Here is a 115,343-nt window from a genome sequence, read left to right on the forward strand (position 1 = left end):
TCACTAAACAAGGAAGATTTCAAGCAAAAGTTAGTGGCCCTGTAAATGGTAATGTTACACTGAGAAAAACACAATATCGCTATTCTGATGATGAAGATAAAAGTTTAGAAATAGCTAAAATGATGATTTTAGGAAAAGTTTATAATGCAAGAAAGAATATGGAGAGATTAAAAAGAGACCATGCACTTCGGATTAACTATGATAATATTGGTAGCACGATTGAACGTTTAAAAGTATTAGAACAGGATGTTCTGTATCATACCAATGACTTAGAATCTTTAAGAGGATTTGAAGGACAAGCTGCAACGATTTATTTTAGTCAATGGAATGAATGGATTTTAAATCAAAAAGAGGCTTTCTTTTATAGAGAACGTACTAGAAGACCTCCATTAGATCCTCTAAATGCATTACTTTCTTTTGCATATACTTTGTTGACAAGAGAATGTGCATCAGCTTTGGAAGGAGTAGGACTAGATTCATATGTCGGATTCCTACATCGTGACCGTCCAGGAAGAGTGTCTTTGGCGTTGGATTTAATGGAAGAATTGAGACCAGTATTAGCTGATCGCTTTGTAATTAAACTGATTAATCAGAAGCAAATAAAGAAAAATGATTTTCATGTACAAGAAAATAGTGCAGTTATATTGAAAGAAGATGCGCTAAAAAAATTCATTAAATATTGGCAAGAAGAAAAAGAGAAGACGGTACAACATCCATTTTTAAAACTTAAAGTAAAAAAAGGATTATTACCTCATGTACAATCATTGCTATTAGCGAGATTTTTACGTGGAGATTTAGATACATATCCACCTTATCTTATGAGATAGGAGGGAAGTGATTTGTTAATACTTGTAACATATGATGTATCTATAGAAACCGATGGTGGGAAGAAGCGATTAAGAAAGGTTGCCAAGATTTGTGAAGATTATGGAATACGTGTGCAAAATTCTGTGTTCGAATGTAACATTGACTCTGCACAATATGTAATGTTGAAAAATAAACTATCGGAAATCATTAACTTTAGCCATGATAGTTTACGTTTCTATAGATTAGGAGAAAATTATAAAACAAAAGTAGAACATCTTGGAGCAAATGATTCAATTGTTGTTGATGAACCTCTGATTTTTTAATGCGAATGTAGAGTGCACATGAAAACCCTATGAGGTTCGCGCAAAAAAAACAAGGTTTTTTATAACAAAATGTTTGTTTTTTACATGTTTTCAATCTTTTAATGTGACTTTTCTCTCAAAAAACTAATAAAAAGGTACTTTTTGAGGGAAAATCGCTGTCGCACTCTTTATGAGTGCGTGGATCTAAATTACAATACTAATCGTTTCATAGATTATTAATAAACCGTCGCACTCTTTATGAGTGCGTGGATCTAAATTCCGGGAACCCCGTTGAGTTATTATCTCGAATAAACGTCGCACTCTTTATGAGTGCGTGGATCTAAATAACAGAACCATAAGTACTTGTCGCAAGTTTAGGGTCGCACTCTTTATGAGTGCGTGGATCTAAATATACGTTCAATAGCAACCTTTTTAGGCATTAATCGTCGCACTCTTTATGAGTGCGTGGATCTAAATGATGTTACAAACATTTCCTAGTGAAGATGGATTACGTCGCACTCTTTATGAGTGCGTGGATCTAAATTCCGCTCGTCTCCGTAGGAAGCTTGGCTTCTAAGGTCGCACTCTTTATGAGTGCGTGGATCTAAATAAAGAGACCAACACTAGCTAGACCACTTATAGCACCGTCGCACTCTTTATGAGTGCGTGGATCTAAATTTGTGAAGTCATATCTGGTGTAATTAATGTTTTTGTCGCACTCTTTATGAGTGCGTGGATCTAAATAACAAACGCAAAGCTTAGCAGATCAAGTTGATAAATGTCGCACTCTTTATGAGTGCGTGGATCTAAATCTACAAGTTTGGTAAAGAGGTGAAAATATGAATGAGTCGCACTCTTTATGAGTGCGTGGATCTAAATCGCAGACTGCCGGAACGGGAAACCAACAAACCCCGTCGCACTCTTTATGAGTGCGTGGATCTAAATATCGGTACAAATTAATGTTACCCCTTTATTCAATCGTCGCACTCTTTATGAGTGCGTGGATCTAAATCTACTGTCGATATATCAGCTATATCGACAGCAACTATTTCATTACTTGATTAATATTTTCTTTTTTTATCTCGATACCTTTAATCCCCAAAATCCCCCCAAACTATGCTAAAATAATCTAACAATTAGGAAGGGAAGCGATGAATTGGATTATGTAGTATTAAATAATGGATTGCGTATGCCAAAGCTTGGTTATGGAGTTTGGCGTGTGCCGAATGAAGAAGTAACGGTTGCAGTGAAAAATGCAATAGATGTTGGGTATCGTTCGATAGATACAGCTAAAGTGTATAAGAATGAGCGTGGAGTAGGACAAGCGATTACTGAGAGTGATGTGCCGCGCGAAGAGTTATTTATTACGACGAAGGTTTGGAATGCAGATCATGGTTATGAAGAAGCGTTACAAGCTTATGAGCGCAGTTTGACAGAGCTTGGTTTAGATTATGTGGATTTATATCTGATTCATTGGCCAACACCAATGTACGATAATTATATTGAAACATATAAAGCGCTTGAGAAATTGTATAAAGATGGTCGTGTAAAAGCAATTGGTGTTAGTAATTTCCAAATCGATCATCTTGAGCGTGTATTGAAGGAATGTGAAATTGTTCCGGCAGTGAATCAAGTTGAGTGCCATCCTTATTATCAGCAAGAAGAACTGAAGGAGTTTTGTAAAGCTAATAATATCTATTTAGAGGCATATAGTCCATTGCAGCATGGTGGAGAGCTTTTAGCAGATCCGGTTGTTACAGAAATTGCTGCAAAATATGGAAAGACATCGGCGCAAGTAGCGTTGCGTTGGCATTTGCAGTCTGATACCATCATCATTCCGAAGACAGTAACTGTATCCCGTATGAAAGAAAACCTAGATGTGTTTGATTTTGAATTGTCTACGGAAGATATGGAAAAGATGAAAGAGTTAAATCGTAATGAACGCGTTAACCAAGATCCGAATAAAATGGATTTAAGATAAAAATAAGAGGAGTCTCTAAGAAAAACTGTAGCAATACCATGTTTTTCAAAGAGCTCCTTTTTCTTGGACAAGTTTAAAATGTTCATCTTTAATATCATTTTTATTGGGTTTTCGAACGTAAGGAAGTACATGCTTGTCATAAGCTCCATAAGACAAGAAGTTCCGTTGTGCTTCATATAAGCTTGGTCCGTTAGCTCCACCCTCATAAGAAGGGTCTTCATACTGTATGTCATCATCTTCCCAATAACAAATCGGACAAATATCATAAGTTCCTGGAGGTTTACTTTCAAGTGTTTGATAACCACAACAAGGACAAGTGTAGTATTTGTATTTTCTCTTCATAAAAAATCATCCTTATAAAAATATAGTAATCAGTTTACTTTAATTGTAGAATGGAAACAAGTACACTTAGACATAGTTAATAAGTCTTTCAAAGAAATGGATGTGCAGAAATGGAACAAGAAATTAACCAGCGTAAAACAGAACATATTCGCCTTTGTTTAAATGAAAATGTAGAAGGTGTAAATAAGACAACAGGCCTAGAAGGTATTAATTTCATACATAATGCATTACCGGAGATAGATTTTGCGGAAATTGATTTACAAACTACATTTTTAAATAAAACGATTAATGCTCCTTTTTTAGTAAGTTCAATGACAGGCGGTTCCGGACTTGCGACAAAAATTAATCAGAATCTAGCAATGGCAGCAGAGGAAAAAGGTTGGGCTATTGCATTAGGTTCGACAAGAGCATTATTAGAAAGTGATGCATACGAGGACTCATTTTTAATTCGTAAGCAAGCGAAGACAGTTCCTCTTATCGCGAATTTAGGAGCGGTTCAATTAAATTATGGCTATGGAGCCGATGAGTGCAAAAGGATTGTAGAGCGTACGGAAGCAGATTCACTTGTGCTGCATTTTAATAGTCTGCAAGAGGTCGTTCAAGATGGTGGGGATTTAAACTTTAGTAATCTACTGCCAAAAATTGAAAAGATCTGTAAAGAGTTAAATGTACCTGTTGGAGCAAAAGAGGTAGGCTTTGGTATTGATGGAGAGGTAGCAGAGAAGCTTTATCATGCAGGAATTTCTTATATTGATGTCGCTGGTGCTGGTGGGACGAGCTGGAGTCAGGTAGAAAAGCTTCGTACACAAGATCCATTGCGTAAAGCAGCGGCTGAAGCGTTTAATAGCTGGGGACTTCCAACGAAAGATTGTATTGTTTCTGTACGTAGTTGTTTAAGTGATACACCGATTGTTGCTAGTGGAGGAATGAAGACGGGTCTTGATGCTGCAAAAGCAATAACGATTGGTGCTGATGTAATTGGTTTTGCCCGTCAATTATTACAAGCAGCAACAGAATCAACTGAAAAAGTAATTGAGGCAATGAATCAAATTGAACTAGAATTAAAGATGGCGATGTTTGGAATAGGGGTAAAATCAATAGAAGAATTAAAAAACACAAAGCGTGTAACCATTATGGGAAAATCCTTAATGGATGAATAATGGACAGGAAATAAACGAAAACGTTCTAAACTAGTTGGGCAAACCTGACTGAATAGAGCGTTTTTTTGTTTGTTTAAGATAAAATATGGCAAGAATGTGGAGAAAAGGCATTTTTTTATTAGAAAATTGATGATTAAGAAGCACAACATTACATATCCAATTTTCGCTATGTTAAAATAAAAAACAGAAATGAGGTGTATTAATGAAAATTGAAATATGGTCTGATTTTGCATGCCCTTTCTGTTATATTGGTAAGCGAAGATTAGAGCAAGCTTTGGAGAACTTTCAGCATAGAGAAGATGTAATTATTCAATATAAAAGTTATGAGCTGGATCCAAATGCTACTAGTAATCATGATAAAACAATTCATGAATTACTCGCTCATAAGTACCAGATACCAATAGAGCAAGCCATTGCGATGAATGAAGATATCGGTGCACAAGCAACTCAAGTTGGCTTAGAATTTCGTTTTGATACGATGAAGCCTGTAAATACATTGGATGCGCATCGTTTAGCTAAATTCGCAGAAGCAAATGGCAAAGGAAAAGAAATGGTAGAACGTTTATTAAAAGCGTACTTTTCAGAATCAAAACATATTGCTGACCATGAAACATTAATTTCACTAGGTGAAGAAGTGGATTTATGTCCAAAAGAGATTAAACAAATGCTTGAGGGATGTAAATATACTAAAATGGTACGTGATGAGGAAGATCAAGCAAAGCAAATTGGAGTACAGGGAGTACCTTTCTTTGTGATTAATGAAGAATATGGAGTTTCAGGCGCACAGCCTTCTGAAGTTTTTCTTGAAATATTGGAAAAGATTTGGGAAGAATCAAAACAACGAAAAAATATTAAAGTATTTACAAAGAATCAGGAAACAAGCTTCTGTACAGATGATGGATGTCATATTGAAGAGACGAAATGAATCCATCTAAAAAAGGCGGTTGTTAGCAATTAATTATTGCTTGCAGCCGCCTTTTTATATTTGTTTTTTCGCTTGATGTAAAATGGAATATATAAAATAGAAAAGATAATAAGACAAACTATTTCTAAGAACAAAATATAATAAGGGTATGGACCTAAGAAATCTAGTAGGCTTCCAGCTTGGGGCTTCTCCCGTAAAAACATGTAGTTCGCATCAATTAGTATATTGATAATAAATACAAATAATGCAATAAGGTTTAATGTAAGAAAAGACTTCCATATAGATCGCCAAGTAATCGAATATTGATACAACCAGATTAATAATAAAGGTGCAAGAATTAACAAGGTATGGTCAATGAAAAATTGCAGGAATCTAAATTGTGGAAAGCCGAATTGTAAATCAGGTGTTAGAATGGCCTGTATCGCTCCACCAATTGCGATAAAATAAAACACTTCTAATAAAAACTTATTATTAGTAAGTAGCATAATTCCACAACAAATAGTGGCAATGCTACATAATTCTAATGGTAAAGAATGATTGAGGTTCCACGTGTTAGTGATTAGATACCATATGTCTAGGCTAAGGCGGCTGAGAATAAGTGCCCATCCTACTAGGATTCGAATGTTGTCACGATAAGGTATGAGTTGATTACGCAAAAAATAAAAGGCGAACAATGTGAAGAGGGTTAAGAAAATAAATACCAGGTGGGAAATACTCCACATGTAAAAAGTAATAGATGGATTATAAAACCAATTTTCCATGTTAACCTCCTCCACAATTTAATGTATGAATATTGTAGCATATCTAAGAATTGATGTAGAAAATGTGGAGGAATTAGTAATATTGTATAGATTAATAGAATATGCCTATTTTTCATGATACAATAACGATAAATTATGTAAAATAAATGATCGACCTTATAGTGATTTCTCTGTAAAAAGGGGTGAAATAGATGGGGAAGCCTGCTGTGCATATAAATGATCATACAAAAGCGGGGAAGAGAGATATAATAAATGTTCTAATAGATATCAAATCATTGATTAAAGGAAAAGTATTAATTGCAAATGTACTTCCTGTATTAACTGGATTTTTATTAGTTCTTTATTTTACAAATGCTACCTTAAAAGCAAATTTGGATTTATTTATTTTTACAATGATTGGTAGCACGCTTACAATTGCTGGTGCATTGATTATCAATAACTGGTATGAAGTGGATTTAGATCGTGAAATGACTCGTACCAAGCAACGCCCTACTGTTACAGGGAATTTTTCTATGAACGCAGTACTAACTATGGGTATTTCTGCTTCCGTGATAGGCTTGCTTATCATGCTATTGACAACAATGGAAGCTTTTATTTATGCCTTTTTAGGCTGGTTTATATATGTTGTGCTATATACTTTCTGGTCGAAAAGAAGATACACATTAAACACAGTGATTGGAAGTGTATCTGGAGCCTTCACTCCAATGATAGGTTGGGCAGCAATTGATTCTGCTTTTCACATTATTCCAATTGTGTTATTTATTCTTTTATTTATTTGGCAAGTTCCGCATACTTTTGCAATTGCAATGAGAAGATATCATGAATATAAAGCTGCTGGAGTACCTATGTTGCCTGTGGTATACGGCTTTGAAGTAACGAAGCGTCAAACCTTTATTTATATTGTTTGTTTATTCCCTTTGCCATTTTTAATGTCTATTATGGGAACGACATTTGTTGTTCTTACAACCATTTTAAATATTGTTTGGATCGTATTAGGCTTTAGTGGATTTTATATGAAGGATGATATAAAGTGGGCAAATCTGAACTTCTATTATTCTCTTGCTTATTTAAATTTTATTTTCTTAATGCTAATTCTTATTAGCTGGATGGGATAAAGAGGTTGAAGCTTTTAAATAAAATATAAGGATGCTCGCTAAGTCGAGCATCTTTTTTAAATTAAGCGTCAAAAAACGATGGAATATGAGCTTATTTCCTAGGAAATAATTACAAATACTGACAAATATCTAGAAATCATAAATGGAATAAATTGTATGTAAGGCGGTTTTTTCTCTCGCTTTATCTCTAAGATATTACAAGCTATTAAAAGTTTAGTAATAAGTTAATTTTCTGCTTGAATCTTTAATTGTGTCAGCTAAACTAAGTATAATAAGATTAAGAAGAAATTTAACTCTGCAGTGATTAAACAAGAAGTAGTTGATAAATGATGGAACAGCTTAGAAAAATATTTTTAGTAATAGTTGGGTCTATTTCATTGGCTTTAGGAGTGCTTGGTATCTTTTTACCATTACTTCCAACAACACCATTCTTATTGCTAAGTGCAGCATGTTATGTGAGAAGTTCTGAAAAGCTATATCAAAAATTAATTACAAATAAATACGTTGGAAAATACATTCAAAATTATCGTTCAGGAAAAGGAATTCCGCTGAAAACGAAAATATTTGCTGTTACATTATTATGGATATCGATGGGATATACTGTAATATTTGTGATACCATTAATAGCTGTGAAAGTAATGTTAACAATGATTGGGTTGTTTTTCACTTGGGTTATTCTAAAGCAAAAAACACTGCGACAAGAATCGTGAAAAATTATATCTAGCAAGATAAAGATATTTCATCTACAATAGAACAGAATATAGAAGTATGAGAATGTACTCTTTTTCTATTATTTTATAAAAAAGCTGTTCTAAGCTAACTAGTGGATGAATGTAAGGGAATGAGATATTGGGATGGTAAAACATCATTTATATGAAAAATTAATTGAAATTGTGAATAAAGAAAATGTGGTTGTAGATAAACCTTTAAAAAGTTATACGTATACACGTTTAGGGGGAAATGCTGATTATTTTGTTACTCCAGAAACGTATGAGCAAGTACAAGGAATTGTTAAATTAGCTAGGAAAGAGAATGAAGCTTTTACATTGCTTGGTAATGGCTCAAATTTAATTATTAAAGATGGCGGTATTCGAGGGATTGTAATGTATTTAGGAAAGCTAAATGAGATTACGTCTTCTGGGAAGGTTCTTACTGCTCAAAGTGGTGCTAAAATAATTAATGTTTCTAGAAGAGCATTAGCGGAAACGTTAACAGGTTTAGAATTTGCATGTGGTATTCCAGGGTCTGTTGGTGGTGCGCTTTATATGAATGCAGGCGCTTATGGCGGAGAGATCAAAGATGTACTTTACTCAGCAGTCATTGTTAATCGTGAAGGAGAATTACACACTGTATTTGCGGAAGAATTGAATTTAGATTATCGCACAAGTAATATTTCTGAACAAGGATGGATTGTATTAGAAGCAACTTTCCATTTGCAAGAAGGCAATCATGATGAGATTAAAGCAAAGATGGACGAATTAACCTATTTGAGAGAATCAAAGCAACCGTTAGAATATCCATCATGCGGAAGTGTGTTTAAGCGACCGCCTGGATATTTTGCTGGGAAATTAATACAAGATAGTGGTCTCCAAGGAAAACAAATTGGGGGAGCGCAAGTATCCTTAAAGCATGCTGGATTTATTGTAAATGTTGATAATTCTACAGCAGGAGAATATATATCGCTTATTCAGCATGTCCAAAAAGTGGTAAAAGAGAATTTTGGCGTGCAATTAGAACGTGAAGTACGAATTATTGGGGAAGATTTATAATTCTTTGATTTGAATGGATAAAAGTAACCCCTTCTTAGAAATTTTTCTAGGAGGGGTTCTAAGTGTTTATCATTACTAAAAGCTCGTTATCTATCTACGAAAACGCCTTAAGAAATTTTGTAGTCTTTCATTTTTAGAGTGTTCTAGAACATCCTGTGGGCTCCCTGCCTCTGCAATAACTCCTTCATCAATAAATACAACTCGATCAGCAACATCCATTGCAAATTCCATCTCATGTGTGACGAGAATCATTGCCATATCAACGGTTTCAGCAAGATCCCGTATAACACTTAACACCTCATCAACAAGCTCTGGATCAAGTGCTGAAGTCACTTCATCAAATAACATGATTTTCGGTTCCATAACTAGTGCTCTTGCCATGGCAACACGTTGCTTTTGTCCGCCAGATAATTGATTAGGATATTGATTGAGTTTATCACTGAGTCCAACTTTTCGAAGCATTTCTGTAGCCTTTTCTTTTGCCAAATCCTTATCCATTTTCTTTACACGTATTGGTGCAATCATGCAGTTCTCTAAAATAGTCATATGTGGAAAAAGGTTAAAGTGTTGAAACACCATACCAATATCTCCGCGTATTTTTTGTAAATGACTCTCATTTGCGGGAATAAGTTTTTGTTTCTTCTCCCTTTGCCATAGGTTTTGCCCATCAACCGTGATCATTCCTGAAGTTGGTTTTTCTAGTGTCATTAACATACGAATCAGTGTTGTTTTTCCAGAACCGCTGGGGCCAATAATAGCAATTTTTTCACCTGGAAAAACATCTAAATTAACTCCTTTTAAAACGACTGTATCGTCAAAGGATTTATGTATATCTTCAAAAGTAACAATTGGTTGTGTCATGAAAGGAAACCTCCGTTTCATCATCTTAAGTAAGGAAAGTATAACATGAGACAAAAATACTGTCATTTGAATAAAGCTGTCCTGAGATACCACAAAATTAAGCGATAATGTATCCAGATATAAAGTTCAATGAATGGACAAAAGTTTCTAGTAATATAGGCTTGTCTACTGTGGTTTTTTATAGTGTTTTAAGATATAATTCTTCGTAGAAGGTATGTACCTGTAAAAGAAGAAGAGTGAGTAGATATACAAAATTTGCAAAGAGCGCAGGGGGTGTTTCTATGGTGATGTATATTATTATTATCTGTTTTATACTTACCATTGCTATTTTAGTAATGTCACAGCTTACTATTAATAAAGGATATAGCTATCAACATAAGGTGGATGATCTAAGCGAGGTTGATCCTATCCATAAAGAATTTATATATGAACCGAAAAATAAAGATTCGCAAAATAAGAATGAAAAATAATTTAAAAATATGTTATGATAATTATTATTTATAAACGCTTGGGCTGCTGTTTCCTAAGCGTTTATTTTTAAAAATATATATGCTGACTCATTAATGCTTTACTAAAGAAAAGAGGGTGTTTGTGGAAGCATTACTTTGGTTGCTTATCATTTTAATGTTCATTATCAGCTTTGTGGGGCTTTTATTTCCTATTATCCCTTCATCATTATTTATTTGGGGCGGATTTTTAACTTATCATTTCTTTATTAATGACACCGAGTTAAACTCGCTATTTTGGGTAATTATGGCCTTGTTTACTATTTTGTTATTTGTTGCTGATATTTTGATGAATAGTTATTTTGTAAAGAGATTTGGTGGAAGTAAATGGGGAGAACGCGGAGCGGCAATTGCTGTAATTGTCGGATCGTTTGTGTTGCCTCCTTTTGGAATTATTATCCTGCCATTTCTTACTGTCTTTTTTATTGAATCTTTTCAACAACGTGGATTACAAGCTGCTTTACGCTCTTCCATTGGTTCGTTATTCGGATTCTTAGGAAGTACATTTGCAAAAATGGCTGTTCAATTTTTAATGATTATTTGGTTTATCTTATTAATTATCTTCTAGGGAAAGGATTAGAAACATGAATTTACCACCACGAATTTTAACAATTGCAGGATCAGCGGCTGGGGGTAGTGCGGGGATACAAGCAGACTTGAAAACATTTCAAGAACTAGATGCCTATGGTATGAGTGTTATTACAGCAATGGTAGCTAAACATCCTGTTACGGGGAAAAATGTGCATCTTCAATCTATTGAAACAATTGAAGCTCAATTTGGTACAGCGATGACACAAATAGGTGTTGATGTAATTAAAGTTGGGATGTTGTTCTCAGCAGAAATTATTGAAAAAGTTGCTGAACTTATTCGTAATTCAATGGTGAAAACAATTGTAATTGATCCAGTGATGATAGGGAAATTCAATTCGAAGCTGCTGGCTGATGACGCGATTGAAGTTTTAAAAGAAAAACTCTTGCCCTTAGCAACGATTATTACACCTAATATGCCAGAAGCAACAGAGTTATTGGGTGGAAAGGAAATTCAAACTAAAGAAGAATTAAAACAAGCAGCTATTGAAATTCAGAAATTGGGATTTAAAAATGTACTTGTAAAGGGTGGACGATTAACTGGAAATGCAGTCGATATACTATATGATGGTGAAGCATTTTTAACAGCTGAGGCCTCGCGAATTGACACGGTAAATACAAGTGGAGCAGGTTGTACCTATTCTGCGGCAATTGCAGCATATTTAGCACATGGAAAGACAATTGCAGAAGCTGTTTTATTAGCTAAAGAATTTGTGACAACAGCTATCGCACATGGATTTTCATATAATGAACACGTTGGACCAACCTATCATGCTGCATTAAGAAAATATGGTAGTATACAACGTATTCTTACAAATAATTGATCTTTCAGATATAACAAAAAGCATTGATTCAGCCTATATTTTATTATGATTTAGGATGTTAAATAGGAGGATGTTTTATGAGCCAAAGGGCGTTAATAAATGTTGACTATACCTATGATTTTGTTGCGGAAGATGGCAAGCTCACTTGTGGCTATCCAGGTCAAGCGATTGAGGATAAAATTGTCTCTTTAACAGAGGAGTTTATAGAGGCAGGCGATTTTGTCGTATTTGCGATTGATTCACATGAAAAAGATGATCCATTACATCCAGAAACTGCATTATTTCCACCACATAATATAGATGGTACAAAGGGAAAACAGCTTTATGGTAAGTTAGCAGAAACATATGAGAATAATAAACATTTAAAGACTGTTTATTCCTTTGATAAGACGAGATATAGTGCATTTGCTGGAACAAATTTGGAAATTAAGTTAAGGGAAAGAAAAATTGAGGAAATTCACCTTGTTGGTGTATGTACAGATATTTGTATTTTACATACAGCAGTTGATGCATATAATAAAGGATTTAAAATTGTGGTACATAAGGAAGCTGTTGCTAGCTTCAATGAAATAGGTCATCAATGGGCATTGGAACATTTCAAAAATACATTAGGTGCTACAATTATCTAAGTTAGTAAGGTAATATAAAAATAGATTGAGAAACTTAGGGGGTTTTTATTGATCATGTTAGAATCTTCAAATTTACTGCGTATTCCTGGTCCTACACCAATCCCAGGATGTGTTACTCGTGCAATGAGTAAGCCAATGATTGGGCATCGTACAGAAGAGGCGAAGCAATTATTAATTCGTTTGAAAGAGAAAATCAAACCGGTTTTTGGTACAAACCAAGATGTCATTATCCTTGCTGGGAGTGGATCAGCTGGTTTAGAAGCGGCCATTGTTAATATTACAGATGTCGGAGACGAGGTGCTTGTACTAGTTTCTGGAAATTTTGGTGAACGTTTTGCAGAAATTTGTGAAGTATATGGACTTAAAGTACATCGTATCGAAGTGGAATGGGGGAAAGCAATTGACCCTCAAGAGGTAGAAGTTTACATACAAAAAAATCCGAATATTAAAGCAGTATTTGTCACATCTTGTGAAACATCAACAGGAGTTCTAAATCCAATTCCAGAAATTACTGCTGCTGTTCGTGAACATTCAAATGCATTAGTGGCTGTGGACGGTGTTTCTTCCGTTGGTGGAGTAGATACACAAATGGATGCGTGGGGTGTCGATGTTTTAGTTACTGGTTCACAAAAAGCAATGATGCTACCTCCGGGCCTATGCTTTGTTGCAGCAAGTGAGCGTGCTTGGGAAGTTATTCATGAGAATAAACGTCCTCGTTATTTTCTGGATTTACGTAAGTATTTAAATAATGCTGCGCCATACACACCAGCAGTTTCCTTATTAATGGGCTTGGAAGCAGCACTTGATCTAATTGCTGAAGAAGGATTAGAAAATGTATATGCACGTCATTTAACCATGATGGAAATGACTCGTGCAGCTGTAAAAGCATTAGGCATCCCATTATTAACAGATGAAGAAAGTGCAGCTCCAACCGTAACAACATTAGTGCCAGCAGATTTTGAAGGCGATAAATTACGCAAGCAATTAAAGGCAGATTTTGGCTTAGAATTAGCTGGAGGACAAAAGCATCTAAAAGGAAAAGTTGTTCGAATTGGTCATATGGGCTATTGTGCGCCAGCTGATGTATTACAAGTGATTAGTTTATTAGAAACAGGCTTACAAAGAATTGGTAAAGACATCACGCCAGGTCAAGGAATCCAGGCAGCGCAAGCAGTATTTTTACAATCAGGAGGGCAAGCGTAGTGAGTAGTTTTAAAGTATTAATTGCTGATCCATTAAGTGAGGATGGAATTCATCCATTATTAGAAGAAGATAATATTGAAGTTGTTGTAGACACTGGTTTAAGTCCAGAAGCATTATTAGAGAAAATCCCTGAGTTTGATGCTTTACTTGTTCGAAGCCAAACACAAGTAAATCACGAAGTAATTGAACGTGGAACAAATTTAAAAGTTATTGGACGTGCCGGGGTAGGCGTAGATAATATCGATATAAAAGCAGCGACAGAAAATGGTGTGATTGTTGTAAATGCGCCAAATGGAAATACGAATTCGGCAGCAGAGCATACGATAGCAATGATTATGGGGCTAGCAAGAAAAATACCTCAGGCACATCATGCACTAAAGGCTGGTCGCTGGGATCGTAAAATATATCTTGGTGTGGAAGTAAAAGGGAAAACATTAGGTATTGTTGGCCTTGGTAGAATTGGGGAAGAAGTTGCATATCGTGCAAAAGGGCAACGTATGAAAGTAATTGCTTATGATCCATTTCTAACCCAGGAAAGAGCAGACCGTTTAGGAATTGAACATGGAACACTTGATGAAGTATTACAAGCTTCTGATTTTATTACGGTACATACTCCGTTATTAGAAGAAACAAGACATTTAATTAATAAAGATGCATTTGCCAAAATGAAAGATGGCGTGAAGATTGTTAACTGCGCACGCGGTGGAATTATTGATGAAGAAGCACTATATCAGGCAATTCTTGATAAAAAAGTTGCAGGGGCTGCTTTAGATGTATATGAACAAGAACCTGTAACAGATCATAAATTATTCGAATTAGATGAAGTAATTGCAACACCTCATTTAGGTGCGAGCACAGTAGAGGCACAGGAAAATGTAGCAATTGATACGAGTAAAGATGTTATTCGTATTTTAAATGGAGGTTCTGCATTAAATCCAGTAAATATACCATCTGTGCCAAATGAAATGTTGAAGAAAGTTGAACCATATTTCCATTTAGCGGAGAAGCTTGGTACATTTTTAGCAATTGTTGCAAAAGAACCTGTAGAAGAATTCCATGTGCGTTTTGCTGGAAATTTAACAGATTTAAATGTAGCTCCAATTACGCGAAATGCATTAAAAGGATTTTTGAAGTATCATCTAGGAAGTCGCGTGAATGATGTAAATGCGGCATATTTAGCTACTTCAAAAGGAATAACTGTAAGTGAGCATAAGTCTTCTGAAGCGAATGGCTTTACCAACCTAGTAACAGTGGAAATCAAGACGAAAAAGGCTTCATATAGTGTTGTAGGTACATTGCTAAAAGGTTTGGGTGCTAGAATTGTACGTGTTGATCGTTATACAACAGATGTTGTACCTGAAGGGCATATTGTAATGATTCACCATAAAGATCAGCCAGGAGCAATTGGTAGAGTAGGAACATTACTAGCTGAAAATGATGTTAATATTGCAACAATGCAGGTAGGTCGCTCAGAATCAGGTGGAGAAGCAATTATGATGTTAACCATCGACAAGCCATTAGAAGATCAAACCATCATAGAAGTACAAAATTTATCTGATATTTATCGAGCAGTTGAGATTGATTTATAAACTAGACAACAGTGTTCCTATTTCAAAAGTGAGATAGGAGCACTCTTTGTTTATTAGCGGAAATTCTCTCTTTTTTAGGTGATGAAGTTAAGATTACCAGCAGTAAAAATGATAGGAAGGGTGTAATTTTTTTGAAGATAAAGGGATTAAATCATATGACTTTTTCTTGTTCTGATTTAACGACATCAATCCAATTTTACCAGGCTGTTTTTGGAGCGAAATTACTTGTCCAAGGAAAGTCATCAGCTTATTTGGATTTAAATGGGATTTGGTTAGCTTTAAATGAAGAAACAAATATTCCACGTAAAGAAATCTATGCTTCTTACACACATATTGCTTTTTCAATAGATGAGGCTGATTTTGACAAGACATACAAGAGGCTAATTCAGTTAAAAGTGAAAATTTTACCAGGAAGAGAAAGAGATGAAAAGGATAAGAGGTCTATCTATTTCACAGATCCAGATGGACATAAATTTGAATTTCATACGGGAACATTGCAAGATAGATTGGACTATTATAAAGAGGAAAAAGCTCATATGTCTTTTTTCCATGAAGGTAATTAACTGACTGTAGGCATCCTAAATAGGGATACCTACAGTCAGTATTTCAGGAACTTCTATCCTAATGGATGAGCAGTTCTTTTTCTTTGTTGAAATGTTTGTACTTCCTGATAGCCAACAGAACGAGCCAGCTCAAGGGATTGATCATATGCATAACCAACATGCTTTGGCATATGGGCATCAGAGCATAATACAATACCAACTCCAGCATCATGACATTTTTTTAGAAAAATCGGATCTGGATAAATTTCTCCAACTGGCTTGCGTAATCCTGCCGAGCTAATCTCAATACAAGTGTCAGAATTAGCGAGTGCTTCTACCACACGATCATATTCTGCTTCTAAGAATGCCTGATCTTCTGGTTTATAGCCAAAGATTTTGATTAAATCAATATGACCAACAAAATCAAATAGTTTAGAATTTGCTAAGGTAATAATTTGATCATAATATTGACGATACGCTTCCTCAATATTCCGATGCTCGTACTCCTCTTTGAAATCAGCTAAATCAATTCCCCAATCCTTGATCCAATGTACAGAGCCAATCACATAATCAAAAGGGTGTTGATTAATGAATGCTTCCATTTCTTTTTCTTTACCTGGAGTATAGTCCATTTCTATTCCCATTTTAATAGGGAGGTCTGCTTGTCTCACTGCATCGAAAAAAGCTTGGTAATCTTTGAAATGTAAATGACGACGATTGTCTACCCATGGGTTTGATAAGATGTTTTTTGTTTCATAGAAGAAGTAGGCATGCTCAGAAATACCAAGCTCTTGAATGCCTGCTCGTTTTGCTTTTTCTAGATATTCTTTAAAATAATCGATTGTAAATTTTCCTGTTTCTGCCATATGAACATGGTAATCGGTTAACATGGTGTATCTCCTTTATTTTCCTTTGATAATTTTATCTTACAACGAGCTTGGCTAAGTCGCAACATCGAAGAATCTTGACTTTCCGTATACTTGCATATATATTTGTGATATATATGAGGATGTTCAAAAGTCCAACAAAAATGACACATCGAACAGGGGAACTCCGACTAAGTTCCGACACGTCCTGTGTCGAACGTCGATGTACTAGTGCAGATGTTGCTCGCGTGACGTTGCGAACTTAACCGATGACGGTCCTTTTTACTGACCATTTTGAACACGCACTATATGTAAAAAACATTGAAAAGGAATAGTATTATTTACTTGTCTTTATTTCAGAGAGGAAATGGTTGGTGTAAATTTCTAAGGACATAAATAAGAACCTGCCTTTGAGTTCGCCTAATGGGCGCGGTGAAGAACCGTTATCAAAAGAAGTGTATAGCAAGGTTAGTATGCTGTAAAAAAGGGTGGTACCACCAAAACTCGGTCCCTTACTGGATGGAGCTTTTTTTATGTCCATTTTTCAGATTGAAGCATTTTTATTAATTAAACGTGATTCATTAAATAGAGGAAGGTGTTTAGTTTGGCTAAGAATAAAAATTTTGTTGAAAAAATTACCGCAATGGAAGATGACTTCCCACAATGGTATACAGATGTAGTGAAGCAAGCGGAATTAGTTGATTATGGTCAAGTTCGTGGAACAATGATTATCAAGCCATATGGCTATGCTATTTGGGAAAATGTAAAAAATGAATTAGATCGTATGTTTAAAGAAACAGGGCATACCAATGTAGCATTTCCATTATTTATTCCGGAAAGTCTCCTGCAAAGAGAGAAAGATCATGTCGAAGGTTTTGCTCCTGAGGTAGCTTGGGTAACACATGGTGGAGACGAAAAATTAGCTGAGCGTTTGGCAGTACGCCCAACATCAGAAGTGCTTTTCTGTGATTATTATTCAAATAATATTCATTCTTATCGTGATCTTCCAAAACTATATAATCAATGGTCAAATGTTGTTCGTTGGGAAAAAACAACACGCCCATTCTTGCGCTCTTCTGAATTTCATTGGCAAGAAGGACATACAGCACATGCGACAGAAGCAGAGGCAATAGAAGAAACAAATCGTATGCTTGAAATTTATGCGAAATTAGCAGAAGAATATTTGGCGATTCCAGTTCTTAAAGGGAAGAAAACAGATAAAGAAAAATTTGCAGGTGCAGAGTTTACATTAACAATCGAAGCAATGATGCATGATGGTAAAGCATTGCAATCAGGAACATCTCATAATTTTGGTACTGGGTTTGCAGAAGCTTTTGATATTACGTATCTTGATAAAGAAGGAAAGAGCCAATTTGTACACCAAACATCATGGGGTGTATCAACACGTATTATGGGTGCAATTATTATGGTACACGGTGATGATCGTGGTTTAGTAGTTCCGCCACGTATTGCGCCAACACAAGCAATGATTGTTCCAATTGCACAGCATAAAGAAGGTGTACTAGATAAGGCTTATGATTTACGTGATCAATTGAAAGAAATTATTCGTGTGGATATTGATGCTAGTGATAATATGCCAGGCTGGAAGTTCAACGAAAGCGAAATGAAAGGTTATCCAGTTCGTATTGAAATAGGTCCAAAAGATATTGAAAAAGAACAAGTAGTACTTGTTCGCCGCGATACTGGAGAGAAAGAATTTGTTGCAATGGCGGAACTAGAAGAACGTCTACCAGCATTGCTCGAAGAAATTCAACAAAACTTATATGATAAAGCGTTAGCACATCGTTTGGAGAAAACATATACAGCAACAACAATGGAAGAATTTAAACAAATCTTTGCAGAAAAAACTGGATTTGTAAAAGCAATGTGGTGTGGAGATACTGCTTGTGAAGAGAAGATTAAAGAAGATTTAAGTGTAACTTCACGTTGTATCCCATTTGAAAAAGAAAGTGTTGGAGATACATGTGTCTTCTGTGCGAAACCAGCAAAAGAACTTGTTTATTGGGCAAAAGCATATTAAAGAAAAAAGCGCTTTAGATTTTTATTAAAATGTTTAAGAGCTAAATATAATGTCACACATTTTATAAGCCAAAAAAGGATAGATGAACAGGTTGAAAATACCTGTATTCATCTATCCTTTTTTGTATAACAAATGCCCTTATTTACTACAGCAACGATGGTTGTTCTTGCATATTTCACTAACTAGCTCCCATAACGCACTGTTTTCTTTATTTTCCAAGCCTATTACAATTTTCATATTGAAGCTTTGAATTTGTATTAAAACCTAATAAATTTCAGAGTTAACTCTATTTATCGCGTCGTTTGTTAACTTCAATTGTAATGAATTCTGGCAAATAGCTGGGAGTACATCCTTTTGCTACTTTTTCATCTTTGTAAAGACCCGTTTTCTCACCAAGTTTAATACAACGTGCACGATTTTTTTCATCATAAACACCAATCCAGCCTGCGGTGAAATTCATAGCCCACTGAACTTCTGGTTCTTCCTGTGTAATATTAGCTTCTAATGCAGATAACAAATATGTGGTGTTATCAGGTGGTGTTTGTCCAGTCCATCTCAATCGCCCTTGATAATACCAGAAAGCTCGCCTTTGCAGAGCAGAAGGGCTATTTTCCCATGACTCCATCAATGCAATGTTTTTCTTTTCTTTGGTGAGCTGGTTAGCCATTAACCAATCCATTAAGTTATTTCGCTCATCAAAAGTGTGAATCTGCATATCCTTATCAAGCTTATTTAGCACATCTTGTGAGAGAAGTTTTTTGTCCATAATTAAGATTGCTAATAGTCTGGGTAAAAATGCTTCGGTTGACCAAAGTTCCATAGCTAGTTCGTGATCTTTTTTAATCTCCTTCGCGATTTTTCGTAAGTCACCTAGCTTAGTTTTACTATGGATTTGAGATAGAATGTTTTCCGCTTTTGAAGCGTATTTTATTTCTGTACTTTTTTTGTCATCCATTTTATGCAGCTCCTTTAAAAAAGCACTGTTTTATAATTATGTCCCTGACGGAATATATCAAGATGTTATAAGTCTTATTGCAGCAAAGTTAATATTAAGAATATAGAGGGAGAAGCTGTGTGGCTTTTCCCTCCATCCATTAGTCTAGAAATCGTTTTCGCAAATCAGGAGTTGGAAGCATACAGGCTGTTTTTGTTCCGAACCATTTATAACGATTTTTGGCAATAAATTGATACATATAATCTCGAATTGGTTTCGGAATAACAATAAACAAATAACAAAGCTTCCAAAAGCCTTTTAAATGCTTGCAAATGCGTAAGGCAGCAGTTGATCTATCATAAACTTTTCCATTTTCGATAAGAATAAAACTATCAGTGTTCTTTGGAATATCATGTTGCTGTAATAACCTTTGTCCAGCATCACTTTGCAGAGATGCAAAAGAAAACATATATTTTGTATCCCTTTTGAGAATAAATTGGACACTATTATTACATAGATTGCACACACCATCAAATAGAATAATGGCTGTCATTATCATCTATTCTCCTTCCAAATCATGCAAGGCTATTTTCTTTTATTATAACATTTGCTATTCTAAAGTGGTTAGAATAAAAAGATAATTTATTATATGAGTGAAGGGTGATTGAAGTTGAAAAGTCTTTTACAGGAAGAATTTAATAAAGTGAAAGAAGATTTAATAGGAATCAGTGACCATCTCTATCATCATCCAGAATTAGGAGATCAAGAATTTGAATCCAGCAAATTATTAGTGAACTACTTAAAACAACATGATTTTGAAGTGGAAACAGGCTTAGTAGAGCGACCAACATCCTTTAAAGCAGTATTTAAAGGAGAAAAAACGGGACCAACGATTGCTTATTTAGCTGAGTATGATGCATTACCAGGAGTAGGACATGGTTGTGGACATAACTTAATCGGTACCATGGCAGTTGGTGCAGGAGTAGTGTTAAGTAAACTGGTTTCTGAAATTGGTGGTACGGTAACTGTTTACGGGACGCCAGCTGAAGAAACGAACGGAGCAAAAGTTCCAATGGCTAAAGCAGGTCTATTTAATGATGTTGATGTTGCAATGATGCTACACCCTTCAGGTGGAAACTTTGAAAGTGGTAGCTCGTTAGCAATGGATGCACTTCAATTTGATTATACAGGTCAAACCTCTCATGCAGCAGGTTCACCTGAAAAAGGAATTAATGCACTAGATGCAGTAATTCAGCTATTCAATGGTATTAATGCTATTCGTGAGCATTTAAAAGATGATGCTCGTGTACATGGGATTATTACAAATGGTGGAGAAGCGGCAAATGTTGTTCCTGATAAAGCAACTGCGCAATTTTACGTCCGTGCACAGGAACGTGAATATTTAGATGAAGTAGTAGAAAAGGTAAAGGCGATTGCACATGGAGCGGCAATGATGACAGGAACAAAGCTGGAGATATCAAATTATGAGCTTAGCTATGATAACATGGTAACAAATCAAGCATTATCAAGTGCCTTTTCTAAGAACTTAAAAGAATATAATGATCATCCGATCCGCCCAAAAGAAAGTGGAGGATCTTTAGATATGGGGGATGTGAGCCAAGTTGTTCCTTCTATCCACCCATATATAGGACTAAATAAACCAGATTTAATAGGACATACAACAGAATTTGCTGATCAGACGATTACAGAAGACGGTCATAATGCTTTAATGAGTGGAGTTCTAGCAATGGCTGCTACAGGATATGATGTGATTACGAATGAAGAGTTATTAAAAACAATTAAAGAAGAATTCAAAAATAAATAAAAAGTTTAAAATGAATTAATGCAAAATTTCCCCAAATGGATTTTTGTATAGAGATAGAATGAAGTTTAAAAAATAAAGAGACGACCGAAAAAAACGGTCGTCTTTGTATTTATGCTTTTTGCTTTGTTTTCGCCTCTTCGGCAATAATATCTAAACGTTGTTGAATTTCTTCTTCTGATAGGTTATGTTCTTGTACATACATATTTCTTGGGCTGACACGGCATTCATGTGTACAACCACGCATATATTTATGTTCATTTTCTTCTGAACAGAGAATTTGCTTGTTACATTCTGGGTTTGCACAATTAACATAGCGTTCACATGGCTTGCCATCAAAGTAATCTTTTCCAACAATTACATGCTCCACTTGATTAATTGGTACAGTCAAACGCTCGTCAAATACATACATTTGTCCATCCCAAAGCTGTCCTTTAGTTTCAGGATCTTTTGCATAAGTAGCAATGCCACCATGCAATTGAGCGACATCTTCAAAGCCTTCACGTTTTAACCAGCCAGAGAATTTTTCGCAGCGAATTCCTCCAGTACAATACGTTAAAACCTTTTTTCCTTCAAATAAATGTCGATTTTGACGCACCCACTCTGGAGTTTCACGGAATGTTTCCACTTCTGGACGTATTGCATTTCGGAAATGACCAACATCATATTCATATGTGTTACGCACATCTAACACAACTACATCATCACGTTTCATTTCTTCCATGAAATCTTTCGGAGCTAAGTATTCGCCTGTAATCTCATGAGGATTTACATCATCTTCTAGACTTAAATTAACTAGCTCTGGACGTGGACGGCAGTGCATTTTCTTAAACGCATGTCCATCAACTTCATCAATTTTAAAAACAATACCTTCGAATAATGGATGATTTTTCATATGCTCCATATAAGCATCTGTTTGCTCGATAGTTCCAGAGCATGTTCCATTAATACCTTCTTTTGCTACTAAGATACGACCTTTAAGACCAAGCTCTTTACAAAACTTTAAATGTTCTGCGGAAAAAGCTTCAGGATCCTCAATATCCGTGTAGTAGTAGTACAGTAAAACACGATATTTACTGCTCATTATTTCTTTCCCACCTATCACCTATATTTGCAAGATACAAATGAATGGAATATTCTTGCCATCTTACATTATAACAATAATGATTTATTTGAAACAACTACCAACATTTAGGAAAAGTGACATTTTATTAACAAATGATCAGTATATATACTTGTATAGATAGCAATAATAAAGGAGATACTAATAGAGCTGCAAAGAGTTGAAATTGAAATAAAAGACACCATAAGTATAAGAGCTATCAAGATTCCATTAATATGTTTTTTTAACAAGTGAAATTCTTGGAAAAGAAAGTACAATTTTTTAAGAAGAATGGGTTTACAATATCTTAAGAGATTGATGGAGACAAGTTAAAACTTTCAGAAGTGTAAAAAAACAAAAATTAATTTTAACAAAAACCTTGATTTTTTAAAAGCAAAATAGTAATATAAGGTATAGCAAATGGAAATTGAAGTTTCAATAATACTTTACGATCTCTTTATCAAAGAAGTGGTGTAAAAGTATTTTAAGATTCAATTACTTTGCACGATATATGAATAAGGAGGTCATCCTAATGACAGGTAAAGTAAAATGGTTTAACGCAGAAAAAGGTTTTGGATTCATCGAGCGTGAAGACGGAGACGATGTATTCGTACATTTCTCAGCTATCCAATCTGAAGGTTTCAAAACTCTTGAAGAAGGTCAAGATGTTGAATTTGAAATCGTTGAAGGCGAGCGCGGCCCACAAGCTGCTAACGTAGTAGGTCTTTAATTTAAACTTTAAATGATAAAAGCTTATCTCATTTTGAGATAAGCTTTTTTTGTGTCTTTAGGAACATTAATTCTACATTAAATCTATCTATCAGAAGAAGTTGACGCTCACTTTAATTATTGATATTATATTAAGAAATATTCTAAATTGACTGTTAAATCTAATTGACTTTACTGATGAAGTGAAGCATAGCCTAGATAATATACCAGTTATATGGAAAGAATTTTTAGTGATTCTTTTATTTGGCGATTAGATTTTTAAATACAGTGTATAGGAATATTTTTTTTATTTCCAAAATGAAAGCGGTTACTAAAATAAGTTAATACATAGCGTAAAAAAGTTATTTGCCTCAATGAGAGCCTTAAAAAATTATATAGAGAAATCACAAAGGAGAGACATCTTATGCAAAGAAAGCTTTTTACAATATTATTATTGGCGCTATTACTGATAGTAGGATTAGCAGCTTGCGGAGGGGACAAAGAAACTGGTGGAGAAAATGAAAATTCAAAGGATGCCAACACGAAAGATACAGATGCAGAGGGAAATAATGATGAGTTTCAGGAATTGAAAATTGCCTACTCTGCTCAACCACATATGCTTGATCCTCATGTAACAACAAATATTGCAACATCAGATATTTCAAGGCACTTTTTTGAAACTTTATTGACGGTAGACTCAGAATTTAATGTACAGCCAATGCTGGCAGAGTCGTGGGAATTAAGTGATGACGGCAAAACATACACATTTAAATTACGACAAGGTGTAGAATTCCATAATGGAAAAGAATTAAAAGCAGAGGATGTAGTAGCCTCGCTAAATCGTTGGAAGGATTTATCTGGAGGACGTGGATTATTTCTAGATTCCACTTTTGTTGAAGTAGATGATTACACCGTAGAATTACAAATGCCTGAACCATTATCTATTGCACTTACAGGTCTATCCTATATGGGTGGAGGGTATGCGGCAATTATGCCAAAAGAGATTATCGAAGGTGCATCAGAGGATGGGGTAACAGAATATATTGGTACAGGTCCATATGAATTTGAAGAATGGCGACAAGATCAACATATATTATTAACAAAAAATGATAATTACCAATCTCGTGATGAAGAGCCGGATGGATTGTTTGGAAAAAGAGAGGCAATTATTGATGAAATCTACTTTATGTTTGTAACAGATTCTTCTACAAGGGTTGCCGGGATACAATCTGGAGAATATGATATTGCACACGCTGTACCTTTTGATAGTGCTGATCAATTAGAAGGAAGCCCAGGGCTAGAAAATCATATATATCCTACTGCATTTCTAATCGCACATTTTAATAAAAAGAATGGTGTGTTTACAGATCCAAAAGCTCGTGAGGCTGCTTTAGCCGTTGTCAATGCAGAAGATGTATTAAAAGCGGCATATTCTAATGATAAATACTATATGCTAAATCATAGTTTGATGATGCCACATCAACAGGATCAATGGTATAGTGACGTCGGTGAAGAGTTATATAATCAAAATGATTTGGAAAAAGCAAAGGCACTATTAGAGGAATCTAATTATAATGGCGAAGAAGTAAGGATTATCGCCACAAGAGACTATGAAGACCAGTATTTAGGTGGAGTAGTGCTTCAGGAACAATTAGAAAGTATGGGAATGAATGTAACATTAGAAATCTATGATTGGCCAACACTTTCAGATTTAATTTATGAAGAAGATGCATATGATATCTTTATGATGGGTAACACACCTGTCTCTGAACCAACATCAAGTGTATTCTTACGTCCAGACTATGCCGGTTTTATTGACGACCCTAAGATAGTAGAACTTGTTGATGAATTTAGAAGTAAGCCAACAGCAGAAGAGGCTAAGCCAATTTTTGATGAATTACAAGCATGGTTCTATGAATATATTCCTGCGATACGTTTCGGGGATTTCAACCGTGTAGCTACCACTAAAGATACAATTGATAAATTCCAATATTTAGATGGATTCTATTTCTGGAATATGTCTATTGATAATGAATAGTCATTTTTTAAGAAGATCATTTGGCAATTCAACTACATCATTTTTTTAGTTAATCTAACTAGCTTTTTACGTATGTTAGAACTTCCACTCAATAAAATAATCTATCTGTCTGTAGCAGGGAATGAACACTGTCACAGATAGATAGATTTTCTTTCAAAACTTCTATGTTTTAACACATCTTATGAGTATACTCCAAAAGATTATCCATAAATCGATTCTCAACAATGACAAAACACCCAAGGAAAAGAAGGAAAACTACAAATATGTAAATGATGAAAGGTGAGGTTTGGGTGATGAAAAAATTAGTATCTCTTGTATTGTTCATTTTCTTAGGTTTTGTTTTAATTGCTTGTTCTAGCGATAGTAAAGGCGACGCGGAGCAAGAAGGAACAGAAGAACCTGGCGCAGAAGAGAAGGGAGAGGCAGAAAAGGATACGTTTCAAGAATTAAAAGTAGCTTACTCTGCACAGCCACATTTGCTCGATCCACATGTAACTACGAATATTGCTACATCAGATGTTTCAAGACACTTTTTTGAATCACTCTTAACAGTAGACTCGGAATATAACGTTCAGCCGATGTTAGCGGAATCATGGGAATTAAGTGAGGATGGAAAAACTTTTACTTTCCAGCTTAGGCAAGGTGTAACTTTTCATAATGGAAAAGAACTAAAAGCAGAAGATGTTGTTGCATCATTAAATCGTTGGAGTAGTTTAGCAGGAGGAAAAGGATTATTTGAGGATGCAGAATTTGTGGAGATCGATGATTATACATTAGAATTGCGCATGCCTGAACCATTATCGATTGCATTAACAGGTCTATCTTATTTAGGTGGAGGATTTGCAGCGATTATGCCAAAGGAAGTTATTGAAAATGCTTCCCCTGATGGAGTAACAGAATTTATTGGAACTGGCCCATATGAATTTAAGGAATGGAAACAGGATCAATATGTTTTATTAACGAAATATGAGGATTATGTTTCGCGTGAAGAAGAGCCAGATGGTTTATTTGGAAGACGTGAAGCTATCATTGATGAAATTCGTTTTATCTTTGTTGCTGATTCATCAACACGAGTTGCCGGAATTCAGTCAGGTGAATATGACTTAGCTCATGCTGTACCGTTTGACAATGCAGATCAACTAGAAAGTAACCCTGATCTGGTTAACTATGTGTATCCAACTGCATATTTAATTGCTCATTTTAATAAAAAGCAAGGGTTTTTTGCTGATAAAACGGCTCGTCAAGCTGCATTAGCAGCAATTCAAGCAGAGGATGTATTAAAAGCAGCATATTCGAGTGAAAAGTATTACATGCTAAACCATAGTTTGATGATGCCTCATCAGCAAGACCAGTGGTATAGTGACGCTGGTCAAGAACTCTATAACCAAGATGATCAGGAAAAAGCCAAGGCTTTATTAGAAGAAGCTGGTTATGACGGAGAAGAAATTAAAATTATTGCGACAAGAGATTATGAGGATCAATATTTAGGCGGAGTAGTACTCCAAGAACAACTACAAAACATTGGAATGAATGTAACACTAGAAGTCTATGATTGGCCAACACTTTCAGATTTAATTTATGAAGAAGATGCATACGACATTTTTATGATGGGGAATATTCCATCATCAGAGCCTTCTTCTAGTGTAATGTTCCGAGCTGATTATGCAGGTTGGCCTGAGGATCCGAAATTAGAGGAGCTTATTCAGAAATTCAGAAGCATGCCGACAGAAGAAGAAGCAAAACCTGTATTTGACGAGTTGCAAGAATGGTTTTATGATTACGTTCCTAGTTTGAGATTTGGAGACTTCAATCGCGTTGCTACAGCACATAAATCTGTTGGTAACTTCCAGTATCAAGACGGTTTCTTTTTCTGGAACATGACAAATAGTAAGGAATAAAAATTAGAAATGAAAATGATTTTGGTGTTACTAATTTCAGCTTCTATAGGCTAGAGATTAGTAATGCCTAGCTTCAAAATAAGTGCTTATTAATTTAACAGATATTGACATGCATTGGGACGACTCCCCGAAAAAAGCATTGTTCAAAATATAAAAAAATAGGGTGAGGTAAATTGTATAAAAAGGAAAAGTATATGAAGTATTTTATTGTTCTATTATTAGCGATCGTATTAATTGGTTGTAATTCAACATCTTCTTCAGATAATGATGAAGAAAATCAATCAAATGAAGAGGGCAATGCGAGTGTAGGAGGAGAAATTGTTGTCGCGTATTCTTCGCAGCCGCCAGTACTCGATTCTCATGTGAGCTCGGCAGATGCAATTGTAGATACGATGCGTCATGTATATGACACGTTAGTAACGATCGACTCAGAATATAATGTTCAACCATCTTTAGCAGACTCATGGGAAATAAGTGAAGATGGAAAAACATACACGTTTAAGCTACGAGAAGGTGTATTATTCCATAATGGTAAGGAATTTACTGCTGAAGATGCTGCTGCCTCTATGAATCGATGGAAGGAGTTACCTGGAAGTAGAGGGATTTTTAAAGATGCTACATTTGAGGCTGTAGATGATTATATATTAGAGCTACATTTACCGGAACCTTTATCCATTGCATTAACAGTTCTAGCATATTCTAATAGTGGATTTGCAATGATTATGCCAAAAGAGATTGCTGAAAATGCTTCTGCGGAAGGAGTAACAGAACATATTGGTACAGGACCATTTCGTTTTGAAGAATGGAAGCCAGATCAGTATTTACATTTGAAGCGTTTTGAAGATTATAAGCCAAGAGAAGAGCCTACAGATGGATTATCTGGAAAGAAAGAAGCATTAGTAGATGATTTACGTTTTGTTTTTGTAGCCGATTCATCGACACGTGAAGCTGGAATTCGTTCTGGAGAATATGATTTTTCACATGCGATTCCATTTGATAGTGCAGAGCAATTAGAATCTACTGGAGAAATCACGAACTACACGTACCCAGGAGCATATGTAAATCTTCATTTTAATAAAAAGCAAGGGATATTTACCGAGAAGGAAGCACGCCAAGGGGTTGCGGCAATTCTAGAGATGGATAGTATTTTAAGAGCTGGCTATGTAGATGAAAAGTATTATACGGTGAATCATAATATGATGATGACACATCAGGAAAGTCAATGGTATAGTGATGTCGGTAAAGAGAAGCATAACTTGAATGATCCGGTAAAAGGAATGGAATTATTGGAGCAGGCTGGATATAACGGTGAAGAGGTGACATTATTTACGACGAGAGATTATGAGGATCAATATCATAGTGCAGTCGTAATTCAAGAGCAGTTAGAACAAGCAGGTGTAAACGTAACTCTTGAAGTTTATGATTGGCCCACTTTACTAGATAAGATTTATGAAGAAGATGGTTATGATATGTTTGTGATGGCAAATACAGTAGTAGCAGAGCCTACATCAGGCCCTTACTTTAATCCAGAATATGCTGGTTGGCCAAATGATCCGGAAATGGAAAAAATAAAAGCAGAATTTAGAGGGAAGCATACGGAAGAAGAAGCAAAACCAGTGTATGATCAATTGCAAGAGTGGATGTGGGATTATACACCAGCAGTTAAGATAGGAGATTATGATCGTGTATCATCAGCACGTAATACGTTAGAGAACTTTCAATATTTAGATGGCATGATTTTCTGGAACGTTAAAAATAACAAGTAAATAAGGTAGCACCCACTGTTACATTGTAATGGTGGGTGTTTTTGAGAAAAAAGTAAACGAAATAGATGATGTATTATCATTATTTCACGAAGTTGACCTCATTGACTGGTAAGCGAATAGTTGCTATATTGAAAATAGTAAAATTTTCAAAATAACTGTAAAATCTATCTGACTTTATCGGCGAGATAAAGCAATACAATAGATTCTTAACCAGTTACATTGAAAAAGAAATTATGTGTTAATTTCTTTTCTTTATAATTGGTTTTTTTATGAAAACCTAAAAATAGAATAATAGTTTAATTATTTTTCTGATTGAAGTAAGCGATTTCATTGACAAGTGTAAGATGAATTAATAGATAAGAATGTAATTTGAGGAGGTTAAGAGATGACAGTTAATAATGAAAATACATTTACGATGGCTGATGCTATTGTAAAGGAATTGAAGCGTGAAGGTGTAGAAGTTGCATTCGGGATTGTTAGTATCCACAATATGCCAATTTATGATGCAATTTTACGTGATGGTAGTATCCATCTTGTAGGTGCTCGTGGTGAAAGCGGTGCAGTGAATATGGCTGATGGATACGCTCGAGCAACTGGGAAAATAGGTGTTGTGATTACAAGTACAGGTGCCGGAGCAGGAAATACTGCCGGTTCTCTAACAGAAGCATGGAACCGTGGTGTACCACTTCTACATTTATCTGGAGATGTTGCATTTCCACACCTAGGAACAGGAAAACGTTATATTCATGAATGTAAAGATCAGCTTCAGATGATGGAAGGAGCAAGCAAAAAAGCATATCATGTTAAAAATCCTGAGCAAATTTCTAGTTTAATGCGTCATGCAATTGCAGAAGCAAAAGCATTACCATCAGGACCAGTGACAATTAATATGCCAATTGACTTCCAATCGGTTATTGTACCTGATACAACATTTATTGATGCTACACCAGAAGTGTCTAAGGAAGCATTAAAGCCTGTACATATTCCGGAAGAAGTAGTGAGTGAAATTGCTGCTGCGAAACGTCCGACTATTTGGGCTGGTGGCGGTGTTTTAGAAGCTAATGCAATGGAAGAATTAACGCATTTTGCTGAAAAAATTGGAGCAGCAGTTATAAGTGGGCAATCTGGAAAGGGAGCGATTCGAGAGGATCATCCACAGTGGATTGGACACTTTGCAACAATGCCACCAACAAAAGAACTGTTCGAGAAATCAGATTTATTTATTAGTATTGGAACTAAATTACGTGGAAATGAGACAGGTAACTGGACATTACCATTATCTGAAAATCATATAAAGATTGACTTAGATATTAACGCATTTAATCTGAGCTATCCTGTAAAATATGGGATTGTTGGAGATGCGAAACAAGTATTAAAGCAATTAGTAGAAGAATTAGATAAGAAGGATGTTAAAGCAGACGCAGCTTATATAGAAGAGGTAGAGAATACTCGTAATAAGCTACGTGATAATTTACGAGCGGCTGTTCATCCTTACGATAAATTTGTTGATGTTATGCGTGAAAAAGCACCAGAGGATGCCATTTTTGTCCGTGATATTACAGTTCCTGCGTCATTATGGGGAAGTCGTTTATTTAATATTTACCAGCCAAACACGAATATTTACGCTTCAGGTGGAGGGATTGGTCAAGGTTTACCAACTGCCATTGGAGCACAGGTAGGGGCACGTGATAAAGTGGTTATGCTAATGGCTGGAGACGGCGGTTTCATGCTAAATGTTGGTGAATTAGCAACTGCTGCACAAGAAGAACTCCCGATGATTGTCCTTTTGTTTGACGATAAAGGATATGGAGTATTACGAGGAATTCAGGATGATGTTTATAATCGTCGTGTTGGTGTTGAGTTATTTACACCTGATTTCGTAACACTTGGAGAGTCCATGGGCTTTGAATCTGTACGTATTAAAGACGCGGAAGAATTTGCAGAGGAGCTAGAAAAAGCAATTGCTAGTAAGAAGCCTTCCATGATTGTCGTTGATATGAATGCTGTTGGTCCAATGGCAAGTCGTGGAGCTACAGCGCCTGATCTTGTAAATAATTATATTCCAAAAAAACGCTTTGAAGATTAAGCAAAATAACAGGATTCGGCTAGCTAACATGCTAGCCGGTCTATTATTTTGTCCTTATAAATTTTCAGAAAATATATTATCTAAGTACAGAAATATTAACTAACCCAATATTGACTTGCTATGAAAATTCAGTATTTTGATAATATAATAATAATTGATATAAGGAGGAATGAAAATTGCCAGAACAAAGAAAACGAATTGCAGATTATATTGACCAGCATAAAGATGAGTTAATAAGAGAAGTTCAAAATGCGGTGAGAATTAAAAGCTTAGTTGGAGAAGAGCAAGAAATGCAAGCGTTTATGAAGAAGAAGTTTGAAGAGATTGGTTTGAAGGTAGTTGAATCTCAGCCAAGCTACGAACAGGTTTCTAAGCATGAGGCATATTGTCATTCAGGTTTTCCTTTTGAAGGTAGAACAAATATTGTTGGAATTTATGAAGGTTCAGATGCTTATAAATCGTTAACTTTAGAAGGACATGTTGATGTTGTATCAGCCGAGCCAGAGGAAGTATGGTCCTATGATCCATGGGGTGCTGAGATTGTAGGGAATCGTATGTATGGTCGTGGTGCACTAGATATGAAGTCCGGATTGATGGCAAACTGGTTTGCTATGAAAGCACTGCTAGAACTAGGGTTAAAGCCAAAGGGTTCTGTTCAATTGCATAGTACGATTGAAGAAGAATCTGGAGGAGGAGCAGGAGCCCTAGCCTTGATGGAAGAAGGATTTTTAACAGACGGTTATTTGACAACAGAACCACATGCACTTCGTGTAACTGTATCACATTCTGGGGTGATGTATTTCCGTGTGAAGGTAGTTGGAAAAACAGCACATGCTGCACGTTCACAAGAGGGAATTAATGCAATTGGGAAAATGTATAAAATTTATCATGCATTAGAAGAGCTTGATCGAAAACGTGGAGAAGAAGTTATTTTTGAACTTATTCACAAAGCGTCTGACGGCCGTTCATGTAATTTAAACTTAGGAAGAATGGAAGCTGGGGACTGGGTATCTAGTGTAGCTGGCTGGGCAGTGTTAGAATGTCGTTTAGGATTCATTCCGGGTGAATCAAGAGAAGATATGAAGCGCCTGATTGATGAGACAATCGCTGATGCAATTAAAGGGGATGAATGGCTAGAGCAGTATCCGCCAGAAGTTGAGTGGTTTGGTTGGACAACAGAGGCATGGTATCAGGATCCAGATCATCCATATGTACAAGAATTTATTAAGAGTGCTAAAGAAACATTAGGTCGCGATGAAATAGAAATTATTGGTCGTACGGGTGGAAATGATGCACGCTTTACCCAATATTATAATCGTCCAGGAATTGGTTTTGGACCAGATGGAAAGTATTCTCACGGACCAGATGAATATGTGGAAATAGACACGATTATCGACACTGCTAAAGTGTTGGCAAATCATATTTTAGATTGGACATCAATTCCTAAAGCTTAGAGCACTACATTTTTCTAAGTTTAAAAATAACATTTGGAGTGGAGAGATATAATGGATCAATTAATATCTTATATTGATAACAAAGAAGAAGACTTCCTGCAATTGTTTAAACAAATGATTGAGCTAGAATCTCCAACATACAATAAAAGCAAAGTTGATCAGTTAGTTGATTTTATTGAGAACTTTCTGAAGGAGCAAGGTGTAGAAGTCCAGCGCATGAAGGATGACACATTTGGAGATCATCTTGTTGGTGAGTGGGGCGATGGCGAAGAGCAAATTATGTTCTTAGGCCATATTGATACGGTTTGGGAAGAAGGCACAATTAATCGCATGCCTTTTGCAGTAAATGGAGATCGAATTACTGGTCCTGGAACGTATGATATGAAAGGTGGAGTTTTCCAAGGGCTCTATGCCTTAAAAGTAATGAATGAATTAAAACTGAAGCCGAAATACAAAGTGGTTTTTGTTATTAATACAGATGAAGAAGTGGGAACACCTAACTCACGAAATATTATTGCTGAATACGCCAAAAAATGTAAATATGTTTTTTGCGCAGAGCCAGCAAATCTACCAAATGGCGCAGTAAAAACATTTCGTAAGGGTGTAGGAAGGTTCCAATTAGAAATTGAAGGTATTGCTTCTCATGCAGGAGCAGACCCTTATGAAGGTGTAAGTGCCATTCACGAGTTTGCCCATCAAGTCGTTTATTTAGAATCGTTAGCAGATAGAAAAGAGGAAACCACAGTTAATGTTGGGGTTGTGAATGGTGGAACTCGTTCCAATGTGTTAGCTGCTAACCTAACTGCAGAAATTGATATCCGTGTCAGCAAAATTAGTGAAGCTGATCGTATTGTTCCATTGATTAAAAATTTAAAACCGATAAATCCAAGAGCGAAAGTGACTATTCATGGTGATTTAAACCGTTATCCGATGGAAAGAACACCTGAAATTACTGCACTCTATGAAAAAGTTAAAGCTCTTGCGAAGGAACAAGGCTTCGATTTACCAGTGACTGGCAGTGGTGGCGGAAGTGATGCCAATATCACAGCGGCATTAGGAATACCGTCTGTTTGTGGGATGGGTGTTGTAGGTAGCGGTGCACACTCAGAAGATGAACATTGTCTTTTATCTTATATACCACAAAGAATTGCTTTATTAATTAACGTGTTTAGTAATGTATAATTGAAAGCCATTTCAAAACACGGTATGATAAAATGAATAAGAGTATCTTTAGTTGATAATTGTGAATTTCAAATAGGTATAAAATAATTTAGGAGGTAATAGGATGCTTTATATTAATGGTGAATGGATTAAGACGGAAGATAAAATGGATGTTTTTAACCCAGCAACTGGAGAGTTAATTGAATCTGTTTCAACTGGTGGAAAAGAGTATGCAAAACAAGCAATTCAAGATGCTAAAGAAGCATTTAAGACTTGGAAAAAGCTAACTGCTAAAGAGCGTGGGTCTTATTTAGCAAAGGCTGCAGAAATTATGAAGAGCAAAGCAGATCAGTTAGCAGAAACAATCACTAAAGAAAATGGTAAACCATTACCAGATGCAAAAGGTGAAGTAGCAAGTGGTATCGAGCATTTAGAATGGTATGCAGAAGAAGCGAAGCGTGTGTATGGTGATACTGTACCAGCGTCATCTCCTGACAGACAGCTACTTGTAATCAAACAGCCGATTGGTGTTTGTGGTGCAATTACGCCATGGAATTTCCCATTATCTATGATTACACGAAAAATTGCTCCTGCAATTGCAGCAGGATGTACGGTGGTATTAAAACCTGCTCCAGATACACCACTTTCTGCGATTCATGTATTTGAGTGCTTCCATGAGGCAGGACTTCCTAAAGGCGTTATTAACCTTGTTATTGGGCCAGCAGAAGAAATTGGTCATGAATTAACAAGCAGCTCAGATGTTAGAAAAATTTCATTTACAGGATCTACGATGGTAGGTAAAAAATTACTTAAAGATTCTGCAGATACAGTGAAGAAAGTATCAATGGAGCTTGGTGGACATGCACCTTATATTGTTTTTGATGATGCAGACCTTGATTTAGCAGTTGATGGTATTCTAGCTTCTAAGTTCAAAAATGCTGGTCAAACATGTATTAGTACAAACCGTATTTATGTACATGAAAATGTTGCAGATGAATTTAGTGAGAAGCTAGCTGCAAAAGTTAGTAAATTAAGTGTAGGAAATGGTATTGAAGACAATGTAGATGTTGGGCCAGTAATTACACAGGCTGCCATTTCTAAAGTGAAAAATCATGTAGAGGATGCTGTTAAGAATAATGGTAAAGTCCTTACAGGTGGTAAAGTACATGCGAAAAGTGAAGCTGGTGGAAACTTCTTTGAGCCAACAGTTATTGCAAATGCAAATGAAAGCATGTTAATCGCATCAGAAGAAACATTTGGACCTGTAGCGCCAATCTTTACATTTAAAGATGAAGAAGAAATTGTAGAAAAGGCAAATCACCCTACTTATGGACTTGCAGCTTATTGCTTTACTAGCAATCTAGGACGTAGTATGCGTATGATGCAAGAACTTGAGTTTGGAATTGTTGGAATTAACGATACTTCACCAGGGGGAGTGCAAGCTCCATTTGGAGGAGTTAAAGAGAGTGGAATTGGTAAAGAAGGCGGACAATATGGTATCCGTGAGTATTTAGAAGAGAAAGCAGTGTCTATTCGTCTCGTATAATTTAGAGGCAAGGAAGTGCACTTAATTAAAGGAGGGTATTAAACATGAGTTTAATTAACGAATTAGTAGAATTAGATAAAAAACATTTTATTCATCCGACATCATCTATTCAAGATCAACAAGAAAAGGGACCAAAAGCGATCATTGAAAAAGGTGAAGGAATTTATTTAACGGATATCGAAGGAAATGTTTACATTGATGGTATGTCATCATTATGGAATGTTAATATTGGACATGGAAACAAAGAATTAGCGGAGACTGCAAAAGAGCAAATTGAAAAATTAGCATTTACTTCTACTTTTTCTACGTTTAGTCATGAGCCAGCAATTCGTTTAGCAGCAAAAATCGCATCACTTGCACCTGAAGGCATGAATGCAGTGTTCTTTACTTCAGGTGGTTCAGAGTCTAATGATTCTGCTGTTAAATTAATTCGTCATTACTGGAAAATACAAGGAAAACCTGAGCGTAACAAGATTATTGCACTTAGCCGTGGATATCACGGAGTAGCAGCAGCCTCTACAAGTGTAACAGGAATTCCTGAGTTCTGGGATATGGCTGGTCATATGATTACCGGAACAACTCATGCAGATACCCACTATACTCGTGGAACAGAAAAATCAATTGCTTCCTTACGTGCAGTAATTGAAAGAGAAGGTCCAGAAACAGTTGGTGCGTTTATTGCAGAACCTATTCAAGGTGCAGGTGGAGTAATTGTGCCTCCAGCGGATTACTTTAAAGAAATTCGCAAAGTTTGTGATGAGTATGGAATTTTATTCGTAGCAGATGAAGTTATAACTGGTTTTGCGCGAACTGGAAAAATGTTTGGTATTGAAAATTATGGTGTGACACCAGACTTAATGACATTTGCTAAAGGAGTAACAAGTGGTTATATTCCTTTAGGAGGAGTAATCGTTTCTGATGCAGTTCATGATGTGTTAAAAGAGAAGTCGAAGGGCGTTCTTTTCCATGGCTTTACTTATAGTGGACACCCTACTGCAGCAGCAGTTGCTTTAAAGAATATTGAAATTATGGAAAGAGATAATCTAGTAGAAAACTCTCGCAAAATGGGAGAAGTTTTACTAGATGGCTTTAAGAAAATCAAAGAAAAATTAAATATTGTTGGTGATGTTCGTGGAGTTGGATTACTAGGAGCTGTAGAGCTTCTTGAAGATCCAGCAACGGATAAACATTTTGATCCATCGCTAAAAGTAGCTGGAAGAGTAATTGAAGCATTACATCAACGTGGTGTAATTTGCCGCCCTGTATCTTATGAAGGCACAGATATTATTTGTTTCTGTCCTCCATTAATTATTAATGAAGAACAGGTAAATACAATGCTGGATAAATTACATGATGCTATTTTAGAAGTTCAAAATGAATTAGGATTATAATTCAAGCTGTAGCATGATGGTTCACCAAAGAGGCACTCCGTCTTGCATATGAGGAGTGCCTTGTTTTATGGAGATGAAGAGAGTTTTAGGTTGATATATTTCTAGATGAAATTTTTCTGTTAGGGGATGAAAATAATGGCTAGTATTATTAAAGCAGATTTGATTTTTATTAATGGGAATGTCATTACGATGAATGAGTTATCACCAGAAGCAAATGCAATTGCAGTAAAAAATGGAAGTGTTTTATATGTTGGAGAAACAGAAGATGTACTTACATTAAAAGGTGAACAAACAGAGGTTGTTGATTTACAAGGGAAGACCATTATGCCCGGATTTGTAGAGAGCCATACACATACAACTGGTTATGGAAATAATTTATTGCAAGTAGACTGTCGCCCAGCTCAAACACCATCAATTGATGATATTTTAGCAAAGGTAAAAGATGCAGTTGAAGCTACACCTGAAGGTGAGTGGATTCGAGGTTGGGGATGGGATGATAGTAGATTAGCAGAAAAGAGAAATCCAACACGTTGGGATCTAGATAAAGTAGCGCCAAATCATCCAGTATTTCTGAAAAGAACTTGTGGACATGTGGCTGTAGGTAATTCAAAAGCTCTTGAGATAAGTGGAATTACTAAAGATACACCAGATCCTGATGGTGGTCATATTCAATTGGATAAGGAAACAGGAGAACCAACAGGTATCTTGCAAGAATTAGCTCAAGGACTAGTATCTTTACCGAAGCTTACAAAGGAAGATGTAGCGCGTGGTTTAAAACTGGCACAGAAGGATTATGCTAAATGGGGAATTACTACACTACATGATATGTCTACACAAAAAATTGATATGGAAGTATTTCAAATGCTCAAAGAGCAAAATGAATTAACTGTTCGTGTTCGTCCTTGGATATGGGCAATGGCACAAAGGGATCGTGCAGGTTTACTTGATGAAATGATAACATTAGGTCTTCATAGTAATCTAGGTGGTGATATGGTCAAAATCCAAGGAATGAAATTCATGCTGGATGGAAGTGTTGGTGGTAGAACAGCAGCGACCGCTGAGCCGTATGAAGATGATGATAGCAAGGGAATTTTATATTATGACAAGGAGCATGTTGCACCATATATGAAGCGTGCTTTAGAAGCAGGTTTACGTGTAGCAATTCATGGAATTGGTGAACGAGCGATTGATGTTGCATTAGAATCATTTAAAGAAGCACACCAAGCTGTAGATATTTCAAAAATGCGTAATCGCATAGAGCACTGTGGATTGCCAACAGAGGATCATTTGAAGACAATGAAGGAACTAAATATGATTGCAGCTTCTTCTATTGGCTTTATTTATCATCTGGGAGATAGCTATATTCGTAATCTAGGACCAGAGCGTATGAAGCGTGTGTATCCTCAAAAAACATTTAAAGAATATGGAATTGTTGCACCAGGGAACTCCGATTTACCAGTAACAGATGGTAACCCATGGCTTGGAATTTATGCGGCAGTCAATCGTAAAACTGTTTCTGGTCAGGTTACAGATACCGTTCAAAATATTTCTGTGTATGATGCGATTAAAGCATATACAGTAGATGCGGCATATAGTTCCTTTGAAGAAGATACATTAGGTATTATCAAAGAGAATGCAAAAGCAGATTTGATGATTGTTTCAGACAATCCGTTTGAAATTGACACAGAAGCATTGAAAGATATTACAGTAGAAGCAACTTATTTAGGTGGTAAAAAAGTTCATGGTTAATGATTAATAATGAAGGAAGCTTATTTGGAGAAAAAGTGTGTGACTTGCTAGCAGGAATTTTTGTGATAAAATTTCTGTATGTCTAGTGGCGGACTTTGTAGCGAATAAGCTTTCTTTTTTGAGGACTACTAGAAGATAAATTGCAATGAAATAGGTGGTTTATAATGAATAATGAGATGAATGAAAAGGTAATTCAGAGCTATTTACATGATGAAAAAATGATGATTTTAGTGTATGCACAATGGTGTATTAACAATGAGCTTGATCCACGGGCATTGTACCAGCAGGCATATCCAAACCAAATCAATAATCAAGAATTAGAAATAGTTTTAGCTGAGTTAACCGTTTCTAAAGAAGAATCAGAGCCGATTGAAAATCAGGTCGTCATTCAAGTACTGCAACTTTTCGGTAATGATGATTTAGCTTTTGTTGTTCAAAATGAAATCAATAAAAAGAAGTCAGAACGAAAAGCGTAGAGCTAGACAGCGCTAACTCTAAATAAGAACAAATTTGGCAAAACATTCATGCTTTCTTATTTCATAACAAAAGGGGCTATTTAATAAGCCCCCTTTTATCTATGCTTGCTCAAAATATTTAATTAATGCTTGTGTTCCGCTATCTTGTTCACCCATCTCGGCGAGTTCACGATATAGGCTTAAGGATAAGGAGAGTCCAGGTGTTTTTAAGCCTAGCTCTTCAGCAGATTCTAGTGCAATCATCATGTCTTTAATAAAATGTTTGACAAAGAATCCTGGAGCATAGTCACCTTTAATCATACGTGGAGCAAGATTTGATAAAGACCAGCTACCAGCGGCGCCTGTTGTTATACTTTCTAAAACGCTGCTTGGATCAAGTCCTGCTTTTTTCGAATACATAATTGCTTCACAAACGCCAATCATATTAGAAGCGATAGTAATTTGATTTGCTAGTTTTGTATGTTGTCCAGCTCCTGCAGCACCTTGAAGAACAATATTTTCTCCCATTATTTGAAAGATAGGTAATACATCATCGAATGCAGCTTGGTCACCGCCCACCATAATTGCCAATGTTCCGTTCTGTGCCCCAACATCTCCACCTGAAACAGGAGCGTCTAATGAATGCATTCCTTTCTCCTTTGCTTCCGCATAAATCTTTTCTGCTAAAGATGGTTTGGAGGTAGTCATATCAATTAGATAAGAATTTGTTTTCGCATGATCTAAAATTCCACTTGGCCCAAAATAAATTTCCTCTACATCTTGCGGATAACCAACCATTGTAATTATCACATCAGAGGAGCTTGCAATTTCAGCAGGAGAATTCTTCCATAAGGTTGTTTCATTTAATAATGCTTCTGCCTTTGCTTTTGTACGTGTATAAAGATTTATATCATATCCCGCTTTTTGTAAGTTTTTAACCATGCTTTTCCCCATTACGCCAATACCAATAAAACCGATTATTTTCTTTTGTTGTTCTGTCATTTTGCATTTCTCCTTTAATCGTATTTTTAGATATAATAATAAGTGTAATATAGATATTCGACAAAAGCTTATCATTTTCCTCTGTTATATACTTTTTTTGCAAATTTAAAAGGAGCGTTGATAAATGAGTTGGAATGCAAAGTTATTTCATGAATTGAGTTTAACAGAATTATATCAGTTATTAAAAATACGTGTAGATGTATTTGTAGTAGAACAGCAATGTGCTTATCCAGAGATCGATGGATTGGATAAGCAATCGATTCATTTTTACTATGAGGAAAATGAAACAATTATTGCTTATGCACGTATTCTGCCAAAAGGTATTAAGTATGAGCATGCTGCGGCGATTGGTCGTGTGTTGGTTCATGAATCATATCGTGGTAGAGGTTTGGCAAAAGATTTAATAAAAAAAGTAATGGATTATATGAAGCTTGAATTAAAGGAATCAGTCATTCAAATAGAGGCTCAAGAGCATTTAGAAGACTTTTATACTTCCCATGGTTTTCAAAAAATTTCTGAACCTTATTTAGAAGATGGAATCCCACATATTGACATGATTTTCCATAGGAAATAAGGAATGAGATAGGAAATAATACACAAAGTATGAGTGATATTATAACCATTCTTTAGAGAAAGAGGACGATCATGTGATTACAAGGGAACAAATCAGGCAGTGTAAGGATAAATTATTAGAAAGACAAATGGAACTTATTACTTGGGTGGAACAACATCAAGATATGCATAGAAACTCATTAACGGAAGAAATAGGAGAATTAGCTAGTTTTGATAACCACCCTGCTGATTTAGGAACAGAATTATATGAACGTGAAAAAAACATTGCTTTAGTGGCTCGTGCAGAGAAAGAGTTAACACAGATTAATGAAGCATTGCATGCAATTGAAGCAGGCACATATGGAATTTGCAAAACATGTGGCATGCCAATCCCATTAGCTCGCTTACTGGCAGTACCTATGACAGATACATGTAAAGAGCATGCAATAGAATCAACATTTATTCAAGAAAGTTCTAATTCTAATTATTTTCATCGAGAAGATGAAGCAGATGATTATTATGTTGCTTATAATCTGTATGATGATTTCCCTCCAGAGGAAGAGTCGATGATAACAAGAATTCAAAAACAATATGATGCAGAAACAGGTGAAATATATCATGAAAGAGAATAGCACCTTATAGGTGCTAACTCTTTTACGATAATAAAAGCAGGTGATAATATGAGGATTGCGCTTGTTACGGGAGCGAATAGCGGATTTGGTATGTTAATGACAGTAGAATTAATTAAAGCTGGATATGCCGTTATTGCTACGATGCGTGATATAGAAAAAGGAACACGATTACAGCAAGAAATTGCAAAGCTAGATCGATTAGCGAATTTACATATAAGGAAGCTTGAAGTAACGAATGAAGAAGATATCATGCTGGTCTATCAATATGTTCAGGAGCAATTTGCTAGATTAGATGTTTTAATTAATAATGCTGGTTATTCTCAAGGTGGGTTTCTCGCAGACATTTCTATGGAGAATTGGAAATTGCAACAGGAAACAAATGTTTTTGGTACTGTTCATATGACACAAGCATTTTTGCCATTATTAGAGAGAAGTCAGCGAGGGCAAATCATTAATCTAAGCAGTGTTAGTGGCATAATGGGATTACCTGGTCTTTCTGCTTATTGTGCTTCCAAGTTTGCGATAGAAGGATTTTCAGAGGGTATTCGCTTGGAATTAAGGAGTAAAAATATTTATGTTTCCTTAATTGAACCTGCATCTTATCAAACGGATATTTGGAAAAAAGCATTTGAAAAACTTGATCCTATAAATCATTCAGATATATTAAAGGACAATGTGTTTCAATATGTTGAAAACTCAGCTTCATCTGCAGGTGATCCAAAAGAAGTTGCTGCATTAGTCATACGTATTTGTGAAAGCAAATATCCTAAACTACGATATCCTATTGGCAAAGGGGCATTATTTTTATCTTTTGCTAAAAAACTAGTTCCTTGGAGAATCATAGAATGGATGGTTTTAAAGAAATTAAGATAAAGAGAGGCTGTTGGATAATGAATACTGGTAAAGGGTGTATAAAATGTGGAAGTTCTGATGCAGAGCAAAAAGAAGTGGCAATGACAGGAACGGGGTTGTCTAAAATGTTTGATGTACAGCATAACCAATTCATTGTAGTATCATGTAAAGATTGTGGTTACTCGGAATTTTATAACAAAAAAAGTTCAAAAGGGAGTAATATTTTGGACTTATTCTTTGGCTAAAATAGAACCCGCTCTTCCGGTATGTGGAAGAGCGGGTTTCGTGTAGTAGCTGTTTTCCTTAAGAAAACGGATATTGTTATATGTGAATTATTGATTTTCGTACGTTTCATCAACATCGAAGGGAAGGGGAGGATTCGTGAATGGTACGAAAATCAATAAGGATAACGCGTAAGCTTTATTTATTTTCTTTTTAAAACATTTCTAAACTTCATCAGTTACTAATGTTAAATCTACTGTTTGTTCTGCTCCATCACGATAAAATTCTAATGTGACAGTATCTCCAACTTTAACCTCTGAGTATAAATATTTTCGTAAATCTAACATATTGTTTATTTCTTCACCATCAATTTTTGTTATTACATCAAATTGCTGTAATCCTGCTTCAGCAGCTGGAGATCCCGCTTGTACATCTGCAATGACAATCCCATTTTCTACTTCTTCAGGCAATTCAATTTGACTTCGGTATTCTGGTGGTACTTGGGATAATGGTGCACTAGTAATACCAATAAATGGTCTAGATACTTTACCTTCTGTTTCTAATTGTTCTACAATCGGCAAAGCAGTATCAATTGGGATAGCAAATCCAATTCCTTCTACTTCTTGCTGAGCGATCTTCATGGAATTAATTCCAATGAGCTCTCCATCTTTTGTAACAAGTGCTCCTCCACTATTTCCTGGATTAATGGCAGCATCTGTTTGAATAACGTCTGCAATCCAGTCTGGCTGATTATCGCCTGTTGTGTCTACCTGAATGGATCGGTCGAGACCACTAATGATTCCTTTCGTTACAGAACCAGATAAATCCATTCCTAATGGGTTACCAATTGCTAGAACAGTTTCCCCAATTTGTAGGTTATCTGAACTACCTAATTTAGCAACATGTGTAATATTATTTCCATCAATTTCTAAAACTGCTAAATCTGTTAATGCATCTGTTCCAAGTACTTTAGCGGTCACTCGTTCACCTTCATGTAGTTGAACCTGTACTTCTTCAGCATCTTGAACAACGTGATTATTTGTTATGATATATGCTTTATCATTTTCCTTTTTATAAATAATACCTGAACCCGCTCCAGCTTCTTCGCTAGGTGACCAAATGTTTTGCTGTCTTAAATTAATAATTCCTACAACAGATTTGGCTATTTCATCAATTGTCTGTGAATCAAGCGCATCTGTATTCATCAAATCACTTACTGGAACCGAGTTATTTTGCTCTGATATTTCTCCAGCAACAGAATTCTGATTGGAATCTAATTGAATCGTCCACGGTAATAAATTATTTACTAAAAGCACAATAATTAATGCAGTTGCTAAAACTCCTCCAAATATTCCGCTGAAGAATCCTGTAGCAAACGATCCTTTCTTCTTATTTTGTTGCTTTGTATATGAGTTAGGTTCTTTTGCTTGTTCAAAGTAAGCCAATGGCTCATCTGTTTCTACTTGTTTATCTTCATTTTGAATTTTATCTAATAGGCTTGATGAGTCTTCTTCTGACTTTTCTAATGTTTTTGGCGAATCTTGTTCTAATTCCTCTAGCTTTTCTTGAGGATCTTGGTCAAATTTGTTTCTATCATTTCCGTTATGCTCCAATATAATCAACCCTTTCTGTATTGGATATACTTATCATAAAACTAAAATTTGGGACTAATTTGGTGAATTTGTGTAAAAAGTGTGTAATTGTTTTTATTACTGTTCAGTTTAGTGTAGTTATGTAAAAATATACATAAGAGGAAAGGGTTCTAGAGGTTGTTCAAAAAGTCCAATAAAAATGACACATCGAATTTCTGCGTTAGCTTGCTTTTCCGTTGCTCATGTATTAAAACCATACATTCCGCTACTCTAAGCTACGCTGCCTTGAACTTCTTGGTCCTTTTGATTGATCTTTTTGAACATGAACTTATAGGGGAGGTATCTATATGGACAGGCATATCGGTATTGTAGAAGATGATGTAAATATTCAAAATATCGTTTCTGCTTATTTAAAGAAAGAAGCTTTTTCTGTAACTGTTTTAGGTTCGGCGGAGGAAGCATGGGAATTATGGGAAACAAATCCTCCAGATATGTGGATATTAGATATTATGCTGCCAGGAATGGATGGATATGAATTTTGTAAGAAAATTAGAATGGAAAGCGATGTACCAATAATTATTATTTCTGCAAAAGATGAAGAAATAGATAAGATTCTTGGATTGGAATTAGGTGGCGATGATTATTTAACCAAACCCTTTAGTCCACGAGAGTTGATTGCAAGAGTTAAGCGTTTATTTAGACGTACAAATGTTCAAGTTACACAAGAACAAGAACCAGAAAAAATTAAAGTAGGTCCATTGTTAATCTATAAAACCGAACGAAGAATATTTTGGGATGGTGTAGAACAAGAATTTACAACAAAGGAATTTGATTTGCTTTTATTGTTAGCAGAGAATCCAAACCGGGCATTTTCACGGGAAGAATTACTTGAAAGAATTTGGGGTGATGACTATTTTGGAAGTGATCGTGCAGTAGATGATTTAGTTAAACGAATTCGTAAAAAAATAACTGATATTCCGCTTGAAACGGTTTGGGGTTTTGGATATCGGTTCCGTGGGTGATTTATAATGAAACTTCAATACCAGCTTAATATTGCATTTACTTCACTGCTTATTTTGACATTAACTGTGACGGGGTATTTAATTTATTCATTAATATTAGACTTACTTATTCAAGATGAGAAACGACAACTTGTACAAAAAGGTGAGCTATTAGTAAATATATTAAATCAAGATCGTAATGATGTTCAGCAATTCAGTGACTTTATTGAAGAACAAAATTTACAATTAATTTTATATAATGGGATTCAAGAACAAGTTCTTGTGTCTACAATGCCACCAGAAACAGTTATTGGTTTGCAACGGAGAAATAACTTTGCTGAAGAAACTGAGGAATTATGGGAGTATGGCAATGATCGATATGTAACATCGAAAATTTTTATCTATCCAGAAAGTCGTGGATTAGAGCTTATTTTGCTGACTCCATTAACAGATTTGCAGTCTGTGTTAAAGAATTTTATTGGAAATTTGCTTATTGTGTTCTTTATAGGTGCCGTTGCTGCGATTTTTCTTAGCTATATTTTAACCAAAAAATTAGTAACGCCATTATCTCTTTTGAAAGTACAATTGAAGAAAATAGAGAAGCGGCAATTTGATGAAATAGAGAGAGTTGAGGCAGCGGGAGAAATGAAAGAAGTGGAGCAAAGTGTATTTGATATGGCTCGAGAATTAGAAAGGTATATGAAAAGTCAGCAAACCTTTTTCCAAAATGCAAGTCATGAATTAAAAACACCGCTAATGACGATACAGGGCTATGCAGAAGGTATTCGTGATGGTGTTTTTGATAAGGATGACCAGGAAAAAGGATTAAATGTAATGGTCTCAGAAGTAAAACGCCTTAAAGCAATTATTAACGAGATGATCTTACTTGCTAAATTAGATAGTGAATCTACTCATTATGAGATGAGTAATGTACGCTTAGATACGTTGATTTATCATGTGAGAGATAGAACATTACCGTTGATCAATGATACAAATGTTGATTTACAATTAGAAGTGGAAGAGCCTTTAACGCTAAAAGCGGATGAGGAAAAAATCCTTCGTGCACTCTTAAATATAACTGTAAATGGAATTCGTTATGCAAAATCAATTGTGAAAATTACTGCTAAGCAAACGAATCAAGGGATTACAGTAAGCATAGAAGATGATGGTGAAGGAATTCCAGAAGATCTCCTTCCACATTTATTCCATCGTTTTGTAAAAGGAAAGGATGGAGAGACAGGATTAGGGCTTGCTATTTCACGAGCAATTGTTGAGCAATCTGGTGGAATTATCCAGGTAAGTAATTCAGAATTAGGCGGCGCAAAATTTATCATGAATTTTTTCAAGTAAAATCAATACATACGCTCATTATTATGATATAATTTTCTAGTTTAAAAGGTACCGGACTAAAAAAGAGGAGCGTAAACTTTTATGCAATTAAGAAACGATGTTCGTAATATAGCAATTATTGCCCACGTTGACCATGGGAAAACAACATTAGTAGATCAGCTTTTAAAATATTCGGGGACTTTCCGAGATCATGAACAAGTAAGTGATCGCGCAATGGATTCGGATGCGATAGAAAAAGAGCGTGGAATAACAATTCTTGCAAAAAATACGGCAATTAAATATCAAGATACATTTATTAATATTTTAGATACACCAGGACATGCAGATTTCGGTGGAGAAGTAGAACGAATTTTAAAAATGGTGGATGGAGTACTGCTTGTTGTCGATGCTTTTGAAGGTACAATGCCACAGACACGTTTCGTTTTACAAAAAGCGTTGGAGCAGAAGCTAAAGCCTGTTGTCGTTGTTAATAAAATAGACAGACCTAATGCACGACCTTTAGAAGTAGTGGATGAAGTATTGGAGTTATTTATTGAACTTGGTGCAGACGATGAACAAATCGATTTCCAAGTGATTTACGCATCTGCACTTAATGGAATGTCTGGACTAGAGCCAGATGAGTTAGAAGAGGATTCGATGGATCCGATTTTTAATACCATTATTGAACATATTCCAGCACCAATAGATCGTAGTGAAGAGCCTTTACAATTCCAAGTAGCGATGCTGGATTATAATGAATACTTAGGACGTGTTGGAATCGGTAGAGTATTTCGTGGGAAAATGTCTGTTGGTCAGCAGGTTGTAGTGATGAAGGCAGATGGAACACAGAAATCATTCCGAATTACTAAGTTATTTGGATTTTTAGGCTTAAAGCGTATTGAAATTCAAGAAGCAAAAGTAGGAGATATTGTTGCAGTAGCAGGAATGGAAGATATAAATGTTGGAGAAACAGTCTGCCCGAAAGAGCATCCAGATGCACTACCATTATTGCGTGTGGACGAGCCAACATTACAGATGACCTTTCTTGTAAATAATAGCCCATTTGCTGGAAAAGAAGGAAAATACCTAACTGCTAGAAAAATTGAAGAACGTTTAATGACACAGTTAGAAACAGATGTGAGCTTAAAGGTAGAATCAACAGAGTCACCAGATAAATGGATTGTTTCTGGACGTGGAGAGTTACACCTATCGATCTTAATTGAAAACATGCGTCGTGAAGGCTATGAACTACAGTTATCTAAACCACAGGTAATTGTTAAAGAAGTAGATGGTGTACAATGTGAACCTTTTGAGCGTGTGCAAGTAGATGTGCCAGATGAATACACTGGTGCAGTCATGAAGTCTTTAGGAGCTCGTAAAGGTGAAATGTTAGATATGATCACTCAGGGAAATGGACAAGTACGACTTATATTTAAAGTTCCATCTCGAGGACTTCTAGGATATACAACAGAATTCTTATCACAAACACGTGGGTATGGGATTCTTAATCATAGCTTCGAAAGCTATGATCCAGTTGTTAAAGGACAAATTGGCGGTCGTCGTGAAGGTGTACTTGTGAGCTTAGATAATGGGAAGGCAACAACTTATGGGATTGTCCATCTTGAGGATAGAGGAACAATTTTTGTTGAACCTGGAACAGAAGTCTATGCTGGAATGATAGTTGGAGAGCATAATCGTGATAATGATTTGACAGTAAATATTACGAGAGAAAAACATTTAACAAATGTTCGTTCTTCGACGAAGGATAATACAGTAACTCTTAATAAGGCAAAAGAAATGTCATTAGAAGAAGCTTTACAGTATATTGCTGAGGATGAGTATTGTGAAGTAACCCCAGAATCTATCCGTTTACGGAAGAAAATTCTTAACCAAAATGAACGTGAAAAAGCTGCAAAAAAATTAAAACGCCAATAAAAATAGTAAGGCAGAGAATCCATTAAGTTGGTTTCACTGCCTTATTTTTTATAAGAAAAGAAAAGTTCTATGTGCTAATCTTTCGTATTGCTCCTAGATATGTATTTAGTGAAATATAATGCCAAAATAAGTAAAATAAATGCGATTCCCGAAGAAGCAATACCACCCCAACTTACTTCAGCGCGTAATCCAATAACGATGATGATTAAACTGATAACGATTAAACAAGCAGATAAATATCGTTTCATGATGAACACTCCAATAATAAAAAATAAACTAACTTTAGTTATATCATATTTGTCTTTATTTTTCAGGCCTCTCTCACTATTCTTTAATAATATAGTGATTCCCGTTATACTAATAATAGGATGCTCAAAAATATTTTGAGGATACCAAAATGGAGTGGGAAAATAAATTTGTACGATGGATAAAGTGATCGTACGACTTTTTACAAAGGAGCTCGTCAAATGAGGTACAGAAAAAGTCTTGCACTACTTATTATATTGCTGCTTGGAGCATTTTTAGTTGGGTGTTCTAATGTGACAAATACTGACCAAGAGGAAGAGCAAGCAAATGAACCAGAGCAAGAAGAGGCTGTTGAGGAAGAGCCAGAAGAAGAACCTGAGCCACCTGAGCCAGAAGTGATAGAAAATGAAATTACTATTTCAGCAGTTGGAGATATGCTGATCCATGAACGAGTTTATGATGATGCACGAACAGAAGATGGATTCGATTTTGTTCCAATGTTAGAAGATGTGGAACCTTTTCTTAATGATTCAACGATTACATTTGCGAATCAAGAGACAATGATTGGTGGAGAAGAAATTGGACTATCAACATATCCTGCATTTAACAGTCCAACAGAAGTAGGGGATGCGTTAAAAGCAGTTGGAGTAGATGTTGTATCCATTGCGAATAACCACACATTAGATCGTGGTGAGCAGGCAATTATGAATTCACTTGATCATTGGGATAAAATTAATATGATGTATGTAGGCTCTTATCGAGATGAAGAAGATCGTAAAACGTTGCGTGTATACGAAACAGAAGAAGGAATAGATGTTGCCTTTTTAGCATACACATACGGTACAAATGGTATTCCAGTACCTGATAGTAAAGATTATTTAGTAAATTTAATTGATCAGGAAATCATGATGGCAGATATTGCAGAAGCAAAAGAGCAATCTGATATTGTAATTTTAAGTCTTCATTTTGGAGATGAATATGAACGTCTGCCTAACCAGGAACAAAAAGATCTTGTCCAATTAGCTGCAGACCTAGGAGTAGATGCTGTTTTAGGGCACCATCCCCATGTGCTTCAGCCTATGGAATGGGTAGAGGGGAAAGATGGCCATAAAACACTTGCTATTTACTCACTAGGAAATTTCTTATCTGGACAAGAAGAATATTATCGACAAGTTGGCGGTATTTTAAAATTCAAATTTAAACAGACGATTATTGAAGATGAGGAAACCATTGAGCTTATCGAGCCACAGTTTATGCCAACTTTTGTAACGGCACACAGTGGTTATAAATATAAAGTATTGCCAATGTATCAATTAACAGATGCGGAATTGCCAGATGCAGCGAATTTATATAATGAAATCAAAGAGCATATGTCGCAATGGTTGCCAGAGTTAGAGTTTATGGAGCCATAAATACTTAGAAGAGGTATTACCTATTTCGTTGGTAATACCTCTTCTAAGTATTTATATATTGATTAATAACAATCCCAATTATAAAGAACCTTACTAAAATCTTTATTCTCTAAATCCTTTTTCGAAATAAAGAAATTACCAACACCGGAATCTCCCCATAAAATATGCTCACCAATGCTATCAACTTGCAGTAATAATATATCTGCATCTGTATAATCACCATATGTACGTGGATCTTCCTGTGTAAAGAAAGGGTACCCGCCTATTTTATGTCCAGTACCTGCAAAGGAATCATAGAATAAATCCTCTAAGTCTTCTTTTTCCTCAATAAATTCAAATATTGGTGCATACTTTTCTTCTCGACGATAGTCAGATGTTGTAAGTGCTTCTGAGTCTACATCAAAAGATAATTTCATTTCTTTCTCTACTGGGAAAAACATTTCATCATCTGGTGAAGATACAAAAGAAAAATCTTGAATTAATTCTGATTCGTCTTCCAGAATGTTTTCATGATAAATAACACGAAAACCGTTTTGATTTTTCCCATTGTCAAAATCCATTCCGATTAAATCATCATGGGCATCAAGATAGAATTGTAATATCCCTTTTTCAGGAAGATTAGGGATATGTGCAGGAACTTCAGCAAAATTAATTTGTGCTAGTAGTGTTAATGGGGTTCCGCTGTCACTTTTGGGGTATTCCATTTGCTTAGGAAAATATGGATTCCCAGCAAATTTACTCTCAAATAATGTTGTTTCTTTTTCTGTTGTATCAATCTGTATAACAGGACGAATTGTATCTTCAATTATTGTACGAAATTCTTCAAATGCCTTTGGGATAGAAATAGAATTTTCTAGCATGATAATCCTCCTAATATAGTTTAAAATTTATTTTAATATAGCATGAGATAGAAGTTATGAAAATAATGGAAGGAAAAAGTTTACAATTCTTTTTCGTTATCCAACGGAAGCCAAACTAAAGAAAAAATCAGCTATAAGCTAAAATACATTTCTAACACAATCATTCGCACTATATGTATTTCGGTGAGCTAATAATAAAAATATGTTACAAAAACTCATAAGTGTTCTAATTCTGCTATTTAAAAAGATATAATAGAAAAGAAATCTTGAGATGGGATGTATAAAGATTCACTTGAGTATTGTTAGAATGCTACAGGCTAGAAATGTTTTTCGATAAAGCATGTCAAAATAAACAAGCAAGTTTGAGGAGAAAGAGAGAGGAAATATGTCAATTATAATGGGATTAATTGATTTTATACTACATATTGACGAGCACTTAGTAGAAATAATTCAGAAATTTGGTGGCTGGTCATATGCTGTTTTGTTTGCGATTATTTTTATAGAGACAGGCATTGTAATTATGCCCTTCTTACCTGGAGATTCTTTATTATTTGCAAGTGGCGCACTTGCTGCAATAGGAGCTTTTAACATCGTTTCTTTGCTAATCTTTTTTGTTAGTGGAGCAATTATCGGAGATACAGTAAATTACCATATTGGTAAAAAAGTTGGCATGTCTATTCCAGAGGATAGCTTTATCGGAAAATATATTAATCGTGATCGAATGGCAGTAGCACAACGATTCTTTAATAAATATGGAGGATTTACTATCGTTATAGCACGTTTCATGCCATTTGTTCGAACCTTTATTCCATTTGTTGCAGGGGCAAGTCGAATGAATTATAGTTATTTTCTTTTCTATAATGTTGTTGGAGCATTTTTATGGGTGTTCATTTGTACTTTATTAGGTTACTTCTTTGGCAATATTCCAATTGTTAAAGAAAACTTTACTACTGTATTATTATTAATTATTTTTATTTCTGTCTTACCTGCAATTATTGGTGTATTTCGTGCACGAAGAAAGAAATAGATAAAGTTAAATGGACTGAGAAGAAAAACTCTCAGTCCATTTTGAATTGCACTTGATTAAATATATCAGCAAATGTAAGTTTACAATTTTCTAAAGGAATGGAATCATTTTCAGATGTTAAACGGTAGATATCTGCTAATGCTTGTTGAAGATTTTCAGGTAAAATCACAGAAGTAATTTCCTGGTTATTTATTTGATCTTTTTGATCTGGCAGATTGATTGTGTTACCCCATTGCATGATAAAAGGATGGAAGGAATCATCCTCTGCTTTTGGAAATAGCATACTCCAAGTTAATAAATCTCCATTTGGTTTTCTTCTGCTGCCATCTAGAGGGCCTACTGTTGGAATATTATGTTTAGTTAGATGTTCAGCATGCTCATGTAATATGGTAGTACGTAATGCAATTTGATAAGGCAGTTCATCATGCTTTTCTAATGTTTTCATCAATTGAGTAACAAGTGGGTTTGTTGCCACCTTCGCCTTATCAGTATCGTAAATCCCTAGCCATTCTATATAACAGTTGTTTTTAAAGTATGCTAAATAATTGTATGTTCCCCAATTTTCATGTTTTCCACCAGGCATTGAAGTAACCTGATATTTTTTACTAAAAGCTTCTGCAGATTTCTGAGGGTCAATTGTTGCAATTACGATATGATCTAAAGCAAACAAATAAATCATCCCCTTTACTTTTTATTGCATTCTAATTATTACTTTAACGCTATTTTCTGATATAGTACATAAAAAGGCTTACTAAAGTAGGTGAAATGATGACACAACCAATGATATTAATTGTTGAAGATGAAAGCAAGCTGAGCAGGGTGTTACAAATTGAGCTTGGCTATGAAGATTATCAAACAGAAATTGCTGATAACGGATTGGATGCTTTTAGACTAATGGAAGAGAAAGAATGGGATCTTGTGTTATTAGATATTATGCTTCCAGGTTTAAGTGGACTAGAGGTTTTGCGTCGTTTTAGAAGAATAAATCAGCATACACCTGTTATCTTGTTAACAGCAAGAGATCAAATATACGATAAAGTGAGTGGGCTTGATCTAGGAGCAAATGATTATGTGACAAAGCCCTTCCAAATAGAAGAATTATTAGCAAGAGTTCGTGTACATTTACGTCAAAATGTACAGATTGCTAGTGGAGAAGAAGAGCTAGTAGTTGGTGATCTCCAGGTTAATATTGGACGCCGGGAGGTATCTAGAGTAGATAAATTAATTGACCTCACACCGCGTGAATTTGATTTACTTGTATACTTATTGAAAAATAAAAATCTCGTGTTGACTCGAGAACAATTAATTGAAAATGTTTGGGGTTATGATTATGTTGGGGATACCAACATTGTCGATGTCTATATCCGATATTTGCGCCAAAAAATTGATAAAGATTTTGATGAAGCATATATTGTAACGGTTCGCGGAGTTGGATATACGATAAAGGATCAAGGCGAATGAAGCTACAGACGAAAATTCAATTATTCACTAGTTTATTTATGTTGATTTTAGTGGTATTGATTAATACAGCTGTCTATTCTCTGTTCTATAAAATATCTATTGATAATGAGGTTGGAGAATTAAAGGGCCAAACTAATCAAATTGTAGAAACCTTAGCCGAAAATCCAGATATTCCCTATGATGATTTGCTTCGAGCATTTTTGCCGGAAGAAGGGATGATTCGTGTATATGAGGCTGATACGAGCAAACTGATTACTATAATAACAAAGGATGCAAAATATCGCTCAATACCAGGAGAATTTTCTGATGCAGAATCACATGAGGTGGTTAAGCAAAGTGGTGAACCCAGAACAGTAGTAATAAAGAAGCCAATTATTTGGGATGATGGAACAGTTGTATCTCTTCAGTTAAGCAAAAGCTTGGGAGCTTTAGAGGAAACGATGCGAACACTTTTCTATGTATTCTTAGTAGCGTCTATTGTCATTATTATTCCAATGATTATTGGAGGCATATTTTTAAGTAGATTCTTATTACAGCCAATTAAGACTTTTATTCATACAATGAAGGATAATACACAAGAAGCAAACTGGAAAAAAATTCATTTGCAAAATCGATCAAAAGATGAATTATATGAGATGGAAAAAACATTTAATGAAATGATTGAACACTTAAAAGAGAATTACGAGAAGCAGGAGGTATTTGTCTCAGATGCTTCTCATGAATTAAAAACACCGATATCTATTGTGAAAAGCTATGCCCAATTACTAGCAAGGCGAGGAAAGGATAATCCAGAAATTTTTAATGAAGCAGTACAGGCAATCGATTCAGAAGCGGATCGGATGCAAAAGCTAGTGGAACAGATGCTATTACTGGCTAAAAATCAGCAAGATTCCTCTCATGAAATTGTTGATCTAGCGCATTTAAGCCGTCATACGATTAGCACTTTTCAAGGTGCCTATGATCGAAATATCGTGTTCCATTGCAAAGAAGAAAATATCTTCATTCAAGGAAATGAAGATCAGTTGCAGCAAGTTATTTATATTTTAGTGGATAATGCCTTAAAATATAGTAAGCAAGATGTTACTGTTGAGGTTACTAAAAGTGCACAAAAAGCTCAATTAAGCGTAACAGATTTAGGACAAGGGATACCAAAAGCAGAACAAGCTAAAATATTCGAGCGCTTTTATCGTATTGATAAAGCTAGAAGTCGAGATACGGGTGGTACAGGTCTTGGTTTAGCTATTGCCAAATCAATTACAGAGCTTCATGGTGGTCGTTTAATTTTGCATAGTAAAGAAGGGGAAGGCTCTACATTCATTGTAGAATTTCCAATACTGAAAGAAGATTAATGTTTTTCTCAGCAAATTCTCATTTTCCTCACAGGTGTTCTTCATTTACGCCGGATATTATATAAGTAAGAAAGAAAAGCGCAGAGCGTCCTTACAGGCTAAAAACGTGACGTCCTGTCACAACGCCTGCACTAGCACGTCCTGTGCGTCGAAAAACGTAGAGATTGGAGTGGCACAACCGAGATAAAGGAAACATGCCCCTTTAGGGGTATCCGACGTTAGGCTTTAGCCTGGTTTTAGTCGGGCTTCCTTATAAAACAAAATCGATGTTGACTTATCGTAGGGCGTGACGGGAAATCTCATAGTTTTTGGCGCTCGGAGCTAGACATGGCTAGTTCTGAATAAGAATTAATTTGCGCAATTCTTATACTTTTCTATCTAACAAGAAACGAGGAGGAAATAAAATGAATAAGAAATTAGGAATTGGAATTGGAGCATTACTTTTTGCAGGAATATTAGGTTTTTGGATTTATACATCTGATGCATCACAACAAGCACCAGAATTAACAACAGATAAAATTAGAGAAATGGTGTTAAGCCAATATCCAGGTGAAATTACAGAAATTGAATTGGATAAAGAGCTTAATAAAGTAGTTTATGAAGTAGAAGTAATCAGTAATGGAAAAGAATATGATTTAACTTTAGATGGTAATAGTGGAGAAGTATTAAAGCTTAAAGAGAAAACAGTCTACACGAAAGAAAATCAATCAGATGACAGAAAAAATGACTCTACTAAAGAAAAATCAACAAATGATGAAAAAAATCAAACGGAACAAAAGCAAAATGAAAATAAACAAAATAATCAACAAGAAAACACAGTAATTAACGAAGAAAAAGCAATTGAAATTGCGAAAAGCGAATTTCCAGGCACATTAGTTAGCATGGAATTGGATAGAGATGACGGTCGCTTAATTTATGAAATTGAGATTGTGAATGGAAATGAAGAAGCGGAAATTGAGATTGATGCTTACACAGGAGAAATTTTAGTATTAGACATTGATATAGATGATTAATATGTTGTAGCAGGGGACTCTAAAGGGTTTCCTGCTTTTTTATCTTGTTTAATTAGGAGATGGAATATTTTGTGCAACGAAATATTTCGTGATAATATATGAAAGGGGATGTCGACTGTTTTCTAAATAGTAATATTTATTGCCATGAAATATCAGAAAAATGACTATTAATCAAATCTAAAGATATAAATGATTTTTTTAAAAATATGGGAAAATAAATGAAAAACGCATACAAACAGTTGGCGAGAAGCATAGGGAGAGGAGACACTTTAACATCTAAGGAAATCATGAAAAAACTTATTACATATTGAGGAGGACAACATGAAAAGATTAAGCAGTGTTTTAGTCATATTAGTATTATTAATTTTAGCAGCATGTGGGGAAGATAAATCTGATTCAAATAAGGAGAATGGTAATGAGGATAATCAACTTAAAGTTGCTATTATTCAACAACCTTCTACTTTTGATCCACATATGACTTCAGAATCAATTGTTCGAGATACAAGTGTGAACGTCTATGAAACGCTAATTACATTGAACGCTGATTACCAGCCAGTGACGATGCTAGCTGAATCAGTAGATGAAAGCGAAGATGGAAAAGTTTATACCTTTAAATTGAGAGAAGGGGTAAAGTTTCATAATGGTAAGGAAATGACTTCAGAGGATGTTTTAGCATCTATGAATCGTTGGAAAGAAAAATCTCCAATTGCTAGAGAAAATTTGGATACTGCTACATTTGAAGCGACAGATGAGTATACGGTTGTGTTAAATTTAGAAAAAAGTAGACTGGACACGTTAGAATTATTAGCTGGACAAGATTATGCTCCAGCAATTATGCCTAAGGAAATTATAGAAGAGGCAGGGGAAGAATTTGTAAGTGAATTTATTGGGACTGGACCATTTAAATTTGAGGAATGGAAGCAGGATCAATATATTCATTTAAGTGCATTTGAAGATTATGCCGCTGTAGATGCCCCAGCAGATGGTTTATCTGGTAAAAAAGAAGCGCTTGTAGATGATATTTATTTCTATATCACCAAAGATACATCAACTTTATTAGCAGGATTACAATCTGGAGAATTTGATATTGCAGGAACGAGCATTGGATTTAACAATTATGAAATCATAAAGAATGATCCAAATATTGATATTTATAGTGCGTATTTTGGAACAATGAATCTTGTTTATAATAAGAAAACAGGTCCATTTAAAGATATTAAGATGCGTGAAGCAGTGAATATTGGTTTAAATGTAGATGATATTATGCTAAGTGCATTCGCTTATGAAGAGCTTTATAAAATGAATTCAAGTTATATTAATGAAAATGTTAAGAATTGGTATAGTGAAGAAGGAAAAGAAGCTTATAATCAAAATGATCAAGAAAAAGCAAAACAATTAATAAAAGAAGCTGGTTACGATGGAGAAGAAATAAAGTTGCTGACAAGTCGTGATATTCAGTACCATTACGACATTGCCGTTGTTGTTCAAGAGCAATTAAAACAATTAGGGATGAATGTAAAACTTGAAGTATATGACTGGGCATCGCATTTAGAGGTACGTGATAATCCAGATGAATGGCATTTATCAACAGCAGGATTAAACTTTGCGACAACACCTTCACAATTAGTTTCATTGAATCCGAATTGGTCTGGTTGGTTAGATGATCAAAAAATACCAGAATTAATGAAATCCATTACGGAAGCTGATTCGCTAGAAGAAGGTAAAGCGCTTTGGGATGAATTACAAGGTTATGCTTGGAATGAGTATTTGCCGTTAACCCAGTTTGGTTCTGTCCCAGTATTATTAGCAGCACGTAATAATGTAGAAGGTTTAACAATTATGGATAGACCGATATTGATGCCTTTATGGAATGCGGAAATTAAATAGAAAAAATGTAGTAGGTGCTCGATATGATTGTACCTACTACAAGTTTTTAGACATTATTTTAAAAGACAGTGAAGGAATTACTTAAAAGAGGTGTGAGTGCATGTCAAGAAAAAAATTAGTAGCTGAGATTGCAAAAAAAGCGGTATATGGTGGTTGTATACTAGGTGGGGGTGGTGGTGGCTGGATCCAAAGAGGCTTAGAAAGATCAAAGCTTGCTTTTGACCTTGGACAGGTGGAATTGGTCACAATTGATGAATTGGCAGATGATGATTATGTAGTTTGTGTTTCATCTGTAGGTGCGCCTTCAGCGGAAGAGAGCTATGTAGATAGTGAACAACTTGTTCGTACCATTAGAAGAATGCAGCAAGAGTTTGATAAACCTATTAAAGCAATTATGACAAATGAAAATGGCGCAAACGGCACAGTGAACGGCTGGATTCAAAGTGCTGCAACGGGATTACCTTTATTGGACGCTCCATGCAACGGGCGAGCACATCCTACAGGAACAATGGGCTCACTAAATTTATCTGAAATAGAAGGATATACTTCTATTCAAACTTTTGCAGGAGGAAAAGGGGAAAGAGAAGTAGAAGGAACGATAAAAGCTACTTTAAACTCAGCTTCCTCGATAACGAGACAAATGTCGGTACAAGCTGGTGGCACAGTTGGAGTATGTCGTAACCCTGTACAAGTTAAATATATAAAAGAACATGCTGCTCTTGGAGGAATTACCCAAGCTATTGGACTTGGAGAAGCATTTTTCGCTGCTGAACCTGGTATAGAACGTATACGAGCATCTGCTCAATTTTTAAATGGTGAGGTACTTCGTTCTGGAAAAATCACAAGCTATGAATTAAGTAAATCCGGTGGGTTTGATGTAGGAGTACTTTACATTGATGATTTAGAGCTAACAATATGGAATGAGTATATGACTGCAGAAATAGCTGGAGAAAGAGTAGGGAGTTTTCCAGATTTAATCATGACTTTTGATACGAAGACAGGTAATCCACTTGTAAGCGCGGAAATAAAAGAAGGCATGGATGTTACTGTTATTAATGTGCTTAAAGAAAATTTAAAGCTAAGTTCAACGATGTTTAATGAAAAACTGCTACGAGTAATTGAACCAATTATTAATAAAAAAATCATAGATTAATAATCAATCTTAAATAATGTAGAATAAAGGGGTGAATGGAATGATAAAAAAGACCATTGGCGTTTTAACAATAGGACAATCTCCTCGCACAGATATTGTTCCATCCTTTCAAGCAATTTTAGGCGATGATGTTTGTATTAAAGAAGCTGGTGGACTAGATCGACTTACAGAGCAAGAAATTGCTAATGTGTACCCAGACGAAGGGGATACTGTATATATTTCTAGATTAAGAGATGGAAGCTCTGTGAAAATGGGTAAATCTAAAATCCTTCCTTTATTACAAAAGGAAATAAACGAATTGGAAAAAGAAGCTTCCATCATCATTGTTTTATGCACTGGTGAGCTACAAGCATTATCTTCAAATAAAACGATGATTTTTCCAGATGCGATATTAAAAAATATTGTAGCCGCTACACTTCAGTTAGGTACACTTGGTCTGATCATCCCATTAGAGGAACAAAAAGAGAAGATGCTTCAAAGATGGAAGAACTTCCCGGTATTCGTTGAAGTAGCATCTCCATATGCGAAAAGCGATGTAGAACAAGCGGCTAAAAAACTAAAGGAAAAAGGTGCATCTTTAATTGTTTTAAGTTGTATGGGATATAATGAACGACATAAAGAGGAAGCAATACAAGGTAGTTCACTTCCCGTACTATTACCTAAAACGTTAATTGCGAAAATAGCATCAGAGTATTTATAAGAATAATTTTTAACAGCTGACTCCATTTTGGTAGTCAGCTGTTTTTAATCATCTTTTATCAAGTAACCTTTTCGCTATGATTTTATATCCTTTTGGAAGTTCATCTAAGGCAGAGAAGATCTTTAGAAACTCTATCTTTAACGACAAATAATATAGAAAATGATTATTTGAATGCACATCATTTTAATGATAACATTGCGGAAAAGAATGGCAACAAGGAGGATGAAAATTGGAAATTCACAAAGTGAAAGGCTCTGATTATTATTTGGTTTCTCCATTAATTAATGAGTGGTGGGGTGGAAGAAATATGGCTGATAAGTTACTAAAACTATTTTTCGACCATTTCACAAACACAAGTTTCGTAGCTGAAAAGGACGGAAATCTTATTGGTTTCTTAATAGGTTTTCTTTCCCAATCTCATCCAAATGAAGCATATATACATTTTGTTGGTGTTAGCCCTGACCATAGAAAGTGTAGCCTAGGTAAACATTTATACAATCAATTTTTCAAAGTGGCTCAGCAGAACGGAAGAAATATTGTTCGCTGTATAACATCTCCTGTTAATAAAGGTTCGATTGCTTTTCATACCAAAATGGGATTTGCTATTGAAGAAGGAGATAAAAAGGTTGATGATATATGGGTAAATAAAGACTATGATGGGCCAGACCAAGATAGAGTTTTATTTGTGAAATATTTGACTGAACAAGAGTAGAAAACCAGTTACTGCTGTAATGCAAAAGTTCAGGTGATTATCTCAATAGCTGCTTTACATTTAAATAGGAACTTCCTTACATAAAGACGAAAGATTGCTTTCATTATAGGTGGGAGGTTCCCGCTTCAAACATCTACTAAATAAGGAAGAGTTTACATTTTATCTAATAGTCGCTTGGCAATAACTTTGTATTCCTCTGGTCCAATTCCAGGAGCAAATTCTTCTGGAAGCTCATCTAAGTCAGGAATTGGATGACCCTTAGGAACTCCTTCTTGAACGATTAATCTTTCACCATTTGTTGGGTTATCGCCCTTCCATATTTGTTTAATGCCATTATATTCTCCGGTATCATTCCAGGTAAATAGGACATTTCCTAGTCCTCTTTCTTCAAACTTTCGAGCATGGTCAAAAACAGTATTATCTAAGTTTGGAATAGGGAGCATCTTTGTGACATTAGCACCAGTAATAATCTCTAAGGCTTTAGCATAAGCAAGGGCATGTGTACCTCCTCGGACAAGTAAATAACCAATCAATTCTCTAGCAGTAGGATGATTTGTCATTTCGTATACCCGCATTTTGTGTGTGCGAGCTCCACATTCGAGAAAAAAGTTATGCAGTAAATCAAGCACTAAATTTCCACTTGAGAACACATTAAATCCTGTCCATGGGCTCCCCATCGAATCAGTTACTAGTGTGGTTTGTGCAGTTGCAATAAAAGCGGCCGTATTTCGCATATCCTTCGCCTGATGCATCGGTGTTAAATCAGGAGGAGCATCAAATGTGGTTCCTTTTTGTATTAGATTAATAGCATTTGAAACAAGCTCGACATGACCGAATTCTTCCGCAGTAATACTAGCAACTAAATCGTAGAAAGGCTTGAACTTTTTCTTTTGTCGGAAGTTAAAGGATTGGAACATATAATTGTTTAGTGTGGACATTTCACCAAATTTCCCGCCAAGTAATTCTTGAACTGCAGCTGCTGCATTTGCGTCTCCGTATGTTGGGACAGGCAGATCAATTGCTAGTTTATTTATTCGTTTAAACAATAATTTTACTCCTCTCTATAAGATGATTTTGTAATCCAAACGATTTTTTCCATACGAATGTAAAAAGGTGTACGTTGAACAGTAACAACAATGTAATCAGGCATCACCTGTGTTAATTTTCCTTGTACAGGATTATTGGTTGTCTGAACCACGATATTCTTATTTAGACATTCTGATAGCATTTGATAGAAATAGGAATCAATGTGATTAACCAGTTGCACCGAAGTATGATTTTTCAAGCTAGCATCCTCCTTTATGATATTTACCCATATTGTATGAAACGCCCAGATAAGTGTGCTTGAAAAGAAGAAGAAAAAGAAAAAAATCCAAGTATGATTGAAGAACACTTGGATTTTATAAAGGATTAAATTTTCTTTTTATCTAGCATGAACAAACAGGTGATAACAGCTAATAAACAGCAAGCGAAAATGATAATTCCCATCGGGGTAGCGCTTTGCTCACCTGCTATTCCAACAAGTGGGGAAACAATTGCTCCACCGGCAAAAGGAAGGATACCGAGTAAGGCTGATGCACTTCCGACAATTTTTCCTTGTCGATTCATGGCGAGTGAAAAGCCGGTAGTACTAACAACCCCGACACTGGATACGACCATGAAAAAGGCCAGCATAATCGTCCATAAAGGTAAATGTAAAAATACAACAAATAAAAGTAAAATACTTCCTGAGAAGCCAAATAGGATTCCGGTACGTAATAAAATAATTTTCTCAAAGCGAGAAGTAAGTCTAGCACTTACTTAATGATTCCTAAACCATTTAAAGCAAAGACTAAAGAAAATTGCTGTGGAGTTACATCATAGATACGCTGTAAGACAAACGGTGATGCAGCGATATAAGCGAACATACTACTAGAAATAAAAGCCTGCGATAAGACAACACCCATAAATTGTCTATCTTTAAATAATGTTCCAAATGAACGATAAGCGGAAAAAGCATTCTCTTTAATTCTATTTTCTTCTGGTAATGTTTCAGGTAAAAAGAAAACAACTGATAGGAACATAACCAAACCTATAATACCTAGAATGTAAAAGACAGCATGCCAAGTCACCCAATTTAAAACAATGCCACCAAAGATAGGTGCTAAAATTGGCGCTGCACCATTCACAATGGCTAATAAAGCAATAAATTTAGTAAGATCTTTCCCATAATAAATATCACGAGCAATAACAATTCCAGCGGCTCCGGTGAGTCCTTGGAAAAATCTTAAAATAATAAACGCCCAAATATTTGTGCTTAATCCACAAAGAATGGAAGCAACCATATATAGGAGAAGAGTAATCAATAATGGTTTTCTTCGACCTTGTAAATCACTTAATGGACCGAATAAAAGTTGCCCTGCTGCTAATCCGAGCAAACAGGCAGTAATACTTAATTGTCCAAGAGAAGCGCTAGCTTGTAAATCATTGGTAACATCTGGTAATCCTGGTAAATACATATCCATAGATAATGGGCCAAAAGCAGTTAATGATCCTAGTATCAGTACTAATAAAATTTTATTTTGTTGTTTAGTATGTAATGCTGTTTGCAACGATAAATACCCTCTTTTCAAACATTCTTACATTGTATCATATCAAGTGAAGGTATTAGCAGAAGAAAAAATATTCCAGATTTTTTAAGTTTATTTTGTTAATGATAGAGGTAAGGATACTCTGTTAAAGGAAAATAAAACAGATTGTATGGAGCTTATTTTACAAGTAGATGACATCGTTTCGTTATTTTTACAATTAAGTAACAAAACATAAAGTTTTTCAGTTTAATGTATTGGATATAGGGTATATGTAAAATAACTTGACGGGTACAGTCATTAACACCTAGGAGGAAGACGTCTATGGAACAAAATAAAGTGGTTGTTTATGTAAGTGATCATTGTTCTACATCAGAACAACTAGTTGCATATTTAGATAAACACAAAATTTCATATGAAGTAAGAAACGTGACGAGTAATTATGCCTATTTACTGGAATTGCAAGAGAAGGGAATGTATGGAACACCGGTGACTTATTTCGCAGAACAAAATCAATTTGTATTAGGATTTCCAAAAGATAAAATAGCTGATATGTTAGGAATTAATTTTTAATCTAATTTTATAAAAAACAACAAATACTCCTGTAATTGCTTTGCTTTTTCTGCTCACATCTCTTTAAAATACTGCATATATTATAGATAAGAAAAAGAAGGGAAAAGAGGTGTGCTTTCATGTTTAATCGTCCAGACCATACAACATATTTTGGAGAAAATCAGCAAAGTTCATATATAAATCCACCATATAGAGACAGCCAATATCCACCAACCATGCCTCCAGCAGACTATTATAATGAACCATCTCAATTAGAAGGATGGTACTCAACACCGCCGTCACCAAATGATTTTATGAATCATTCACAAGTGCCATATCCTTATCACTCATTTTTTCCTGGTGGATATCCGCCGAATCAGCCGCCTATACCAGGGCAATGGAATGCTCCTACACAGGCAGCATATAATCAACCAAATCATTCCCCACCATCTAATTCTAGTCCAAGTTTTATGAGCCAATTTCAACAAGCTAGTGGCCAAATTGACTTTAATAAAATGTTATCAACAGTCGGACAGTTAGCGAATACGGTGCAACAGGTTGCTCCGATGATTCAACAATTTAGTGCATTGTTCAAAAGAGTATAGAATCATGCCAGAAATGAAAAGCTAATACTATAAGATTTAGCTTTTCATCATTTGCGGATAGTAGTAAAACATGCGAAAGGAGTCGTGAAAGTGGTCGGGTGTCTTGTCATTCATGGATATACTGGTGGACCATATGAAGTAGAACCATTGGTAACTTATTTGAAACAGAAAACAGATTGGAATATTGTAGTTCCAACACTTCCAGGACATGGAGAAAAGCTGGCATTAGAAAATATCTCACATGATAAATGGATTGAATCAGCAGAGGAAAACTTATTGAAATTAAATGCAGAACATGAACAAGTTTATTTAATTGGATTTTCCATGGGAGGAATGATTGCAGCTTATTTGTCTGCAAAATATAAAGTAGATAAGCTTGTTCTTTTAGCACCAGCAGGAAAATACCTTTCATTCAAACAGATATCTGTTGAATTTGGCGAATTATTGATGGATGGCTTAAAAGGGAATTTAACAAATAATTTAGTGTATAACCACTACCGAAAAAAATGGAAAACTGTTCCATTTAAATCAACTTTTGAATTTATGAAGTTAGTGAAGCATACAAGGCATTTCTTAACAGAGATTAAAATACCTGTTTTTATCGCTCAAGGACAACTTGACAGCCTTGTTCCTGCAAAAACAATACATTATTTGGATAAAAAAATTGCTTCCACAGAGAAGGAATTTGTTTTATTTGATCGTTCTAAGCATATGATTTGTTTAGGGGACGACAAAAATACATTAAATGCAATGGTGCACAATTTTTTATTAAAAAAATCAGTGCAAAAACAACTTACATGATATGAATAGACGGTGAATCTCGTATAGAAAAAATATTTCTGTAAGGAAATATGCATTTATAGTACCCATAAGAAACAGAAGTATGTTAAAATATTATGACTGTGATTTTACCAAGGAATCGTTTTTGGATTCCTTTTTTCAGGAGAAAGTCTTAACACTGCTCAAAAAAACAAGTAGTGATCGTCCGAATTTGATGAAGTAATGATTTGTAAAAACGATTTATTACATTATCCATTTGTATATATGGTCATATTGTCCATTTTTATAGAGAAAAAGTAGAAGGCTTTCCCAGCAAATACTTGGTGTAAATTAAGTTTAATTCTACAGCAGTAAAAAAGGAGAAGACTAATAAGTGACAACATTTAAAGAACTAGGTGTAACCGAACAAATTTTAACCGCATTAGATAAAATGGGGTTTGAGGAGGCTACACCAATTCAAGAACAAACTATTCCATTTGCGAAATCAGGACTTGATGTAATTGGACAAGCGCAAACCGGAACAGGAAAAACAGCGGCATTTGGTATTCCGATGCTGGAAAAGATTGACAAAAAAGAAAGAAAAATTCAAGGACTTGTTGTAGCTCCCACACGTGAATTAGCTATTCAAGTAGCAGAAGAAATTAATCGTCTTGGTCATGTGAAGAGAATAAAAGCTCTACCAGTTTATGGCGGACAGCATATGGAACGTCAAATCCGTGCCTTAAAAGATGGTCCACAAATTGTGGTAGCAACCCCAGGAAGATTACTGGATCATATGCGCAGAAAAACAGTGCGTGTAGATTCTTTAAAAACAATCGTACTTGATGAAGCAGATGAAATGTTAAACATGGGCTTTATTGATGATATCCGTGAGATTTTAAAGGCTGTTCCAGATGAAAGACAGACATTATTGTTCTCAGCAACAATGCCGAAAGAAATTCGCGAAATTGCGACAACGATGATGAATGATCCAAAAGAGATTAAAGTAAAAGCAACAGAGATAACAGTTGAAAATATTGATCAATATTTCATTGAAGTTCCTGAGAGAAATAAATTTGATACATTAACTAACCATTTAGATATTCATGAGCCTACATTAGCAATAATTTTTGGTAGAACGAAAAAACGTGTAGATGAAATTGCTGAAGGTTTACAAGTAAGAGGTTTTCGTGCTGAAGGAATTCATGGTGATTTAACACAAAGTAAGCGTATGTCTGTATTAAATAAATTTAAAAGTGGACGCATTGAAGTACTAGTAGCAACAGATGTTGCAGCTCGTGGTTTAGATATTTCTGGTGTAACACATGTATATAATTTTGATATCCCACAAGATCCAGAGAGCTATGTACACCGTATTGGTCGTACAGGCCGTGCTGGAAAAACAGGAGAAGCACTTTCTTTCATTACGCCAAGAGAAATTGGGCACTTAAAAGAAATTGAACGTGTAGCAAAAACGAAAATTAAACGTATGATGCCACCAACAAATAAAGAAGCAAGAGCTGGTCAACAACAAGTTGCAGTTAGTAAGCTGCTTAAAGTAATTGCTGAAAAAGATTTATCTAATTATCATGAAATGGCAACTGAATTACTTGAGGAGCATGATTCAGTTACGATTATTTCAGCTGCGTTAAGTATGATTACACAGGAGAGAAATAACACACCAGTTAAACTTTCTTCTGTACAACCAATTAGTGTTCGTAATCGAAATCCACGTGGTGGACAGAATAATCGTAGCAATAACCGTGGCAATCGAAATAATCGTCGCTCAAATAGCAAACGCACGCAAAATCAGTATCGTTCTCAAGGATCAAGACCACGTCAAGGTCAAAATAGAAGAAAACAACATTCTAAATAATGATAAAAAAAGCTCCTATCACGGAGCTTTTTTTATTGTCTAGCGTAATTATGATGCGCACTTATTTTGTAGGATTGCTCTACGTTTTTCTTTTGGTAACTATTGTTAAAAATAATATCTACAGCTTAGGAGGAAAAGTATGAGACAGCCACCAAAGAATCGAATCGCTTCAGAAGTAAAGAAGGCTTGGAAAATTACTGCGAGTATTTATTTTATAATTTTTTGGATTATATTAATTATTGGTTTTATATTTATGAGGAAATATCAGCTTCCAATCTGGCCTAGTGTGTTATCTTTTGTTGTTTTAAGCATAGCTACCTATCTGTTCATTTTTGTAATACCTAAGCTGCGTTGGCGCCGATGGAGATACGAGGTGTTTGAACAGGAAGTTTATATACAGCATGGTATGTTAATCGTCACAAGGACGCTTGTACCGATGATTCGAGTGCAGCATGTCGATACAAGTCAGGGACCAATCTTAAAAAAATTTGGTTTAGCAAATCTTACTATATCTACTGCTGCTACAATACATGAGATTCCAGCTTTAAAAGAAGAAGAAGCATCTTATTTACGAGATCAAATTTCGGCATTGGCTAGGGTAGATGAAGATGATGTTTGAACAAAAAAGATTACATCCAATTGCCATTTTATTTAATTTAATTGTGATAATAAAAAATACATTGTTCATAATTATCGCTGCTTTTTTGGGAATAAGCGTTTCTTATTTTTTTCTAATCGGTATTCTTGGCTTTATTCTATTTATTATTGTTTTTAGCTTTTTAAGTTGGTACCGTTTTATATATTGGATAGAAAATGATGAATTAAGAATCGAATATGGGATTTTTGTTCGTAAAAAACGCATGATCTCTAAGAATCGCATCCAATCAATTGATTTGACAGCCAATCCAATTCATCGATTGCTCGGTCTAGTGAAAGTACAAGTGGAAACAGCTGGAAGCAATGAGGGAGCAGAGGCTTCTTTAAGTGCAGTACATCTCACGGAAGCTGAGCAACTAAAATCAATTTTAAAGGAGCAATCTCTTTCAAGTGATATAGCAGAAGAGGTAGAGCAGCAGAATCAAGTGCAGGAAAAGATCTCACCTCAGCGCTTATTTATGGCGGGTACAACGTCAAGTAGTATTGGAGTGCTTCTAGCTATTGTTGCTTTTGGTTTTTCAAAGGTTGAACAGTTTTTACCAGAACATCTTTATGAGAACACGGTTGCTTTAATCATTAGCTTTAGTCTTTCGATGATCATTGTTCTGGCTTTTTTATTCTTCTTCATCCTATGGCTCATTGGTATTGCTGGAACCATGTTAAAATATTGGAATTTTACTATTGTAAAGCAGGGGAAAGAGCTTTTAATTCAAAGAGGCTTACTGGAGACAAAGCAATTAACTATTCCTTTAAATCGCATTCAGGCAATCGAAATTGAACAAAGTCTAATTCGGCAACCTCTTGGTTATGTTAGTCTACATGTTGTTGTAGCTGGAAGTGATGTCAAAGAAGGATTTCCAGTTGTTTTTCCATTTATGCGTATGGTGGAGGTAGAAAGCTTTCTGCAACGATTTTTACCTGACTATACAGGGATGCTTGTACCCTTGAAACCATTGCCTAAACGGGCATTAAAGTTTTATATTTTTCGAGCTCTAATCCCAATGATAATTCTATCAATCCTTATTTGGTACTTCCTTCCTAATTTTTTGTGGGTAATTATTTTATTAAGTATGCTTGGGATTGGAATCGGTTATTTGCGCTATAAAGATTCTGGTTATCGTATTCAAGGAAAAAAGGTAACCTGGTGCAAGCGATTAATTGGTAAAACGATTGTACTTGTCTATCATCGTCGTATACAAGCATTTGAAGAAAAGCAGTTTAAGGTACAGGCTTGGCAGAAATTAGCAACAGCGCGTTTGTCAATTATCGGTTCGCTAGGTGCTGGGACACATTATACATTAAAAGATTTAGAGGAAGCTGATGTGGAAGAGATCGGTGATTGGTATTCTTATCGGGAAAATTAACAGTATCTCCCTTATGTCTCTGAAACGGATATAAGGGAGATGTTTTTCATTCTTTCTTTTTATAAGGAATCACAACACCACGGATAATACGGGTATCTTCATCGACTTCTCCTTCTTTTTCTTCTTCTGTTCTTCCCCAGCCAAGTACAATAAATAACAACGCATAAACATAGCTTATTAACTGGGTGAATTTTAAGAGACCACCTGCAAGCTGTTGATCATATATTGCATTTAGCGGTTTGAAAAATTCTCCCGCTACCATGCCATATATAGGGTAGTGCTCCACTTGAACAATAAGCAGGAAAAAACCTATTGGTAATAGTAGGGCTGAAGCAAAGAAAATATAGATAATTTTTTTCACATTACTAAGCATATTTATTTCTGGAATTGGTGCAATGATAATCCACCACATGAAAAAAGCTAAAGCGGTGATAATGATTTGTGCAATCACCAATAACCAAATATGGCTTTTTAGAAAATTAAAGATAGGTGGAATAAAATAAATAGACAGTAGACTGTTAAATAAAAAGGCATTCAACCATGGATGTGAAAAAATCCGTAAGGTAAATTTCATTCGATAATTCCAAAATACACGTCGTAAAAATTCCACTGGGAAACTTAAAATAAGTAATGGAATGACAGCAAAGCATAGAATAGCTAACTGAAAAGTATGAGCTGAGAATAAATAATCCTTAGCAATAACATGATAAGGAGTACCCTTCATCAGATAGAAGAGTGTAATAGCGATGAAAAAATATTGAATTTGATTTCGATTCACTTTAAAGATTGGCGAACGAATCATATGTTTTATATATAAGTAACCAGCTATGACCAAAATTACTAGATAGAAAGGTCTCCAAAGTTCAAACCAAGAATAATTGGAAAAAACAGAAGCACCCACTGTATATTCACCACCATATGTTTATGTTAAAAAACGAAGATAAGAAAAAAGGGCTGCCTTAAAAATTACTTGCCACCCTATCATAATCTTTATATGTCTTTTAAAAACGATTCCATAAGCTAATGATAGCTATAATTGCAAAAATAATCCAAATTAAGTTCCTTTTCATCTTTTTTGATAACCGTCGTTTATTCCAGCGGTTCGGATCAAATTGTATTTCACCATCTTTATGTTGCCGTTTTCGGTGAATTGGATAGTTTGAGAAGTGCACAGCATTTTGTAATATAATAGGGCTAAGCGCTATACCACCAATAAAACCAAAAATATGTCCGGCAATGTTTATGTTTGGACGAATAAACGTCATAATCAGTCCGATAACAAAAATGGTTAATACGATCTGAGCATTTGCAGAATCAATTAAATCTTTACGGCGAAGTACCATATACATATAGATTCCAAATAAACCAAAGATGGAACCAGAAGCCCCAACATGAGGAATTAAAGAAGTAGTATCAATAAAATAGGTTCCTAAGTTACCAATTATACCTGCTGCGAGATAAGCAAAAATAAATTTACCTTTTCCAAGCATACGTTCTAAGGCAGGACCAAAAATAACTAATGCAAAGGAGTTAAATAAGGTATGCATAAGATCTGCATGAAGAAATATTGGAGTAATAAAACGCCAATACTCATTATTGATCGTAATAGAAAAGTTATGACCAAATCCCCAATAGTATAATTCAATGGCGAAAGGAAGCTGCATAAAATTAATCATAAGCCATAATACAAAATGGATAACGACAAGTGTGGTTACAATTGGGTACAGCTGAGCAAATTCTTTTATGCTTCTTTCTGTTCGGATAAACAATGAGCTCACTCCTTAATAGTGCGTGTACAAAAAGGCTATTTTTGTTGGACTTTTTGAACATCCTCTATTTTTCAAATAAATAAGTAGGAAGGCAGTTTTAACTCCCTCATACCATGTTAGAAGCAATTTATCAAAAGTACTTCCTGTATGATAATTGTAATGGATGATTGAAGAAGAATACAACTATTTAGAAGAATATCAAATGCATAAAGGGGTGTTTTTAAATGATTGTAGGAATAGGATTAGATATCGTTGAATTAAAAAGGATTGAAAATAGTTTAACTAAGGGAAGCAGGCTAATGAAACGTGTCTTAACACTTGAAGAACAAAAATTATTTACAAAATTATCAAGTGAACGACGAAAAATAGAATTTCTAGCTGGACGTTTTGCAGCAAAAGAAGCATTTGCTAAAGCGGCAGGAACAGGTATTGGTAAACTAAGCTTTCAGGATATGGAAGTATTAAAAAATGAACAAGGGGCTCCAGTAATGACGGTTCAAGGATATAAAGATTATGTGGTTTTTATATCTATTACACATAGTGAAGCGTATGCTGTTGCTCAAGTGATTATAGAGGATGTTCAAAAAATCCGGTGAAAATGGTAGATCAAACAGAGGAGTTTGACCGAGTCCCAACATATTCCATAAAGCCCATTGCTCAAAATTCCACCATACATGATGTGCCAATATTGATGCCCAAGTTCGTGATATTGCGAATTTAACTTTCCATCTTTCTTTTTGCACACACATTTATAGAAAGATAATCTGCATATTGCCTTAAGTTGTCTCATATAATTTAGTGCGGACAGGGGAGAACAAGCTTTTAATTATTGTTCTCTACTGAGGAGCTAAGGTAAAAGCATGAGCCGGAGCTAAAAACTGAACAAAGTGCTAAGAATAATTAAGAAGATTGATTGTCCATCCAGAGAAATCTTACATCGCACATGATCAGCATTTACAAGGTTAATCTTTTGCCCTAGGCTTCAGGAAATGAGACAAAGGGGATATGTGCATGAGAAAATGGAAATGGTCACGAATAGTGATGGTATTCTTTGTAATGTTATTTTTAGCAGCCTGTGGAGGGAAGTCTCAGGAGAGTGTGCTGTCAAAGATTGAGGAAAAACTAGAAGAGGCCGACGGTTATAAAGTAAAAGCAGAAATGCTCATGAGAACTGGTCAAGATGAACAAGTTTATGAGATAGATGTTTGGCATAAGAAGCAAAACTTTTATCGAATTTCTTTAACAAACCCTCAAGATGAAAAAGGCGGGCAAGTAATTTTAAAGAATGAAGAAGGAGTATTTGTATTAACGCCGGCTCTAAAGAAAAGCTTTAAATTCCAGTCAGATTGGCCAGATAACAGTAGTCAGCCCTACTTATTACAGTCACTTGTAAAAGATGTAGTAAATGATAAGGAAGCTGTTTTTGAGACAACAGATCAACATTATATTTTCCAAACAAAGACGAATTATCAAAATAACACCTTATTGCCTTTCCAAGAAATTTATTTTGATAAAAAAGAGTATACCCCTGTACTTGTCAAAGTTTTAGATAAAGATAAAAAATCACAGGTAGAAGTAAGATTCTCTAGATTTGAGAATAATCCCGACTTTGCGACTGATGACTTTAAGACAGAAGAGACATTAGCAAGCTTAAGTGCTACAGCAGAAGAAACAGTAGTAACAGAAGCAGAAGAAATGCCGTTTACAGTCATGTTACCTTTGTACACCGCTGGATCAGAGCTAGTTGATAAAAAAGAAGTGGAAACAGATGAAGGAAAACGAGTCATTTTAACTTTTGCTGGGGAGAAGAACTTTACACTAGTTCAGCAAGAAGAACCGACAGTGGAGACAGCTACTACTTCAGAAGAAGTGAAGGGAGACATGATTCACCTAGGCCATGCTATTGGCTTTATTACGAATCAAGTCATTGAATGGAGTAAAGATGGAACGCATTATATGCTTGCAAGTGATGAATTAACAAAAGAAGAACTGATTGAGGTAGCACAATCTGTGCAGGGCCAAGAAGTGAAATAAATATTAAAGTACGTGTTCAAAAAGTTCATTTTTGTTGGACTTTTGAACAATCTCTTAAAGAACTTAATGGGACTAGAACAAAAGAAGAGAGCTTCATTTAAAATCGAACAATGTATAATTAAAGTTAAGGATAAGATAAGTTCCTACACTAAACATGTTCGAATTTTATGAGCTTAAAATTCTTTTGTTCTAGTTTTCTTATATTTTTCTAAAATACGTTTGTGTTTAAATGTTCTAAAAATTTACATTAAAGTGCTCATAAAAGTATCCGCAAAATATAAAATAAGTTAAAATAGAGAGTAATTAAATACAAGTATGAAGTAATAAAATAAAGTATAGTTCTTTCATTATTTCAGAAAAATAGAGAGGGATTTACAATATGCAGCAAACATTATACCGAGAGACGTGGGCAGAAATTGATTTATCAGCAATTGCTCATAATGTGAGAGAAGTAAGAGGACTATTACCAAAAGAAACAGAACTTCTTGCTGTGGTTAAAGCAGATGGCTATGGGCATGGATCAGTAGAAGTGGCAAAGGTAGCGCTTCAATCAGGAGCATCCGGTTTGGCGGTTGCTTTATTAGAAGAAGCGTTAACTTTAAGAGAAGGTGGTATCACAGCACCAATTTTAGTATTAGGAAGGGTTGCAGCAAAGGATGCTCATGTGGCTGCCACACATGATATTACATTAATGTTCTTCCAAAAAGAGTGGATTCAAGAAGTAAATAGTTATGAATTTGACAAAGCTTTAAATCTACACATGAAATGGGATTCTGGATTTGGTCGGCTCGGAGTGCGTGGAGTAGAACAACTCCAGGAATTATTAACAGAACTTAATAAGAATGAAAATATTCATTTGGCAGGAGTTTATACACATTTTGCAACAGCAGATGAGGAAGATATATCATATTATAAATTACAATCTGAGCGCTTTAAGCAACTACAATCGTACTTTAATAAGTATTGGAAAGAACCAGTTAAATTTCATACAGGAAATAGTGCTGCGTCGATTCGTTTTCCAGAGGATATGCAGCAAATAAGCCGTTTAGGAATAGCGATGTATGGTTTATATCCTTCTGAAGCTACGAAAAAGGATACTTCCATTAAGTTAAAGCCAGCTTATTCGTTACATAGTCGTTTAGCACATGTGAAAAATGTGGAAAAAGATGAAGGTATTGGTTATGGTTGTACGTATTATTGTGAAGAAGAAGAATGGATTGGAACATTTCCTATTGGATATGCGGATGGCTGGAGACGAAGCTTACAAGGAATGGAAGTATTAGTGGAAGGCAAACGTTTCCCGATCGTAGGGCGAGTTTGTATGGATCAGACGATGGTTCGTTTAGACAAAGAGTATCCAGTAGGGACTAAAGTAACATTAATTGGAGCACAAGGGGAAGAGCATATTACAGCAGATGAAGTTGCGAGTTATATCGATACTATTAATTATGAGGTTCCATGCATGATTACAGGACGTGTTCCAAGAATTTATAAGAACCGTCCATCATCAAATAGTTAGGTGAGATTTTTGATCACTCATATGTAAGGTAAAGCTTGTGAGAGAAGAATTAAATAGAAGTTCTATGAAGTATAAAGATTTGAAAATAGATAATAAGAGTGCTCAATGTTGTTTCGCCTGTTTTCCATGTCGAAAGGCTCACTTTTTGTAGAAAATCACAATTATTTTTGCATATTATGTCGTTCAATGATATATTTAAAGGTGATTTTATATGAACGTTCATCAGTTGACGGAGGTGCCTGGAAGATATGTCGGAAAACATACAGGAAGTTTCAGTTAAAATGCCAAAAAACCTTTTAAATGAGGTGAATGGATTAATGGACTATCAATATCGTGATTTGAGTGATTTTATATGTCAAGCGACGAAAACATACTTGCAACATAAAAAAGCGGAGAATATGCGATCATATTATGAAACAATGCAGAAAGGATATGTAGAGATGGGACGAATTAATCTAACAATGGCTTCTGAAGCTTTTCAGGCAGAAGAGGAGGCTGATGACACATTAGAGCGCTCTGTGATAGGGGTGTGACATATTGCACATTCAAAGAGGCGAAGTATATTTCGCTGATTTATCTCCCGTAGTTGGGTCAGAACAAGGGGGCGTTCGTCCAGTATTAATTATTCAGAATGATATTGGAAATCGATATAGTCCTACAGTAATTGTAGCGGCAATTACGGCGCAAATTCAAAAAGCAAAGTTGCCAACACATGTAGAAATTGATGCTGAAAAATACGGTTTTGATCGAAACTCAGTTATTTTATTGGAACAAATACGCACATTAGATAAACAAAGATTGACGGATAAAATTACAAAATTAGATGATGATATGATGGAGAAAATCAATCATGCATTAGAAATTAGTTTAGGGCTTAAAGATATGTATGATAAATAGAATGGGCTTCGAACGTAAACATACATAATTCGAGGTCCTATATTTTTGGAAGAATTAACCTAAACATTTCAAATATAAAGAATAGTTATCGATAATAAAGTGTGTCAACGCTTTTTTATCTAATTATTATGCTTTAATGCTCTGCTGAAATGATGAATTCACTTAGCAGAATTATGATAGATCAAGCTTTCTTTATGATTATTGGAGGTAGGCTAATTGGATAATCAATTTAGAGATATTGTGTTAGAAAACAGTGATGTAATTATTAAAAGATGGATTCAAGAGGTAGAAGCATTACGTCTAGAAAACTATACAGATCAAATATCTGATCGCCTTTTGGATAGTACCAATAGAGAGTTTGTAAATGTGATTTTCCATAGTATACGTAATGAAGGTGAGACAGCTGAAGTTCGAGCTTTCTCTGAAAAGTTAATTCATCTTGGTTGGCCTTTAAGCTATATTACAGATGGTCTTCATGTATTTCGCCGAGTCATCATTGAATGTATTTTGACGGAATTACGAAAAGAAGAATCTGCATTTATTTTTTCTGTATTAAATAGTGCAGATCAATGGGTAGAGCCGATTATTCGACATCTTGTTAACGAGTACTCGGGCAATTGGGAGCATACAGTGTCATTACAGCGTGTAGCTCTTCAAGAATTATCTGCGCCACTGATTCCCGTGATGGATGGTATTACTGTTATGCCATTGGTAGGAACAATTGATACAGAACGTGCGAAATTAATTATGGAAAACTTGCTGGATGGTGTTATGAAACATAATGCAGAGGTTGTACTAATGGATATTACTGGTGTTCCAGTTGTTGATACGATGGTTGCTCATCATATTATTCAAGCGGTAGAAGCCGTTCGAATTATTGGCTCTACTTGTATTCTTGTCGGAATTCGTCCAGAAATTGCTCAAACAATTGTTAGCTTAGGAATTGATTTAGCAGAATATCCGACAAAAAGCTCTTTGAAGAAAGGTTTTACCGCGGCACTTGAATTGACAAATAGAAAAATTGTCCAAACGAAGGAAGAGGAAGTCTCCATTGATGAGTTAATCAAATCTTTACATAAGGAGTGAACCTTGTTTTGCGAATTCCTATACTAAAATTGCATAATTATCTCCTCGCTTCTATTCAAACAGAATTAGATGATAATACTGCAATTGATTTTCAAGAGGACTTACTAGATACGATTCATCGTACAGGTGCTACAGGTGTGGTCATTGATTTAACATCTGTGGAAATGATTGATTCGTTTATTGCCAAAGTATTGGGTGACGTTGTCAGCATGTCAGATTTAATGGGGGCGAAAGTGGTTTTAACTGGAATTAAGCCTGCAGTTGCAATGATTTTAATTGATTTAGGAATCGATTTAAAAAATGTGCCTACAGCCTTGAATCTAGAACAAGGCCTAATAAAACTTCATCGTGAGTTGGAGGAATAAAAATGAAATCCCAAGCCTGTATAAATATTAATAAAGAATGGGATATCGTTGGAGCCCGACAATATGGTCGAGATATTGCAAACAAGGTTGGGTTTGGGACTGTTGACCAAGCGAGAATTGCAACTGTAATATCGGAACTAGCCCGCAATATATATTTATATGCTTCCAAAGGAAAAATATGTGTTGAAGTGATTAAATTTGATAAAGAAGGTATTTGTATTATAGCAATTGATGAAGGGCCAGGTATTGATAATATAAGTGATGTTATGCAAGATGGTTACACTACTTCTGGCGGACTAGGTGCAGGGTTACCTGGAGCTAGACGTTTAATGGATGAATTTGAAATCCATTCGGAAGTAGGTAAAGGAACGAAAATAAAAACAATAAAATGGTTGCGATAATCCTTAATAGAGGATGTTCAAAAAGTCTAACAAAAATGACTTCGCCTTGAACTTTCGGCGCACACGATTGTGCTACGACGTATAGGATGTACTAGTGCGGATATTGCCCTTGTAAAGTGGCTTACTTAATCCGTATTTCCCTAGTGTCTGAGCTCGTAACGTTGCGAACTTAATCGACGATGGTCCTTTTTATCGCCCTTTTTGAACACGCACTTACAACTAACTTACATTAGACAAGTTCAACATGAACTTGTCTAAATATAGTTAAGGAGAAAATGATTCATGGATATAGAATCGTTTTCTCAAAAAAATTGAAGTTTTTACTTTTTGCTAGGGAGGGAACATTCATCGAAAAGCACACAGAAAACTATAAAAATCTATTGAAACAATACATTGAAACAGGAGATGAGGAAGCTCTCTATCAAGCTGATAAAATTAGTAAAACCTTTTTGCGAGCACACATACTTCCAGATGAAATTGTTCATCTTCATCGCAATGCAATGTTAGAATTATATCCCGAAGCTCAAAATGATTTCCAACGCTCACTCTTCTTTCTTTTAGAAGTGATGATATCATACGGAATTACGCACCAGGAGTTTCAAACATTGCGAGAAGAGCAATTGAAACTGAAATCTGAGATTCAAGTAGCAGCTAACATGCAACAAACGCTTTTGGCAACTAAGATTCCGGAAGTTAATGGGTTTGATATAGGTGTAATTAGTGTGCCTGCAGAACAACTTAATGGTGATTACTATAATTTTATCGAGGGAGAAGAAGGGGCGCTTGGAATCGCAATTGCCGATATTGTTGGAAAAGGTGTTCCAGCAGCATTGTCCATGTCCATGATTAAATATGCAATGGACAGTTTTCCAGATTCGTGGATGAGCCCAACGAAAACATTAACAAGCCTAAACCGAGTGGTAGAACGAAATGTTGAGTCGAACATGTTTGTGACAATGTTTTATGCCCAATATTTACCAAAGACCAGCAAGCTATATTATGCTTCGGCAGGACATGAACCAGGTTATTATTATGATGCAAAGAAAAATACCTTTGAAGAAATAAAGGTAGAAGGAATTGTTTTAGGAGTCTTACCAAATGTAGATTATAAACAATATGAAATGACTCTACAATTAGGTGACATGGTTATTTTATTAACAGATGGTGTCACAGAGTGTAAAAAAGATGGAGCCTTTATTGAAAAGGAAGAGGTGCTTCATGTCATTAAAAAATATATACATTTTCCTTGCCAGGAAATTGTAAACCAAGTTTATAAACATTTTGAAAGACTACAAGATTTTCAATTACGAGATGATTTTACACTAATTATCTTGCGTAAGGAAGTTTAACATCATCAGAGATTGGGAATGAAATACTACAATATTCTTTATGCGATAGCATATGTTGAAGAAGACCATGGGAGATTAGGAGTTGAACAATATGGATCTAAAGGTAGACATCGAAAAACAAGATAAAAAATCAACCGTAACATTGAACGGAGAAATTGATATCTATACAGCACCAGACTTAAAAGAACAGCTGTTACCATTAACAAAAGATAAATCAACTCTTGAGGTTGACTTATCAGAAGTTTCCTATATGGATAGTACAGGGTTAGGTGTTTTTATTAGTTTGCTTAAATCGGCGAAGGAACATGAAGGTGAATTATATTTATTAAATCCACAGAGTAAAGTGTTACGTCTATTTACTATTACAGGATTAGATCAAATTTTAAATATAGAGGCACCACATAGGGGTGAAGGATAAGATGGAAAGATTTGACTTTATTGAAATGAAGTTCCCAGCAAAAGCAGATTATGTTGGTGTTGTAAGGCTAACGTTATCGGGGGTTGCTAATAGAATGGGATTTTCATATGAAGATATTGAAGATATGAAAATTTCTATTTCTGAAGCAATTACGAATGCAGTCTCGCATGCATATGATGATGAAGGTGAAGTAACCATTTGTTTTGGTGTTTATGAAGACCGTTTAGAAATGATGGTTGCAGATCATGGCGGAAGCTTTAATTTAAACGAGATAAAGGGTCGGATTGGACCTTATGAGGCGAATGAACCTGTTACAAAATTGCGTGAAGGTGGATTTGGGTTATTTTTAATTCAAACATTGATGGATAAGGTAGAAATTAATAATGATTACGGGGTAATTGTCTTGATGACAAAGTACCTTATAGAAACTGGAGTGGGTCTTGATGGCCAAGTCTCGAGCACATAATCAAACAGATGCGGTTCTTGAATGGATTCATCATTTGCAGAAAGAGCCAAATGATGAAGCTATTCAAGAGAAAATCGTACTTACATATAAAAAATTAGTTGAGTCACTTGCGAGAAAATATTCCCAAAATAGTATGATTCATGAGGACTTAGTGCAAGTAGGGATGATAGGTTTGTTAGGTGCTGTTAGACGTTTTGATTCTTCTGTGGGGAAATCTTTTGAATCCTTTGCAATCCCTACAATACTTGGTGAGATTAAGAGATATATTCGTGACCAAACGTGGAGTGTACATGTTCCAAGAAGAATAAAAGAATTAGGGCCAAGAATTAAGCGAGCCATTGATGAATTGACACGCGAAAAACAAAAAGAAGTAACGGTGAAAGAAATTGCTGATTATCTAGAAGTTTCTGAAGAAGATGTGCTGGAAACAATGGAGATGGGTCGTAGTTATCGTGCACTATCTGTTGACTTAAAAATGGAAGCGGATAGCGATGGTAGTTCCATGGCCATTTTAGATATTGTTGGAGAAGAAGATAGTGAGTTTGAATCTGTAGACCAAAAAATTCTATTTGAAAAGATCTTCCCACTTCTGACAGAGAGAGAACAACAGGTCATTAAATGTGTCTTTTTCGAAAATATGAGCCAAAAAGAGACAGGCGAATTACTAGGAATTTCTCAAATGCATGTTTCAAGAATTCAGAGACGCTCTTTAAGAAAATTACGAGAATCAACACCCTTTAAAAGCTCCGAAGTAGAGGATTGGATTGGATGAGCAAGGTACAAATTTCTGTTTACCAGAAGGAAAAACCAGGTTCACCTTTTTGCGGTGATCGATATTTTTATGAAGAGACAGAGAGTGGCTTTATTTGTGCACTAGCAGATGGTTTAGGAACTGGGGAGTTTGCAGAAGAATCAGCGGAAATAGTTATTGACATTATTAAAAAAAATCCAGACGCAACACCTAATGAAATTATGATTACATGCAACAAGCAATTGCATGGGAAACGTGGGGTTGTCTTAGGGATTTTAAAATTAGACTTTATCACAAATATATATACTGTATCGACCATTGGTAATATAGGAATCGTTTTTATCCATAACAAAAAAAAGCAACATCATATTCCAACAGGTGGCTATTTGGCTGGGACTAAGAAGAAATTTAAAGTCGAGCATGGTCAGCTTAAGGATGATATGCATTTCATTATGTATTCAGATGGTGTGAGTGATGCAGATTTAAATCCGTGTATAATGCATGAAGATGTACGTGAAATTATTTCGGCATATGATGAAGCAACGAAGCTACGTGAAAGAAGAGACGATACCACTCTTTTAGCTATACGCTATAAAAAGTAGTCCTATGATGTGGAGGGAATTGTACCGCGCCACAAATTAGGACTATTTTTTTATGTTAAAAGTTTCCAGATAAAGGGGATTGGCATTTGTATCTTGTATTAGTTATAGTAGGCAGGTCATTTATTCTTTGTTAAAATATTTTTAAGCCAAGCAAATGATAGATGGATTAATATGTTTTGCTTATGGCTCTGGAATGAGAAGGAGGACTAACTTTGTCAAAGACATTAAATCAAGAACTTACTACCTGGGTGGCAAACGAAACGAAAATAAATAATAAAACAATAAACAAAGTGATTGAATTACTTAATGAAGGAAATACAGTTCCATTTATTGCACGCTACCGTAAAGAAATGACAGGTGGATTAGATGAAATCCAAATAAAAACAATCCAAGATAAATGGACATATATCGTTAATTTATCAGAGAGAAAAGCCGAGGTCATTCGTTTAATAGAAGAACAAGGTAAATTAACAGATGAATTAAGACAAGAGATCCAAGAAGCGGAACAACTACAGCGTATTGAGGATTTATACCGTCCATATCGCCAAAAACGTAGAACTCGTGCTACTATCGCTAAAGAAAAAGGGTTAGAGCCTCTCGCAGAAATGATTTGGAAGCAAGAAGAAATAGATATCCTTCAAGAAGTAGAGAAATATTTCTCAGAAGAGCATGAATTATTAACATCAGAGGATGTTCTTACTGGAGTGAATGATATTATTGCTGAATGGATTTCTGATGAACCAGCATATCGAGAGTATATTCGAGAAGAAACATTTAAACGTGGGACAATTCGTTCAGAGGTGAAGAACGAAAGCAATGATGAAAAAGATGTTTATAAAATGTACTATGAATACAATGAAGCGGTTCGCTCGATTGTAGCACATCGTATTTTAGCTTTGAATCGTGGGGAGAAAGAAGACATACTACGTGTGTTAATTGAGCCTCCAGTAGAACGAATTGAAGAATATTTAAAACGTCAAATCATTCAAAAAAATATATCTTCAGTCAATAAAGAAATTTTAGAAGAAGCAATTACAGATAGCTATAAACGTTTGATACAGCCTTCTATTGAAAGAGAAATTAGAAATAGTTTAACGGAGAAAGCAGAAGAACAAGCGATAGAAGTTTTTTCTGAGAATCTGAAAAACTTATTATTACAACCACCTTTAAAAGGAAGAACTGTATTAGGAGTAGACCCAGCTTTCCGTACAGGGTGTAAGCTTGCTGTAGTAGATGAAACAGGAAAAGTATTAGCAGTGAGTGTAATGTATCCAACTGCACCTAAAAATGATGTAGCTGGTGCAGAGAAAATAATGATGCGATTCATTAAAGAACATCATGTTCAGTTAATCGCGATTGGAAATGGTACAGCCTCACGCGAAACAGAACAATTCGTTGCTTCCGTGATTCAAAAGCAAGGCTTAGATATACCTTATATTATTGTGAATGAAGCTGGAGCAAGTGTATATTCTGCTTCACCATTAGCTAGGGAAGAATTTCCAGATTTAGAGGTAGAAGAGCGAAGTGCTGCATCGATTGCACGAAGAGTTCAAGATCCTCTTGCGGAGCTTGTGAAAATAGATCCACGCTCAATAGGTGTTGGACAATATCAACATGATGTAAGCCAAAAATCTTTAACAGAGCAATTAGGGTTTGTTGTAGAAACAACGGTTAACCAAGTAGGTGTTAATGTAAATACTGCATCTGCACCTTTATTACAATATGTTGCTGGACTAAGTAAAACTGTTGCAGCAAATGTTGTTCAACAGCGGAACGAGCTAGGGAAATTTGTAAATAGAAATCAATTGAAGAAGATTCCTCGTCTTGGGCCAAAAACATATGAGCAAGGAATTGGTTTCCTACGTATTTTAGATGGAGAAAATCCATTAGATCGCACACCAATCCATCCAGAAAGCTATGGACATACGAAAAAACTTTTAACCTTACTAGATTGTAAATTAGAAGATATCGGCTCAGAGGGATTACGTGCGAAACTACAAACGGTTAATCCTGTAGAAATGGCTGAACAATTGGAGATTGGTATACCAACATTAAAAGATATTATGGATGCACTAAGCAAGCCAGAGCGAGATCCTCGTGATGATTTTCCGCAACCATTATTAAAACAAAATATTTTATCTTTAGAAGATTTACAAACAGGAATGGAAATGCAAGGTACTGTTCGTAATGTGGTTGATTTTGGAGTATTTATAGATATTGGTGTAAAGCAAGACGGTCTTGTCCATATCTCTAAATTATCGCAAAGCTTTGTAAAACATCCAATGGACGTTGTATCTGTGGGAGATGTTGTTACTGTTTGGGTAGAAGATGTTGATGTGAAACGAGGCAGAGTTGCTTTATCGATGATTAAAGGGAAATAATAAGTTAAAATAAGGAACAGCTCAAAATTTAGATGAGCTGTTCCCTTTCTGTTTTAAGATAAATGAATGAGGATGGTATATATGTGTTTGTTAAATGAAGAAGAGCTATTTCAATTAGTAGATAGGGTATCGGTACAATTTTTTCAAAAACCATTTAAACATAAAGTATGTTATAACCACCGGCTAAGGACAACAGGTGGAAGATATCTACCTGCGAGTAAATGCATTGAGTTAAATCCAAAATACGCAATAGAAACCAATGAATCAGAATTCATTGGGATAATTAAACATGAGTTATGTCATTATCATTTACATATTGAAAACAAAGGATATGGACATAGAGATCCAGAATTTAAGGCTCTGCTTAAAAAAACAGAATCTCCAAGATATTGTAAGCCATTACCATCAAATGCTCAGCGCAGGAAACACGTTTATGAATGTGTGAAATGCGGTTTTATATATAAAAGAGTTCGTAAAGTTAATACTAGGAAATATCGCTGTGGAAAATGTGGAGGGGAAATTTATTTAAAGGGCTTATAAAATGACATAATATAGAAGAGATTATTTTCTGGAATTATTTTTCAGATATGCTATTGACGAATAGTGTCTTACATGATAAATTAAATAAGCAGTACGGATGAGAGAGCTTTATGAAAAATACATAAGAAAATGTTTGACATTTTTTTTGTTTTATTATAAGATGTTTTTTGTCGCATTAATCATCACTAATATTATTCCACAGTAGCTCAGTGGTAGAGCTATCGGCTGTTAACCGATCGGTCGTAGGTTCGAATCCTACCTGTGGAGCCATTCTTGGAGAAGTACTCAAGTGGCTGAAGAGGCGCCCCTGCTAAGGGTGTAGGTCGCGCGAGCGGCGCGAGGGTTCAAATCCCTCCTTCTCCGCCATCGGAAAATGGCCCGTTGGTCAAGCGGTTAAGACACCGCCCTTTCACGGCGGTAACACGGGTTCGAATCCCGTACGGGTCATCGTTTTTTCAAAACGAAGTGAATATGATGATTGGGCTATAGCCAAGCGGTAAGGCAACGGGTTTTGGTCCCGTCATTCCTAGGTTCGAATCCTAGTAGCCCAGCCATTTTATTTCGTCGATTTTTTATGACGAGCCATTAGCTCAGTTGGTAGAGCATCTGGCTTTTAACCAGAGAGTCGAAGGTTCGAGTCCTTCATGGCTCATTCTCGATTAAACATATTAAATGAATAATAAAGGTTTTCTTGCTTCTAGCGTGTTTACAACATGCGGTCGTGGCGGAATGGCAGACGCGCTAGGTTGAGGGCCTAGTCGGGGCAACTCGGTGGAGGTTCAAGTCCTCTCGGCCGCACTTGATTTTAATTTTCAAATATATCAATGTGGCAAACCTTTTCTTCAATTAATTAAATACAATCGAAATTATTATCTACTATGCGGGTGTAGTTTAGTGGTAAAACTACAGCCTTCCAAGCTGTTGTCGTGGGTTCGATTCCCATCACCCGCTCCAATTTAATTTTATTATGATGGGCCTGTAGCTCAGCCCGGTTAGAGCGCACGCCTGATAAGCGTGAGGTCGATGGTTCGAGTCCATCCAGGCCCATTTTCGTCTAATCATTTAGGCGAAAATATTTTTTTTATTTTAAATGTTGACATCATGTTTTCTATATGTTACATTTAGGAAGTCGCTAAAAACGAAGGCGACAAAACATTTGCTCTTTGAAAACTGAACAGAACAACCAGTAATGTCAAGAAAAGCGTAAGTTTTTCTTTTACAACGTAACAAAGCTAAGAAACACAAACTTTTTTGGAGAGTTTGATCTTGGCTCAGGACGAACGCTGGCGGCGTGCCTAATACATGCAAGTCGAGCGCAGGAAGCAGACTGACCCCTTCGGGGTGACGTTTGTGGAATGAGCGGCGGACGGGTGAGTAACACGTGGGCAACCTACCTGTAAGATTGGGATAACTCCGGGAAACCGGTGCTAATACCGAATAATCTTTTCCATCGCATGAAGGGAAAGTGAAAGATGGTTTCGGCTATCACTTACAGATGGGCCCGCGGCGCATTAGCTAGTTGGTGGGGTAAAGGCCTACCAAGGCAACGATGCGTAGCCGACCTGAGAGGGTGATCGGCCACACTGGGACTGAGACACGGCCCAGACTCCTACGGGAGGCAGCAGTAGGGAATCTTCCGCAATGGACGAAAGTCTGACGGAGCAACGCCGCGTGAGTGATGAAGGTTTTCGGATCGTAAAACTCTGTTGTTAGGGAAGAACAAGTACGAGAGTAACTGCTCGTACCTTGACGGTACCTAACCAGAAAGCCCCGGCTAACTACGTGCCAGCAGCCGCGGTAATACGTAGGGGGCGAGCGTTGTCCGGAATTATTGGGCGTAAAGCGCGCGCAGGCGGTCCTTTAAGTCTGATGTGAAAGCCCACGGCTTAACCGTGGAGGGTCATTGGAAACTGGAGGACTTGAGTGCAGAAGAGGAGAGTGGAATTCCATGTGGAGCGGTGAAATGCGTAGAGATATGGAGGAACACCAGTGGCGAAGGCGACTCTCTGGTCTGTAACTGACGCTGAGGCGCGAAAGCGTGGGGAGCGAACAGGATTAGATACCCTGGTAGTCCACGCCGTAAACGATGAGTGCTAGGTGTCAGGGGGTTTCCGCCCCTTGGTGCTGCAGTTAACGCATTAAGCACTCCGCCTGGGGAGTACGGCCGCAAGGCTGAAACTCAAAAGAATTGACGGGGACCCGCACAAGCGGTGGAGCATGTGGTTTAATTCGAAGCAACGCGAAGAACCTTACCAGGTCTTGACATCCCGCTGACCGTTATGGAGACATAGCTTTCCCTTCGGGGACAGCGGTGACAGGTGGTGCATGGTTGTCGTCAGCTCGTGTCGTGAGATGTTGGGTTAAGTCCCGCAACGAGCGGAACCCCTAACCTTAGTTGCCAGCATTAAGTTGGGCACTCTAAGGTGACTGCCGGTGACAAACCGGAGGAAGGTGGGGACGACGTCAAATCATCATGCCCCTTATGACCTGGGCTACACACGTGCTACAATGGATGGAACAGAGGGCAGCGAAGCCGCGAGGTGAAGCAAATCCCATAAAACCATTCTCAGTTCGGATTGTAGGCTGCAACTCGCCTACATGAAGCCGGAATCGCTAGTAATCGCGGATCAGCATGCCGCGGTGAATACGTTCCCGGGTCTTGTACACACCGCCCGTCACACCACGAGAGTTGACAACACCCGAAGTCGGTGAGGTAACCTTTTAGGAGCCAGCCGCCGAAGGTGGGGCCAATGATTGGGGTGAAGTCGTAACAAGGTAGCCGTATCGGAAGGTGCGGCTGGATCACCTCCTTTCTAAGGATAATAAGAAAGCGTAGGCGACCGTTTAGAAACGTACAAACTGGAGCCCTTTGCAAAGAGATAAAGGAAACACAGTGACTGTAAGGAACTGATGTTGACTTATCGATTGGAAAAGGGTGAAGTTTGAAAGTTTTTGGTCGCCGGAGCTAGACTATAACGGAACATCTAACAAGGTTTAGATGAAAACATTACTGAGTTGTTCGGTTCAGTTTTGAGGGAGCAAATCTCTCAAAACCGATAAAATTTCTGCTTCAGCGTGTTATGATAGCTGACAGGGCAGAATTTTTACATTTGTACCTTGAAAACTAAATAAGAGTAAAGTAACAACGACATCAAACCGAAAAAGTCATGTACGTTCGTACATGCAGATGAAAAAGAAACAAAGCTTATTCATTAAGTAGCTAGTTAAGTGAACAAGAGCGCACGGTGGATGCCTTGGTACTAGGAGCCGAAGAAGGACGGGACTAACACCGATATGCCTCGGGGAGTTGTAAGTAAACATTGATCCGGGGATTTCCGAATGGGGAAACCCACTACTCGTAATGGAGTAGTACATCTAACTGAATAGATAGGTTAGATGAGGCAGACCTGGGGAACTGAAACATCTAAGTACCCAGAGGAAGAGAAAGCAAAAGCGATTTCCCAAGTAGCGGCGAGCGAAACGGAAACAGCCCAAACCAGAAAGCTTGCTTTCTGGGGTTGTAGGACATTCCAATAGGAGTTATCAAGAAGTGTTTTAAACGAATCGATCTGGAAAGATCAGCCAAAGAAGGTAACAGCCCTGTAGTTGAAAAGACATTTCCTCCGGAATGTATCCTGAGTACGGCGGAACACGTGAAATTCCGTCGGAATCCGGGAGGACCATCTCCCAAGGCTAAATACTCCCTAGTGACCGATAGTGAACCAGTACCGTGAGGGAAAGGTGAAAAGCACCCCGGAAGGGGAGTGAAATAGAACCTGAAACCGTGTGCTTACAAGTAGTCGGAGCACGTTATTGTGTGACGGCGTACCTTTTGTAGAATGGACCGGCGAGTTACGATTGTATGCAAGGTTAAGTGGAAGACACGGAGCCGTAGCGAAAGCGAGTCTTAATAGGGCGAATGAGTATGCGGTCGTAGACCCGAAACCGTGTGATCTACCCATGTCCAGGGTGAAGGTCAGGTAACACTGACTGGAGGCCCGAACCCACGTACGTTGAAAAGTGCGGGGATGAGGTGTGGGTAGGGGTGAAAAGCCAATCGAACACGGAGATAGCTGGTTCTCTCCGAAATAGCTTTAGGGCTAGCCTCAAAGGAAGAGTACTGGAGGTAGAGCACTAATTGGGCTAGGGGCCCCCACCGGGTTACCAAACCTAGTTAAACTCCGAATGTCAGATACTTATCTTTGGGAGTCAGACGATGGGTAATAAGTCCATTGTCGAGAGGGAAACAACCCAGACCACCAGCTAAGGTCCCCAAGTATACGTTAAGTGGAAAAGGATGTGGAGTTGCACAGACAACCAGGATGTTGGCTTAGAAGCAGCCACCATTTAAAGAGTGCGTAATAGCTCACTGGTCGAGTGACTCTGCGCCGAAAATGTACCGGGGCTAAACGTATCACCGAAGCTGTGGATTGTTCCGTAGGAACAATGGTAGGAGAGCGTTCTAAGGGCAGAGAAGGTTGACCGAGAGGACAGCTGGAGCGCTTAGAAGTGAGAATGCCGGTATGAGTAGCGAAAAAAGAGTGAGAATCTCTTTCACCGAAAGCCTAAGGTTTCCTGAGGAAGGCTCGTCCACTCAGGGTTAGTCGGGACCTAAGCCGAGGCCGAAAGGCGTAGGCGATGGCCAACAGGTTGATATTCCTGTACCACCTCATATCCGTTATGAGCAAAGGGGGGACGCAGGAGGATAAAGAATCGCACGGATGGAAGAGTGCGTCCAAGCAGTAAGAGAGTCAGATAGGCAAATCCGTCTGACAAGTATCTTGAGCTGTGATGGGGAGGGAAATATAAGTACCGAAGTTCTTGATTCCACACTGCCAAGAAAAGCCTCTAGCCAGGATATAGGTGCCCGTACCCTAAACCGACACAGGTAGGCAAGAAGAGTATTCTAAGGTGAGCGGGAGAACTCTCGTTAAGGAACTCGGCAAAATGACCCCGTAACTTCGGGAGAAGGGGTGCTTCTTGCATGAGAAGCCGCAGTGAATAGGCCCAAGCGACTGTTTATCAAAAACACAGGTCTCTGCGAAGCCGTAAGGCGAAGTATAGGGGCTGACACCTGCCCGGTGCTGGAAGGTTAAGGGGAAACGTTAGTACTTCGTACGAAGCGTAGAACTGAAGCCCCAGTAAACGGCGGCCGTAACTATAACGGTCCTAAGGTAGCGAAATTCCTTGTCGGGTAAGTTCCGACCCGCACGAATGGTGCAACGACTTGGGCACTGTCTCAACGAGAGACCCGGTGAAATTATACTATGCGTGAAGATGCGCATTACCCGCGACAGGACGGAAAGACCCCGTGGAGCTTTACTGCAACTTGATATTGAATGTTTGTGCAGCTTGTACAGGATAGGTGGGAGCCATTGAAACCGGAGCGCTAGCTTCGGTGGAGGCAACCGTGGGATACCACCCTGGCTGCACACACCTTCTAACCCAGGACCGTGATCCGGTTCGGAGACAGTGTCAGGTGGGCAGTTTGACTGGGGCGGTCGCCTCCTAAAGAGTAACGGAGGCGCCCAAAGGTTCCCTCAGAATGGTTGGAAATCATTCGAAGAGTGTAAAGGCAGAAGGGAGCTTGACTGCGAGACCTACAAGTCGAGCAGGGACGAAAGTCGGGCTTAGTGATCCGGTGGTTCCGCATGGAAGGGCCATCGCTCAACGGATAAAAGCTACCCCGGGGATAACAGGCTTATCTCCCCCAAGAGTTCACATCGACGGGGAGGTTTGGCACCTCGATGTCGGCTCATCGCATCCTGGGGCTGTAGTCGGTCCCAAGGGTTGGGCTGTTCGCCCATTAAAGCGGTACGCGAGCTGGGTTCAGAACGTCGTGAGACAGTTCGGTCCCTATCCGTCGTGGGCGCAGGAAGTTTGAGAGGAGCTGTCCTTAGTACGAGAGGACCGGGATGGACACACCTCTGGTGTACCAGTTGTTCCGCCAGGAGCATAGCTGGGTAGCTACGTGTGGCAAGGATAAGTGCTGAAAGCATCTAAGCATGAAGCCTCCCTCAAGATGAGACTTCCCATCATTTTAAATGAGTAAGATCCCTTAGAGACGATAAGGTTGATAGGTCCGAGGTGGAAGTGTGGTGACACATGGAGCTGACGGATACTAATAGATCGAGGACTTAACTAACACATTTCGGTTGTCATACGTTACGATGCACTCTTATTTAGTTTTTAGGGTATAAATTAGACACAACCAACGGTTGTAAAATAACCCTAAAAAGTTTTTAAAAAGTGCTTGCATTTTAAAATGAATAAGCATATAATAAAACTTGTCCTTCAAAAACGGAGGAGCTATTTTTTAGCAAAATATTGGTCTGGTAGTAATAGCAGAGAGGTCACACCTGTTCCCATGCCGAACACAGTAGTTAAGCTCTCTAGCGCCGATGGTAGTTAGGGGTTACCCCCTTGTGAGAGTAGGACGCTGCCAGGCTAGTAATTTTTTTCATACCGCGGGGTGGAGCAGTCCGGCAGCTCGTTGGGCTCATAACCCAAAGGTCGCAGGTTCAAATCCTGCCCCCGCAACCAATAATTTTTTTATATAGAATGGTCTGGTAGTTCAGTTGGTTAGAATGCCTGCCTGTCACGCAGGAGGTCGCGGGTTCGAGTCCCGTCCAGACCGCCATTCTTTTAAAAGAATAAATATAAGAAACCCACATGATTCCAAAACGGAAATCATGTTTTTTTTATGTATATAAAAAACGATAAATCGAGACAAAAATTTTTGAGTTTAAAGAACTGAATAAGGTATAAAAAGTGAAGAGTATAGGAAGTTCAGTTGAGCTTATGATATTACTAGCTCGAGCACTGAACTAACATATAATCCTGCATCCCTTGAAGAAGGTATTTTAAGTATCTATATTAGAGAATAATTAACCTAAAATACTTTTATCCCACCCTTCTAACATAAATGTGAAAGAATTAAAGATTAACTATATAAACATTAAGATTATCTTTTTCTTTTCTTGAACGTTTTGTTATCATTAGTAGAAGGATTAGAAATGGTGATACAAATGAATGAATTTCAGTTTATTGATGCGATAAAACCAAAAACATATAAACAACCAAGCTTGATTAAAGGAATTGGTGATGATGCAGCTGTTTTTCGGCAAACTTCACAAGACATTGTCACTGCAGTAGATACATTTGTGGAAGATATTCATTTTTCTACAAAGACAACAGAACCAGAGCATATAGGATATCGTGCATTAGCTGCTAATATTAGTGATTTAGCAGCAATGGGTGCGAAACCAGCTTTTTATCTTGTGTCGATTACCATTCCTAAAAGCTCTAATCTTTCAAGGCTACAAGCTATTTTTCAAGGAATGAATCAGTTAGCTGCTGAGTACCAAATGGATTTAATTGGTGGAGATACTGTTTCTGGAAGAGAGCTAACTATTTCTATAACCGTAATTGGCTTTGTAGATCATGAAAGGGTAAGGTATCGTCATCAGGCAGAACCTGGAGATAAGGTTTTTGTAACAGGAACATTAGGGGATTCACGTGCAGGTTTATATATACTACAAAATGACATAGAAGTAAAAAATAGAGAATATTTTATAAGGCGTCATCAAATGCCTACACCAAGAGTTGCTTTTGCTCAAGCTTTATCTTCACTAACTCGTGTTGCATTGAATGATATAAGTGATGGCATAGCAAACGAAGCATCAGAAATTGCAGAAGCTTCAAAACATCCTCTTTTTCTAGATGGGGATAAAATTCCTGTCTCCCAGCATTTTAATCAGTTTTCAGCTGAAAGGCAAAGGAACTGGAAGTTATTTGGTGGCGAGGATTTTGAATTGTTAGGTACAGTACCAGAAAAGGATTGGCCATTGGTGCAAAGCGCTGCTGAACAAACCAATGTTCAAGTAACTGAAATAGGGTATGTTGGCAATCCAAAAGAAGAAAATGATGAGTTAGTATACTTATATGAAAATGCCGAGCTAAGACCATTAATAAAGTTAGGCTATGATCATTTGAAATAGGTGAAGAGATAATATGACTACATTTACGATAGAGACTAGCTCAGAAATGCATACAATGGAGTTTGCAGCTAAGCTAGCGGCATTATTAGAGCCAGGGAATGTAATTACATTAGAAGGTGATTTAGGCGCAGGAAAGACCATTTTTACAAAGGGTTTGGCAAAGGGGCTTGGTGTGGAAAGAATGGTAACAAGTCCTACTTTTGTAATTATTAAAGAGTATGAAGGAATTATGCCTTTATATCATATGGATGTTTATCGTCTAGAGGATATGGATGAAGATATTGGGTTCAAAGAATATTTTAATGGTAAAGGAATTTCAGTTGTCGAGTGGGCACAATTTATCGAAATGTATTTACCAGATGAACGTTTGAATATAAATATTCGTTTTGTGGATGAAGAGAAAAGAGAGATTGAATTAACTGCTCAAGGTGAGCACTTTGAAAATGTTATAAAGCAGCTCACGGAGTGATATTATTTAGATAATAAGGGGTAATTAAATGAATGTCCTAGCAATTGATACATCAAATCATGTGTTAGGTGTATCTTTATTAAAAGATCAAAAAGTCATAGGTGAGACAGTGACAGATGTACCAGTTAATCATTCTGTTCGGCTAATGCCTGTCATCACACAATTTATGGAAGAAATTAATATAAAAGCAGAGGACTTAGATCTTATTGTTGTAGCAAAGGGACCAGGTTCATATACTGGGGTACGAGTAGGTATAACGACCGCGAAAACATTAGCTTGGGCCTTGCAAATTCCAATTGTAGCTGTTTCTAGCTTGGAGGCATTAGCATATGAAGGGCGCTTCTTTAATGGTATGATTTGTCCTTTCTATGATGCTAGACGACAAACAGTTTTTACAGGACTATACGAGTGGAATCAAAAAGGAATACAATTGATACAAGCAGATCAAAATGTGCATATGACAGAATGGTTAGCTTTATTAAAACAGCAAAATAAACAAGTGTTATTTCTTAGTTCAGATATTAAGTTATATGAGGATATGATTATGGAGTATCTAGGTGACTTAGCAATCATTCCAGAAATGCCTTATCATTTACCGAGAACATCTTTATTAGGATTAGCTGGATTAAATAAAGAGTCGGAAGAGCTACATACCCTAACGCCAAATTATTTGCGTTTAGCAGAAGCTGAGGCAAAATGGCTTCAAGCACAACAACAGAATCAGGATGATAAGTAAGATGATTATTCGAAAAATGCTTGAAACAGATTTAGAACAAGTGATGAATGTAGAGCAACATTCTTTTCCAACCCCATGGCCAGAGGAAATTTTTCGTCAAGAAATTACACAAAATCAGCATGCTCATTATTTTGTAGTGGAACTAAATGAGGAAATTATCGGTTATGCTGGAACATGGATTGTTGCTGATGATGCACAAATAACAAATATTGCTATTCTACCAACATTTCGAGGTAGGAAGGTAGGGCAGCAATTATTTGCTCATGTGCTGCAATATGCGATGCAAATGGGAGTGTCTCATTTATCTTTAGAGGTAAGAGTATCCAATGTTGTTGCTCAAAAAATGTACCGAAAATTTGGCCTTGTACCAGGAGGCATACGAAAAAATTATTATACAGATAATCTAGAGGATGCTCTTGTAATGTGGGTGAATTTATGAAAAATAAGGATATTTATATATTAGGAATTGAAACAAGTTGTGACGAAACAGCAGTCGCAATCGTCAAAAATGGTAGGGAGATTATTGCAAATGTTGTTTCCTCACAAATCGAAAGTCATAGTAGATTCGGTGGAGTAGTACCTGAAATTGCTTCAAGGCATCATGTTGAGCAAATTACGCTTGTTTTAGAAGAAGCTTTAGAACAAGGACAAATGATGTGGGATGATATTGATGCAATTGCTGTAACAGCGGGACCAGGTTTAGTTGGTGCACTGTTAATTGGGATTAGTGCGGCGAAAGCTCTTGCCTTTGCTAAAAACAAGCCTTTAATTGGTGTACATCATATAGCAGGTCATATTTATGCGAATCGTCTTGTTCAGGAATTTGAATTCCCTTTACTTGCATTGATTGTTTCTGGTGGGCATACCGAATTAGTTTTAATGAAAGAGCATGGAAATTACCAGGTGATTGGTGAAACGAGAGATGATGCTGCAGGTGAGGCCTTTGATAAAGTAGCGCGCATGCTGGAGTTACCATATCCAGGTGGCCCACATATTGATCGTTTAGCAGCAGAGGGAAAAGAGGAAATTCAATTTCCAAGAGCGTGGCTTGAGCAAGATAGTTATGATTTTAGCTTTAGTGGCCTAAAGTCTGCAGTTATTAATAAAATTCATAATTTGAAACAACGTGGCGAAGAAATTAATCAGGCGAATATTGCTACAAGCTTTCAAAATAGTGTTGTAGAAGTGTTAACAGAAAAAACATATCGAGCAGCATTAGAATATGGAGTAAAACAAGTGATTGTAGCAGGGGGAGTAGCTGCAAATAAAGGATTGCGCAGTTCTTTAGAAACAAAATTTGCAGAATCAGATATCCCATTACTTATTCCACCGTTTGCGTTGTGCACAGATAATGCAGCAATGATTGCAGCGGCAGGAACAATTTCATATCAACAAGAAAAATATTCATCTATGGATTTAAATGCGAATCCATCATTAATGTTAAAGTAATTTAAGTCTATATATTTACCATTATAGACCTAGTAGAAATTTGGTGAGTTTAAGTGACAAAAAGACAATCGCATTTTTTTCAAGGAGATTTAATCCTAATCTTGTTGCTGTTTATTACAGTGAGCTTATTTTCTATTTATAATGCACAGCAGATGGAACAATACGCAGATAATTTTGTAATGAAACAAATAGTGTTTTACGGAGCTAGTATCTTTGCATTAATTGTTATTCAGTTTTTTGATTTGGAACAATTATATAAGGCTAGTTTGTTTATATACGCTTTTGGGATACTCATTATTATTGCTTTATACCTTACTCCGGCAGGTGATTTTGCTCCTATAAGAAATGGTGCTAAAAGCTGGTTTGTCTTTGAGCAAATAGGACTCTCCTTACAGCCGTCAGAGTTTACGAAGATAGCCTTTATTGTCTATCTAGCTGCAGTTGTTAGTAAGCATAAGGATAAGTTTAAAGAAAGTACTATAAAAAGTGATTTATTTTTATTGCTTAAAATTGTAGTTGTAACAGGAATTCCGTTTGGTTTAATTTTTGTTCAACCAGATTTAGGTACTTCGTTAATCTTTGTTTTTATTGCAGTTGTAGTAGTGTTGTTATCAGGAATTGATTGGAAGATTATTGCTACCATTGTGACTGGGGTCTTATCTTTAGCAGCTGGAGCAGTGGCACTAATTCTTTATTTACCAGAATTAGCACAGGCCGTTGGTATAAAGGCATACCAGATGAACCGAGTATTAAGCTGGTTTGATCCTACCCATCAGAGTAATGATACCTTCCAAATTGATCGGTCGATGCAAGCAGTTGGTTCTGGCCAACTTACAGGAAAGGGAATAGGTAATTTACAGGTATACCTACCAGAGGCACATTCAGATATGATTTTCTCTGTCATTGGAGAAAGCTTTGGCTTTATTGGTAGTGCAGCAGTCGTATTTTTATATTTCTTTTTGTTTTATAAGCTAATTACATTAGGCTTACGAGTCCATAATTTCAGTGTGTTTGGATCATTTATTTGTTTTGGTTATTTTGCGTTATTACTGATTCATACATTTGAAAACATTGGTATGACAATTAATGTAATGCCAATCACAGGGATTCCATTACTCTTGATTAGTTATGGAGGAAGTGCTGTGCTAGCATCAGTAATTGGTTATGCCTTAATATATCGTGTGGCTGTCGAGAATTCGATACAAAATGATTATTTATTTAAGTAAAATGAAACACCGTGCTTTCTGGAAAAATCCAGTGCACGGTGTTTTTTAAATACTAGCAGGCAAGTTTGTTTGAATAAATTTTTTAACTTCTTCTACATTTCCTACTTTATCCTTTGGGATAATATAGGCGTAGCTAGGGCTATGATAGAGATATAAATTATCTTTATCTTCCTGAAAGCTAACAGCATTTTTCCATTGTAGTGATGTTTGACTCCTAGATGTTTTATCCGTAAAGCCATTTTTATTCATTGTTACATGATGTTTTCCTAAAATGAGAGCGTTATTACCTTCTTCAATCATTCGCTTTGTATTACGCGTAATATAGCCTTTAAAACGCATTGGATAAAGAATAATCCATACTGCACTTAATGCAATAATGACAAGAATTAACAAAGGTAAAGAGACTGTTTCGATTTGATAATATAAGTAACCAAAAACAATAAAGAAAAGAGGTCCAATAATACGTTGAACAAGTAAAGAGCGTTTCACCGCTTTTGAGTTGCCAAAATGAAAAATATTAAAATTAATATAATCTTTTTCTGTCAGTTCATATTCGAATTCCAATTGAATAACCTACCTTTTATTTTGGAGTATCATGAAATGCTTCCCATGCTTCCATTAATTCTTCAATCATTTGTTTCGTGTGATTTGCTTCTGTAGAAAGTTCTAGTGATTTTTCATGGTCTTGATATACTTCAGGCAATGCCATTTGTTCTTCCAGTGCATTTAATTCTTCTTCTAATTCTTCGATTTTCGTTTCTATTTTTTCGATTTCACGTTGTTTCCTTCTTTTTTCACTTTGCAATTTCTTTTCTTGTTCATAGCTTAATCTTTGGGATTTTTCTTTTTTCTCGGGTGCTTGTGATTGCTCTGCTTCATTTAATTTTGCAATTTCTAGTGCTGTTTGTTTTTTCTCTACATAATAATCATAATCGCCTAGGTAGACAGTTGCACCATCATGATTCAATTCAATCACTTGGTCCGCTATTTGATTAATAAAGTAGCGATCATGTGATACGAATACAATCGTGCCAGGGAAATTAATTAAGGCAGCTTCAAGTACTTCTTTACTATCAATATCCAAATGGTTTGTTGGTTCATCGAGCACTAATAAATTTGCTTTTTGCATCATTAATTTTGCTAAAGCAAGTCTTGCTTTTTCTCCACCACTTAATGCTTGTACAGGACGAAGTACATCATCACCAGAAAATAGAAAATTTCCAAGTATAGTTCGGATTTCTTTTTCCATTGTTGTAGGGTAGTCATCCCATAATTCATTTAAAACAGTTTTATTGGATGTTAAATTTGCTTGTTCCTGATCATAATAACCGATTTGTACATTCGTTCCAAGCTGGATGGTACCTTGTTTTTGCTGTAAATTAGATAAAATAAGCTTGAGCAATGTTGTTTTCCCTACTCCATTTGGTCCAACAATGGCAACACGTTCCCCACGATTCACATGGAAGTTTACTTGTGTGAATAAAGGGCTGTCTTCTCCAGGATATTGAAAGGTAAGATCACTAACTTTTAATACATCATTTCCACTTTGCCTTTGAATTTGAAAAGAGAAAGAAGCAGAAGATTCATCTCCAAGTGGACGATCTATTTTTTGAATACGTTCCAACTGTTTTCTCCGACTTTGCGCTCTTTTCGTTGTAGAGGCCCGAGCAATATTGCGCTGCACGAAGTCCTCCATTTTCTTAATATCTGCTTGTTGTTGCTCAAATTCCTTTAATGCTTTCTCATAATCCTTTTGTTTTTGTTCTAGATATTTACTATAGGAGCCAACATATTTCTTAGATTGATTTCGAGAGATTTCATAAATAATCGAAACTACTTTATCGAGGAAATAGCGATCATGAGAAACAATAGTGACTGCACCAGGGTAATTTAATAGATAGCCTTCTAGCCAGCGTAGTGTTTCCATATCTAAATGGTTTGTCGGTTCATCGAGAATGAGTAAGTCTGGTTTTTGTAGGAGTAATTTTCCTAAAGAAAGTCTCGTTTTCTGTCCACCACTTAATGCATGAATAGGAGTATCATAATCAAAGGTATGGAATGCAAGTCCTGTCAAAACAGCTTTAATTTCCGATTCAAAACGATAGCCACCTTCATTTTCAAATTCCTGATGTAGCTTATCATAGTTCTGCAATAATGCTTCATATTCACTTTCATCCATGTTTCCAGGATTTGCCATTTGTTGTTCAAGTGAACGAAGCTCTTGTTCTTTTTTCAATAAAGGCTGGAAAATAGATAGCATCTCTTGCCAGATAGATTGTTTTGATTCGAGCGAGCTATGCTGTGATAAATAACCGATACGTAGATCTTTCGGTTTGAAAATTTCCCCATCATCATGGGATAATTGATCAGCCATTATTTTTAAGATTGTTGATTTGCCAGCACCATTTCTACCAACAATTGCAACACGATCATTGCTTTTAATCTCTATTTTTATATTAGATAAAATCTCTTCTGCACCGAAGGATTTAGAAATATCATTTAATTGCATGATGATCATTACTTTCACCTCACCTCTCTAAGTGTATCTTATTTAATATGTAGCTAGCAATACTTTTTGAGCCTTCTCTTCTCTTTTCTGATAAAATAGATGATAGAATAAAAACTGGAGATGAGCTTATGACAGATTTTACTCATTTTAATGAACAAGGTAGAGCAAAAATGGTTGATATTAGTGAGAAGGTAGATTCTATGCGCACGGCTCTAGCAAAATCAAGTATTTTCGTTTCAGAAGATATATATAAAGCTATTACCAATCATACAGTTAGCAAAGGGGATGTATTAGCAGTAGCGCAGGTAGCAGGTATTATGGCTGCAAAAAATACTGCAAATATTATTCCGATGTGCCATCCATTGCAATTAAAAGGGGTCGATGTTCAATTTGATTGGAATTTAGAAAACAATCAATTTGAGCTTTGTATCGAAGTTTCTGTAAAGACAAAGGGAAGTACAGGAGTAGAAATGGAAGCGTTGACAGCAGCATCTGCCACAGCTTTGACGATTTATGATATGTGTAAGTCCTTTGATAAAGGCATGATCATTGGACAAACTTATTTGTTAGAAAAATCTGGAGGAAAGTCTGGAGATTTTTATCGAGAAGGAATGAAAAAGTAAATATGTATAAAAAGATACCGAAAGCAACAGCGAAGCGATTGCCCTTATATTATAGGTATTTATCAAATTTAAATCATCAAGGAAAAACAAGAGTATCTTCATCTGAATTAAGCAGAGCGTTAAAAGTGGATTCAGCAACCATACGTAGAGATTTTTCACATTTCGGTGCTTTAGGAAAAAAAGGTTATGGATATGATGTTGAATATTTACTCGTTTTTTTCCGTAAAGCGTTGAATCAAGATCAAGTAACAGAAGTAGCCTTAATTGGAGTAGGGAATTTAGGAACGGCATTTCTGCAGTATAATTTTATGAAAAACAATAATACGAAAATAGTTGTCGCATTTGATACAGATAAAGCAAAAGTTGGAACAGATATTGGTGGGACGCCAATTTATGATATTAATGAATTAGAAAGATGGATAGGTAATGTTAAAGTGGCGATTCTGACTGTGCCAGTCACAGTAGCTGAACAAATTACAGAAAAATTAGCAGGGCTTGGCATTGAAGGTATTCTTAATTTCACCCCTGCAAGAATTACAGCGCCCAAGAATGTCCATGTTCATCATATTGATCTATCCGTTGAATTACAGACATTGATTTATTTTATGCAACAGGATGGAATGAATCAAGAGTAAGGATGCTGAAACAAAAAGAAAAACTAAGCTTGAAATCCGAACAATATTTATATAAAGCAAGGTATATAGGAAGTTCGGTTCGCGAGATCCTAGTGCAATACCAAGCTGACATACCCCACGAAGCAGGTATTTGCACAATTTATGTTTGGAATTAGCTAAGTAATAAATTCTCTTATCCCAGCTTCTGATTATAGAATGAAAAACCGTTAAGTTCCCTATAAAGAGAGCTTAACGGTTTTTTTCTTATTATTTCCGATACATTTTAAATTCTAGAAATAGATCATTGTAAATGGCTAGGTTTTTCTTTCCTATATTCTCGTATACTTCAAGTTTTTCTGTTAGCTCTGGTGATGGATAAAACCTTTCATCATTTACAACCTCTTCGTCTAAGTATGCTAGTGCTGCTTGGTTAGGTGTAGAATATGCCACATAATCTGTGTTTTGGGCCGCTACTTCTGCATCTAGCATAAAGTTAATGAATTGATGTGCACCATCGATATTTTTTGCTGTTTTTGGAATAACCATATTATCAAACCATAGATTAGAACCTTCTTTTGGAACGACATAGTCAATATCTTCATTTTCTGACATGATATCAGCAGCATCTCCGGACCATAGCACAGCAATGGAGGCTTCATTATTTTGCATCAGCAATTTATTTTCGTCACCAACAATTGCTTTGACATTTGGTGTTAGATCACGGAGCTTATGAAAAGCTTCCTGTAAATGGTCTTCATTTGTATCATTTAAAGAATAACCAAGTACATTTAGTCCTACACCAATAATTTCACGAGCTCCATCGATAAGAATGATTTCATTCTTCAAGTCTTCATCCCATAAATCCTCCCAGCTATCAAATGTTTTGCCAGGCAGTAAAGTCGGATTATAGGTGATTCCTACCGTTCCCCAAAAATAAGGAATGGAATATTTATTTTCTGGATCAAAGGGTAAGTCCATAAAACGTTCATCGATATTAACAATATTTGGTAATAGGTCATGATCAAGGGGGAGGAGTAGGTCCTCTTCCAGCATTTTTTCGATCATATATTCTGATGGAACGGCAACATCATATGTTGTACCACCTTGAACAATTTTTGTCATCATTGCTTCATTGGAATCAAAGGTTTCTAAAATAACCTTAATACCTGTTTCTTCTTCAAACTGTTCGATAAGCTCTTCATCGATATAATCTCCCCAGTTGAATACAGAGAGCGTATTTCCTCCTGAGAATCCTTGAGAATCATTAATGCGAGCAATGAAATAGAGAAGGACGAAAGATACAATGAAACCAGCTAAGAAAATCGGTATAAGCTTTTTCATTTCTTCACTCCCATCTTCACATTCCCACGTTGAGCAATAAAATAATAAACAATTACAAGTAAAATCGTAAAGACAAATAGAACGGTAGATAAAGCATTAATATTTAAAGAAATTCCTTGACGGGCAAGTGAGTATATTTCTACGGAAAGGGTGCTAAATCCGTTTCCAGTAACGAAAAATGTCACGGCAAAGTCATCTAAGGAATATGTTAATGCCATGAAAAATCCAGCGAAAATTCCTGGTGTAATATAAGGTAAAATAACTTTAGTTAAGATTTGCCATTGATTAGCACCTAAGTCTTTAGCGGCATCAAGTAAAGAAGGCTTCATTTCTGCTAGCTTAGGAAGTACTAATAAAACAACAATTGGAATACTAAATGCAATATGTGATAGTAAAACAGATGTGAAGCCAAGCTTAAAGCCGACTAATGTAAATAAAATTAAGAAAGATGCTCCGATAATAACATCAGGACTTACAATTAAAACATTGTTCAATGATAATAATGTATTCTGTGTTCGTCTTCTTCTATAATTATAGATTGCTAATGCACCAAATACACCGATAATCGTTGCAATTAATGAGGAGAGCAATGCAATCACAAGTGTATTAAGCACGATAATTAGTAAGCGAGTATCATCAAATAATTCACGGTACCAATCGAATGTGAAGCCTTCAAATCCACTCATTGTTCCTCCGCTGTTAAAGGAATAAATAATAAGAAAGAAGATAGGTCCATAAAGGATAATGAAAATAAGAGTTAAAAAAATCTTTGCTAGTACACCGTTTTTATTATCCATTTAATCCCCCTCGCTTTCTATTACCAGTTAACAGCATAATAACTACCATAATAAGAATTAAAAAGACCGCAATGGTTGCTCCCATACCCCAATCCTGTGTCACAAGGAAATGCTGTTCAATGGCAGTACCAAGTGTAATTACGCGATTCCCAGCAATTAATCGAGTAAGCATAAAGAGTGATAATGCTGGAATAAAGACAATTTGGCAACCAGTTTTTACCCCATCTAATGTAAGTGGGAAAATAACACGACGAAATGTCATCCATTTTGTCGCACCTAAATCAGAAGCGGCAGAAATGAGTGAAGGATTGATATCATTAAGTGCATTGAAAATTGGTAAAATCATAAAAGGAATAAAAATATAGACAGATACAAAAATAAAACTAAAGTCAGTAAATAGTATTTGTTTATTCCCAATTCCAACTATTTCCAAGAATTCATTCGCTATTCCATGTTTCCCAAAAATCCCAATAAAAGCATAGGCTTTTAGTAGAAGATTTACCCATGAAGGTACAATAATCAGCAGGAGCCATAATTGACTATGCTTTAGCTTTGTTAGTAAATATGCAGTAGGATATGCTACCAGCAAAGAGAATAGCGTAATTAAAAAAGCATACCAAAAGGAACTTAAAGTCATTTTTAAATAGACAGGTGTAAAGAATTTTTGGTAGTTTTCAAAGGAAAAATTACCTTCAATATCAAAGAACGAATAGTAAACAACAAGGATAATTGGTGTAACTACAAACAGAACAATCCATAACGCATATGGAAGCATATATAATCGACGAGAAAGTTTATTATTTTGCATCTTCGTCTGCCTCCGTATATGCATCTAAACGGCGATCGAATTCTTCCTCTGTTTCACCAAATCTCATAACATGAATATCTTCAGGGTCAAATGCCAGACCTATTTCATCGCCAATAGTTACTTTTTGAGTAGAGTGAACAAGCCACTCATTCCCGTCAACATCATGGCAGGTAATTTCATAATGCACACCACGGAATAAATTTGAGGTTACGGTTACTTTTAATTGACCTTTTTCTACAGAAGTAATATCAAGATCTTCTGGACGAATGACTACTTCTACAGATTCGTTTTTATTCATTCCAGCATCCACACATTCAAATTGCTTTCCTACAAATTCAACTAAGAAGTCTTGAATCATTACTCCTTTAACAATATTAGATTCCCCAATAAAATCAGCAACAAAGCGATTGATTGGTTCATCATAAATATCAATAGGTGTACCACTTTGTTGGATCTTTCCATTATTTAAAACAAATATCTCATCAGACATTGCTAGTGCTTCTTCTTGGTCATGTGTTACGAAAATAAAAGTGATACCGAGCCTTTTTTGTAGCTCGCGTAATTCATACTGCATTTGTGTACGTAATTTCAAATCAAGCGCAGATAGTGGCTCGTCCAAGAGAATAACCTCTGGTTCGTTGACGATTGCTCGAGCAATGGCAACACGTTGTTTCTGCCCACCAGACATCTCTGAAATTTCACGGTCTTCATAACCGGCTAAATTTACAAATTCCAAAGCTTGTTTTACTTTTTCCTTGATCTTTGCATTTTTCGTTTTCTTAATGCGCAGACCAAAAGCAACATTTTCAAATACATTCAAATGAGGGAACAGCGCATAATCCTGAAATACCGTATTTACTTGTCTACGGTTAGCTGGAATATCATTAACTAATTCACCATTGAAATGGATCGTTCCTGATGATGCTTCTGTAAAACCAGCGATCAGACGTAAAATGGTTGTTTTCCCACATCCAGATGGTCCAAGTAAGGTATAAAATTTCCCACGTTCAATTTCTAAGCTCACATTATCTAGCACGGGTAATCCTGCTTGATACGCTTTTGTCACATTGTTAAATTGGATTACTGCAGTATTTTTCATTTTCTCCTCCTAACTTCTTGTTAGCCTTGTTTTAGTATGACTAAGTAGCCCGGCTACTTAGCATGTAACACATATCGGAATAATTATAACGGAAAAGAAAAATAATGGAATATTTTTTTAGTGTTTTTTTGAAAAAAAATATGTGGAAGAAATGAGGAATAAAGATTGAGTCTATTATTAAAGAAAAAGCAGTTGATTGCATAAATCTACAATCAACTGCATTCATCTTAAATTAACTTTGTTTTTTTGTTTTCAAATGAGCGTTTAGGAAACGAATTCCTACGCCAAAATCTAAAGTGGCAATCAGTGCTAAGACAACTGTAGTAAAATTCCATATCGTATCTGTCACGCTATTGACTGCTAAGTAAGTAAAGACTATCCCCATTAAAAAATAAAAAATTGGTAATTTCACAAATATTATCCCCCAATGAATACATGCAACTGTTCTAGTTGTTGTTGAATTTGTTCAGGTGTTAAATTGTATTGCACAATAACTGTAATTGTATTTAAAATAATATGGACAAGAATTGGTGTTAACAATGTTTTTGTTCTTATATACAAATAGGCAAATACAAAACCCATAGAAGCATAGATTAATAAATGTTTCGGTTCACCATGTACAATCCCAAAAATAATTGCTGAGATTACACCTGCTATAAAGAAATTGGTCTTTTTATAAAGAGATCCAAAAATAATCTTACGAAATATAATCTCCTCAAGCACTGGAGCAATAAGCGTTGTAAGAATTGCAAATAATGGAATCTGCCTTGTAAATTCCATTATAACAGCAGTATTCTGTGATGATGTTTTAATTCCAAGTACTTTCACTTCAATAAGTGATGCAATAATTTGAGTAGCATAAGCCATAAATACACCAAATACTACCCAGACAGCTGTTTGACTAATGTCAATTCCTGCACGTAAACCTTCTCGCATACTGTCTTTCAACAAATATAAAATAATAATGAATCCAAGCGTAAGAGAGAAGATATTTCCATAAATGCTCGCTTCTAATTCATTCCATGACGTTAACTTAAAGAGCAGTGGTGCAATAGCCAATCCTGAAAATTGTGCTATAGCATATATAATTAAAATCCACCAATATCGTTTCGTCAATATAAACCGCTCCTTTTCATACATAGAAGCATAAGAGCTCCCTGTAGTATTCTATCATAATTACTGCCTTAATATATAGTTTAATCCTCTATTAGTATATGGCTAAAAAAGAAAATAGACTGAAAAAAGTTAATCCTGTTTTTTAAAAGAGATATATTTCTCATATTATGCCCAAAGATACTCTTGCAGATTTTCCTGGGAAAAATTGATATAAAATTAGGTGGAAAATAAACAAAAAGCCCTACAAAAATTCTAATTATCTACCGATACACTACTTACGGATTATGAATAAAAATGTAGGAGAGATAAGTGAAATGGTGAAAATTGAACAAAATAAAAATGGACGAGAAGTGATTATTGAAGAAAATCCATTCTCAAGATTTCTATTTATTAATACGAAATCAGCTTGGATATGGCTTATTTTACGTGTTTATCTTGGCTATTCATGGCTAATGGCTGGTATAGGCAAAGTGACTTCAGATGCGTGGACAGGAGAAAATGCGGGTACAGCTGTTAGAGGATTTATGGAAGGTGCACTCTCACAAGATATCGCGGGGTGGTATGCTTGGTTTTTAGAAACTTTGGTTATCCCAAATGCTGTTACTTTTTCCTATTTAATTGCATGGGGAGAGGTATTAGTAGGACTTGGGTTAATTGTTGGACTATTAACTGGTATAGCTGCATTTTTTGGAGCAGTTATGAATATGTCCTTTTTGTTAGCTGGAACGGTCAGTGCGAATCCGGTTATGTTGATGATCGCAATTTTATTAGCTATGGCATGGAAAGTAGCTGGATGGTATGGTCTTGATCGATGGGCACTGCCAATCTTAGGAACACCGTGGAAAGTAACGAAGAAGTAATTACGAGCATTTAATAATTCTTTAAAATAAAGCAGGTAAGAAAACGTAATATGTTGCTTATCTGTTTTTTCATTTTCTAAAACTTCAAGAGCAAGTCTAAGAATGAAATGTTTCTATATATAATTTTAAGTTTAAAGAACTAAATGAGAAAAAAACGAAGTATATTTCTGGAACGAGGATTTTTCACCATCATGTTCATGAGCTACTAACCTATAATATTTTTGTCCCAGTTTCATTCAACATAAACGGAATCTACTCTTAAACAATCTGTACTTTAATCATTAAGAAAATAAATTAAAAATACTTGCAATTTAATTCAATATTATTTATCATATTAATTGGATTAGCACTCTAGATGATTGAGTGCTAAAACTCATAAATAGATAAGAATTAAGGAGGTTGTTTACATGATTAAACCATTAGGAGATCGTGTTGTAATCGAACTTCTTGCGCAAGAAGAAAAAACTGCAAGTGGAATCGTACTTCCAGACTCTGCTAAAGAAAAGCCGCAGGAAGGAAAAGTAGTTGCAGTTGGTTCTGGACGCGTAGATGACAAGGGAGAAAGAGTAGCACTTGAAGTTTCAGTTGGAGATCGTATTATTTTTTCAAAATACGCTGGGACTGAAGTGAAATATGATAACACAGAATACTTAATTCTTCGTGAAGATGATGTTTTAGCTATTGTTGGCTAATGGAAATTTAACAAATGCTTTTGGCCAAGCGCCATCTTAAACAATTAGAATTTTTGATGGAGTGTAATATTTGGTGAAAGCTTATATGACACAAAAGTAAATTTTAGGGAGGTTGTTTCTAATATGGCTAAAGAAATTAAATTTAGTGAAGATGCTCGTCGCTCTATGTTAGCGGGTGTTGATAAATTAGCAAACGCAGTAAAAGTTACATTAGGACCTAAAGGGCGTAATGTAGTAATTGATAAAAAATTCGGTTCACCTCTAATTACAAATGATGGTGTTACCATCGCAAAAGAAATTGAATTAGAAGATAGCTTTGAAAATATGGGTGCTCAATTAGTATCTGAGGTTGCTTCTAAAACAAATGAAGTTGCTGGAGATGGTACAACAACAGCTACTGTTCTAGCACAAGCAATGATTCGTGAAGGACTAAAGAACGTTACTTCTGGAGCTAATCCAGTTGGCTTACGTCGTGGAATTGAAAAAGCGGTTGATGTTGCAGTAAAAGAATTAAAAGCAATTGCAAAGCCAATTGAAAATAAAGAGTCTATTGCTCAGGTGGCTTCTATTTCTGCTGGTGATGATGAAGTTGGTAACTTAATTGCTGAGGCAATGGAACGTGTTGGTAATGACGGTGTTATCACAATTGAAGAATCTAAAGGGTTCAACACAGAGCTTTCTGTTGTAGAAGGTATGCAGTTTGACCGTGGATATTCTTCTCCATACATGGTAACAGATCAGGAGTCTATGGAAGCAGAATTAGAAAATCCATATATTTTAATTACAGATAAGAAAATCTCTAATATTCAGGAAGTACTTCCTGTTCTAGAGCAAGTGGTGCAAGAAGGCAAGCCTTTATTGATTATTGCTGAAGATGTTGAAGGAGAAGCTTTAGCGACATTAGTATTAAATAAATTACGTGGTACATTTAATGTAGTAGCTGTTAAGGCTCCTGGCTTTGGTGATCGTCGTAAAGAAATGCTAGAGGATATCGCTATCCTAACTGGCGGGCAAGTAATCACAGAAGATTTAGGTTTAGATTTAAAAACTACTGACGTTACACAGCTAGGACGCGCAGCTAAAGTTGTTGTATCTAAAGAGAATACAACAGTTGTTGAAGGTGCTGGAGACAGTAGCGCAATTGAGGCTCGTGTACAACAACTACGTAATCAAGCAGAAGAAACAACTTCTGAATTTGATAAAGAAAAATTACAAGAGCGTCTAGCTAAGCTAGCTGGTGGTGTAGCAGTAATTGAAGTTGGTGCTGCAACTGAAACAGAACTAAAAGAGAAGAAACACCGTATTGAAGATGCTCTAAATGCTACTCGTGCTGCAGTAGAAGAAGGTATTGTTTCTGGTGGAGGTACTGCACTAGTTAACGTATACAATAAAGTAAAAGAGTTAGACTTAGATGGTGACGAAGCTACAGGAGCTCGTATTGTATTACGTGCACTTGAAGAGCCAGTACGCCAAATCGCAGAAAATGCTGGTTTAGAAGGTTCTATCATTGTAGAACGTCTGAAAGGCGAAGAAGTAGGTATTGGATATAATGCTGGTTCTGGTGAGTGGGTAAATATGATCGACGCTGGTATCGTAGATCCTGCAAAAGTAACTCGTTCTGCATTACAACATGCATCTTCTGTTGCTGCAATGTTCTTAACAACAGAAGCAGTTATTTCTGATATTCCAGAAGAAAATGGTGGAATGCCAGACATGGGCATGGGCGGCGGAATGCCGGGCATGATGTAAGGCCAAAATTAGTAAGAAGTATTAACTATAATTAATAAAAGTCTATTTCTCATTATTTTTAAATGATGTGAAATAGACTTTTTTATTATATTTGGCTACCTTCATTCATGTATCATAATATACCATCCACTATAAATTTCCCTCCATTCACATCAAATCGAAGGTATTTATTCAAATAAACCATTATGATAGAATAAGGTACATTTGTATAGGAGGAAATAAAGAAATGAGGAAATTTTTATTATTAATGCTTACCTTTTTACTTGTCAGTATGCTAGTGGCATGCGGTGGAGATAAAAAGGAATCAGAACCAGAAGATACACCAGATGAATCAGCACCTGAGGAAGAGAGTGGAGAAGGTAACGGTGGATTTTTATGGAAAGTGGAATCTGGAGATACCGTAATGTATTTACAAGGAACGATTCATGTTGGAACAGATGATTTCTATCCACTAGATCCAACGATTGAAGAAGCATTCGATAGTGCAGATGTTGTTCTTCCTGAAGTTAATTTATTAGAAGAACAGCCTTCACAGCAAGAAATTTTAGAATATGCAACCTATGATGATGATTCTACGCTGGAAGAAGTACTTTCAGAAGAGACTTATGAAAAGCTTGGGACTATCTTTGAAGAGAATGGACTGGATTTGAGCACAATGAATGGGTTTAAGCCTTGGTTTGTTGAAACAATGTTGCTTCAAATTACAATGATGACAAGCGATGTAGATCCACAGGCTGCGGTTGATTTATATTTCCTTCAAAAAGCACAGGAAGATGGGAAAGAAATTGTTTCTTTAGAAAGTGCGGAACAACAAATTGAGATACTTGGTGGCTATTCGATGGAAACACAAATTCAGACCTTAGAACTAATGATTGATGGTTATGAAGATGCTACTGGAGAAATGGAAGAACTTGCAAAAGTTTGGCTCGAAGGAGATCTTGAATCACTTAGTGCCATGTCTGATGACTATGAGGAAGCTGGGATTAATGAGGAGTATATGAAGGCTTTAAATGATGAGCGGAATATTAATATGGCAAACAAGCTAGATGAAATTTTGCAAGAAGATGACGGACAAACATATTTTGTTTTTGTCGGAACAATGCATTTCACGGCTGAACCGAGCATTTTAACCGAGCTTAAGGATAAAGGATATCAAATAGAGCATCTTTATTGAAAAAATCTCGTAAGTCATTGTAGGCTTACGAGATTTCTTATTGTCATACTAGAATTTTGTTAAAGATATCTATTGTATAGGAAGAAATTTTATCTCTATGCTGTAAAATATATGAAAAAAGACATATTTCACATGTTTCAGTAATAATGTTATAATCAACATCAAGATGGAGTGATGTTTTTGTGAAATCAAAAGTATTACTCTATTTTTAATGGTTTTTTCTATTCTCAATGTATCTATTTAGACTAAAAAATGTAAAAACAATGGATGGAATAAGGAGAAAAAAATGGGAGAATTTGATATTGTATTTATACTCAAAATGATTGTAATTGGGATTGTACAAGGGTTTACAGAGCCAATTCCTGTGTCATCTAGTGGCCATGTAATGGTGGCTAGTGAGATTTTGAATTTAGGTGAACAAGGGTTTACGTTCGCTATCTTAACAAATACTGCTTCGCTTTTAGCAATACTTATTATTTTTAGAAAAGATATTACTCGGATTTTAATAAATTCTATTCAGTTTATCCGCTCTAAAGAAGAGAAGTACAAAAGTGATTTTCGTTTTGTGTTATTTATTATAATTGGAACTATTCCAGCAGGACTACTTGGTTTCTTATTAAGTGATTATATTGCTGAAAGTGTTAGTATGACAACGATTGCGATTATGCTCTTTGTTACAGGAATCGCTTTATGGTTTATTCGTAATATTAAAGGACGTAAAGGCGAAAGCGATATTACAACAAAGGATGCTTTGCTTGTTGGTCTTGGACAAGCAGTTGCAATAACACCTGGAATTAGTCGCTCAGGTGCGACAATTATTTCAGCACTTGCTGTTGGAATGAACCGAGATACAGCACTTCGATTTTCATTTATCCTATATATCCCGATAAGTCTTGGAGGAGTAGTATTAGGCTTATCAGATTTCTTAGATGAACCGAATAAAGCAGATTTAGCTATTCCATATGCGGCTGCATTTATTGCAACCTTTATCATGACTTACTTTGCGATGAGATGGTTTATGGGAGTTATGAAAAAAGGAAAGCTTATCTATTTCTCATATTACTGTTTCCTTGCCGGAATATTATTACTTATTTTCTATTAATATTTCAGAAGAAAATGGTGGTATGCCGGGTATGATGTAATTTTAAAAGAAAATATAGAAGTGAATTGCACCTTCAATTGTTAGCTACAACCTAACAATTGAAGGTGCAGTTTTTGCATTTTATTACTGTTGTTCCTCCATAGTTAGCAGCAGAAGTCTGTAAAGAACATAGATACCTATGTACGCTCCTGAAATTAAAAAAAATGGATTTAAAAGTATGGCATGGATAGATGTCATAAAGACCGTTTTATCTATAAGGACTTTATATATGGATAGTGAAGTAACGTTTCCAAATATGAGTGTAGCAAGGATTGCTACGTAATTAAAAATATTCCTTAATCTTAACCAACGCTTGTGAAGATAAAGCATTACTATAGGAAGAATGATACTTCCAGAAACTAGCATAATCCTCATCATCTCACCTCAAATGTATGATAAATAAATTTGATATAGTTTGTAGTTAGATCAAAAAAATCAATAATGTTTCCAAAACAAAAACTTTATAAACGGTCTCTTTCCACTAAGAATTCATTTGGAATTTCCTTTATCTTCTCCATTAATACAAATAATATCATCAACTATTTCAACAAACATGTGTATGCCTCTTAAATATTCAATTATTTGTTCACTAAAATTAGTTAAAACCAAGCTGAGAACAATCAAATTTGACCAATCCAAGTGATAATAACAGAGACACCAGAAGTTGGACATAATTTCCTTTAATAGTGGAACAATAAAGATTGATAAAAATTAAAGGAATCAGGTGAAATAATGAATATAGAACAAAGCTTTGAACCTGGAGAGGTTGTTTATATTATTATTCGTAATCCACACGCACAAGGTGTCGCAAATGTTCAGCAGGCAGCGGTTGTACGACATCCAGAAGATAGTAATAAAATAGCTCTTTTTGTACATGACCATTATTACCCACTTTCTAATGAAGTTGCTATTTTTCCAACAGAAGAAGCAGCAGAGATGGCTTATCATGAGGCATTTGGCAGTGTTGATGGTGAATATTATGGTTAAACCATTCACTCCTCAATTGGTGTATGTTGAACCGGATGCATTAGAATATCCAAGTGGAAAACGACTTATTAAGAAATTTGCAGACATGGGAGTAGAGATACGGGAGACTACCTCTCATAATCAGATTCGTAATCTGCCAGGAGAAAATCATTTTCAAAAATATCGAATTGCTAAATCTACATTAGTAATCGGTGTACGCAGGACATTGAAATTTGATACATCTAAACCATCCGCAGAGTACGCCATCCCACTTGCAACTGGCTGTATGGGTCACTGTCATTATTGTTATTTGCAAACAACAATGGGCAGTAAACCTTATATACGAACATATGTCAATATTGATGAAATTTTTGAAGCAGCACAAAATTATATGGATGAACGAGCACCAGAAAGTACTAGGTTTGAAGCATCTTGTACATCTGATATTGTTGGCGTTGATCATTTAACACATCATTTAAAGCAGGCAATCGAATTTTTTGGAAAGTCAAAGCATGGCAAACTTCGATTTGTTACGAAATTTGCTCATGTTGACCATTTACTAGATGCAGATCATCAAGGTAAAACGCGCTTTCGATTTAGTATAAATGATGATTATATAATTAAATATTTTGAACCAGGAACATCTAGACTGCATGAACGTATAGAAGCAGCAGTAAAAGTAGCTGAGGCTGGATATCCTTTAGGATTTATAGTTGCTCCAATTTATCTGCATGATGGTTGGGAGGAAGGGTATTTGGAGATGTTTGAAAAACTTGAGGCTTCCTTACCTGCATTTGCGAGAAAAGATTTGACGTTTGAAATGATACAGCATCGCTTTACCAAACCTGCTAAACGAGTCATTCAGGAAAATTACCCGATGACGAAGCTTGAGTTAGATGAGTCTAAGCGGAAAACGAAGTGGGGAAGGTATGGTATTTATAAATATGTATATCAGGATGAGCAGCAGGAGGCAATCAAAGATACACTAGGTAGCTATATAAAACGTTTTTTTCCTGAGGCTAAAATTGAATATTTTACTTAAAAGATAATTAATTCTTTACTTCTGTATAGCTAAGTACAAGGGTTCCCTTCAACTTCGCCTTTAAAAGCATATGAAATATCCAAAATTACATGAGGAAGCCTGTTAAAATGGGTATTCCTTTTTTGTAATTTTTGTATGTATCTTCCAATAATGTCAATACTATGGAAAATATTATTAAAGGAGAATTAGGGTGAGATGATCCATTTAGATACAGATATAGAAGGAAAGAAAATGACTTTTGGCGAAGCCCAAGAGAGCCTTAAAAAGTTTGGTTTTCATATGGGTGGTAATTGGGATTATGATAGAGGAATTTTTGATGGCGTGATGCACCGGGAAAATGGCGAAACATTTTATTTACGAATGCCATTTCAAGTACTCGAAGGTATGCTGGATAGAAGAGATGCAGTGATTGAGTTCGAGAAACCTTTTGTCATCAAACATGTAGTCAACCTTGGATTAGATACAGATGAAAATTCTTTACTCACAGTAACAGGTTTAGGTCAATTTCAGGAGCCATTGGATACGGATGGCCTAATACGCGATAAAAGCAAATGGCAGGAATTTGGAGAAGAAACGATAGGAGATATATTGAATCAATTATAAGTTTTAATCTTTATCAAATAGTATGAAGGAGAAAGCATGTTACTATAGGTATCATGCTTAATTTATGTTTATTCAAAAACATGTTTAAAACTGCTGAAAGGACAAAGATTACCTCACTTCATATGACTTTCCACGCATTGACGAATCAATTCACAAATGGTATAAACGGGTATGTAGAATATTTTTTATAAGGAAAAGAGGCAATAAAATGGAAGGAAACAACGAGACCATTGACAAAAAGAAGGGTCTTTCCAAAGGCGCAATTATTGGAATTTTTATAGGTATTATTCTTCTTATCGGTGGAGGAGTAGCTGCTTACCAAATTCTTTGGGATAATTCTCCAAAGGCAAAATACTTTGCAGCTGAGAAAGCAACTTTTGAATACATGGAAGATGTGATTAAAGACCGCTATGAGGCTGAATTTGATTGGTCAGAGTTCACGTTTGAAAATCCTACAGAAACAACGTTAGAGCTTTCCGCAAATATAGGTGATTTGGCAAATGATCCAATGCTTCAGCAAATGGTAAATAGCTCTAAACTTAATTTAGCGATCCAGTCTGATATGGATGACAAGAAGCTATCTACAGATTTAGGAGCAGAAATCGCAGGAGTTAAAATAGAAGATATTGCTTTTTCATTAGATGAAGAAAATCTATACATAAACTTACCTTTCCTATCTGAAACAATTAAAATCTCAAGTGGAGATCTAGGAGAATTGATCCGTACAATGGATCCATACGCATTTGAAGAAGGTTTTGAAATAGACTTTAATGATGTCTTCGAACAACGTTCTCCATTTTCGGAAGAGGATCAGGAATATTTTGAAAAAGAATATATAAAGATGATTTATGATGAGTTATCAAATGATTCATTTGAATCTGTTGAAGAAGATGTAACAGTTTTCGGTGAAGATATTAACGCAGAAAAAATTACTTTCCACTTAACAGAAGACGACGTAAAACAATTATTAGAAAAGCTCCTTACAAAAATGGAAAAAGATGATGAATTAAAGAAAATTGTAAAAAATCAGTTTGAACTAAGAATGGGTATGGCAGATGATGCTTTGGTTCAAGAGTTTATGACAGAATTTGATTCTATTCTTGTTGAGGCGAAAGATAGCTTAGATCAAATTTCTCTTCCAGATGGAATTACATCTACGATTTGGATTGATCAGAATATTATTGTAAAACGTGATTTTGCAGTAAAAATAGGTGATGAAGAATTTGGAGATGTAGAACTAACAATTACTGGAGATCAGTTATTAACAAAAGAACAACAGCAGTTTGATTATGAATTTCTTGCAGAAGATGCTTATGGACCGAGTTCCTTATTCTTAGAAGGAGATTTGTCTTGGAAAGATAATAAAGCAACAGACTCTATCAAACTAAGTGTGCCAGATACTTTTGAAATTAGTTACCTAGGGTCAGAAGAGCTGAACAAAGGTACTCGTGAATTTAATCGTGAGATCTCAGCAGGAGATGGATATTATGGAGGAACTTTGTTCTGGGATGGTACATCTACCTATGAGAAAGATCAAATGAATTCTGAGCATTCTTTCTCACTTGAAATCGATGACCTTGGCAGAGATTTATTTGCTTTGAATGTAGCAATTGCAGGACAAAAGATTAAAGAAGTAGAGATGCCTTCAGGAGATAATATCGTGGATATTGGTCAAATGTCAGAACAAGAGCTAAATGAATATATACAATTCGATCTCGCAGGTCAATTCCAACAATGGCTTGGTGAAATCATGTATCAGTTTGGCGGAGGATTTTAATATATCCTAGCAATCTATTATTGATATTGGTGTGGAACTTTCATAGTTGGGTAATGGATATGAAAGTTTTAAGCAAAGCAGGGTGTTACCATGCAGTCTATTAAACATTACTTCATGTTTATCCAAATGAATATAAGGCAGATTAAGAGGAAGTGGTTAACACTCCCTCTTCTTTTGCTTTCTCCAACCATTATTGTTGGTGCCATTGTTATGCTGATGATCCATCTAATGACAGCGGATGAACAAACGACAATTGATATTGGAGTAGTTGATCAAGACCAATCGATGGAAACAGAAACGATGATTCAATTTTTATCCGAAACATCTCAGCTTGGACCATATATTCAGTTACATACGCTATCAGAGCAGGATGCAGATAAAGGGATAGAAGCGAATGAATTAAGTGCTTATATCGTGTTTCCGGATAATTTTACGGACAATTTATATGTAGGAGAATCTGTAACTCTGCCTGTAATTGGTAATACACAACAGCAAGTGCAAAGTAATATTGTCAAAGAGTTAATAGATAGTGTAATGCGTCACATCAACACTTCACAGGCAAATATTTTATTAATTAATCGCTATGCAAAAGATTTTATAGACGATAAAGATGTGCGTAATGATTATTTATTTGATCAATTTATTTCATTTTTCATGTATGCATTAAGCAAAGGAAATGTGTTAACAAACGAGGAAATGGTTAATCAAGCAACAGCTTCGACAAAAGATTATTTTGGGGTCTCTGCTTTATTTATTTTACATACATTTTGGTTATTTATCGTTTATCAATTATTATATCGTGAGGAAACAAAACGGCTAGCAAATCGCATGAAGCTCTATGGTGTGAAAGAAATACAGCAGATGCTAGCAAGAATGACAGTTACCTTTGGATTTGGCATGCTTCTTATAATAGCTGCTTTCCTTGGTTTTAATTATTTCTTTAGCTTCACTTTAGATATAGAAGATTATAAGCGCCTGTTTATGATGCTAAGTTTATACAGTATTGTATATTTGCAGCTTCTTGCGCTGATTGAAATGATTCTATCTTCACCGAAGCTTCGTCTGCTTATTCAATTTGTTTTCAGTTTATTAATAATTGTAATCAGTGGAGCAATCATTCCAACACTTTATTTTCCTAGCTATATTCAGAATAAACTAGAATTTATATTCTCATATGATGCGCTTTATTGGATTCAAGAAATACTATTAAATGAGCGCTTGTATGCTGATTATATGATGGGATTCATTTATAGTTTATCTGGAATGATATTGCTTATGATCTTGTCAAATGGAAAGGAGCGTTTAAAGCGATGAAGAGAGCTTTACAAACTCGCCTTATCCATTGGAAGAAACAGAAGCTTAGCCTTTTATTCTGGCTCGTTCTCCCACTCCTTATTACTGGAGTTAGTATGTCATTTGTAGAGAAAGTAAAAGAAGATTCAAAAGTACCGGTGGGTATTGTGCAAGAGGAAGACACTGAATTAGCAAATGCACTAGTTCGCTCGATGGAAGAGAGCCCATTTATTCAAGTAGAAGTGTTATCTGAGCCACATGCAGTATCATTGTTGGAAAAGCATGAATTGGATAGTGTTTTCATTATTCGTCAAGGGTATGAGGAAAATATTGAAAAGGGAAATCGGAATCGCTTGTTAGTAGGAATGGAATCTAATTTATCCTTTGCTTATAATGTAGTGAGCGAAATGATTATTTCCTTTGTACAGCAGGATGCAGGTCGA

107 protein-coding genes, 10 tRNA genes, 3 rRNA genes, 2 pseudogenes, 1 CRISPR repeat array and 1 other annotated feature (2 of these 124 cut by a window edge) are annotated in these 115,343 nt (G+C 36.0%); of the genes and pseudogenes, 97 read left to right on the forward strand and 25 right to left on the reverse strand.

Translation table 11 applies throughout. The features are described 5' to 3' along the window. The 3 genes from cas1c to AB4Y30_RS02605 form a co-directional block, all read left to right on the forward strand. Nucleotides 1-827, forward strand: partial view of a type I-C CRISPR-associated endonuclease Cas1c gene (gene cas1c / locus AB4Y30_RS02595; protein ID WP_368653959.1) — the 3' portion only. Its footprint begins 208 nt before the window's first position; only the last 827 of its 1,035 coding nucleotides appear in the window; its start codon lies beyond the left edge, outside the window; its stop codon occupies nucleotides 825-827. Between the two features lie 12 nt (nucleotides 828-839). After that, nucleotides 840-1,130, forward strand: a complete 291-nt coding sequence (gene cas2 / locus AB4Y30_RS02600; protein WP_368653960.1) for a CRISPR-associated endonuclease Cas2 — start codon at nucleotides 840-842, stop codon at nucleotides 1,128-1,130. A gap of 157 nt (nucleotides 1,131-1,287) precedes the next feature. Further along, nucleotides 1,288-2,121: a CRISPR direct-repeat array (repeat unit 32 nt; unit sequence GTCGCACTCTTTATGAGTGCGTGGATCTAAAT). 144 nt (nucleotides 2,122-2,265) lie between these two features. After that, nucleotides 2,266-3,090 carry an aldo/keto reductase gene (locus AB4Y30_RS02605; RefSeq protein ID WP_368653961.1) on the forward strand — a complete coding sequence of 275 codons (825 nt, stop codon included), beginning with the start codon at nucleotides 2,266-2,268 and terminating at the stop codon, nucleotides 3,088-3,090. A 45-nt stretch (nucleotides 3,091-3,135) separates the two neighbouring features. On the opposite strand, the gene AB4Y30_RS02610 is transcribed toward AB4Y30_RS02605, so the two are convergent. After that, a complete protein-coding gene (locus tag AB4Y30_RS02610; protein ID WP_368653962.1) occupies nucleotides 3,136-3,432 on the reverse strand; it encodes a CPCC family cysteine-rich protein in 297 nt (98 codons plus the stop codon). Nucleotides 3,433-3,542: 110 nt separating this feature from the next. Here AB4Y30_RS02610 and fni point away from each other — a divergent pair, with 110 nt between their 5' ends. Next, the gene (gene fni, locus AB4Y30_RS02615) at nucleotides 3,543-4,592 is read left to right on the forward strand and encodes a type 2 isopentenyl-diphosphate Delta-isomerase (protein WP_368653963.1); all 1,050 of its coding nucleotides are present in this window, start codon (nucleotides 3,543-3,545) and stop codon (nucleotides 4,590-4,592) included. 202 nt (nucleotides 4,593-4,794) lie between these two features. After that, nucleotides 4,795-5,517, forward strand: coding sequence for a DsbA family oxidoreductase (locus AB4Y30_RS02620; RefSeq protein WP_368653964.1), 723 nt, complete (start codon nucleotides 4,795-4,797; stop codon nucleotides 5,515-5,517). Between the two features lie 29 nt (nucleotides 5,518-5,546). Here the strand turns inward: AB4Y30_RS02620 and AB4Y30_RS02625 are convergent, their stop codons facing one another. Then, on the reverse strand, nucleotides 5,547-6,278 hold the full coding sequence (locus AB4Y30_RS02625; RefSeq protein WP_368653965.1) for a TIGR02206 family membrane protein: 732 nt from the start codon (nucleotides 6,276-6,278) through the stop codon (nucleotides 5,547-5,549). 191 nt (nucleotides 6,279-6,469) lie between these two features. On the opposite strand from AB4Y30_RS02625, the gene cyoE reads away from it, so the two are divergent. From cyoE to murB, 3 genes are all read left to right on the forward strand, one after another. Next, nucleotides 6,470-7,393, forward strand: a complete 924-nt coding sequence (cyoE, locus tag AB4Y30_RS02630; protein WP_368653966.1) for a heme o synthase — start codon at nucleotides 6,470-6,472, stop codon at nucleotides 7,391-7,393. Nucleotides 7,394-7,719: 326 nt separating this feature from the next. After that, nucleotides 7,720-8,103 carry a YbaN family protein gene (locus tag AB4Y30_RS02635; RefSeq protein WP_368653967.1) on the forward strand — a complete coding sequence of 128 codons (384 nt, stop codon included), beginning with the start codon at nucleotides 7,720-7,722 and terminating at the stop codon, nucleotides 8,101-8,103. A gap of 144 nt (nucleotides 8,104-8,247) precedes the next feature. Beyond that, nucleotides 8,248-9,162, forward strand: a complete 915-nt coding sequence (murB, locus tag AB4Y30_RS02640; RefSeq protein ID WP_368653968.1) for a UDP-N-acetylmuramate dehydrogenase — start codon at nucleotides 8,248-8,250, stop codon at nucleotides 9,160-9,162. 90 nt (nucleotides 9,163-9,252) lie between these two features. Here the strand turns inward: murB and ehuA are convergent, their stop codons facing one another. Next, nucleotides 9,253-10,023: an ectoine/hydroxyectoine ABC transporter ATP-binding protein EhuA gene (gene ehuA / locus AB4Y30_RS02645; protein ID WP_368653969.1), complete on the reverse strand. Its 771-nt coding sequence runs from the start codon at nucleotides 10,021-10,023 to the stop codon at nucleotides 9,253-9,255. Between the two features lie 284 nt (nucleotides 10,024-10,307). Here ehuA and ytzI point away from each other — a divergent pair. The 7 genes and pseudogenes from ytzI to fosB form a co-directional block, all read left to right on the forward strand. Beyond that, nucleotides 10,308-10,415: pseudogene (gene ytzI, locus AB4Y30_RS02650) on the forward strand (YtzI protein); the annotation flags it as partial. A gap of 199 nt (nucleotides 10,416-10,614) precedes the next feature. Further along, nucleotides 10,615-11,097 carry a DUF456 domain-containing protein gene (locus tag AB4Y30_RS02655; protein WP_368653970.1) on the forward strand — a complete coding sequence of 161 codons (483 nt, stop codon included), beginning with the start codon at nucleotides 10,615-10,617 and terminating at the stop codon, nucleotides 11,095-11,097. Between the two features lie 16 nt (nucleotides 11,098-11,113). Next, nucleotides 11,114-11,941, forward strand: coding sequence for a bifunctional hydroxymethylpyrimidine kinase/phosphomethylpyrimidine kinase (gene thiD / locus AB4Y30_RS02660; protein WP_368653971.1), 828 nt, complete (start codon nucleotides 11,114-11,116; stop codon nucleotides 11,939-11,941). A 77-nt stretch (nucleotides 11,942-12,018) separates the two neighbouring features. Beyond that, nucleotides 12,019-12,570 carry a cysteine hydrolase family protein gene (locus tag AB4Y30_RS02665; protein ID WP_368653972.1) on the forward strand — a complete coding sequence of 184 codons (552 nt, stop codon included), beginning with the start codon at nucleotides 12,019-12,021 and terminating at the stop codon, nucleotides 12,568-12,570. Nucleotides 12,571-12,624: 54 nt separating this feature from the next. Beyond that, the gene (locus AB4Y30_RS02670; protein WP_368653973.1) at nucleotides 12,625-13,773 is read left to right on the forward strand and encodes an alanine--glyoxylate aminotransferase family protein; all 1,149 of its coding nucleotides are present in this window, start codon (nucleotides 12,625-12,627) and stop codon (nucleotides 13,771-13,773) included. Beyond that, nucleotides 13,773-15,362 carry a phosphoglycerate dehydrogenase gene (serA, locus tag AB4Y30_RS02675; protein ID WP_368653974.1) on the forward strand — a complete coding sequence of 530 codons (1,590 nt, stop codon included), beginning with the start codon at nucleotides 13,773-13,775 and terminating at the stop codon, nucleotides 15,360-15,362. Before AB4Y30_RS02670 ends, serA begins: the two co-directional genes overlap by 1 nt. A 131-nt stretch (nucleotides 15,363-15,493) precedes the next feature. Then, nucleotides 15,494-15,925: a metallothiol transferase FosB gene (gene fosB, locus AB4Y30_RS02680; protein WP_368653975.1), complete on the forward strand. Its 432-nt coding sequence runs from the start codon at nucleotides 15,494-15,496 to the stop codon at nucleotides 15,923-15,925. Nucleotides 15,926-15,978: 53 nt separating this feature from the next. On the opposite strand, the gene AB4Y30_RS02685 is transcribed toward fosB, so the two are convergent. Continuing rightward, nucleotides 15,979-16,794, reverse strand: coding sequence for a histidinol-phosphatase HisJ family protein (locus AB4Y30_RS02685; protein ID WP_368653976.1), 816 nt, complete (start codon nucleotides 16,792-16,794; stop codon nucleotides 15,979-15,981). A gap of 288 nt (nucleotides 16,795-17,082) precedes the next feature. Then, nucleotides 17,083-17,286 (forward strand) — a binding site (T-box leader). A 127-nt stretch (nucleotides 17,287-17,413) separates the two neighbouring features. Between AB4Y30_RS02685 and proS the strand changes: the two genes are divergently transcribed. Then, a complete protein-coding gene (gene proS, locus AB4Y30_RS02690) occupies nucleotides 17,414-18,811 on the forward strand; it encodes a proline--tRNA ligase (RefSeq protein WP_368655154.1) in 1,398 nt (465 codons plus the stop codon). Between the two features lie 286 nt (nucleotides 18,812-19,097). On the opposite strand, the gene AB4Y30_RS02695 is transcribed toward proS, so the two are convergent. After that, on the reverse strand, nucleotides 19,098-19,766 hold the full coding sequence (locus AB4Y30_RS02695; RefSeq protein WP_368653977.1) for a DNA alkylation repair protein: 669 nt from the start codon (nucleotides 19,764-19,766) through the stop codon (nucleotides 19,098-19,100). A 139-nt stretch (nucleotides 19,767-19,905) separates the two neighbouring features. Beyond that, the gene (locus AB4Y30_RS02700) at nucleotides 19,906-20,298 is read right to left on the reverse strand and encodes a thiol-disulfide oxidoreductase DCC family protein (protein WP_368653978.1); all 393 of its coding nucleotides are present in this window, start codon (nucleotides 20,296-20,298) and stop codon (nucleotides 19,906-19,908) included. Nucleotides 20,299-20,415: 117 nt separating this feature from the next. Between AB4Y30_RS02700 and AB4Y30_RS02705 the strand changes: the two genes are divergently transcribed. Beyond that, a complete protein-coding gene (locus AB4Y30_RS02705) occupies nucleotides 20,416-21,570 on the forward strand; it encodes a M20 family metallopeptidase (protein ID WP_368653979.1) in 1,155 nt (384 codons plus the stop codon). Between the two features lie 109 nt (nucleotides 21,571-21,679). On the opposite strand, the gene AB4Y30_RS02710 is transcribed toward AB4Y30_RS02705, so the two are convergent. Further along, nucleotides 21,680-22,651 (reverse strand): rhodanese-related sulfurtransferase, encoded by a 972-nt coding sequence (locus tag AB4Y30_RS02710; protein WP_368653980.1) that lies wholly within the window; start codon nucleotides 22,649-22,651, stop codon nucleotides 21,680-21,682. A 550-nt stretch (nucleotides 22,652-23,201) separates the two neighbouring features. Between AB4Y30_RS02710 and AB4Y30_RS02715 the strand changes: the two genes are divergently transcribed. The 11 genes from AB4Y30_RS02715 (at nucleotide 23,202) to AB4Y30_RS02765 (ending at nucleotide 38,942) form a co-directional block, all read left to right on the forward strand. Next, a complete protein-coding gene (locus tag AB4Y30_RS02715; protein ID WP_368653981.1) occupies nucleotides 23,202-23,399 on the forward strand; it encodes a cold shock domain-containing protein in 198 nt (65 codons plus the stop codon). 402 nt (nucleotides 23,400-23,801) lie between these two features. Beyond that, nucleotides 23,802-25,415, forward strand: a complete 1,614-nt coding sequence (locus AB4Y30_RS02720; RefSeq protein ID WP_368653982.1) for an ABC transporter substrate-binding protein — start codon at nucleotides 23,802-23,804, stop codon at nucleotides 25,413-25,415. Between the two features lie 293 nt (nucleotides 25,416-25,708). Then, entirely contained in the window at nucleotides 25,709-27,313 is a 1,605-nt protein-coding gene (locus AB4Y30_RS02725) for an ABC transporter substrate-binding protein (protein ID WP_368653983.1), read from the forward strand. A gap of 173 nt (nucleotides 27,314-27,486) precedes the next feature. Continuing rightward, nucleotides 27,487-29,079 (forward strand): ABC transporter substrate-binding protein, encoded by a 1,593-nt coding sequence (locus AB4Y30_RS02730; RefSeq protein ID WP_368653984.1) that lies wholly within the window; start codon nucleotides 27,487-27,489, stop codon nucleotides 29,077-29,079. Nucleotides 29,080-29,464: 385 nt separating this feature from the next. Beyond that, complete coding sequence (locus tag AB4Y30_RS02735; protein ID WP_368653985.1) at nucleotides 29,465-31,165, forward strand: thiamine pyrophosphate-binding protein; 1,701 nt, start codon at nucleotides 29,465-29,467, stop codon at nucleotides 31,163-31,165. A gap of 176 nt (nucleotides 31,166-31,341) precedes the next feature. Next, a complete protein-coding gene (locus AB4Y30_RS02740) occupies nucleotides 31,342-32,619 on the forward strand; it encodes an ArgE/DapE family deacylase (RefSeq protein ID WP_368653986.1) in 1,278 nt (425 codons plus the stop codon). A 51-nt stretch (nucleotides 32,620-32,670) separates the two neighbouring features. Further along, nucleotides 32,671-33,801: a M20 family metallopeptidase gene (locus AB4Y30_RS02745; RefSeq protein ID WP_368653987.1), complete on the forward strand. Its 1,131-nt coding sequence runs from the start codon at nucleotides 32,671-32,673 to the stop codon at nucleotides 33,799-33,801. A 103-nt stretch (nucleotides 33,802-33,904) separates the two neighbouring features. After that, nucleotides 33,905-35,326 carry an NAD-dependent succinate-semialdehyde dehydrogenase gene (locus AB4Y30_RS02750; RefSeq protein WP_368653988.1) on the forward strand — a complete coding sequence of 474 codons (1,422 nt, stop codon included), beginning with the start codon at nucleotides 33,905-33,907 and terminating at the stop codon, nucleotides 35,324-35,326. Nucleotides 35,327-35,370: 44 nt separating this feature from the next. Continuing rightward, entirely contained in the window at nucleotides 35,371-36,717 is a 1,347-nt protein-coding gene (locus AB4Y30_RS02755) for an aspartate aminotransferase family protein (protein WP_368653989.1), read from the forward strand. 135 nt (nucleotides 36,718-36,852) lie between these two features. Then, on the forward strand, nucleotides 36,853-38,466 hold the full coding sequence (locus AB4Y30_RS02760) for an amidohydrolase (RefSeq protein ID WP_368653990.1): 1,614 nt from the start codon (nucleotides 36,853-36,855) through the stop codon (nucleotides 38,464-38,466). A gap of 161 nt (nucleotides 38,467-38,627) precedes the next feature. After that, nucleotides 38,628-38,942, forward strand: a complete 315-nt coding sequence (locus AB4Y30_RS02765; RefSeq protein ID WP_368655155.1) for a hypothetical protein — start codon at nucleotides 38,628-38,630, stop codon at nucleotides 38,940-38,942. A gap of 99 nt (nucleotides 38,943-39,041) precedes the next feature. On the opposite strand, the gene AB4Y30_RS02770 is transcribed toward AB4Y30_RS02765, so the two are convergent. Then, nucleotides 39,042-39,998: an NAD(P)-dependent oxidoreductase gene (locus AB4Y30_RS02770; protein WP_368653991.1), complete on the reverse strand. Its 957-nt coding sequence runs from the start codon at nucleotides 39,996-39,998 to the stop codon at nucleotides 39,042-39,044. Nucleotides 39,999-40,047: 49 nt separating this feature from the next. Between AB4Y30_RS02770 and AB4Y30_RS02775 the strand changes: the two genes are divergently transcribed. The 4 genes from AB4Y30_RS02775 to AB4Y30_RS02790 all read left to right on the forward strand — a co-directional run bounded on the left by AB4Y30_RS02775 (nucleotide 40,048) and on the right by AB4Y30_RS02790 (nucleotide 42,204). Continuing rightward, the gene (locus AB4Y30_RS02775) at nucleotides 40,048-40,497 is read left to right on the forward strand and encodes a GNAT family N-acetyltransferase (protein WP_368653992.1); all 450 of its coding nucleotides are present in this window, start codon (nucleotides 40,048-40,050) and stop codon (nucleotides 40,495-40,497) included. A gap of 73 nt (nucleotides 40,498-40,570) precedes the next feature. After that, entirely contained in the window at nucleotides 40,571-41,107 is a 537-nt protein-coding gene (locus AB4Y30_RS02780; protein ID WP_368653993.1) for a TraR/DksA C4-type zinc finger protein, read from the forward strand. A gap of 48 nt (nucleotides 41,108-41,155) precedes the next feature. Then, on the forward strand, nucleotides 41,156-41,980 hold the full coding sequence (locus AB4Y30_RS02785; RefSeq protein WP_368653994.1) for an SDR family oxidoreductase: 825 nt from the start codon (nucleotides 41,156-41,158) through the stop codon (nucleotides 41,978-41,980). 17 nt (nucleotides 41,981-41,997) lie between these two features. After that, complete coding sequence (locus tag AB4Y30_RS02790; protein ID WP_368655156.1) at nucleotides 41,998-42,204, forward strand: zinc ribbon domain-containing protein; 207 nt, start codon at nucleotides 41,998-42,000, stop codon at nucleotides 42,202-42,204. Nucleotides 42,205-42,405: 201 nt separating this feature from the next. On the opposite strand, the gene AB4Y30_RS02795 is transcribed toward AB4Y30_RS02790, so the two are convergent. Beyond that, nucleotides 42,406-43,794, reverse strand: a complete 1,389-nt coding sequence (locus AB4Y30_RS02795; RefSeq protein WP_368653995.1) for a S1C family serine protease — start codon at nucleotides 43,792-43,794, stop codon at nucleotides 42,406-42,408. Nucleotides 43,795-44,120: 326 nt separating this feature from the next. Here AB4Y30_RS02795 and AB4Y30_RS02800 point away from each other — a divergent pair, with 326 nt between their 5' ends. The 3 genes from AB4Y30_RS02800 to typA all read left to right on the forward strand — a co-directional run bounded on the left by AB4Y30_RS02800 (nucleotide 44,121) and on the right by typA (nucleotide 48,038). Then, entirely contained in the window at nucleotides 44,121-44,795 is a 675-nt protein-coding gene (locus tag AB4Y30_RS02800) for a response regulator transcription factor (RefSeq protein ID WP_368653996.1), read from the forward strand. 6 nt (nucleotides 44,796-44,801) lie between these two features. Further along, a complete protein-coding gene (locus tag AB4Y30_RS02805) occupies nucleotides 44,802-46,124 on the forward strand; it encodes a sensor histidine kinase (protein WP_368653997.1) in 1,323 nt (440 codons plus the stop codon). Between the two features lie 81 nt (nucleotides 46,125-46,205). Then, nucleotides 46,206-48,038, forward strand: coding sequence for a translational GTPase TypA (gene typA, locus AB4Y30_RS02810; RefSeq protein WP_368653998.1), 1,833 nt, complete (start codon nucleotides 46,206-46,208; stop codon nucleotides 48,036-48,038). A 74-nt stretch (nucleotides 48,039-48,112) separates the two neighbouring features. Here the strand turns inward: typA and AB4Y30_RS02815 are convergent, their stop codons facing one another. Next, the gene (locus AB4Y30_RS02815) at nucleotides 48,113-48,286 is read right to left on the reverse strand and encodes a hypothetical protein (RefSeq protein WP_368653999.1); all 174 of its coding nucleotides are present in this window, start codon (nucleotides 48,284-48,286) and stop codon (nucleotides 48,113-48,115) included. Nucleotides 48,287-48,505: 219 nt separating this feature from the next. Between AB4Y30_RS02815 and AB4Y30_RS02820 the strand changes: the two genes are divergently transcribed. Continuing rightward, on the forward strand, nucleotides 48,506-49,696 hold the full coding sequence (locus AB4Y30_RS02820) for a CapA family protein (RefSeq protein WP_368654000.1): 1,191 nt from the start codon (nucleotides 48,506-48,508) through the stop codon (nucleotides 49,694-49,696). A gap of 62 nt (nucleotides 49,697-49,758) precedes the next feature. Here AB4Y30_RS02820 and AB4Y30_RS02825 read toward each other — a convergent pair whose 3' ends face one another. Then, entirely contained in the window at nucleotides 49,759-50,556 is a 798-nt protein-coding gene (locus AB4Y30_RS02825) for a YwqG family protein (protein WP_368654001.1), read from the reverse strand. A gap of 385 nt (nucleotides 50,557-50,941) precedes the next feature. Between AB4Y30_RS02825 and AB4Y30_RS02830 the strand changes: the two genes are divergently transcribed. After that, entirely contained in the window at nucleotides 50,942-51,583 is a 642-nt protein-coding gene (locus AB4Y30_RS02830) for a VTT domain-containing protein (RefSeq protein ID WP_368654002.1), read from the forward strand. 31 nt (nucleotides 51,584-51,614) lie between these two features. On the opposite strand, the gene AB4Y30_RS02835 is transcribed toward AB4Y30_RS02830, so the two are convergent. Continuing rightward, nucleotides 51,615-52,253: a VOC family protein gene (locus AB4Y30_RS02835; RefSeq protein ID WP_368654003.1), complete on the reverse strand. Its 639-nt coding sequence runs from the start codon at nucleotides 52,251-52,253 to the stop codon at nucleotides 51,615-51,617. Nucleotides 52,254-52,351: 98 nt separating this feature from the next. Here AB4Y30_RS02835 and AB4Y30_RS02840 point away from each other — a divergent pair, with 98 nt between their 5' ends. From AB4Y30_RS02840 to AB4Y30_RS02870, 7 genes are all read left to right on the forward strand, one after another. Continuing rightward, nucleotides 52,352-53,044 carry a response regulator transcription factor gene (locus AB4Y30_RS02840; protein WP_368654004.1) on the forward strand — a complete coding sequence of 231 codons (693 nt, stop codon included), beginning with the start codon at nucleotides 52,352-52,354 and terminating at the stop codon, nucleotides 53,042-53,044. Beyond that, a complete protein-coding gene (locus tag AB4Y30_RS02845; RefSeq protein ID WP_368654005.1) occupies nucleotides 53,041-54,393 on the forward strand; it encodes an ATP-binding protein in 1,353 nt (450 codons plus the stop codon). Before AB4Y30_RS02840 ends, AB4Y30_RS02845 begins: the two co-directional genes overlap by 4 nt. A 404-nt stretch (nucleotides 54,394-54,797) precedes the next feature. After that, nucleotides 54,798-55,406 carry a PepSY domain-containing protein gene (locus AB4Y30_RS02850; protein ID WP_368654006.1) on the forward strand — a complete coding sequence of 203 codons (609 nt, stop codon included), beginning with the start codon at nucleotides 54,798-54,800 and terminating at the stop codon, nucleotides 55,404-55,406. A 321-nt stretch (nucleotides 55,407-55,727) separates the two neighbouring features. Then, nucleotides 55,728-57,293 carry an ABC transporter substrate-binding protein gene (locus AB4Y30_RS02855; RefSeq protein WP_368654007.1) on the forward strand — a complete coding sequence of 522 codons (1,566 nt, stop codon included), beginning with the start codon at nucleotides 55,728-55,730 and terminating at the stop codon, nucleotides 57,291-57,293. 100 nt (nucleotides 57,294-57,393) lie between these two features. Beyond that, nucleotides 57,394-58,446, forward strand: coding sequence for a DUF917 domain-containing protein (locus AB4Y30_RS02860; protein WP_368654008.1), 1,053 nt, complete (start codon nucleotides 57,394-57,396; stop codon nucleotides 58,444-58,446). A gap of 40 nt (nucleotides 58,447-58,486) precedes the next feature. Further along, nucleotides 58,487-59,146 (forward strand): AroM family protein, encoded by a 660-nt coding sequence (locus tag AB4Y30_RS02865; protein ID WP_368654009.1) that lies wholly within the window; start codon nucleotides 58,487-58,489, stop codon nucleotides 59,144-59,146. A 229-nt stretch (nucleotides 59,147-59,375) separates the two neighbouring features. After that, a complete protein-coding gene (locus AB4Y30_RS02870) occupies nucleotides 59,376-59,858 on the forward strand; it encodes a GNAT family N-acetyltransferase (protein WP_368654010.1) in 483 nt (160 codons plus the stop codon). Nucleotides 59,859-60,010: 152 nt separating this feature from the next. On the opposite strand, the gene AB4Y30_RS02875 is transcribed toward AB4Y30_RS02870, so the two are convergent. From AB4Y30_RS02875 to AB4Y30_RS02885, 3 genes and pseudogenes are all read right to left on the reverse strand, one after another. Next, entirely contained in the window at nucleotides 60,011-60,904 is an 894-nt protein-coding gene (locus AB4Y30_RS02875) for a manganese catalase family protein (protein WP_368654011.1), read from the reverse strand. A gap of 5 nt (nucleotides 60,905-60,909) precedes the next feature. Continuing rightward, nucleotides 60,910-61,143, reverse strand: a complete 234-nt coding sequence (locus tag AB4Y30_RS02880) for a DUF2642 domain-containing protein (protein ID WP_368654012.1) — start codon at nucleotides 61,141-61,143, stop codon at nucleotides 60,910-60,912. A 125-nt stretch (nucleotides 61,144-61,268) separates the two neighbouring features. After that, nucleotides 61,269-62,362, reverse strand: a pseudogene (locus tag AB4Y30_RS02885) (multidrug effflux MFS transporter). A 387-nt stretch (nucleotides 62,363-62,749) separates the two neighbouring features. Here AB4Y30_RS02885 and AB4Y30_RS02890 point away from each other — a divergent pair. From AB4Y30_RS02890 to AB4Y30_RS02915, 6 genes are all read left to right on the forward strand, one after another. Then, nucleotides 62,750-62,998 (forward strand): glutaredoxin family protein, encoded by a 249-nt coding sequence (locus AB4Y30_RS02890; RefSeq protein ID WP_368654013.1) that lies wholly within the window; start codon nucleotides 62,750-62,752, stop codon nucleotides 62,996-62,998. A 119-nt stretch (nucleotides 62,999-63,117) separates the two neighbouring features. Beyond that, a complete protein-coding gene (locus AB4Y30_RS02895; protein ID WP_368654014.1) occupies nucleotides 63,118-63,582 on the forward strand; it encodes a YppG family protein in 465 nt (154 codons plus the stop codon). A gap of 90 nt (nucleotides 63,583-63,672) precedes the next feature. Continuing rightward, nucleotides 63,673-64,383 (forward strand): alpha/beta hydrolase, encoded by a 711-nt coding sequence (locus tag AB4Y30_RS02900; RefSeq protein ID WP_368654015.1) that lies wholly within the window; start codon nucleotides 63,673-63,675, stop codon nucleotides 64,381-64,383. Between the two features lie 352 nt (nucleotides 64,384-64,735). Continuing rightward, nucleotides 64,736-66,217 carry a DEAD/DEAH box helicase gene (locus AB4Y30_RS02905; protein ID WP_368654016.1) on the forward strand — a complete coding sequence of 494 codons (1,482 nt, stop codon included), beginning with the start codon at nucleotides 64,736-64,738 and terminating at the stop codon, nucleotides 66,215-66,217. 139 nt (nucleotides 66,218-66,356) lie between these two features. Further along, entirely contained in the window at nucleotides 66,357-66,836 is a 480-nt protein-coding gene (locus tag AB4Y30_RS02910) for a PH domain-containing protein (protein WP_368654017.1), read from the forward strand. After that, complete coding sequence (locus AB4Y30_RS02915) at nucleotides 66,826-68,238, forward strand: PH domain-containing protein (protein WP_368654018.1); 1,413 nt, start codon at nucleotides 66,826-66,828, stop codon at nucleotides 68,236-68,238. Before AB4Y30_RS02910 ends, AB4Y30_RS02915 begins: the two co-directional genes overlap by 11 nt. Before the next feature lie 46 nt (nucleotides 68,239-68,284). Here AB4Y30_RS02915 and AB4Y30_RS02920 read toward each other — a convergent pair whose 3' ends face one another. After that, nucleotides 68,285-69,139 carry a cytochrome c oxidase assembly protein gene (locus AB4Y30_RS02920; RefSeq protein WP_368654019.1) on the reverse strand — a complete coding sequence of 285 codons (855 nt, stop codon included), beginning with the start codon at nucleotides 69,137-69,139 and terminating at the stop codon, nucleotides 68,285-68,287. A 100-nt stretch (nucleotides 69,140-69,239) separates the two neighbouring features. Continuing rightward, the gene (locus tag AB4Y30_RS02925; RefSeq protein ID WP_368654020.1) at nucleotides 69,240-70,016 is read right to left on the reverse strand and encodes a rhomboid family intramembrane serine protease; all 777 of its coding nucleotides are present in this window, start codon (nucleotides 70,014-70,016) and stop codon (nucleotides 69,240-69,242) included. A gap of 215 nt (nucleotides 70,017-70,231) precedes the next feature. Between AB4Y30_RS02925 and acpS the strand changes: the two genes are divergently transcribed. The 34 genes from acpS (at nucleotide 70,232) to AB4Y30_RS03095 (ending at nucleotide 94,696) form a co-directional block, all read left to right on the forward strand. Further along, on the forward strand, nucleotides 70,232-70,603 hold the full coding sequence (gene acpS / locus AB4Y30_RS02930) for a holo-ACP synthase (RefSeq protein ID WP_368654021.1): 372 nt from the start codon (nucleotides 70,232-70,234) through the stop codon (nucleotides 70,601-70,603). Nucleotides 70,604-71,018: 415 nt separating this feature from the next. Further along, the gene (locus tag AB4Y30_RS02935) at nucleotides 71,019-72,041 is read left to right on the forward strand and encodes an outer membrane lipoprotein carrier protein LolA (protein ID WP_368654022.1); all 1,023 of its coding nucleotides are present in this window, start codon (nucleotides 71,019-71,021) and stop codon (nucleotides 72,039-72,041) included. A 379-nt stretch (nucleotides 72,042-72,420) separates the two neighbouring features. Next, entirely contained in the window at nucleotides 72,421-73,560 is a 1,140-nt protein-coding gene (gene alr, locus AB4Y30_RS02940) for an alanine racemase (RefSeq protein WP_368654023.1), read from the forward strand. 248 nt (nucleotides 73,561-73,808) lie between these two features. After that, nucleotides 73,809-74,093 (forward strand): CopG family ribbon-helix-helix protein, encoded by a 285-nt coding sequence (locus tag AB4Y30_RS02945; RefSeq protein ID WP_368654024.1) that lies wholly within the window; start codon nucleotides 73,809-73,811, stop codon nucleotides 74,091-74,093. Between the two features lie 4 nt (nucleotides 74,094-74,097). Beyond that, entirely contained in the window at nucleotides 74,098-74,457 is a 360-nt protein-coding gene (locus tag AB4Y30_RS02950) for a type II toxin-antitoxin system PemK/MazF family toxin (protein WP_368654025.1), read from the forward strand. A gap of 216 nt (nucleotides 74,458-74,673) precedes the next feature. Continuing rightward, nucleotides 74,674-75,543 (forward strand): RsbT co-antagonist protein RsbRA, encoded by an 870-nt coding sequence (locus AB4Y30_RS02955; protein ID WP_368654026.1) that lies wholly within the window; start codon nucleotides 74,674-74,676, stop codon nucleotides 75,541-75,543. Nucleotides 75,544-75,551: 8 nt separating this feature from the next. Then, the gene (locus tag AB4Y30_RS02960) at nucleotides 75,552-75,908 is read left to right on the forward strand and encodes an STAS domain-containing protein (RefSeq protein WP_368654027.1); all 357 of its coding nucleotides are present in this window, start codon (nucleotides 75,552-75,554) and stop codon (nucleotides 75,906-75,908) included. Nucleotides 75,909-75,910: 2 nt separating this feature from the next. Next, nucleotides 75,911-76,309 (forward strand): anti-sigma regulatory factor, encoded by a 399-nt coding sequence (locus AB4Y30_RS02965; protein ID WP_368654028.1) that lies wholly within the window; start codon nucleotides 75,911-75,913, stop codon nucleotides 76,307-76,309. A 275-nt stretch (nucleotides 76,310-76,584) separates the two neighbouring features. Next, the gene (locus AB4Y30_RS02970; RefSeq protein ID WP_368654029.1) at nucleotides 76,585-77,658 is read left to right on the forward strand and encodes a PP2C family protein-serine/threonine phosphatase; all 1,074 of its coding nucleotides are present in this window, start codon (nucleotides 76,585-76,587) and stop codon (nucleotides 77,656-77,658) included. Nucleotides 77,659-77,749: 91 nt separating this feature from the next. Next, on the forward strand, nucleotides 77,750-78,076 hold the full coding sequence (locus AB4Y30_RS02975) for an STAS domain-containing protein (protein WP_368654030.1): 327 nt from the start codon (nucleotides 77,750-77,752) through the stop codon (nucleotides 78,074-78,076). A 1-nt stretch (nucleotide 78,077) separates the two neighbouring features. Continuing rightward, nucleotides 78,078-78,542: an anti-sigma B factor RsbW gene (gene rsbW, locus AB4Y30_RS02980; protein WP_368654031.1), complete on the forward strand. Its 465-nt coding sequence runs from the start codon at nucleotides 78,078-78,080 to the stop codon at nucleotides 78,540-78,542. Beyond that, on the forward strand, nucleotides 78,517-79,314 hold the full coding sequence (sigB, locus tag AB4Y30_RS02985; RefSeq protein ID WP_368654032.1) for an RNA polymerase sigma factor SigB: 798 nt from the start codon (nucleotides 78,517-78,519) through the stop codon (nucleotides 79,312-79,314). Before rsbW ends, sigB begins: the two co-directional genes overlap by 26 nt. After that, nucleotides 79,311-79,895 (forward strand): SpoIIE family protein phosphatase, encoded by a 585-nt coding sequence (locus AB4Y30_RS02990; protein WP_368654033.1) that lies wholly within the window; start codon nucleotides 79,311-79,313, stop codon nucleotides 79,893-79,895. Before sigB ends, AB4Y30_RS02990 begins: the two co-directional genes overlap by 4 nt. A 212-nt stretch (nucleotides 79,896-80,107) precedes the next feature. Further along, a complete protein-coding gene (locus AB4Y30_RS02995; protein ID WP_368654034.1) occupies nucleotides 80,108-82,276 on the forward strand; it encodes a Tex family protein in 2,169 nt (722 codons plus the stop codon). Nucleotides 82,277-82,357: 81 nt separating this feature from the next. Further along, nucleotides 82,358-82,816, forward strand: a complete 459-nt coding sequence (locus tag AB4Y30_RS03000; RefSeq protein ID WP_368654035.1) for a SprT family protein — start codon at nucleotides 82,358-82,360, stop codon at nucleotides 82,814-82,816. A 195-nt stretch (nucleotides 82,817-83,011) separates the two neighbouring features. Next, nucleotides 83,012-83,086 (forward strand) — tRNA-Asn (locus AB4Y30_RS03005). Nucleotides 83,087-83,091: 5 nt separating this feature from the next. After that, a tRNA-Ser gene (locus tag AB4Y30_RS03010) sits at nucleotides 83,092-83,182 on the forward strand. Nucleotides 83,183-83,191: 9 nt separating this feature from the next. Continuing rightward, nucleotides 83,192-83,263 (forward strand) — tRNA-Glu (locus tag AB4Y30_RS03015). A 32-nt stretch (nucleotides 83,264-83,295) separates the two neighbouring features. After that, a tRNA-Gln gene (locus tag AB4Y30_RS03020) sits at nucleotides 83,296-83,370 on the forward strand. Nucleotides 83,371-83,395: 25 nt separating this feature from the next. After that, a tRNA-Lys gene (locus tag AB4Y30_RS03025) sits at nucleotides 83,396-83,468 on the forward strand. A gap of 63 nt (nucleotides 83,469-83,531) precedes the next feature. Continuing rightward, a tRNA-Leu gene (locus AB4Y30_RS03030) sits at nucleotides 83,532-83,614 on the forward strand. 82 nt (nucleotides 83,615-83,696) lie between these two features. Beyond that, nucleotides 83,697-83,770: transfer RNA gene (locus tag AB4Y30_RS03035), tRNA-Gly, on the forward strand. Between the two features lie 18 nt (nucleotides 83,771-83,788). Continuing rightward, a tRNA-Ile gene (locus AB4Y30_RS03040) sits at nucleotides 83,789-83,863 on the forward strand. Between the two features lie 201 nt (nucleotides 83,864-84,064). Further along, a 16S ribosomal RNA gene (locus AB4Y30_RS03045) occupies nucleotides 84,065-85,629 on the forward strand. A gap of 409 nt (nucleotides 85,630-86,038) precedes the next feature. Continuing rightward, nucleotides 86,039-88,961: ribosomal RNA gene (locus AB4Y30_RS03050) — 23S ribosomal RNA — on the forward strand. A 186-nt stretch (nucleotides 88,962-89,147) separates the two neighbouring features. Next, nucleotides 89,148-89,264, forward strand: a 5S ribosomal RNA gene (gene rrf, locus AB4Y30_RS03055). Together the 16S, 23S and 5S rRNA genes with 10 tRNA genes alongside form the textbook arrangement of a ribosomal RNA operon. Before the next feature lie 18 nt (nucleotides 89,265-89,282). Further along, nucleotides 89,283-89,359 (forward strand) — tRNA-Met (locus AB4Y30_RS03060). A 20-nt stretch (nucleotides 89,360-89,379) separates the two neighbouring features. Continuing rightward, nucleotides 89,380-89,456: transfer RNA gene (locus tag AB4Y30_RS03065), tRNA-Asp, on the forward strand. A 376-nt stretch (nucleotides 89,457-89,832) separates the two neighbouring features. Then, nucleotides 89,833-90,816, forward strand: a complete 984-nt coding sequence (gene thiL / locus AB4Y30_RS03070; protein WP_368654036.1) for a thiamine-phosphate kinase — start codon at nucleotides 89,833-89,835, stop codon at nucleotides 90,814-90,816. 13 nt (nucleotides 90,817-90,829) lie between these two features. After that, nucleotides 90,830-91,285, forward strand: coding sequence for a tRNA (adenosine(37)-N6)-threonylcarbamoyltransferase complex ATPase subunit type 1 TsaE (gene tsaE / locus AB4Y30_RS03075; RefSeq protein WP_368654037.1), 456 nt, complete (start codon nucleotides 90,830-90,832; stop codon nucleotides 91,283-91,285). A 28-nt stretch (nucleotides 91,286-91,313) separates the two neighbouring features. Further along, nucleotides 91,314-92,021 carry a tRNA (adenosine(37)-N6)-threonylcarbamoyltransferase complex dimerization subunit type 1 TsaB gene (gene tsaB, locus AB4Y30_RS03080; RefSeq protein ID WP_368654038.1) on the forward strand — a complete coding sequence of 236 codons (708 nt, stop codon included), beginning with the start codon at nucleotides 91,314-91,316 and terminating at the stop codon, nucleotides 92,019-92,021. 1 nt (nucleotide 92,022) lies between these two features. Further along, nucleotides 92,023-92,460, forward strand: coding sequence for a ribosomal protein S18-alanine N-acetyltransferase (gene rimI / locus AB4Y30_RS03085; protein WP_368654039.1), 438 nt, complete (start codon nucleotides 92,023-92,025; stop codon nucleotides 92,458-92,460). Then, a complete protein-coding gene (tsaD, locus tag AB4Y30_RS03090) occupies nucleotides 92,457-93,470 on the forward strand; it encodes a tRNA (adenosine(37)-N6)-threonylcarbamoyltransferase complex transferase subunit TsaD (RefSeq protein ID WP_368654040.1) in 1,014 nt (337 codons plus the stop codon). Before rimI ends, tsaD begins: the two co-directional genes overlap by 4 nt. A 53-nt stretch (nucleotides 93,471-93,523) precedes the next feature. Beyond that, entirely contained in the window at nucleotides 93,524-94,696 is a 1,173-nt protein-coding gene (locus AB4Y30_RS03095; RefSeq protein ID WP_368654041.1) for an FtsW/RodA/SpoVE family cell cycle protein, read from the forward strand. A 45-nt stretch (nucleotides 94,697-94,741) separates the two neighbouring features. Here AB4Y30_RS03095 and AB4Y30_RS03100 read toward each other — a convergent pair whose 3' ends face one another. Together AB4Y30_RS03100 and AB4Y30_RS03105 are read right to left on the reverse strand one after the other, a co-directional pair. Beyond that, nucleotides 94,742-95,260, reverse strand: a complete 519-nt coding sequence (locus AB4Y30_RS03100) for a YcxB family protein (RefSeq protein ID WP_368654042.1) — start codon at nucleotides 95,258-95,260, stop codon at nucleotides 94,742-94,744. 16 nt (nucleotides 95,261-95,276) lie between these two features. Beyond that, on the reverse strand, nucleotides 95,277-97,214 hold the full coding sequence (locus AB4Y30_RS03105; protein WP_368654043.1) for an ABC-F family ATP-binding cassette domain-containing protein: 1,938 nt from the start codon (nucleotides 97,212-97,214) through the stop codon (nucleotides 95,277-95,279). Nucleotides 97,215-97,333: 119 nt separating this feature from the next. Between AB4Y30_RS03105 and moaC the strand changes: the two genes are divergently transcribed. Both moaC and AB4Y30_RS03115 read left to right on the forward strand, forming a co-directional pair. After that, nucleotides 97,334-97,828: a cyclic pyranopterin monophosphate synthase MoaC gene (gene moaC, locus AB4Y30_RS03110; protein ID WP_368654044.1), complete on the forward strand. Its 495-nt coding sequence runs from the start codon at nucleotides 97,334-97,336 to the stop codon at nucleotides 97,826-97,828. Between the two features lie 2 nt (nucleotides 97,829-97,830). Beyond that, nucleotides 97,831-98,463, forward strand: coding sequence for a redox-sensing transcriptional repressor Rex (locus AB4Y30_RS03115; RefSeq protein WP_368654045.1), 633 nt, complete (start codon nucleotides 97,831-97,833; stop codon nucleotides 98,461-98,463). A gap of 246 nt (nucleotides 98,464-98,709) precedes the next feature. Here the strand turns inward: AB4Y30_RS03115 and AB4Y30_RS03120 are convergent, their stop codons facing one another. From AB4Y30_RS03120 to AB4Y30_RS03145, 6 genes are all read right to left on the reverse strand, one after another. Further along, complete coding sequence (locus AB4Y30_RS03120; protein WP_368654046.1) at nucleotides 98,710-99,783, reverse strand: PotD/PotF family extracellular solute-binding protein; 1,074 nt, start codon at nucleotides 99,781-99,783, stop codon at nucleotides 98,710-98,712. Next, nucleotides 99,780-100,580, reverse strand: coding sequence for an ABC transporter permease (locus AB4Y30_RS03125; RefSeq protein WP_368654047.1), 801 nt, complete (start codon nucleotides 100,578-100,580; stop codon nucleotides 99,780-99,782). Before AB4Y30_RS03125 ends, AB4Y30_RS03120 begins: the two co-directional genes overlap by 4 nt. Then, the gene (locus AB4Y30_RS03130; RefSeq protein ID WP_368654048.1) at nucleotides 100,573-101,388 is read right to left on the reverse strand and encodes an ABC transporter permease; all 816 of its coding nucleotides are present in this window, start codon (nucleotides 101,386-101,388) and stop codon (nucleotides 100,573-100,575) included. The genes AB4Y30_RS03125 and AB4Y30_RS03130 overlap by 8 nt, the downstream gene beginning before the upstream one ends. After that, on the reverse strand, nucleotides 101,378-102,487 hold the full coding sequence (locus AB4Y30_RS03135; RefSeq protein ID WP_368654049.1) for an ABC transporter ATP-binding protein: 1,110 nt from the start codon (nucleotides 102,485-102,487) through the stop codon (nucleotides 101,378-101,380). Before AB4Y30_RS03135 ends, AB4Y30_RS03130 begins: the two co-directional genes overlap by 11 nt. 232 nt (nucleotides 102,488-102,719) lie before the next feature. Beyond that, nucleotides 102,720-102,872, reverse strand: a complete 153-nt coding sequence (locus tag AB4Y30_RS03140; protein ID WP_368655157.1) for a YdiK family protein — start codon at nucleotides 102,870-102,872, stop codon at nucleotides 102,720-102,722. A 32-nt stretch (nucleotides 102,873-102,904) separates the two neighbouring features. After that, nucleotides 102,905-103,603 (reverse strand): lysostaphin resistance A-like protein, encoded by a 699-nt coding sequence (locus AB4Y30_RS03145; protein ID WP_368654050.1) that lies wholly within the window; start codon nucleotides 103,601-103,603, stop codon nucleotides 102,905-102,907. A 314-nt stretch (nucleotides 103,604-103,917) separates the two neighbouring features. Here AB4Y30_RS03145 and AB4Y30_RS03150 point away from each other — a divergent pair, with 314 nt between their 5' ends. The 11 genes from AB4Y30_RS03150 to AB4Y30_RS03200 form a co-directional block, all read left to right on the forward strand. Further along, on the forward strand, nucleotides 103,918-104,463 hold the full coding sequence (locus tag AB4Y30_RS03150; RefSeq protein ID WP_368654051.1) for a DoxX family protein: 546 nt from the start codon (nucleotides 103,918-103,920) through the stop codon (nucleotides 104,461-104,463). A 407-nt stretch (nucleotides 104,464-104,870) separates the two neighbouring features. Continuing rightward, the gene (gene groES / locus AB4Y30_RS03155; RefSeq protein WP_368654052.1) at nucleotides 104,871-105,155 is read left to right on the forward strand and encodes a co-chaperone GroES; all 285 of its coding nucleotides are present in this window, start codon (nucleotides 104,871-104,873) and stop codon (nucleotides 105,153-105,155) included. Nucleotides 105,156-105,278: 123 nt separating this feature from the next. Further along, complete coding sequence (groL, locus tag AB4Y30_RS03160; RefSeq protein WP_368654053.1) at nucleotides 105,279-106,904, forward strand: chaperonin GroEL; 1,626 nt, start codon at nucleotides 105,279-105,281, stop codon at nucleotides 106,902-106,904. Between the two features lie 226 nt (nucleotides 106,905-107,130). Beyond that, a complete protein-coding gene (locus AB4Y30_RS03165; RefSeq protein ID WP_368654054.1) occupies nucleotides 107,131-108,078 on the forward strand; it encodes a TraB/GumN family protein in 948 nt (315 codons plus the stop codon). Between the two features lie 286 nt (nucleotides 108,079-108,364). Further along, a complete protein-coding gene (locus tag AB4Y30_RS03170) occupies nucleotides 108,365-109,180 on the forward strand; it encodes an undecaprenyl-diphosphate phosphatase (protein ID WP_368654055.1) in 816 nt (271 codons plus the stop codon). 771 nt (nucleotides 109,181-109,951) lie between these two features. Continuing rightward, nucleotides 109,952-110,206: a transcriptional regulator SplA domain-containing protein gene (locus AB4Y30_RS03175; RefSeq protein WP_368654056.1), complete on the forward strand. Its 255-nt coding sequence runs from the start codon at nucleotides 109,952-109,954 to the stop codon at nucleotides 110,204-110,206. Then, nucleotides 110,199-111,227 carry a spore photoproduct lyase gene (splB, locus tag AB4Y30_RS03180; protein ID WP_368655158.1) on the forward strand — a complete coding sequence of 343 codons (1,029 nt, stop codon included), beginning with the start codon at nucleotides 110,199-110,201 and terminating at the stop codon, nucleotides 111,225-111,227. The genes AB4Y30_RS03175 and splB overlap by 8 nt, the downstream gene beginning before the upstream one ends. Nucleotides 111,228-111,422: 195 nt before the next feature. After that, nucleotides 111,423-111,830, forward strand: a complete 408-nt coding sequence (locus tag AB4Y30_RS03185; RefSeq protein WP_368654057.1) for a YugN family protein — start codon at nucleotides 111,423-111,425, stop codon at nucleotides 111,828-111,830. A 208-nt stretch (nucleotides 111,831-112,038) separates the two neighbouring features. Further along, nucleotides 112,039-113,607: a DUF6583 family protein gene (locus AB4Y30_RS03190; RefSeq protein WP_368654058.1), complete on the forward strand. Its 1,569-nt coding sequence runs from the start codon at nucleotides 112,039-112,041 to the stop codon at nucleotides 113,605-113,607. A gap of 90 nt (nucleotides 113,608-113,697) precedes the next feature. Next, complete coding sequence (locus AB4Y30_RS03195; RefSeq protein ID WP_368654059.1) at nucleotides 113,698-114,921, forward strand: ABC transporter permease; 1,224 nt, start codon at nucleotides 113,698-113,700, stop codon at nucleotides 114,919-114,921. Next, nucleotides 114,918-115,343, forward strand: the beginning of a protein-coding gene (locus AB4Y30_RS03200; protein WP_368654060.1) for an ABC transporter permease. The gene runs 708 nt beyond the window's last position; the window shows 426 of its 1,134 coding nt (coding positions 1-426); it begins with the start codon at nucleotides 114,918-114,920; the stop codon falls past the right edge of the window. The genes AB4Y30_RS03195 and AB4Y30_RS03200 overlap by 4 nt, the downstream gene beginning before the upstream one ends.

The organism is Ornithinibacillus sp. 4-3 (genome assembly GCF_040958695.1).
Lineage (GTDB): Bacteria > Bacillota > Bacilli > Bacillales > Amphibacillaceae > CALAMD01.

Coding starts and splice junctions, on each gene's coding strand:
- AB4Y30_RS02610 (WP_368653962.1), bottom strand. CDS start 3,432: ATGAAGAGAAAATACAAATACTACACTTGTCCTTGTTGTGGTTATCAA.
- fni (WP_368653963.1), top strand. CDS start 3,543: ATGGAACAAGAAATTAACCAGCGTAAAACAGAACATATTCGCCTTTGT.
- AB4Y30_RS02620 (WP_368653964.1), top strand. CDS start 4,795: ATGAAAATTGAAATATGGTCTGATTTTGCATGCCCTTTCTGTTATATT.
- AB4Y30_RS02625 (WP_368653965.1), bottom strand. CDS start 6,278: ATGGAAAATTGGTTTTATAATCCATCTATTACTTTTTACATGTGGAGT.
- cyoE (WP_368653966.1), top strand. CDS start 6,470: ATGGGGAAGCCTGCTGTGCATATAAATGATCATACAAAAGCGGGGAAG.
- AB4Y30_RS02635 (WP_368653967.1), top strand. CDS start 7,720: ATGATGGAACAGCTTAGAAAAATATTTTTAGTAATAGTTGGGTCTATT.
- murB (WP_368653968.1), top strand. CDS start 8,248: ATGGTAAAACATCATTTATATGAAAAATTAATTGAAATTGTGAATAAA.
- ehuA (WP_368653969.1), bottom strand. CDS start 10,023: ATGACACAACCAATTGTTACTTTTGAAGATATACATAAATCCTTTGAC.
- thiD (WP_368653971.1), top strand. CDS start 11,114: ATGAATTTACCACCACGAATTTTAACAATTGCAGGATCAGCGGCTGGG.
- AB4Y30_RS02665 (WP_368653972.1), top strand. CDS start 12,019: ATGAGCCAAAGGGCGTTAATAAATGTTGACTATACCTATGATTTTGTT.
- AB4Y30_RS02670 (WP_368653973.1), top strand. CDS start 12,625: ATGTTAGAATCTTCAAATTTACTGCGTATTCCTGGTCCTACACCAATC.
- AB4Y30_RS02685 (WP_368653976.1), bottom strand. CDS start 16,794: ATGTTAACCGATTACCATGTTCATATGGCAGAAACAGGAAAATTTACA.
- proS (WP_368655154.1), top strand. CDS start 17,414: ATGGAAGATGACTTCCCACAATGGTATACAGATGTAGTGAAGCAAGCG.
- AB4Y30_RS02695 (WP_368653977.1), bottom strand. CDS start 19,766: ATGGATGACAAAAAAAGTACAGAAATAAAATACGCTTCAAAAGCGGAA.
- AB4Y30_RS02700 (WP_368653978.1), bottom strand. CDS start 20,298: ATGACAGCCATTATTCTATTTGATGGTGTGTGCAATCTATGTAATAAT.
- AB4Y30_RS02710 (WP_368653980.1), bottom strand. CDS start 22,651: ATGAGCAGTAAATATCGTGTTTTACTGTACTACTACTACACGGATATT.
- AB4Y30_RS02715 (WP_368653981.1), top strand. CDS start 23,202: ATGACAGGTAAAGTAAAATGGTTTAACGCAGAAAAAGGTTTTGGATTC.
- AB4Y30_RS02720 (WP_368653982.1), top strand. CDS start 23,802: ATGCAAAGAAAGCTTTTTACAATATTATTATTGGCGCTATTACTGATA.
- AB4Y30_RS02725 (WP_368653983.1), top strand. CDS start 25,709: ATGAAAAAATTAGTATCTCTTGTATTGTTCATTTTCTTAGGTTTTGTT.
- AB4Y30_RS02735 (WP_368653985.1), top strand. CDS start 29,465: ATGACAGTTAATAATGAAAATACATTTACGATGGCTGATGCTATTGTA.
- AB4Y30_RS02745 (WP_368653987.1), top strand. CDS start 32,671: ATGGATCAATTAATATCTTATATTGATAACAAAGAAGAAGACTTCCTG.
- AB4Y30_RS02750 (WP_368653988.1), top strand. CDS start 33,905: ATGCTTTATATTAATGGTGAATGGATTAAGACGGAAGATAAAATGGAT.
- AB4Y30_RS02755 (WP_368653989.1), top strand. CDS start 35,371: ATGAGTTTAATTAACGAATTAGTAGAATTAGATAAAAAACATTTTATT.
- AB4Y30_RS02760 (WP_368653990.1), top strand. CDS start 36,853: ATGGCTAGTATTATTAAAGCAGATTTGATTTTTATTAATGGGAATGTC.
- AB4Y30_RS02770 (WP_368653991.1), bottom strand. CDS start 39,998: ATGATAAGCTTTTGTCGAATATCTATATTACACTTATTATTATATCTA.
- AB4Y30_RS02775 (WP_368653992.1), top strand. CDS start 40,048: ATGAGTTGGAATGCAAAGTTATTTCATGAATTGAGTTTAACAGAATTA.
- AB4Y30_RS02785 (WP_368653994.1), top strand. CDS start 41,156: ATGAGGATTGCGCTTGTTACGGGAGCGAATAGCGGATTTGGTATGTTA.
- AB4Y30_RS02790 (WP_368655156.1), top strand. CDS start 41,998: ATGAATACTGGTAAAGGGTGTATAAAATGTGGAAGTTCTGATGCAGAG.
- AB4Y30_RS02800 (WP_368653996.1), top strand. CDS start 44,121: ATGGACAGGCATATCGGTATTGTAGAAGATGATGTAAATATTCAAAAT.
- AB4Y30_RS02805 (WP_368653997.1), top strand. CDS start 44,802: ATGAAACTTCAATACCAGCTTAATATTGCATTTACTTCACTGCTTATT.
- typA (WP_368653998.1), top strand. CDS start 46,206: ATGCAATTAAGAAACGATGTTCGTAATATAGCAATTATTGCCCACGTT.
- AB4Y30_RS02815 (WP_368653999.1), bottom strand. CDS start 48,286: ATGAAACGATATTTATCTGCTTGTTTAATCGTTATCAGTTTAATCATC.
- AB4Y30_RS02820 (WP_368654000.1), top strand. CDS start 48,506: ATGAGGTACAGAAAAAGTCTTGCACTACTTATTATATTGCTGCTTGGA.
- AB4Y30_RS02825 (WP_368654001.1), bottom strand. CDS start 50,556: ATGCTAGAAAATTCTATTTCTATCCCAAAGGCATTTGAAGAATTTCGT.
- AB4Y30_RS02830 (WP_368654002.1), top strand. CDS start 50,942: ATGTCAATTATAATGGGATTAATTGATTTTATACTACATATTGACGAG.
- AB4Y30_RS02840 (WP_368654004.1), top strand. CDS start 52,352: ATGACACAACCAATGATATTAATTGTTGAAGATGAAAGCAAGCTGAGC.
- AB4Y30_RS02845 (WP_368654005.1), top strand. CDS start 53,041: ATGAAGCTACAGACGAAAATTCAATTATTCACTAGTTTATTTATGTTG.
- AB4Y30_RS02850 (WP_368654006.1), top strand. CDS start 54,798: ATGAATAAGAAATTAGGAATTGGAATTGGAGCATTACTTTTTGCAGGA.
- AB4Y30_RS02855 (WP_368654007.1), top strand. CDS start 55,728: ATGAAAAGATTAAGCAGTGTTTTAGTCATATTAGTATTATTAATTTTA.
- AB4Y30_RS02860 (WP_368654008.1), top strand. CDS start 57,394: ATGTCAAGAAAAAAATTAGTAGCTGAGATTGCAAAAAAAGCGGTATAT.
- AB4Y30_RS02865 (WP_368654009.1), top strand. CDS start 58,487: ATGATAAAAAAGACCATTGGCGTTTTAACAATAGGACAATCTCCTCGC.
- AB4Y30_RS02890 (WP_368654013.1), top strand. CDS start 62,750: ATGGAACAAAATAAAGTGGTTGTTTATGTAAGTGATCATTGTTCTACA.
- AB4Y30_RS02895 (WP_368654014.1), top strand. CDS start 63,118: ATGTTTAATCGTCCAGACCATACAACATATTTTGGAGAAAATCAGCAA.
- AB4Y30_RS02910 (WP_368654017.1), top strand. CDS start 66,357: ATGAGACAGCCACCAAAGAATCGAATCGCTTCAGAAGTAAAGAAGGCT.
- AB4Y30_RS02915 (WP_368654018.1), top strand. CDS start 66,826: ATGATGTTTGAACAAAAAAGATTACATCCAATTGCCATTTTATTTAAT.
- acpS (WP_368654021.1), top strand. CDS start 70,232: ATGATTGTAGGAATAGGATTAGATATCGTTGAATTAAAAAGGATTGAA.
- AB4Y30_RS02935 (WP_368654022.1), top strand. CDS start 71,019: ATGAGAAAATGGAAATGGTCACGAATAGTGATGGTATTCTTTGTAATG.
- alr (WP_368654023.1), top strand. CDS start 72,421: ATGCAGCAAACATTATACCGAGAGACGTGGGCAGAAATTGATTTATCA.
- AB4Y30_RS02945 (WP_368654024.1), top strand. CDS start 73,809: ATGTCGGAAAACATACAGGAAGTTTCAGTTAAAATGCCAAAAAACCTT.
- AB4Y30_RS02965 (WP_368654028.1), top strand. CDS start 75,911: ATGAAATCCCAAGCCTGTATAAATATTAATAAAGAATGGGATATCGTT.
- AB4Y30_RS02970 (WP_368654029.1), top strand. CDS start 76,585: ATGATTCATGGATATAGAATCGTTTTCTCAAAAAAATTGAAGTTTTTA.
- AB4Y30_RS02975 (WP_368654030.1), top strand. CDS start 77,750: ATGGATCTAAAGGTAGACATCGAAAAACAAGATAAAAAATCAACCGTA.
- rsbW (WP_368654031.1), top strand. CDS start 78,078: ATGGAAAGATTTGACTTTATTGAAATGAAGTTCCCAGCAAAAGCAGAT.
- AB4Y30_RS02990 (WP_368654033.1), top strand. CDS start 79,311: ATGAGCAAGGTACAAATTTCTGTTTACCAGAAGGAAAAACCAGGTTCA.
- AB4Y30_RS03000 (WP_368654035.1), top strand. CDS start 82,358: ATGTGTTTGTTAAATGAAGAAGAGCTATTTCAATTAGTAGATAGGGTA.
- thiL (WP_368654036.1), top strand. CDS start 89,833: ATGGTGATACAAATGAATGAATTTCAGTTTATTGATGCGATAAAACCA.
- tsaE (WP_368654037.1), top strand. CDS start 90,830: ATGACTACATTTACGATAGAGACTAGCTCAGAAATGCATACAATGGAG.
- tsaB (WP_368654038.1), top strand. CDS start 91,314: ATGAATGTCCTAGCAATTGATACATCAAATCATGTGTTAGGTGTATCT.
- rimI (WP_368654039.1), top strand. CDS start 92,023: ATGATTATTCGAAAAATGCTTGAAACAGATTTAGAACAAGTGATGAAT.
- tsaD (WP_368654040.1), top strand. CDS start 92,457: ATGAAAAATAAGGATATTTATATATTAGGAATTGAAACAAGTTGTGAC.
- AB4Y30_RS03105 (WP_368654043.1), bottom strand. CDS start 97,214: ATGATCATCATGCAATTAAATGATATTTCTAAATCCTTCGGTGCAGAA.
- moaC (WP_368654044.1), top strand. CDS start 97,334: ATGACAGATTTTACTCATTTTAATGAACAAGGTAGAGCAAAAATGGTT.
- AB4Y30_RS03115 (WP_368654045.1), top strand. CDS start 97,831: ATGTATAAAAAGATACCGAAAGCAACAGCGAAGCGATTGCCCTTATAT.
- AB4Y30_RS03120 (WP_368654046.1), bottom strand. CDS start 99,783: ATGAAAAAGCTTATACCGATTTTCTTAGCTGGTTTCATTGTATCTTTC.
- AB4Y30_RS03125 (WP_368654047.1), bottom strand. CDS start 100,580: ATGGATAATAAAAACGGTGTACTAGCAAAGATTTTTTTAACTCTTATT.
- AB4Y30_RS03130 (WP_368654048.1), bottom strand. CDS start 101,388: ATGCAAAATAATAAACTTTCTCGTCGATTATATATGCTTCCATATGCG.
- AB4Y30_RS03135 (WP_368654049.1), bottom strand. CDS start 102,487: ATGAAAAATACTGCAGTAATCCAATTTAACAATGTGACAAAAGCGTAT.
- AB4Y30_RS03140 (WP_368655157.1), bottom strand. CDS start 102,872: ATGGGGATAGTCTTTACTTACTTAGCAGTCAATAGCGTGACAGATACG.
- AB4Y30_RS03150 (WP_368654051.1), top strand. CDS start 103,918: ATGGTGAAAATTGAACAAAATAAAAATGGACGAGAAGTGATTATTGAA.
- groES (WP_368654052.1), top strand. CDS start 104,871: ATGATTAAACCATTAGGAGATCGTGTTGTAATCGAACTTCTTGCGCAA.
- groL (WP_368654053.1), top strand. CDS start 105,279: ATGGCTAAAGAAATTAAATTTAGTGAAGATGCTCGTCGCTCTATGTTA.
- AB4Y30_RS03165 (WP_368654054.1), top strand. CDS start 107,131: ATGAGGAAATTTTTATTATTAATGCTTACCTTTTTACTTGTCAGTATG.
- AB4Y30_RS03170 (WP_368654055.1), top strand. CDS start 108,365: ATGGGAGAATTTGATATTGTATTTATACTCAAAATGATTGTAATTGGG.
- AB4Y30_RS03175 (WP_368654056.1), top strand. CDS start 109,952: ATGAATATAGAACAAAGCTTTGAACCTGGAGAGGTTGTTTATATTATT.
- splB (WP_368655158.1), top strand. CDS start 110,199: ATGGTTAAACCATTCACTCCTCAATTGGTGTATGTTGAACCGGATGCA.
- AB4Y30_RS03185 (WP_368654057.1), top strand. CDS start 111,423: ATGATCCATTTAGATACAGATATAGAAGGAAAGAAAATGACTTTTGGC.
- AB4Y30_RS03190 (WP_368654058.1), top strand. CDS start 112,039: ATGGAAGGAAACAACGAGACCATTGACAAAAAGAAGGGTCTTTCCAAA.
- AB4Y30_RS03195 (WP_368654059.1), top strand. CDS start 113,698: ATGCAGTCTATTAAACATTACTTCATGTTTATCCAAATGAATATAAGG.